The sequence below is a fragment of the Rhizobium sp. CC1099 genome, from assembly GCF_029714385.1.
In the GTDB taxonomy this organism is placed as follows: Bacteria; Pseudomonadota; Alphaproteobacteria; order Rhizobiales; family Rhizobiaceae; genus Rhizobium.
The window spans coordinates 114527-229869 of sequence record NZ_CP121642.1; the positions used below are offsets into that span (position 1 = coordinate 114527).

The following is a 115343-nucleotide window of genomic DNA, read 5'->3' on the forward strand; positions in this document are numbered from 1 at the left end:
GCCAGTTACCGCTGCGGTTCGTCGACCAGTGAATCTGTTCCAGCTCCTGATCGTTGCGGAGGTCCGGCCGCTTCACGCCGCGTTTCAGGAAGAACTGCAGTTCCTTCAGGCTCGGGTATGCAGGAGTGCAACCATGCCGACTGACGGCGAACGCGCCGCAGGCATTTGCGTACTCGAGCGTCTTCGGCCAGGTTTCGCCGTCCAGCCATCCCTTCAGCAGGCCGGAGAAGAACCCGTCCCCGGCGCCGAGTACGTTGAACACTTCGATCGGAAAGCCGGGTCCGGACTGCGCGTCATCGAGACTATCGGGAACATCGGCTTCGATCGCGACCGCGCCCTTCGCGCCTCTCTTGCAGACGAGCGTGGCATTCGACACCTTTCGAACGGCCCTGAGGGCTTCGATCGTGTTCGTCGACCCGCCAGCGATATGGAATTCCTCTTCCGTGCCGACGATGAGATCGAAGAGATGCAGTGTCGACTGTAGTTTCGCGGTCACCATGGCACTCTCGACGAAGCGGCTCTCGCCGTCGTCGTGGCCCGCAACGCCCCAAAGGTTCGGCCGATAGTCGATGTCGAGCGCAGTCTGCGCGCCAGTCTTGCGCGCAAGTTCGAGTGCCTTGAGGACAGCGGCCTCGGTTCGAGGATGCGAAAGATGGGTGCCCGTTGCCACCACGGAACGAGCATCGGCGATGAAGCCCTCGTCGATATCATCGACCGACAGGGCCATGTCGGCACAATTCTCGCGATAGAAGAGCAGGGGGAACTGCGACTCGTCTCTGATGCCGAGAAGCACAAGTGCGGTCAGTCGTTCCGGATCCGTTGCCACGCCGCGAGTGTCCACGCCTTCTCGAGCAAGCTGCTCGCGGATGAACCGCCCCATGTGTTCGTTCCCGACGCGGGTAATGACGGCGCTCTTCAGCCCGAGACGGGCGGCACCGCAGGCGATGTTCGTCGGACTGCCACCGATGTATTTTCGGAACGACCCCATGTCTTCGAGGCGGCCCCCGACCTGAGCGCCATAGAGATCGACGGAGCTGCGTCCGATCGTGATCACATCCAGGTTCTTGTTCATGAGCGTTTCCAATTTCTGCAAGGTTGACGGACCGTTATCTGTAGAGATCCGGTCGTGGAGGGAGTTCGATGCGCACAGCCTGTCCATCCGTCTCCTGGGCGCGAACGCAGGCGTCAGCCGTAATGGCGGCGACATACCCATCCCATGAGCTTGGCCCGGTTGCCGAACCGGATGACGCGGCATTGATGAAGGCTTGGAGTTCGACGTCGTAGCTGGAGACGAAGCGGTCCTTCCAGTCGGTCAGGATCGTATTCTGCAGCTTGGCGTCCAGCCGCATCTGGATGGCCATGGGTTCGGGAAGCCGGGCTGTCCCATCCTCACCCACGACTTCGCACTGGATATCATAGCCGTAGTGGCAGTTGACGAAGATCTCGACGTCGATAACGGCGCCCTTGGCGGTTTCCAGCAGAACGATCTGAGGATCGCGCAGGTTCGAATGGCTTCGGGCCGCAGCCCGCGGAAAGAGGACGCGCGCGGAAACATAGTCATCATCCAGCAGCCACCGGAGCACGTCGATCTCGTGGATCATCGTCTCGTGGATAGCCATTGGGGTCACATACTGCTCGGGTACTGACTTGTTCCGATGTGCCGCATGGACCATGATCGGTGCGCCGATCTGTCGAACGGCGCTCTTCAAAGCAACGTAGCCTTCGTCGTAGCGCCGCATGAAGCCGATCTGCAGCAGCCGTCGCCCGCGGGCGACCTCGGCATCGACAACCCGCCGTGCACCTTCCGCGGTATGAGCAAGCGGCTTCTCGCAAAAGCAGGGCTTCCCCGCAGCTATCACCCGAAGCGCGTAGTGCTCGTGGGTTGCCCCAAGGGAGGTGATAAGGACGGCATCCACGTCCGGGGAATCGAGCAGTTCCTCGCCTGTATCTAAGACAATTGCATCCGGTGCGATTGACGATTTGACCCCCTCGGAGGAAGGTCTGTGGACATCGCTCAATGCGACAATTCTTGCGCCAGCAAGAACCTGATTGATACGGCGAACGTGGTCGCGTCCAATCGCGCCCGTTCCAATGACCCCAATGCGCAAGACCATTATTCCGCCTCCTCCCTCATCCGGTTGCGGTCACCAAATCGCGACCGCGAATTCGATCTGACGGCGGGAGGGGTATGTGCTCCCGCCGTCGTCAACATCAGCCGATGCGGACAGGTTGTTTCTTCGAGACGGACTCGATTGCACCAAGCGCGATTGCCAGAGCATTGCGGGCGTCGATGCCAGTCGGTGCGTCTCCAATCTTGCCTTCTCGTACAGCGTTGACGAAGGAGGCAAGCTGGGCGGTGTAACCCTGCACGAAGTGGTCGGTGTCACGACGCCACGTGTCGTTCGACACGCCGTCCTTGTCGAAGAGCGTCATGCTGGAACGACGGACATCGCCCATCGTGACCATGCCGCCGGAGCCGAACACTTCGCCACGGATGTCGTAGCCGTACATTGCGCAGAAGTTCGCCTCCGCAACGGCAATGGAACCATTGTCGAAGCGAATGTTAACGACTGCAGTGTCGAGGAAGCCCTTGTCGCGCGCATCCGGACGAACGAGGGCGTCAGCCATGGCGAAGACTTCCACGGGATTCGCGCCGGGGTTCAGCCACAGAAGGGTATCGAAGTCGTGGATCAGCGTTTCGTAGAAGATCGTCCAAAGGGGGATCTTGTCGGGATCGGCGCCGAACGGACCCGGATCGCGCGTCAGCGAACGGATGAGCTGCGGAGCGCCGACCTTGCCTGCGTCGATGGCCGCACGGCCCTCGGCGAACGCCTGGTCCCAACGGCGGTTGAATCCGACCTGCAAAGGAACGCCAGCGGCTTTGGCGGCAGCAATGCCACGATCGGCATCTTCAAGCGTCAGTGCCATCGGCTTTTCGCAGAAGACAGCCTTTCCGGCTTCTGCCGCCTGTACGAGGACGTTGGTATGGAAACGAGCCGGCGTTGCGATGATGACGGCATCGAGACCCGGCTGCGCCAGCATTTCAACGACATCAGTATAGGAAGCATCGACGCCCAGCTTGTCAGCAAGCTTCGCGGCAGCGCCCGGCGCGGGGTCCGCGATTGCTACGAGTTCAGCGTCCACGAGCCTCTTGGCGACGCTCTCGCCGTGGAAGGAGCCGATGCGTCCAGCGCCGATGAGACCGATGTTTACAGTTTTGACCTTGGCCATGACTTGTATCCTGTGTGGGAAATTAGAGAGTGAATGCTTCACGGAAGGAGATCAGCGCGGCATCGGAATCTCCGGCTGCCCAGGCTTCCATTCCGATCGGGCCGGAGTAATCCATGTTCTTCAGGGCTTTCGCGATGCCCTTCCAATTGACTTCGCCAGTACCCGGCTCGCAGCGGCCAGGCACGTCGGCAACCTGGATCTCGCCGATCCACGGAAGCGATTTGCGGCACAGCTCGATCAGGTTCCCCTCGCCAATCTGTGCGTGGTAGAGATCGAGGTTAAGACGGAGACGCGGATGGTTGATGCTGGAGACCAGAGCGAGCGTGTCTTCCGCGCGTCCGAATGGAACACCCGGATGGTCAACGGGCAGGTTGAGGTTCTCGAGCGTGAAGACGACGTTCTCTTCCTCAGCCATGTCAACGATGCGACGCAGCGTATCCTGCGCCTTCAGCCACATGGCACCTGTTACGACTTCAATCGGCTGAACAGGCAGGCCGCGGTCACCGAGGCCGGTCCCATGAAGATTGAGGCGCTGAACGCCGAGACGCTTGCCGACCTGCGCAGTCTCGCGTGCAGTCTTCAGAAGCTCATCCGCACCCTCGTCGTCGGTCAGACGGCCCGTTAGGTAACCGTTCATGATGGTAAAGGTCGCGCCAGTTGCTTCAAGCTTGGAAAGGTCATGCTCCGGCCAGTTCCACAGGCCAACGCCGAAGCCCAAGTCCTTGAGGCGCGATGCACGCCATTCGATCGGGCGGTCACGCCACAGCATCTCGGCGCACGCCGCCAGGGGAAACGGAGAAGAAATGGAATTGCTCATTGGGGTTGTCCCTGATTTTCTGGGTATGGATGTCCATGGCCCGGCGCCTTCGCGCCGAACCGAGTTTGCCTTTTCGTAGACTGATCAGATCGTCCCGCCGAGCTCCGCGGACAGGGACTGAAGTTCCTTGCCGCCAGCCATCAGGTTCTGGAGGCCATCAAGGTTGATTTCGTCCTTGGCGAAGGTGCCGAGCGTCTTGCCACGGTTCAACGCCGTGAAGCGGTTGCCCACGGCGTAGGCGTGACGGACGTTATGGGTGATGAAGATCACACCCAGCCCATTGTTGCGCACCTGATCGATGTACTTAAGGACCATCGAGGTCTGCGCTACGCCGAGGGCGGAAGTCGGCTCGTCAAGAATGAGAACCTTCGCCCCGAAGTAGACAGCGCGGGCAATTGCCACGCACTGGCGTTCCCCGCCGGATAGCGTACCGACGGCCTGGCCGGGCTCGCGGACATCAATGCCGATCTTCTTCATCTCCTGGCTGGTGATGCGATCCGCGAATTCCATGTCCATGTACTTGAACGGACCGAAACCCTTGAGCGGTTCGCGCCCCATGAAGAAGTTCCGCGTTACCGACATTAGGGGAATCATCGCCAAATCCTGGTAGACTGTGGCGATCCCGGCATCGAGCGCTCCGCGTGGCCCGTTAAAGGAATGCGACTTGCCTTCGACAAGAAAGTCGCCCGACGTCGGCTTGAACACGCCAGAGAGGGTGTTGATCAGCGTTGACTTGCCCGCACCGTTGTCGCCGAGAAGGCACAGGACTTCCCCTGCGTGCACGCTCAGCGAAACGCCGTTGAGTGCAATGATGGAGCCGAAGTGCTTTACGAGGTTCTTGACCTCGACGAGTGGCGTCTGAGTGTTGCTCATCAGCGTTCTCCCGTCACGCGCTTGCGAATGATGTTGTTGAAGATAACTGCGGTCAGCAGCATGCCGCCAAGGAACACAAGGTACCAATCCTGGTCGATGGAAGTGTAGGTCAGTCCGATCAGCACCATGCCGAAGACGATCGATCCAAAGAAGGCGCCGATTGCCGAGCCGTAGCCACCGGTCAGCAGACATCCGCCGATAACGGCTGCGATGATTGCCTCGAATTCTTTCTGGAAGCCACGACGGGCGTCGGTCGAACCAGCGTCCAAGACTGTAAGAATAGCAACGAGGGTGGCGCACATTGCGGTCACGATGAACAGGGTCGTTTTCACCCGGGCAACCGGAACACCGGACTTGCGGGCGGCACGAGGGTCACCACCAGACGCAAAGATCCAATTGCCAAAGCGTGTCCGCAGCAGAACCCAAGTCGCCAGGAGCGCAATGAACACAAACCACAGGATTTCGACGGGAATGCCCGGCACCTTTGGTGTTCCATTCGGGAATGTCTCAATGATGCCGTTGCTGCCGAGCCACGAGAACAGACCCGTGAAGGCGTCCCCCGAAAAGAGCGGAGCGAGCGGGCTGTCGGCGGCGGCTTCCTTCATGCCGCGGAGCTGGGTGGCACCGCCACTCGCCCACTTGAGTCCAACGAGTGTGAGACCGCGCAAGATGAAAAGAAATGCGAGCGTGACAATGAAGGACGGCAGTCCAGTGCGCATCGTGAGCTGAGCGTTGACGACGCCGATGACTGCGGCGAATGCAAGCGCGATCAGGATAGCCACACTCAAAGGGAGATGGAGTACAACGAGCGCCGTGCCAAATACGAGGCCCGCGAAGGCGACCATGGACCCGATGGATAGATCAAACTCGCCGCCAATCATCAGAAGCGCAGCACCAATCGCAAGGATTCCAAGCTGAGCAGCGGGTGCCATGAAATTGACCACGCCTGCAAGCGTGAACATGGCGGGGTTGGCAGTGAAAAAGAAGAATATCGTCACGAGGACCAGTCCTGCGACGGCACCGAGTTCAGGGCGCCGAGCGAGTGCGGTCATGGTCGACACCTTCTTCAGGCGCTCGTCCGATCGAGTCGAGGACTCGTTCTGTTCGTTGGCCAGCGTCATGGTCGTACCTCAGATGTAAGTTGTTGTCCGTGCGCCATCGGTCTCCGCTCACGCGTCACGCGGATCGGACGTCGGGCGATGAGTGCAGCTCCCGCAGGAGGGGCGGGAGCTGCTGGGGTTCCGCTTAGCGGATACCCTGGGAGGATTTCTCGATAACCGAGGCTGCAGCGTCCTTCTCGACGAAGCTCGGGCCGGAAGCGACGTTGCCAGCCGGGATCGTGCCATAACGGGCATTCAGCGCCAGGAACGTTACGGGCAGGTAGCCCTGCAGGTAGGGCTGCTGATCGACCGCGAAGAGTGCCTTGCCGTCAGCGACGGCCTTCAGGAAACCAGCCGAAAGGTCGTACGAAGCAACCTTCACCTTGTCGCCATTGCCCATCTTCTCGACGACGGCAACCGCGCGTTCACCGACGAGCGGTGCGGACAGACCAAGGACGACGTCGATCGACGGATCCGAAGTCAATGCTGCCTGGATCTTGGACTCGATTTCTGCCGGATCGGCGGATGTCGGCAGAATCGTGACCTTACCGCCTTCGAAGCCCTTTTCGGTGCCGGCGCAACGCTGGTCGAGCGCGGCGTTGCCGACCTCCTGGTTGACGCAAAGAACATGCTTCAGACCGAGCGACTTAAGCTTTGCACCAACCTTCACCCCTGCCGGAAGCTCATCCTGGCCAACGTGAAGCTTGATGCCGAGCTTCTCAGCGGCGGCAATGCCGGAATTCATGGAAATGACCGGGATGCCAGCCGCGACTGCCTTCTGAATCGCAGGCCCAAGCGCGTCGGGATCAGGATTCGAGATCACGATGCCAGCAGGATTCTGGTTTACAGCAGCTTCGATCAACTGAGCCATCGCAACCATGTCGAAGGTCTCCGGGGCGCGGTAGTCGACCTTGACGTTGCTGTCCTTTGCAGCCTGCATCATGCCATTCTTGACGATCGACCAGAACGGGTCGGAAGCTTGGCCGTGCGTCACAGCGATGATGCTCGGCTGTTCCTGAGCTTTCACGCCCACCGACCACGTTGCGGCGATGCCGACGGCAACCGCGCACGATGCAAGCGTCTTGATAAATGCTTTCATTGTTCTCTCCTCCGATACCCGCCACTCCAAGGCGGTGAAATGCGCTACCGGTGCAAACCTATCGCCACCGGGTGCAAACATTCTTGCTACCGGGTGCAAGCAGGTGCATATTATGTAAGAATGAGTTAAAAGCAAGCATTCATTTCATCGAAATCGAAAAATGGAATGTATGTTCCATTTTCGGGAGGCAGCATGCGCAAAAGAGCAACGGCGAAGCAGGTGGCGGAGGCGGCCGGAGTATCGAAGTGGACCGTCATTAGGGCCTTCACACCGGGTGCCTCGATCACCGAGGAAAGCAAGCGCCGTGTGCTGGAATCAGCGGCCGCCTTGAACTACACGCCGAATCTCCTTGCCCGCAGCCTTGCGACCAATTCGACACGTCAAGTCGCGGTGTTCGTCGACGATTTCGCCAATCCGCAGAAGCTGCCCTTTCTCGAGACGCTGACGGAGCAGCTCCAAGCTGCTGGTTTGGTCGCAGTGCTGATCAACATCAACAATCACTTCAACCACGTACATGCGCTTCTGCATGCAGACCAGCGCCAGGTGGATGCAGTCATCCTTTTCGGTACTGCGTTTCGGGATGAGACCTTATCGGATCCGCAACTAGGTCATGGAACCCCTCCGATGTTCGTGCTCGCACGGGACAGCCAGATCGACGGCGTTCCAGCCGTCGTGTGCGATGCCGAGCTCGCGCTGCGTGAGATCGTCGACCATCTTCATGCCCGGGGCTATCGTCGCCCCGGTTTCATGACCGGTGCACCGGCTCTCTCCACTGCCCTGAGACGCCGCCAGCATTTTACAGAGTTCTGGGAGCAGAAGGGGGTGCACCGGATCGAGCTTTTATCCGCGGAAAAGTATAGCGCCGAGGCGGGGGCACGCGGTGTTCGCGACTACCTTGCTGGCACGACAGCCGAAGACAGGATCGATGTCCTGATGTGCGAGAACGACATTCTCGCGCTCGGAGCCATGGATGAGATGAGAGGAAAATTTGGCCTCAACGTGCCCAAGGATATGGCCGTCGTCGGCTTCGATAATTACGAGCTGGGAGGATCCTCAGCCTATGGGCTGACGACCTACGAGCAGCCACGCCAGGAAATGGTGGAAGTGATTATCCGCATGATTTCGGGTGAACTTGAGCCAGAGACGGTGACTCTGCCGGGCAAGCTTGTAGTCCGATCGTCTACCTGACTTTCAGGCGGCGTCCATAATGATTCGCACATTGTGCCGATGTCGGCAGCATATGAAGTGTATCCCGCATTGCATGCGGAATCTTGCGATTAAATGCAAAACGACATGCCCGGCTCCTCCTTACCCCGGGCGCCAAATGTTTCGCGGCAGAGCCGTCGGCTGCTCACGGTTCTTGCCAAAAAATGACTTCGAGCCGCCGTTTCGATTTCTTCTTCTCGCGTCAAATGCTCATGGTCTGGTCCCGCCCGCTTTTCAGATCGCCTGCGGTTTGAAATCGCTCTCAGCCACAGGCATGACGCCCTGGAGCAACGCGATCGATTTCTCGAGGCCCTCGAGGCTGTTAAGGAGAACGTCTTCATGCTCCACCGAAAGCCACCTGTCGTAACCGGCCATCTTCAAGCGATAGCAGAACTGCCTCCACCACTCTTCGCCGTGACCGAAACCGAGCGTTATATAAGACCAAGATCTCGCCTGAATGTTCATGAGGGAGCCGTTCTCGAGCAAGGAGGTCCTCGCCTGCACGGGAAGATTCAACATCGTGTCCTTGGCGTGGACATGATAGATGGCGTCTCCGAGCGCCTCGGCTGCCACAAGCGGATCGGCGCCCATCCAGAAGAGATGGGACGGGTCGAGATTTGCGCCGATGATTGACCCCACCATATCCCGGAGTTTCAGCAGCGACGGAACGTTGTAGACGCACTGGTTTCCATGAAGCTCGAGGGCTATACGTTCGACACCCGAGTCTTTGGCAAGGGAAACAAGGTCCGTCCAGAAAGGCAGCAGCTTTTCGCTCCACTGATAGTGGAGGATTTCCTGAGTTTCCGGCGGCCAGGACGAGACGACCCAGTTGGGCATCAGGTCTCCATTGCGGCCCGCCGGGAGTCCGGACATCGTGCACACTGTCTTGATGCCGAGATCGCCAGCGATGCGGATGGTGTCGATCAGGCATTCCTGCTGTTCTGGCTGCGTCGGATGGAGGGGGTTGCCATTGGCGTTGAGAGCAATGATTTCCAGACCACGGCTTTCGAACGCGTTGACGAAGGCGCTCCGAGCGCTTGCGCTTGATTTCAGGTTCTGAAGATCGAAGTGAGGCGCCGTGGACCATCCGCCGGTATTGATTTCGACACCCGATACTCCAAGGCGTGCCGCGTGATCCAGCATCGTCTCGAACGGCAAGCCGCCGAGGCTGTCGGAAACGAATCCGAGTTTCATCTGAAGCTCCTATCTATTGTAGAGGACGGGCCTGTCTGCCCGTTCGATTCCAATTCGGCGACCAGTCACGAGTGCTTCCACGCCAGCTTCGGCGACAAGAGCTGCCGCATATCCGCTCCATGCGTCGGCAGCCACGGGGGGAATTTTTCCAGTGCGGACGAAATCTACGAAGGCCTTGTTTTGGAGGCGGTATGCCTCGGCGAAGCGAGGCCGCCAATCGGGTGCATAGGGTTCGAAAGCCATCATCGAGGAATCTCGTCGCAGGTGCGATGTCGCGGCAAGGGAAACCGAACCGCGCTCGCCGACCAATTCGCCCCGCACGTCGTAGCCGTATGCGGCATTGTTGTTGATCTCGATATTGACGAGCTGCCCCTTGTCAGTCTCCAACACCATGAAGACCGGGGCGCCGGCCTTCGGGCCGTTGGGACCGTTAGGCTGAAAGGCTGTGACGAATCGATACTCAGCATCCAGGATGAACCGGGCCACGTCGAATTCATGCGGCGCGGAGTTGGTAATTGCCATCTGTCCGGAGAAGTTGGCTGGCGCTTCGACGTTGCGGTGGAAGTTGTGCATCATCAATGCATGTCCAAGTGAGCCGTCCATTAGCGCAGCTTTCATTTCTCTGTAGGACGGATCGAAGCGGCGCATGAAACCAAGCTGGACAAACTGCCTGCCGCTCTTGATCTCCGCATCAATAACCTCGAGGCATTCCTTCGAGCTCTGCGAGAGAGGCTTCTCACATAGGATGGGTTTACCTGCCTTGATCGCCGCCAAAGACAGGGGGGCATGTGTCTCGTCTGGGCTAGCGACAAGCACGGCGTCGACGTCTGACCGGGCGATGGTTGCAAACGGATCGCTCGCAACATCCGTCGCCCCGAACTCGTCGGCGATCTTACGCGCGCGATCGCTGCTAGCGTCGCAAACGACATGCAAGACGGCACCGGGCAGGTCGCCCGCCACGATCTTGGCGTGGTCGGCTCCCATGATGCCTGCGCCTATGACTGCAATCTTTATAGTCATCGATATTCCTGTCTGGTGCTGGTCGTTGGTATCTTCGGGTTGTCGGCGCGATTGCCTGCATCGTGTCGAGGTTGGGATTGATGAAGCCCGAGTTCGTCGTAATACCGTCGTATCGCATCCTCGTTGAGTTCCAGGATCGCGCTGCGGATCAGGCGCCGCGCCTGTTCACTCACCGCACTTTCGCGGTGCAACGCACGGTGGATTGTGGTCGTGCCGAAATGGGTCTTCTCAGCGATTTCCGCGATCGTGCAGAATCTGGTTCGTGGGAGAGTGGTCATCGTGTCGTCACACCAACAGGAGCCGTTTGGCTGCGTGTCGAAAGGATTGCATGCCGGGACGACGAGGATGTCCCGGCATGCCACCTGGGAGGGTTACTTCTTAGCGTATTGCTGGACGTTGTCCTTCGTGATCGAGGCGAACGGAACCAGCTTTTCGGCCGGTGCCGGCTCGCCCTTTTTGAGACCTTCGACGACGTCGAAGGCAGCCTTCGCCTGGCCGGCAGCATCCTGGAAGATGGTCTGTGACATCTCGCCAGCGGTAATCGCGTTCAGAGCGTCGGCCGTACCGTCGACTCCTGAGATCATGACGCCCTTCAGCCGGTCCGCCCCCTTGAGGGCCTGCAGCGCACCCAAAGCCATCTGATCATTCGCGGCAACGATGGCATCGAACTGCGGGAAGCTCTGGATCCAGTCTTCAGTAACCTTCATCCCCTCGGCACGGTCGTAGTTGGCGGAGAGGTTCGCGAGTGCCGTCACGTCCGGGCGCCCGAGAGCATCCTCGAATCCTTTCAGGCGCTCCTGGGTATGGGAGAGACCCGGCGTTCCCTGGAGATAGAGGATCTTCGCGTCCTTCGGCAGGTTGGCTTTCATGTACTCGCCCTGCAGCCGGCCGGCGTCGATGTTTTTCGAGCCGACGAAGGTGTATTTTCCGCCTGCAGAAGCGATGCCGAGGGCGATGACTGGAATGCCTGCCTCGTTGGCCTTTTCGACGCCGGGAACGATCCCTTGAAAGTCGACGGGTACGACGATGATGGCGTTCACCTTCTGGGCGATGAAGTTGTCGATCTGGTCGAGCTGCTTGCTGGCATCGTTGTTGGCGTCTGCGAAGTTCACCTCGACGGTTGCGTCCTTCTTGGCGGCGTCGATGAATGCGGTCTTTCGCGCCATCACGAAGACATCGGTGTCCGCCATATTGGCGTAGCCGACGACGAACTTGTCGGCGGCAAAGGCAGCGGAGGTAGCGAGTGCTGCTGTCGAGACGGCGCAAGCGAGGGCAAGTTTGATGATCATTTTCATTCGGGTCTCCTCCCGTTTGGTGGTTCAAGGGTCGTCTAGTTCCGGCGCATTCGCGCCGACACACAGTTGGTCTTCCGCGCAGCCGGCTCCCGCCCGCGCGACTTCTCGATCAGGCCTTCTTCTTGCTGCGGGCTGATTTCGTCCAAACATCAAGGATCACGGCGATCGCGATGATCAGTCCCTTGATGATCTGCTGCCAGTATGAGCTGACGTTCATGAGATTGAGGATGTTGTTGATGACGCCGATGATCATCGCCCCGATGACCGTCCCGGTGATCGTTCCCGTTCCGCCCATGAGGCTGGTGCCGCCAACCACGACCGCGGTGATCGCATCGAATTCATATCCGACGCCGCCGGCAGGCTGCCCCGAGTTGATGCGCGACATCAGAACGATACCGGCAACCGCGCAGAGGATGCCGTTGAAGATGAACGCTTTTACGACGATACTGTCCGGATTGATCCCCGAAGCCCGCGCCGCACGCTCGTTGCCACCAACGGCATAGACATAACGCCCGAACTTGGTCTTGTTCAGCAGGATCCAGGACACGACGATGAACAGCGCGAGGATAAGCACGGAGATCGGAACGGGGCCGAGCGACCCCTGGCCGATGACCTTAAAATCTCCCAGTCCGGAGACCGGAGCTCCGCCCGTGTAAAGAAGCACCGTTCCGCGTGCGACGGTTGTCATCGCAAGTGTCATGATGAACGACGGAATGCGGAAGAATGTGATCACGAAGCCGTTGATGATGCCTGTCAGAATGCCGACAAGAACGCCTGCGATGACGGCGAGAGCAACGCTTCCCGTCATTGCCATGACGCTCGCAGCAATCACCCCGCTGAGCGCCAGCACAGAACCCAGCGACACGTCGATGTGCCCGAGAATGATGATGAAGGTGACGCCGCAGGCCAAAAGACTGACAACGACCACCTGCCGAAGGACGTTCGTGAGATTGGCTTCGGTGAGAAACGTCGGGCTGAGCAGCGAAGCGAGAATGCAGATTCCCACAAAGATCAGGACCGTTCCGTATTTCCGGTAGATACCGGCAAAGTTCAGCCCCGTTCGCTTTGACGATGATTTTGGTGCCGCAACCTTGGAAACGGCAGCCATCGGTTCCGTGTTCATGCGTGACCTCCCGTCGCGAGGCGCATGATGCTTTCCTGACTGGCCTCGTTTCTCGTTAATTCTCCTGTCACCCGGCCCTGGCTCATCACGACCACCCGATCGCTCATGCCGAGGACCTCAGGCAATTCCGAGGAGATCATCAGGATTGCCAGCCCTTGGCGCGCGAAGTCAGTCATGAGCCGGTGGATCTCCGATTTCGATCCGACGTCGATGCCGCGCGTCGGCTCGTCGAGGATCAGGAGTTTCAGGTCGCCAAGCAGCCATTTCGCCAAGACGATTTTCTGCTGGTTTCCACCGCTGAGGTTTTCGGCGATCATCGCGCTGTCAGGCGTCTTGATCTTGAGCATCTTGATCATTCGCTGGGCGGCACTTTCCTCCTGCCGCTCGCTGATGAAGAGGCCAGATGCAAATTTCCTGAGATTCGCGAGCGAGATGTTTTCTCCGACCGAGCGGCATAGCACCAAACCTTCGGCCTTACGGTCCTCGGATACCATCGCAATGCCCTGCTTGATCGCGTCGGAAGGCGACGACACCTGGAGCTGGACGCCATTCAGCCAAATGCTGCCTTCGTCCAACCTGTCGAGCCCGAATATGACCCTGGCGACCTCGGTACGCCCGGCACCGATAAGTCCGGCCAATCCGACTATTTCACCCGCACGGACGTCGAAGCTGACATCATGGAACACGCCGTCTCGTCCGATGCCCTCAACCGACAGGACGACATCACCGATCGGGACGACCTCCTTTGGAAATATGCTGGAAATCGTCCGGCCGACCATCTGCGAGATGACCTTGCCGGCATCGTATTCGCTGGCCGGGCCGGCGGCCACGAATTGTCCGTCACGCATTACTGTGATGTCGTCGGCGATGTGGAAGATCTCGTCCATCTTGTGGGTGATGTAGATTATCGCAACGCCGTTTGCCTTGAGGTCGGCGATCTGGCGAAACAGCATCGCGACCTCGGTGTCGCTGATGGCGGAGGTCGGTTCGTCCATGATAACCAATGACGCCTGGCGCGATATCGCCTTCACGATCTCGATCAACTGCATGGCAGCGATCGACAGATCACGCATCCGCATTTCTGGATCGAAGCTGAGCCCGAGACGATCAAGAAGCGATCTGGTGTCGGCGTTCATTTTCTGGAAGTTCACGAACTTCGACAACACCCCGGTCGCCGCCATAGTCGGCTCGCGGCCGAGAAATATGTTCTCGGCGATCGTCATATCCAGGACTGGGCTGAGTTCCTGGTGGATCATCGAAATGCCACGCGCCAGCGCAGCACCAGTATTCTGCACTGACAGGGTTTCGCCGTTGAAGACGATCTCACCGCCGTCAATGGTGTAGACGCCGCTGAGGATTTTCATAAGCGTCGACTTGCCAGCGCCGTTTTCGCCGACCAGGACATGCACGGTGCCCGGACGCACTTTCAGATTCATACCGTCGAGCGCAAGGACGCCTGGAAACGACTTGGTGATGTCGCTCATCTCCAGCACGAACCGGCCGGACGCGCTGGTGTCAGGGCGCGCGTCATCCTTCGCCGAATTGATCGCCGTTGGCATTGATGCTTCCTCCCGGAATTGTTTTTTCGTCGCGCTCCAGGCGCTCCTCCGTGGGGCAGAAAACATCACAGCGGAGTGCAGTCTGTCAATTTAACGCTGGACGATTGTCCCAAATTCTCTCAGAAATACTTTCAATGTTTGGGAGATTGATATGAGTAGACCAACGATTGCAGATCTGGCGAAAGCCGCGAACGTCGGAATTTCCACCGTTGATCGCGTCTTGAACGGCCGCGACCCAGTCCGGCACCAAACCGCAGAGCGCGTATTGCAGGCGGCTCAGGAGATCGGCTTTCATGGCGTCACAGCCATTCGGCGTCGCATCGAAAACGACAAGCCGATTATTAAGTTTGGATTTCTCCTCAAGCAGTCGCACCGGAAGCTTTATCAGATGTGGGGGGAGGTGCTCAGCAAGGCCGTGGAGAATTTTCCTGACGCCCATGGTAGGGCTGTAGTCCGATTCATGGACGATCTCGAACCGGCGAAGGCGGCCGAGGCAATATTCGCTTTAAGTCGCGAGGTCGATGTGATCGGAACGATCACTTCGGATCATCCTCAGGTAAACCATGCGATTGATGGCCTTGCGGCGGAAGGAATCCCCGTATTCACGATGATTTCCGATCTCACCGGGGCGGGCCGGGCGGGCTATGTCGGAAACGACTGTGTCAAAAAGGGGAGGACCGCGGCCTGGTTCATCGACAACGTCAATCCACAGCCCGGAAAGGTCGGCGTCTTTGTTGGAAGCCACCGGTATCTGGCCCAAGAGCTCTGCGAAATGGGTTTTCGATCACACTTTCGGGAAAGCGCAAGGGAGTTCCAGATGATGGAGACCTTGGGCACGCTCGAGGAACCCGACATTGCTCATGATCTGACCAGAAAGATTCTGACGAGCGAGGACAACTGGGTCGGTCTCTACGTGGCTGGAGGTGGCATCACCGGGGTGATGAGGGCGTTGCGCGAAGATGGCGGTCCTGCCGCCCGACGTCTGGTGGTCGTTGCCCACGAGTTGACAAACGAAACCCGGACTGGACTGGCGGAAGGACTGATAAAGGCCGTTCTCTCCCATCCACCCAAGTTGCTCGCGGAAACGCTGGTGAGCGCAATGGCAAAGGCCGCGGGGGCAGATCGCTCCTCGCATCTCTCTCAGCACGTGTTGCCTTTTGAAATTTATACGGCCGCGAACATCTAGGCCATGTTGAGGACTGGGGTTACGCGTGGGGTCTCTATCCCGCACCCAACCATATCGGCTACAACAGGACTAAAGCCGCCGTCGCCGCCTTCACGCAAAACCTCGCGCGCGACTACGCGCCGGACAAGATCCGCGTCAACGTCGTGTGCCCCGGCGAAATCCATGCCCCGATGCTCGAAGCTGGCGTCAAACGATCGGGCCGCACAATTGCCGATCTCGATAAGTTGGTTCCGTTCGGCCGTATCGGAACGCCCGACGAGGTCGCTGCGCTGGTCGCGTTCCTAGCTTTGGATGAGGCTGCGTTCATGTGCGGGTCGCTCGTAGAGATAATTGGCGCGCAAGCCGTGGCCTGAACGGTAAGGCAAATCATATCGGCGCACCGATGTCGGATGTGCTCCCCGCGCGCCTTCGTCTTCGCCGGTGAGGTTATAAGCACCGGCAAGAAGATGGAAATGGCAATCCACGCGAAGAAGGATGGCACGATCGCCGAAACTCTCTTCAAGGCTGGCGGCGACATTAACGCCAAGGATTTGCTGATAGCTTCTGTTTGACAGCCTGTTCAACCGCATTAGGGGACTATCAGGGCTGCCGACAGGTGTCGAGCTGGTTTCACTCGACAAGCTTCTGTTTGACACATTGTTGAACTTTCGCACCGAGCGCGGTGATGGCGCGGCGGCACTTGCCGTTGATACCGCTAAGGGCGCGGGTAGCGCCGCCAGCATGCTAGCAGCCCGCTCAAAGGTCGAGGCAGCGATGACGGCCTTCATGGAGAAATCGGCCGCGTTGGACGGCGCTCAACTGCCAAAATCGTTCGATCAGGTCAGGGGCATCTACGCGCAGTTCGTGGACTTGCGTAAAGAAGTCGATCGTAATCTGGGCTTGGCTCTTGAGAACCGCGAGAACGGAACCGACAAGGCCGTGATGTCTCTCGGAGCGGATTTCCTGGCGGCACTGGAGACTGGTTCTACGGACTTGGAAGGCCAAATACGTTCGCTGGACCAAGGCCTCACGGGGCTGCTGCAGATCCGCGCGTATGCTTGGGCAACCCGCACGCTTGGAGGCGGCGGCTCGACCATCCTTCTCAACGCCATCGTAACGCAGCCTCGTCCTCTAACCACGCAAGATGCCGAGAAACTTGCGGGACTGGATGCAAGCGCTGCTTTTGCGTGGAAGGCGACAGGAGACCTCGTCGCGCATGCTTCTACCTCGACCACGCTCAAAGAAATCTATTCCGCTCCGGATAACGCCTATTTCGAAGGGGAATTTGCGGCCCAACGCTACAAGCTTATCGATGATCTCAAGAACGGACGTCCACCAGCGTTCAACCTCGATAGCTGGCGCACGACAGTTACGCCAGCTCTTGGCAAGCTTGCGTCGTCAACGATGAACGAAATCGACGCCAACGCCGAAGAGGCAAGGCGGGCGTCATTCGCCAAGGCAGCGGTCTATCTCGCTGGCTTCATTATCGTAATCACTGCTAGTGTGGCCTCGATGACCATCATCGTCGGTCGCGTGACCAAACCGATCGGTCGCCTGACGCGTTCGATGATTGCTTTGTCTCAGGGCGATACGAATATCAACGTTGCAGGACGCGTGCGACGGGATGAAATTGGCGAAATGGCGCGCGCAGTGGAAATCTTTCGAGAGGCGGCCATTCGTAACAGTCTGTTGGAAGCGGAAGCGACAGCCAATCGCGAGCAGGCCCAGAGAGATCGCATCGAAATACAGCAGATGGCTGAAGCCGAAGCCGAGATGCGTCTCAATCAGGCAACCGGTGCTCTCGCAGGTGCCTGCACCGGCTGGCCTCTGGCGATATGGTTTGCGAGATATCTACACCATTCGCAGCGCAATTCGAAGCTTTGCGACACGACTTTAACAGCTCTGTAAGCCAGCTTCGCGAAACTCTATCGAGTGTCGGCACATCCGTTCATAGCGTCAACGACGGAGCCCATGAGATCTCGTCGGCTTCTGATGACCTTGCTCGTCGGACGGAGCAACAAGCCGCTTCACTTGAGGAGACCGCCGCCGCACTTGAGGAGATTACGGCCAACGTGACAGCGACATCTTTGCGCGTCGGAGATGCGCGCAATACTGTCAAGAATGCTCGTTCAAAAGCCGATAGTTCAAGCGCTGTCGTGCAAAACGCCATATCAGCTATGGAGCGGATTGAGCGATCCTCTCAGCAGATCGGCCAAATCATTGGCGTTATCGACGAAATCGCTTTTCAGACAAACCTCCTGGCTCACGCGGGCGTGGAAGCCGCGCGAGCAGGCGACGCAGGCAAGGGCTTTGCTGTCGTCGCGCAGGAAGTACGCGAATTGGCGCAGCCTTCTGCTAAAGCGGCAAAGGAGATCAAGGAATTGATCAACACTTCTGCACACGCAGTTGAAGAGGGCGTCGAGCTCGTAGGACATACGGGCGTTGGACTCGGAGAAATCGCAGAGCTCGTGATATCCGTGAATGAGGACATGGAAGCAATTGCAACGGCGGCTCAGGAACCGGTCTTTCGGAAATAAACACAGCCATCAATCACATGGATCAAGCCACGCAGAGAAACGCTGCAATGGTCGAAGAGATGAGTGCCGCTGGGGCAGGGCTTGCGAACGAGTGTGTCAACCTGCGCACCCTTCTTTCAAATTTTCAACTCGGTCAGCAGGTCGCAGTTCTTAACATGACAGCAGCCAGTTTGAGGCAGGATGTCGTCCAACCGATCTTCGCGCGAGCGAATTCCCGTTCTCGATAGCCGCGAAAAATCGAATGCTTCATCTTGCTCGGGTCAAACTACGCCGCTCGCTCGCAGTGCCATGTGATCCCAATATGGGTTGAGGCCCTGATCCATCAGGGGTCCAACATCAAGACGAGCCGCTGGCGAGAGCCGTCGGCTCACAAACGTCTCTTACCATTCCGCTGCGATCAAACATCCACCGGTCATTCGGCAGAAATACCAGGCAAACGATCAAGGCTTCCAGATCGCGATGGTCAGTCCGGTCGTTTAGTGTTTTGAATGGGACCTAAGATAGCAGAAATTTCAGCGCAGCATACTCGCCCAGTTGAATGGAAACCTGGCTTGGATCGTGAACGTCTACTGCTCCACAAAGGCTTCCCGTCGTGATGACTGCGCCTGCTTTCAGCGACGAGGCGGGCCTGGATCGGTCATTCGCGTACTCGCAGAGCCAGGTCAGAACGTCTTTCGTCGGATGCTGAGCGGCATTGTCGAAAGCGACCTGCTTGTTGAGCCAAAGCTTGAGGGGAATATTCGACCCGGGCTGGAGGATTGCTAAGGGTAGGGCCGGCCCCCTAACATAACCAGCGTTTCCAAGGCGGTCTGCCAGAAAGGCCAGGAAGGAAACGCTGCCGCCTTCGGCAATGCCGCTCCAAACCAGTTCTGCGCCAAGATACACTTCTGAAACTGCGGCCTCGATATCGCTCCGCTCGTAGGCTCTATCCGTTTGAACAGGTAGATCCTTGTCGAGGCTGACCGCAATTTCGACCTCGATTTTCATACCTTTTCGCCAAGCGACTGGCGCATCGGACGGTTCATCTAGGTAAGGATACAGCGGAGCGACGACCGGACGACCGTCGGGCGATTTGGCGACCTTCCAGGCGGGGACGTCCGCCCCTTCCAGTTTCGACAACTGTCTCTGAACCTCTACTGCTTCCTCAATCGTTGAAGGCAGTGAAGTCAAGTGATTTGTCAAAACCTGACGATCTTCAAGACGAAGACTACGGAATTGATGAGCCAAAGCAATGATATCTGGAGCGAGCATATGGGTTTTTCTCTGGAGGGTCAGTCGGACGGCGGTGCTCGAACGATGATGGTTTTAGAATCGCCCGACCTTGCCGCGCTTAAAGGGGAGGTTGCTTGGCGAATGGTCACCATTCTTGAGGGCGCGGCCCCCTATTTCCACGCCCTTAAACGCAACAACATTGATTGTGACTGTATTCGCTATGACGCTTGGCTGATGCGCTCGCGAAACCTTTCGCTTCCCTGTTGAATATGGTCCAGGAGATCCATGACTGCCCAGTGACGCTCGGCAATGTCATAATCGGTGACTCGAGAATACACGCTCTCAAAGGTGCCCAGGCGCTTATGCCAGACCTTGGCGAGCCCGGGATAGCCCAGCGGCTCAGCCATCGCCGCAAGCGCCAGGAAAATTTCAAGTTCGCGGCGAAGATCACTGTCGTCGGAAGCATGCTTGTAAAGCCAGGCGTACAGGTCTGGGTGGATATTGGTAAAGACGCCGGAGAAGCCCTTCGAACCTGCCCGCATTGCGGCTGCGGCGATGGCCGCATTGGCGTTGACGATCGCCAAGCCAGAATCGCCGGAGAGCGCAACGCGTCGCTTGACCGTCTCTAGGTCGCAGGAGACATCCTTCAACGTTACGAAGCGGCCGGTGTCGCGGCACAGCTTGAACTCGTCATCGCTCAAGAGACGGCGATAGGGAGCCGGGCATTCGTACAGACCGAGAGCCAGGTCGCTCGGGAGCCAACTCAAGATGGCATCGAGGCCGGAACGAAATGCTTCGGTTCCGGCATTCCCCGTGTCGAGCCTGTTGCTGACCAGGACAAGTGCTTCGATGCCTGTTTCGGCCATCGCCACCAGTTCGGTGCGCTGGTCATCGCGGCTCTCGCTGATGTGGCCTGAAGAGATCACCGGCACACGCCCGCCAGCCAGCGAGACCACCCTTTTGGAAAGCTCAACTCGCTCTTTCAGGGACAACTTCTGCATCTCGCTCGACTGGCAGACGGCGAAGAGCGTATCTGCACCATTGGCGATATACCAATCCACAAGTCGCTCAAGACCCTCCCAATCGATCCGATTATCCGGGGTGAAAGGGGTCAGCATAACGGGGACGATCCCCTGGGCTTTGATCTTCATGATGTAATCTTTCGCTTTTTTTGATCGTTAAAGTGCAGTTCCTGCCGGCAAGCCTGCGGCAAAACCTGCCATCAGGCGGATCTGCGCGAGCAGCATGTCATTTCCATCAGACACGGTTGCGCCGGCTGCCTTAGCGGCGCGCAGTAGTGCCGTCTCGCCGCTTAAGCTGGCGATATCAGCGATGAGCATTTCAGGCCGTATCGCGGCAGCTGGCATAGGAAAGACGCTGTCCCCCTTGACGCCGATCGGAGACGCATTGATGACGATATCGTAGTCCCACCCTGTCGATCCATCGACCGAGACTGCGCATTCTTCACCACGAAAGGTGTTGACCATATTCGCGGTGAAAGCGACGGATTCGGCCGAAAGGTCCATAAGATCGATCTTCCCTACGCCTTCTTCAGCTAGCGCAAAGGCGATCGCGCGGCCTGCTCCGCCTGCTCCGACAATCAGCACACGGGCGCCGCGCAGTCGCGATTTCGCCTCTCCAAGTCCTTCAACGAAGCCCACCCCATCAAAAAGCGCGCCGTTCATCTGGCCGTCCTCTCCGCGCTGGACGCAGTTGACGGCACCGACTGCCTTCGCTGTCGGTGTGAGGGTTGAACACCTCTTTGCGGCCGCGACTTTGTGAGGAATCGTGGTGCTGATACCGCAGAGGTTGGGAATGGCAGAGAAGATATCCCACGCCGCCGCGAAATGTTCGGTGGTTATCAGGAATGGCACTGCATAGATGTTAACTTCGGCAGCCGCAAAGATCGGGTTAATCAGGCGCGGCGTTTGTACCTGGTGGATTGGATCGCCAAACACGGCGTAAATACGCGAGTTGCCGTCGAGGTTGGGTATATTCACTCGCATAATTTCATTCCTTGCTGAACAGGTTACGGCAGCGATCGATCGCAATGTCCATCACCTCCGCTGGGTCGCGAGACCACCAGTCGGTGGAGAAGATCTCTACCTCGACTGCTCCCTCGAACCCAGCACGTCGCATCATCGAGTGGATGCCGCCCAGGTCTATGATCCCATCTCCCATCATGCCTCGATCGGTCAGGAGATGCCGCGTAGGGATCAGCCAGTCGTTGACATGAAATCCAAAGAGCCGGCCGGCCTCGCCCGCACGCTCGATTTCGGCTCCCAGTCGCTCGTCCCACCAACAATGATAGACATCGACGACCACTCCGATGCCTGGTCCTAGTGCTTCGCACAAGGAATTTGCATGGGAGAGGCTGGAGATGACGGTGCGATCGCCCGTAAGCATAGGATGAAGTGGCTCAATGGCAAGCTTCACTCCAATCTTGCGTGCGCGCTCGAGGACTTTGCCAACTAGATCCTCGATCCGTCGTCTTGCTGAACCCAAATCCTTTTCATTGTCTCGCAAGCCTCCCGTAAACAGGAAGACATGATCAGCCTCAAATCTCGCTGCCCGCTCGAGCTCCGCCTCAGCCCGGTCAAGGCAATCGGCTGCCAACGGTCCAACGCGATTATAGCCCGAAACCGTCATCCCGAAATCTTGCAAAACAGAGAGAGCGTCTGTCTCGCCGACCTTGGCAATCTCGTCTCCCCAAATGGAAACGGTCTGAAGTCCTCGCTCCGAGCAGAGTCGAAGAAAGGTGAACATATCTGCTCTCTCGCGCACCGTGGCGTGGTTGAAGACAATGTCTGTCATCGGCTCCCCTTAAAGTTAAAGTATCAATGTCTCTCGGGACGAAATTTTACCTGACACCGAAGCCCCGTCGCCGTCGTCTTTTGCTAGGCGACCTTACCCAGGTGTCGGCGAACCTCTGGCGCGAGCCATGGAGAAACATAGCCGCGGTCAGCCTCTTCGATGAGCGATCCCGGCGGCACAAGTTCGTCAATCTGGTCAAGCGTCGCTGCCTGAAGAACGACCTCGAACCCGGCTTCCATGCCCTTGAACTGCTCGAGCGTGCGAGGCCCCAGGATCACGGATGTCACTGCGGCGTGTGCGAGGGGGAACGCCTGAGCCATATGCATCAGCGACAAGCCAGTCTCAGTTGCGACACGCTCAAGTTCGGGGAGCAGGTCCAGCTTGCGCCTGTTGCCCTCGCGCTGCATGTCGAAGCGAGACTGTAGGATGGGATAATGCTGTCCCCATTGCCCTTTGACGCGCTCGGCCCGGGAACCAGACGGCGCTGAGCCATCGGCTTTGTATTTGCCGGTCAACCAGCCACCGTTCAGGGGGCTCCAGGCGGTAAATCCCATACGATAGTGTTGAACTGCGGGAAGGGTTTCTCTCTCCACGGCGCGTTGAAAGATCGAGTAGGGGGAGCTCTCGTTGATGAACCGTGCCGTCTTATTCAAGCGGCTAACCGATTGAGTTTCTGCAAGGTACCAGCTGGGCAGTGTCGAGGAGCCGATGTACCGAACCTTGCCCTGGGTCACGAGGTCGCTAAGAGCGCCCAGTGTCTCATCGAGATCCGTTTGGAGGTCGGGCCGATGCATTTGGTAAAGATCAATATGGTCGGTATTCAGCCGGCGCAGGCTGTTTTCGACCTGCTTCATAATCCAGTAGCGTGAGCCGCCCTGTTCGTTGCGTCCTTCACCGGCCGCCAGACGAAACTTGGTTGCGAGAACCACCTTGTCGCGACGGCCTGCAATCGCTTTGCCGACGATCTCTTCGGCCTCTCCATGGGAATACGTGTCCGCAGTGTCGATGAAGTTGATGCCGCGGTCCACGGCATGGTGGACGATGTCTATGCACTCTTTTTCGTCAGTATTCCCATCTGATCCGTAGCTCATGGTTCCCAGCATGTATTCGCTGACCTGAACTCCGGTCCTCCCAAGGTAACGATACCTCATAACCGACGCCTCTCTGCGAGTTTGAAAGCGGCTCCGTTCGGATGGTGTTCACGCACGATCTGCGATCGCCGGGCACACCGATGCCGTCGGCTTATTTCAGCCGGCGAAAAGCCTGAACACGGGCCGTCGAAACCAATCTTCGCGTCGACGATCGGCGCGTGGATGGTAATGTCTTGGCAGAGGCCGGATGGACGGATTATTCACCCACCATCCAGCATTTTCATCTGCAGTTAGGTCGACTTACTGCGCCTTCGCGAGTGCCGCGCCATACCGCTCGATCAGCTCATCGTAGGCATCTGCCGGCGAACCGTCTTTCAGAATCATTCTCTGGAAAGCTTCGCCCAGGATGGTGTGATACGTGGAGAGGATCGGGGTATAAGCAACGGTTTGGCCACGCTGGGCCACCAGGTCAGCCCACTGCTTCTGATCCTTACCGGCATCGCTCTGGAAGTATGGAGCAGTGTATGCCGACTTGCGCGACACCACTTCACCGCCCTCAGCTGCGAAGGCTTGCGCTTCCGGAGACACCATGAACTTCACGAATGTCCAAGCGGCATCCTGATTGGCTGTCTTCTTGTTGATCGCGATATTGTAGCTGTAGACCGTTTGTTTGTCGTTTGCCGTATACCCAGGCGCCGGCGCCCAGGCTAGGTCATCACCGCCACCTTGCTGCTTCACGGTCTTGTAGCGATAAAGGCCAAATACCGCCATTGCTGCGCTGCCAGACCGGATTGCGTCGTGAACTTCATTGAACCCCATCTGCGCGCTGCGCAGCGGAGTTACCTTGCACTTCGTGTAGAAGTCTTTGATGGTCTGCGCCGCCTTGATAAACGATTCCTTTGAAAAGGCGATCTTGCCATCAGTGGTGAAGTATTCGCCGCCATTCCCAGGCAGCATTGTGCTCAAGAAGAATTCTCCGAGGCTCTGAGCACCACCGAGGCCGCCTGTCGCGCCGAGCGGAACTGCGAATGGGATCGTATCGGCCTCGCCGAATTTGGCGCCCGTCGCGCACACTTCATCCCAAGTCGTAGGCGGCTTGACCCCGGCCTTCTCCAACAAGCTCTTGCGATAGAAGAGGATCGGAATGCGGAAATCCTGGGGAAGGGCATAAAGTTTTCCGGCGACCTTCGTACCCGACAGCGGCAGGAGCCAATCCTCATCCGGAATGCCGTCCTTCTTCACCAAATCATCGAGTTCGAGAAGATTTCCAGTGGCGGCGAATTCCGATACAGCAAAGCCGACGACGCGGATCACGTCCGGTGTCTGGCTGCCGGACTTGATGGCACGCGATGCTGTTTGCCCGGTCGGATCGACTAGGAACTTGACCTTGATGTCAGGGTATTTCGCCTGAAAAGCGTCGACCATCTTGGTCTGGGCCGCCGACCGTGGGTCCTTCGAATTGTTTGGATCTAGGAACGTCTGGTAAATGATTTCCTTGCTCTGAGCAAAGGCTTGCGGAGCAAGGAAAGCAAAGGTGGCGGTACTGATTCCGAGCGCCGCGATCGCATTGATGAGTTGGCGTTTTGATGTGGCTTGCATGCGTCTTCCTCCCAGTTGAAACAAGGTGCTGTGTGGATGCTTTTAGTAGGCCATCAGCCTTTGACGGCGCCTGCCGTCAGCCCGGAGATGAACCACTTTTGAACGAAGCCGAACATGAGGATGACCGGCATCGAGGCGATCATGACGAAGGCCATCATGTAGGACCAAGAGATGCCGATGGCGTCGAAAACCTGATTGACGAGAGCGACCTGCAGGGTCCGCTTTGCTACCTCGGGCGCAAAAACTGCGACGGTAATATAGTCGTTCCAGGTGGTCACAATGCCGATCGTCGCGACTGCCGCTATACCTGGACGTATCAGCGGCAAAATCAGGCTCCAGATAATTTGGAACCGGGACGCGCCATCGATCATTGCCGAGTCCTCGATCTCTACCGGAACGGCTTCGACGAAATTTGCGATGAACCAGACGGTCTGCGGGATGATCCTCGCGGAAAGGATGATCGTCACCACGATACCACTATTGAGCAAACCGACCGCTTCCAGCAGGTAATAGGTCGGAACCAGCAAAGCGACACCTGGCACCATCGAGGTCGCAAGAACTACCAGCATCAAGGTGCGCTTACCTTTGAAAGAAAAGCGTGCAGCAGCGTAGCCCGCTGGAATGCCGACGAGGAGAGCGATGATCACGGCGCCGACGGAGTAAGCAACCGAGTTCCAAAGATCGTTCAAGAACGCCGCGTCCTGGAAGACCTTAATGTAGTTCTCCAGAGTAGCCGAACTTGGCAAGATTGTCGGGGGAACAGCAACCGCTTCCACTTCCGTCTTGAAGGAGGTCGCGAAAGCCCAAAGCACTGGCCCGAGAACGATGATTGCGATCACGAGCGATCCCAAGATCGCTGGAATCTGGCCGCTTGAGCGGTTCGAAAGAGCGTTACTCATATTGCAATCCTATCCCGTAACGCGGCCGGTAAGCCGGCTGTAGAGAGCACCAAGCGCGACATTGATGAGAAGCACGACGATCGAGACGACTGCGGTCGGTCCGATGTTGACGGCCTGAACTGTCCCGCGGAAGGCTTCGAAACTCAGCGTGGTCGTCGACCCCAGTGGTCCGCCGCCAGTCATGACAATGATCAATGTCATCAAGGTCAGGTACATGATGGAAAGCGTCAGCGCGGTACTGCCCAGGGTCGGGAGAATTTCAGTGAGCGTGACGTAACGAAACTTCACGAATGCCCCCCCTCCATCGATCTCTACGGCTTCGTAAAGTTCTTTCGGGATGGACTGCATGGCTGCTGTCGCCATCACCATCACATATGGGAACGACCACCAGGCTGTAACGATAATGATAAGGGGCAAGGCCATTCCTGGGTCCCCCAACATCAGTCCGGGATCAATACCCAGCTTCTGGATCACATAAGGTATCGGCCCGAACGAGGGGTTGAGGAGCCAGAGCCAGATGCTGCCCACGACCGACATGGACAGCGTCCAGGGAAAAAGGATGAAAACGCGCAGCGCAGAACCCGTAACCCCCGCACGGTTCAAAACCAGCGCTGAGGCCATTCCAAGGATGATGGCGCCCGCTAGAGATCCGACGACGTAGGCTAAGGATATGAAAGTCGTGTCCCAGAACTCGGATGAGCTCAGAACTTCGACGTAATTGGCGAAACCCGCAAAGCCTACAAGATCGTAATATTTCGTTTTCTGGAAGCTCAACCAGACCACGAAGATTGTAGGATAGAGCGTCACAAGAAACAGGATCAGAACAGCAGGGGTAAACCAAAGAAAGGGTGCCCAACTAAAGCGGTGTGCGCCGTCGCTGGCGTCTACGACGTCGCTTGCAAGGGTCGTCCCGCCTTGGTTAGCGCTGACTTGTAGCGGAGGTATCGACATTCGATTACTAATCCCGTGTGGCGTCTCAGGCAGAGTGGGGTCGTCGCGTGCTCAGGACAGGCGGCGGCCAGTGCTCTCGCTGAAGAGATGAACGCGTGAAAGATCGGGGGCTACGGTGATGGTCTCGCCGACTTTCGGCAGAACTCGATCTCGGAAGATGCAGACAATGGTCTGGGAGCCATGCCGAGCAATGATCTGCGTTTCCGACCCTGTTGGTTCGACGACCGTAACGGCGAGGGGCATTCCTTCGTCACTAAGAGTCAGATGCTCAGGACGAACGCCGTAAATTACCTTGTCCGATGTATCGGCTATGCTTACAGGCAGGGGAAGAGTGTGGCCGTCCTCAAGAACGAACCGACCCTGCTCGACTTTGCCTTTAAGGAAGTTCATCGACGGCGATCCGATGAAACCGGCGACGAATATATTGGCGGGGTAATCATAAAGCTCAAGCGGCGCACCGACTTGCTCAACATGACCGTCGTGCATGACAACGATCTTGTCGGCCATAGTCATTGCCTCGACCTGGTCATGGGTCACGTAGACAGTCGTTGTTTTGAGCCGCTGATGCAGTTCCTTGATCTCAGCGCGCATTTGCACGCGCAACTTTGCATCGAGGTTCGAAAGCGGCTCGTCGAACAGGAACACCTGCGGATTACGAACAATCGCTCTGCCCATCGCGACACGCTGCCGTTGCCCGCCCGAGAGTTCGCGAGGGTAACGATCAAGGAGTTTCGTGAGGCTGAGGATTTCAGCTGCTCGTTGAACGCGCGTTGCCCGCTCCTCGCGGGGCGCCTTTTTCAGCTTCAAAGAGAAGCCCATGTTTTCCGCAACGGTCATATGCGGATAAAGGGCATAGTTCTGGAAGACCATCGCGATATCTCTGGCCTTGGGAGGAACATCGTTGACCGTGCGTCCGCCAATCTGGATCTCGCCGCCTGAGATGTTTTCCAGGCCTGCAATCATCCTCAACAGAGTTGACTTTCCGCAGCCCGAGGGTCCGACGAGGGTTACAAATTCCCCTTCATTGATGTCGACTGACACGCCATGAAGCACGGGTACGGCGCCGTAAGCTTTGCGAACGGACTTGAGCTCGACACTAGCCAACTGTTTCCTCCTACCGGCCACCGAAGCGGCCACCTAATCCTGACGCGATCTCCTCGATCGCTATCGGAACGTTATTCCATTAAGAAAGGCGGGTGTCAACAGACCTCAGGGGCGAATGGACATGCCCTGATAACTAATTAGGATTTTTAGATAATGTTTCCAACCACTTGCGAACTTCTCGAAGCGTTGGTTTGGGGGCTAGGGGAGGCGATCCGATACGGCCAAAGTTGCGAAAGTTCCTCGGCCGTGGCCTTCACCTGTTCCGCTAACTGCGGGAGTACGGGCGGGGAAAAGTGGTGGATGGGTCCCGCAATGCTCACCGTTCCAACAACCTGGCCTCCAACGCGAATGACAGCAGCAACAGCGGCGACGCCGGGTTCGGCTTCCTCGATCGCTGTGGCCCATCCCCGTTCTTCAGTCTCATCCAAAGCTGCAGAAAATGTCTGCTTAGACGTGATAACCCGCGGACCGCCCAGGTCTGTCCGTCCCAACCCACTGGCAACGGCCCTGGCCAACGCCTCCTCCCGATCCAGCGTCGCTAGCCAGGCTTTTCCGTTGGCGGTCGTGTGCAACGGGACCTTTGCAACGAGTTCCGGCTGGTAAATCAGGCCGGACCGCATTCCTTGCGAATGAGAGATCCACGTCAAACCATCTGGATCCAGGATCGCAATCCTGCCAAGTCCCTTGGTATTGCTGGCCAACCGGTCCAGAATCGGTTGACAGATATCGGGGATTCTTGTCCCGGCCAGCAGGCGCTGGCCCATCACAGCGAGACGCAACGAAAGCCGGTAGAAACCGTTCTCAGGATCCTGTTCGGCCCAACCTAAGTCACACAGACTGTTGAGCAGGCGATGAGCTGCGCTCTTTGGCACGTCCAGCCGGCGGCTGATTTCGCCTAACGACAGTCCAGTGGCGTTCTCACTCAACAGCGTGATGACGTCGAAACAACGGTCTAGAAGGGATTTGACAAGTCGCATGGTACCACGATATTCGATTTATCGGAACGCTATTCCAATAGCATTGCGAGAGGCGTTTCACAAGGAGCCGCTTCAACGGCGGTTAGAACATCAATCCGCGCACCGTCGGATTTCATCCGGCGACCGCACTTGATCTGTTTAATCATGGCTCCTCACCTTGATAAACCCGCAATAAACGGAGTCGAGATGAAGATCGCAGTATTCGACGTCAGCCACTGGCATTTTCCGCTGTACATTCCTGCGCTGAAGGATCCGGGTATCGAGGTAATCGGCATATCGGACAGCGCTTCATTTGCTGGGGCTCGTTTTTCCGATCTGCTCAACTGCAAGCTCTATGGTTCCAATGATGAGCTCATCAGTCAGGACTTCGACTTCGCGCTCGTATTTAGCCGTCATTCCGACATGGCTGAACTCGCTGAGCGGCTGATCGCCAAAGGCAAGCCCTTCCTTATAGAGAAGCCATGCGGGGCAAATCTCGAGGAAGTTCGTCATATCCGCAAACTTTCTGAGAAACATGGCGTCTTTGTAAGCGTGCCTCTCATTATGCGCGTGAGCGACCTGGGCGATCGCCTCTCGCCGGCTGCAGGATTCACGCCGGAAGGATTCCAGCATCTCTCCTTCAGGTTTATCGTAGGGTCGGTGGCTCGTTATGAGCGAAACGGATGCGGTTGGATGCTTGACAAGGCGCTCGCGGGAGGTGGGTCGATGCTGAACGTTGGCATTCACTTCATCGACATGATTGCAAACCTGACGCAGTCCCCGATCACTCATGTCTCAGGCGAGGTCCAGATTTACCGACCTGATGTAACTGTCGACGAACAGGCTGTGTTCACCTGCCGCAATGGTTCAGGACAGATCGGAGTAATCGAGACTGGCTATTTGTATCCCTCCACAGCCGAGGATCAGCGAGATTTTGCGTTCTCGATCTCGCATCGTCAATCTTACATTCGCGGTTACGCTGACCAGTTCTATGCGAAGTCGCGTGAAACCGAGAAGGCTAGCTCAACGACAATCGAATACAATACGGACGAGTATTACCCGGTTTTCCTTCGCCGCAGCTGGGCGGATCTCGCAAATGGTCGCCCTCCCGTTACAGGCCTGCTCGAAGCGGAACGCGCACTGGCCGTCATCGAAGCGGGGTACCGTTCGGCGGCAAACGGGGGAGCCCCGGAACAGGTCGATCCTAATACCTAGTTCGGCGCTTAACAGTTGTCCGGCGGCGCGATGACTCTCGTCTCGTGCTGGATAGTCAGCCGCGGCGCTTCAAGCTGCCCGCAAACTTCTTCATTCAACGGTGGAAGGCTTCCTGGAAATGAACAAGCGTGTAGACAAGCCGCGGATCGGCGTGATCGGGGTGGGTTGGATCGGGTATCGTCATGCGAAATATTGCGGCTCACACGCCAACTGCGAACTGGTCGGCATAAGCGATCCTGGACCAGTTGCTTCGAAAGCCGGGGCTGAACTTGGTGTCCCCTGCTTTGCGTCAGTTGACGATCTGCTTGATCGCGTCAAGCCCGACGGTGTGATCATTGCAACCCCAACGCAACTCCATCTTGAGACAGCCGGGAGAGCGCTCGAGCGGGGCGTTGCGGTTCTGATTGAAAAGCCTATAGCCGACACGGTTGCTAAAGCTCGGATGTTGGTTGACATTGCCAAGCGCAGGAATACCCCAATCCTGGTCGGGCATCATCGGCGTCACAACTCAGCGGTTAAGGAGGCACGAAGGCTTCTGATCGAAGGTGGTATCGGCCGACTGCTCGCGGTCAGCGTGCTCTGGGCTGTCAAAAAGCCAGACGATTACTTCGACGTGTCCTGGCGGAAGGAAAAAGGCGCAGGCCCCGTCCTGATTAATCTGATCCATGAAATCGACCTACTTCGACATCTCTGCGGGGAGATTGAAACAGTCTCTGCGATCGTCACCAGCGAGGGGCGGGGAAATGCGGTCGAGGACACTGTGGTCGCCATGTTTAAGTTCAATAGCGGCGCAGTTGGAACGATTACTGCCTCCGATGCTACTCCTGCGCCTTGGTCGTGGGATTCAGCGACAGGGGAAAACCCGGCGATTTACCAGGGCCGAGAAAATGCTTTTCGTTTTCTAGGATCGAAGGGCTCGCTCGAATTTCCGGACCTTTTTATCTGGCGATACGTCGACCAGGAAAAACCAGGCTGGCTATCGCCGATCTCCCGTGAATCGCGCGTTATTCAACAGAACGAGGCTTACATCGCTCAACTAGAGCATTTCTGCCGCGTTATCCGACGTGAAGAAGCGCCACTGATCGATGGTGAAGATGGTCTGCGCACGCTCACTGCAACTCTAGCAATCCACGAATCCGCAGAAACCGGAATGCCCGTCACCACTGCAATGGATTAGAAACGATCTGGCGGCAGAGAGGCAAACTGGCCGCATAGTTGGAGACGTTGTTCGAAGCCCAGGTGCTTTCGTCGAAACGCTGGCTTTGAGGACCGTGTGCCAGAGTCGCAGCCTTGGCCCCGACGTCCCAGTCGTTGAGTTTGAGGGACGGCGGGTGAGATAATACGAGATTTCCTGCGGCGCCGGATGGCCCGCGAGAACGGCATGCTGCCGGGTCGGGTATGCCGGCAGCTAGGCCCAGAGCTCACAGATATGGTCGACGGTGAGGTCGGCTTGTCCGGTGATCATGTGCATGCCGGAATGGGTTTCGACACCCTTTGCTGCAGCCAGTGCGAGAAGTCTGGTGGTCTCGGGCTGGGCAATGACTTCGGCGAAAGTCATCCCGGTCTGCAGGAGATCCGGATTAAGCGGGAGCGCGTCTGTATCCTGAAGACCGAGCGATGTGGCGTTGACGACGAGCTGGCCTGCTGCCGGCTCGGGTTTGCCTGCCTTGGCAACCGTTCTTCCAAAGTCAGCATTCACTGTCTCCGCCAGCGCTTCAGCTTTGTCAAAGGTACGATTCGACACCGTGATGCTGTTGGCACCTGCCTCGACGAGTGCAAACGCTATAGCGACCGAAGCACCACCGGCTCCGACGATGAGCGCGTCGCGACCCTCAATCGCGATCCCCTTGGATTGGAGGCCACGCACAAAGCCTTTGCCATCGAACTGGTAGCCTCGAAAGCTGCCGTCGCGTTCACGCCGGACGAAATTGACGGCGCCGACCCGGGTAGCCACCGGGTCGAGACTGTCGCAAAGATCGATCGCCGTCTGTTTGTGAGGTAGGGTGATGCCGAACCCCACGAGGTTCGGCATCGCCTTCAGACCGGCCCAGATGGTAGTCAGGTTCTTTGCGGGTACATGGAGCGGGACAGATACGATATCTGCTCCGCGCGCCGCAAAGAGCGGATTGACCGCCGCCGGCGACTTGGCTTGGGCGATCGGGTCGCCGATGATGCCGATCAGCCTGGTTGTGCCTCGAATGTTGACACTACTCACCACGACAGTTCCTTGCGTTTGAGCCAGACGATGCTGCCGTCCTCGATCCCGACAATGATATCAAGATTCCCACGGCCGGCCCAATCGACGACTTCCGGGGAGGCGACATGCATCGCCATCTGAATAGTCTCGTCGCGGTGCTTGATTGGGATTGGCAAGGCAAACCGCGGCTCTTCTGGTGTTCCCACATTGCGGGAGTAGAAGAGGCCCGCCTGCTTCGTTGTATTGCGTGGCGCGCCGGTCTTTGGATCCGGTGGTACGCAGGCGCGGGCATGGGTACCAAAAATAAGGTCCGTGCGACCTGTGCCTTCCCAATCGCAGAAGCACAGCTTTATGCGCCCGCGCCCGCCGCCGACATCGACCGTAAAGCGAATAGCTTCGCCGTCTTCCCAACGCAGGAAACGTTTGTCGACGAGTTCTGTGTCGGACGCCTTCCTCCAGTCGCTGAGGACTCCGTCCTCATCCAGTGCAACATAATGGAGGTAGTTGTCCTTGAGCCAGTCGACGACTGCCGGCCGAACCCGCCAGACTGTCTTTAACGGCTTGCCCTTGAAGGTTAGGAACTCCTCCTCACCGAAGCGTGGCGGCAGGACCTTTTCCCCGGTGTTGCGGAATAGCCGGTGACGGCCCGTGACGTCGCTGACCAATATGTCCATGCTGCCATTGCCGGTCCAATCGGCAAGGGTCGGGCAGGAATAGCCGAACATCTTTTCCGACGGTCCCTGGATAGAGCCCGTCAATCCGGCTGCAAGCCGGATCGGAGTGTCGCCGCCCTTCAGCATGACTTCCTTGTCGAGATAAATGATCCCGTCTTTTTCCCGGCTCTGGTAGAAGAGAAGTTCGCCTGTGCTGTTTCCGACGACAAGATCGTAGTGGCCGTCACCGCTGAAGTCATAGGCTGCGGGGCTTGGCAGGATACCCGCGTGAATCAATGGCTTCGTGGTCTCGATGCGGCCGCGCTGCTCGAAACGTGGAAGTCCGTCTTCGCCATCTCCGACGTTCTTGAGGAAGCTGATGTAGCCATCCTCGGCGCCGTAAACGATATCTTCGCGACCGTCGCCATCCCAATCGACGACGCAGGGGAGGTGGATGCACTGTTGAAGTTCCAGAACCTTGTCGTCGACATCGCGGATAAGACTGGTCGGCTCGAAGGTTCCGTCTTCGCGCTGTCGGGCAATATGCAGGATATTCCAGAACTCCCCTGCGATGACGTGTTGCTGCTTAGTCCCGAACTTGCCGAATGCAGGCGCCAGCTGCCCATAGACCTCAAGTGGCGTTTCTCCGGCAATGAGGGCATGACCCTTTTCCAGCACGGGAGCTGCGAGTGAACCTTTGTTCTTGAATGCATAAAGGAAGCCACGCAGCGGACCGCCGAGCCAACGGCCCGCGTCGTCATAACCGCGATAACCTTCGTCGTTCCATTCCAGACCGTTCGGCCAATAGTCGTTCCAGTAGTCGCTACCGACGATCAGTTCCGGGACCCCGTCGCCGTCGATGTCGTGGAACCGGGCCATATGGAAATATTCGTTGCCCTTGACCCAGTCGGCATCGAGGTCGAGACGGACGGGATCGCCAAATTCAGGCGCGCCTTTTTTACCAACGTTGGGAAACACATAAATCTGCTTGCGCAGCCGCGACGCGGAGACAAGATGGAAGATTTCCCCATCCTTGACGGCCGTCACGTAGCCGCGGACGCCTTCGACAAGCTCTTCTTCACCCAGAATGGGTGTGCCGTCAGGATTGGTGCCAATCTGGCGACGCAGGAAGACGCGACCGTCATAGCATGCGTCCCATGCAGAAATCAGCATATCCTTCGTACCTGTACCGCTCCAATCGACGATCTCGACACAGGTGATGATCCGGCCTGCGACTGCGGCGGATTTGACGTCTGGGTGGTATTTCAAAGCCTCCGAGCCATAATCCGGACCGTGCCAAAGAGTTGCGTCGTCCTCCCATCGCGTTACGCTCATCGCAAATCCTCTCTACTTGCAGACTTAATTGGAAATGATTTCTAAAACGAAACAGCCTTTCAAATCCAGTAAAAAATTGGATTGAGTGCGTCTTCGGGTGCGGAACATCGGGGACCGCGATATAATTGGAGGCGGAGAGTGATATCCGGCGGAGGCCAGAGGTTAAACGGGAGTGTACTCCCAAACAGCTTGCCTCGCAGCCGACCCCCGGTGGACAAAACGGCCCTAGCGAGGGCGCGGGAGGGCGCAGAGCCTCCTGCGTGATGGCATATGATGATGTCTGCAATGCCAGAGCTCGGCGATCCGATCCTTTGCAGCGATTCACGCCAGCCGTGATTGTACTTCAAAGTAAAACTGTAGACGCCGGCTACCGGACTGCGCCGGTGGCGACGATCAGTGGCGTCAGGGTTCGCTGACGAACTCGCAGAGGCCAGATATCGCTCAGTTCTGCCGCTGCCTTATTGAGAGAACGGACGAGGTCGGGCCAACGATCTTCGGTTATGCGCATAAGAGGTCCCGCAACGGAGATCGTTCCAGCGACCGGTGCTTCAGCGTCAGAACTCGTTCGAAAGGGAACCGCAACCGCTGCGGTGCCAGCCTCACCCTCTTCGACAGAGGTTGCAAAGCCCCGCTCCCGGGTTTCATTCAGTCGGACTCTGAGTTCATCGATTGATCGAGCAGAATTGGGACCAAGCGTTCGTTTGGCCGTGAAACCGCGAGAATAGACGATCTCCAACGCGCGTTCTTCGGGCAGAGTGGAAAGCCACGCCTTTCCATTCGCCGTTGCGTGAAGAACAATTTCTTGTCCCATGTCCGGATCATATCGGAGGCCGGCTGTCGCACCTTGTGCCCGTGCCACCCATACCAGATCCTCATTTTCCAGGATTGCGAGACGGCAATATTCTTTCGTTTCCGCGGCCAACCGATTCAGAACAGATTGGACCACGTCGGGGACATTCCGAGCATCAAGGTTCCGAAACGCCAAGGCGCTCAATCGAAGAGAAAGGGCATAGTTTTGGCTCGCAGCATCTTGGGTGACCCAACCGTGGCTAATCAGCGTAGTCAAAAGGCGATGGACTGCACTCGCTGGCATATCAAGACGTCCAGCTAGGTCGGATAACTCGACGGATCCTGCTTCTCCAGCCAGCACCTCCAAAAGGGTCAAGCACCGTGATACGGCTGCGACAGTCAAACTTGAGATCTCCTTTTTTATGCAGCCTATAAGGTTTGTTTCCATTTTGGAATAGGCTTCCACAAATTCTAGATCGGGTCTTCGGCAGACATGAGGTATTCGGTACAGGGCTCCCATCCTCATCACGCTTGCTGAAAATAGAAATCGATTCTAAAGTAAAAAACAATTTCAGGAGAGTGTTGATTGGTGATGATATCCAGATGACCGACGACGATCACATTGACAGGGCGGGTCATGAGGGAAACCGAACGTTTTCGCGCAGCCGTCCAAAAGTAAGCTGAGGATTGGTACCCTATGATCGTCACGTTTGGATCAATCAATGTTGACCTCATCTACCTGGTCGACGAAATACCTCAGGCGGGTCAGACCGTCTTAGCCCGCGGATCGCGAACCGAGGCCGGAGGGAAGGGAGCCAACCAAGCGTTGGCGGCTGCGCGGGATGGCGCAAAAGTCATCATGACGGGGGCGGTGGGTGACGACGCCATGGCCCCCATCGCCCTTCAGAATTTGGAGGGCGAGGTCGATATCAGCCGTGTGGTTCGATCGAGCGAACCCACTGGCTCCGCCGCGATAATGATCGATGCCAATGGCCGCAACATGATTGCGGTTGCAGCCGGCGCCAACCTCGTCGCGCAGTCTGATGGTGTTGAAGATGAGCTGCTTGGAAATGCAGGTTACGTCCTGATGCAGATGGAAAACGACGCTACCCAGATCGAAAATCTAGTCAGACGGGTTTCCAACCATCCCGCAAAATCGATTCTCAACCTCGCGCCGGCCTACCGGCTGGATCGCGACCTTCTCTCTCTCGTCGATATCGTAATCGTCAACGAAGACGAGGCCGAAGCCCTTGCCGGTTGGCTTGGTTGCGAGCCGAGCGCGAGATCCTTGTCTGATGTTCTCAACACCGGTGTCCTACGCACAATGGGAGGAGAGGGAGCCGAAGCGTTTATCAACGGCGAGAACGTAAGGGTTCCGGCGCTGCGCGTTGATGTCGTGGATACGACTGCAGCTGGCGACTGTTTTGTAGGCGTCCTCGCGTCAGCTCTGGATCGAGGCCTCTCGCTCGACGCGGCAATGCGACGAGCCGCAAAGGCGGCTGCGATTGCCTGCTCGCGTCCGGGAAGCCAGTCGAGCATTCCTCACAACGACGAGACAGATAGTTGGACCTGAGAAAAGCCAAGGGCAAGCACCTGCCTGTACCCCCATCGAAATTGACTGAAGACCCTACCACTACAGACGACCTGCAATGAGCTATCCAGCATTTATCTCGGCGGTGTTCATTCTCCTCTTGAGCCCCGGGCCGACCAATACGCTGATGGGGTTGGCATCGGCACGCAACAGTTTTTGGCTCGTTCCGAAACTACTCCCTGCCGAACTGCTCGGTTACCTCACTATGATCGTGCCCCTAACGTGGCTTGGGGGAGCGCTGATCAGCCGTTGGCCGGAAACCGCCCTGATGTTGAAGGCCGCAGCGGCGATTTGGGTTATGTATCTCGCAACAAAGCTTTGGGTGGCGGAAAACAAAGATATCACGGACCGCAGCGTGACCGCGGGACGCATATATGTGACGACGACGCTTAACCCCAAGGCCCTCGTCTTCGGACTTGTTCTTCTACCTTCGCCGACCGCGCCGGACTTCCTGCCAAAGCTAGGGATTTTTGTCGCGCTGGCAAGCATCGTTGCCGTGATTTGGGGTTTGATCGGCAGCTTGACGCAGGTCGGTGCGCGAACCCAGAGGCGCCTAATGATACTTCAGTGGGCGGCGTCCATCTGGCTCGCTATCGTGTCCTGCACGGTTGCCGCAGGGCTCCTTCAAGCCTAATACCATGCATATGATCGGTCTAAGCTCGCATCTGAGCACCCCGCAACAGCGACGCTGCAAGATCGAATTCGCTCGGCGCCGTTCTGTGGCGGAGGCTAAGTGTCGCCAGGCCGTCTCGGACAATTTTTCACGGATTGCACCCAACCGCGATATGTTTTCCGCGGGAAACCAACTGCCCTCCAGGAGTTCCATAATAACGCTTACGCCTCAAAACCTATGTAGCCGCAAAGTTAAAGTGTCCTGATTCTGCAAAGTTGGAATGTCACATTCTCCCCGGTTTTGATGACGGCGGAGATTGCGGATGGGACTGATTGCGATGAGCGAGCGTGATCTGCAGCGGATCGAGATTTTGTCGAAGGTGATCGCCGGCCGCATGACGCTGGTGTCGGCGGCGCATGTGCTTGATCTGAGCACGCGCCAGGTGCGTCGTCTGCTGGAGCGGATCAGCACGAGCGGCGCGGCATCGATCCGGCACAAGGCGATCGGCCGAGCCTCGAACAACCGGATCAGCGACGGCATTCGCGATTATGCGCTGGCGCTGGTTCGCGAACGTTATGCCGACTTCGGTCCGACATTGGCGGCCGAGAAGCTTGCCGAACGCGATGGATTGCGTGTGTCGCGCGAGACCTTGCGCCAATGGATGTCGGCGGCCGGTCTGTGGCTGTCGCGCAAGCAGCGGCGGACGTTTCATCAGCCGCGGCTGCGTCGCGAAGCCTATGGCGAGCTGGTGCAGATCGATGGCAGCGAGCATCGTTGGTTCGAGGATCGCGGACCGGCCTGTTCGCTGCTGGTGTTCATCGACGATGCGACCGGCAAGTTGATGCAGTTGCGGTTCGTACGATCGGAGAGCACCTTCAGCTATTTCGAGGCGCTTGAGCTCTATCTGAAGGAGCATGGTGCGCCGATTGCCTTTTATTCCGACAAGCATACGGTGTTCCGGGTTCCCAAAAAAGACGCCAAGGGCGGCCAGGGCATGACCCAGTTCGGGCGTGCGCTTTGCGAGCTAAACATCGAGATTCTTTGTGCAAACTCGAGCCAGGCCAAGGGTCGGGTCGAGCGGATGAATCGGACGCTACAGGATCGTTTGATCAAGGATCTGCGCCTGGAGGGCATCTGCGGCATGGACGACGGCAACGCTTTCCTGCCGCAGTTCATGGCGCGGTATAACCAGCGGTTTGCCATCGCCCCTACCCGTTCCGACAATCTGCATCGGCCGGTGAATCTCGCGTTGGACCGGCTCAGGGACATTCTGTGCAAGCGTGAGCAGCGTTACGTCGGGGCGCAGCTGACGTTTTCGTTCGAGCGCAAGCGGATCATGCTGGAAGAGACGGAGGTGACGCGCGGACTGGTCGGTCGCTATGTCGAGACCTATGCCTATGCCGATGGCCGGCTGGATGTGCGCTGGAAGGGGCATTCCCTGCCCTACCGGGTGTTCGACAAGGACCAGCGGGTGACGCATGCGGCGATCACCGAGAACAAGCGGCTCGGTGATGTGCTGGCCTATATCAAGGAGCGACAGGATCAGCAGACGAAGCCAGTTGTGAAGACCAACAGTGACAAAAACGGCTACGTCAAACGTGCTCGCGGCCCGGGACGGCGGAAGGATTTCATGGGCGATCCGGTGGTGATTGTGCGGCGGGAGAAGGCGTTAGCACGGCAGGCATTGGCCGAGTGAACTTTCGAGATAAGGTCAATGGACGCTGATCGGGGCTTGCTTATCGGCTTCCAGCTTTAAGCAGGCGTCCCACAACGGTGTCTTGCGATAGGTTCCGTCCTGCCAAATGGTCAGTCCCTCGCGCTCTTCGTGTAGCAATCCCAGCCAGCACAGCGGCTGGATGATGTCGTAGCGGAGCGACGACCGTTCCGTCCAGGTTTCGACCGTCATCTCTGCCGGCGCTGGGTACGTTTCGCTCGGGTATAGCTCGTTCGCCAGGTCGTCGAGAGAACAATGCGTTCCTGCTTTCATATTGATAAGATTGAGAAAGACGTGCCACCAACGCATCCGATTGCGGACGGCCTCCTGCGTCTGCCCATGATGGATATAAGCATAAAGATAATCCGTCGCGACCAGATCAAAGTAGGCTCTCGGCCTTGCGAGGAAGTCCCAGCCACGTTTGGTCGGCAGTAGTAGGTCTTTCCTTCGACGAAGAAGTTTGAGGTGGTAAGCCATGTCGCGCACCACCCAAAGCGGTGGCATGTCGGATTCGTTGAGAACTTTGTTGATGCTATATAGATCATCGACGGTGAAGCCGGGCCACTTGAAGTGAACGGCGGCCCAATGAACGAATTTCCGGTTCATGGCCCCTGTTGCTGTCAAGCCGATACCCGCTTGCGTGTCGGCATAGGACAGAGCCAGGATCATGCCGCGCATCAGCGGCGAGAGAGCGGCGACATCGACGTCACCCAGCAGCCTGATTTCTGGAAGCATGCGCGGTCCTGACTTCAACCCTGCACCATGCAGGTACCGACAAGTATCAACCGGCGACAGAACAATTGCTACTGAGAAAGCTAAAGCCGAAGGGATGGCCCTCACCCGCCCCGATCTTCCCTTGCAACCCGGACCAGCCGGTTAGATCGGGGCTGGTCGGCGTGCCTTAGGGCAGCTCAAATTGACATTTTTACTTTGCGCTAAAGCGGACAGTTCAACTTGGCTGCCACAAACCTACAATTTATCCGCTGCTCAGCTTCTTGTATGAGCCAATGGGTGTGTCGCCGGTTCGTATCCGTTCAAGGCGTAGAAGTGCACTTTGGCCGTGTTTTCTACATGCGACCTGTTCGGTGCGGGCCGACAAGTGTCCGGCAAGCGCGGATCGTCAACGCCATGACGGTGAGTGTCGTGCCGGCGATGCCGCTACCGGGAAAGGCGCTGGCGTCGGTAACGAGGACGTTGGGGGCGTCCAGAGCTGGTTGTAGGGATTGAGCACCGAACTTTCGGGGTCGCTGCCCATTCTCGCGCCTCCGGTTTCGTGGATGGCTGCGCCCATGCACATGTGCGGAACCACTTCCGGAACATGAAGCGGCTGAAGGGATCGGCATCCGGAAAGGCGCCGCGTCCCATCGGTGTGCTGGTCTCGACGGCGATCCTGCCCTCGATGAAATTCATCGCCGGCGCGCCGATGAAGCCCGCGACGAAGAGGTTGGCCGGGCGATGGTAGATCTCGGACGGAGTGGCGAGCTGCTGGATCACGCCGTCCTTCATGATCGCGATGCGATCAGCGAGGGTGAGCGCCTCGACCTGGTCGTGCGTCACGTAGATCATCGTGTTGCCGAGGCTCTGATGCAGCTTCTTGATCTCCACGCGCAATTCGTTGCGCAGCTTGGCGTCGAGGTTGGAGAGCGGCTCGTCAAACAGGAAGACATCCACTTCCCGCACCAAAGCGCGGCCGATCGCGACGCGCTGGCGCTGGCCGCCGGATAGTTCCGATGGACGGCGGTCGAGCAGCTTGTCGAGATGCAGAAGCGATGCGGTGCGGGCGATGCGCGCTTCGATTTCGGCTTTGGGCAAGCCCGCGACACGCAGGCCGAAGGACAGGTTCTTGCGGACCGTCATGCGGGGATAAAGTGCATAGGACTGGAAGACCATGCCGATGCCGCGATCCTTCGGCTCGTCCCAGGTGACGTTCTTGCCGGAAATCCACATCTCACCGTCGGTAATGTCCTGCAGACCCGCGATGGCGTTCAGCAGCGTCGATTTTCCACAGCCGGACGGCCCAAGCAGCACGAGGAATTCGCGTGGCGCGATGTCGATGGATAATTTTTCGATGACCGTGTGATCGCCATAGGCGATCTTGAGGTCCTTTACGGAGACGGCAGGCTGCATGGCATTATCCCTTGACTGCACCGGCGGCGACGCCGCGCACGAACCAGCGGCCGGAGAAAAAATAGATGGCGAGCGGGACGATGGCGGTCAGGATGGTGGCGGCCATGTTCACATTGTAGGCGCGCTCGCCCATGGTCGTGTTGACAATATTATTGAGCTGAACCGTCATCGGCAGATTGTCCCGCCCGGCAAAGACCAGCCCGATCAGGAAGTCGTTCCAGATGCCGGTGAACTGGAAGATGGAGGCGACGACGACCATCGGAGCCGACATCGGCAGCATGATCTCGAGGAAGATGCGCCAGAAGCCGGCGCCGTCGACTTTCAATTTCACCAGATCATGGTCGAAGCGGCTGGAAATCAGACGCTTGCTGAGATTTACGGTATGCTCAAGCCCGTTATTCGGAAGCTAATGGAATCCGGGAAATCGCAAAGAGCTGCGCTAAATGAGGCGGCGGCTGAACATAATTGTATTCTCGAGGCGCTTCGGTCAGGCGAGAAGATTGACTTCCTCTATCACATGAACAGGCACCTGGCTTCGGGTCTCCAGTTCATACCGAATTCACCTAAGAACCCAACGTAGGCACTTGCTCGGCAAGTGAGCCGCTCTGGTGTACCGATTGCCAGGGACTGGCTGCGGATAATGTCACACAAAAATGATTTGTATCGCGCATGAGATCCTAACCAATTTCGGGATTGCAGACGCAGGAAATTGGGCTTGGGGCTGAGTCCATAAACTACGATATGCGATCTGTTATAACATAATGCCGAACAAGGGATTTTCGAATTCCCGGCCTCCTCCCGGGGCATCTTGGCTGCCTTCGCATAGGTCCCGGCGGCGGCCACTTTTTCCTGGGGCACCGCCGTCTGTGAACCGAGACCTCAACGCTGGCGTTCGGCACCACACTGCCGCCGACTTCGGCGCAACCCACCGCGATTTGTGTCATGAAGGAATGGGTGCTTTCGCCACTTCAAAAAACCTGCCTTCGGTGGGTTTATCGAGGCAAGACCATCGGCGAAATCGCCTCGCTTGAGGGCAAGAGCGTCGCTGAGATCGAGAACTGCCTGCAAAGCGTGCTGCTGGCGCTCGACGCAAATCGATCGCGGAGGCACTTCAGAAATTGAATCTTTTCCGATTGATCGGAAAAGCTTGGCGCCGACACTTTTGCCGCTGATCACGCGGTCGACCTGCAGTTGCTCGGCGTCGCTCGGACGATTCCGGCCATGATGGCATCGAATTCCCGGATTTTGCAGAACATCGTCGTTCGTAAGGGCGACAAGCGAGGCCGCTTCTTCGTGACCGCAAGCGATCGCCGGCTCGCCGCTCTCAACCTCTTGGCCGAGGCCGGTCAAATCGCCAACGACTACCCTATCGAATGCAAGGAACGCAGCGGAGTCGATGCGACCGAAAACACCAGCAGTGAGGCCATGCACCCGGTTGAAGAATACGAGGCGTTCCGCGTCCTGGCCGACGGCGGAAAGCCGGTCGAGGACATTGCCGCCGCTTTGGCACGACCGAAACCACGGCGCGCAAGCGTCTGGCGCTCGCTCGCGTCTCGCCTGTCTTGCTGAACCTCTGCCGCAAGGAGGAAATGAGCTTCCAGCAGCTTTCCGCCTTCACCGTGTCCGACGATCATGCAATACAAATGGAGGTTTGGAACAGCCTGCCGCCGCGGAACCGTGATGGCCGGTCGATCAAGTCCGTTGCAGTCGGAGGCCATGAAAGCCAACGACAAGCGCATCAGGTTAATCGGCGGGATCGACATTACGAAATCGCAGGGGGAGCGGTCAAACGCGACTTCTTCGATGAACAAGACAGCGGCTACGCCCTCGATGTCGCCCTTGTCGAAAGGCTTGTGGTGAAGGCGATGGCGATCGTGCGGCAATATGCTGGTCAGGCGGTCGTTCGTGTTGGGCTGACCCAGTTTCCCGCTGGCGTGGGAGTCAAAGGAACCGGCGGATCTGAAGCCGGACCTCGTCGATGCCTGCCAAAACCTCCGCAAAGGCACGGCGATGTTCGCCAAGGTTCTGAGGATCGTTGCGAAATGTTCTGGCAACCCCACGAACAAAGATGTCTTTCCTCAGATCTTCGAGGATGCGGTGTATGCATGGAAGACTGGCGAGTTCGACGGTGTCGGCGTGTTTCGGGCGGAGGATCCGGAAACAGCGTGACATTGGAGAATGCGACGCCGCCTTCCGATGATCCTGTTAATGGCGATGCCAGTCCGGAGCGCCCAAAGCTCTGAGCAAGGCCAAGGTGTTGGATCGGCAGAGATGCGGATCGATCTTTCAAGGATTGGCGGAAAATGAACCTTCACTCTGGCAATGCATATCGCGTCAGAATGGCCTCATCCCCTTCAATGGTGACCTCGACCACTTCGTTTACGAGATCCTGTGTTTCTGCGAGTTCCTGCAGAATGAGCGCGAACAATTCCCGTTGTTGCACCGGCAGGACTTGCGGAACGATGATCAACAGGCCGGCATGCAGATCCTCTTTGCTATAGAGTTTTCTGAAGTCGCGAGCATTGTTCGTCACGAAGGTGAAATCTCCCGCAACGATCCGAGGCATCAGATCCCAATCGGCCTCGCCGCTTAAACCCAGCCAATTCACGTGAAAGCAATCGTGGCCGTGATCTTGAGCCACGGCCACGAGCGACGTGTGCAGGCATTCATCGATGAGGAATTTCACGAAGCCGTGCCTGAGGGTTTTCGTGTACTGGCGACGCCGAGAGGCAAACGGTTCACCGACTTCACTTTCAGGCCCTGTTCTGACAGCTTGCGAGGCCGCCCCCTGGCAGGGTGGGCAGCGACCCAGATTTCGGCGAGATCCACCATGCGCGCTGTCAGAGCCGGATAGCCCTCAACGATCTCGTCGGTGCTGGCACCTTGCTGTTTCATCGCAGCGATTGTCCTGACTGGAACGCGGGTGCCTTTGAAGACCGGCTCGCCGCCAACCACACCTTTGACGCTATGGATAATCTTGTCCGCTTCCCGGAGCGCCTCGCTACGTGCTGCCAGTTGCTCCCTTGCTCTGGCAACATCAACGATCAGATAGTCGTCCGCTCTGACAGTGGCTGCATTGGGATTCTCGTCGATCGTATCGAATAGACGCTTGCGACGCTCCGCTGACAGGATCGATCCGACGCCATACCAGAGCTTCAAACGAAGCAGATCATCATCTGTGAGCGCTCGGACGGAGCTGTGTGACAGTCGCGTCGAGAGGATGCGCTTGTCGATGGCGTTATGGACCGATTTGATGCCGATCTCACTCACGGCTGCCGCCTCGGCGGGTGTGTATTCACGAACGGCGCTGGCCATAATCATTCTCCTTGTGCAGAATATATATAGCAAGTGACGCTTGGCGTAAAGGTCGAGCTCTGAAACTCTATTTGCGACGGCTCGGAAAATAGAATTATTCTGGTGAAGGTCGCGACTCCGCTGCTCTGCTCGTCAGTCTCAACAGCTGACATGTTTGGCTCCGGCGGCGATCGCTTCAGCAATTCCGACGCTTCGACACCCAGGACTGTCGATAAGCGATCCACGACGTCGATGCTGGCGTTGTAGACGCTGCGCTCCAGAGAGCTGATATAGGTGCGATCAATATCTGCGCGGTGCGCAAGCTCTTCCTGGGACAGGCCTTTTGCCAGCCGCGCAGCTCGCAGATCTTGCGCAAACCTCTCGAATCTCCATGGTCGAGAGAACAGCGGCTTGATGAGTATTCTCTACAAGGAATCGGTGGTGGGATGTTGAGTGAACAGCATTCCGTTGTTGAATGCCTGGCAATCAAAATGGCACTAAGATGCCGTCTTAGGGGTGACTGACGTGCGAATGGTCGTGTTAACCGATACTAAGGGACCGTTCTGGTTCGGACCGGTGAGGAATGAAGTTTGAGGAGAAACGGTTGAACGATCTGGGCTCATCCGATGCGAAGGGCGAAAAAGAGGAAAGTCGGTTTCGCTTCAGTTCAATGCTGCCGCCAGCACCAAGATATGAGCCGCAGCCGCCATTTCGACGGAAATAGCGTCCGGCGTAATATTCATATAGCTGCGCCGGGTGCCCGCCACAGTTCCCCCATTGGCAAAAATCTCGACAACGCCCCGATCATGGATGATGCGCAGGTCAATCAGATCTGTTGTCGCGACCCCATATCGGATCGAACCATCATCTTGCGGCAGGTGCACCGATATCTGTTTGTCTGCGATAAAAACGGCAAATGACAATTCACCCGATTGAGTGGCTACAATCTTAATATCGGTCAGATTACCGCTTACCCGGATGTCGACCGGCGACGCCGGCAGCGCATAGTTACCAGCCTGACGAGCATCTATCACGACGTCGTGGAAGGCAGCTTCGGCCTCTTTCACTGGCTTCATGCAGATCCTTTTGCGGTCATCCAGGAAGAGCTCTCTCGGTAGAGACAGTTCACCCGAATACGGCGAGGCAACAGGTTTTCGGAATTCCCAATTGAAGAGCCATGCGAAGGCAATCTGCCTGCCAGCCGTCGATAGACTTTGCATGGCATAGAAGTCAGTCCCGAAATCAAGGAGTTGCAAGGCGTCAGAGTCAGGAATGAAACGATCGTCAACGAAGTCCCCGACGAGCCCGTAAAGCAGATTATGCCGGCCGCTTTCAGGGTCGAGGTGCCCGACAAAACCCATGATCAGTACCCATTTACCATCGATCGGGAAGAAGTCCGGGCATTCGACCGCCCTGGCGCCTTGGTCCCGAAAATGGCCGGGCGCACGATAGAGGGGACCCAAGTAGGTCCAGTCGAACAGATCGTCTGAACCATAGAGTAAAACCGCCGGGTCGCCATGAATGGAGGCGCCGAGCACCATACGGTAGGCGTTGGCTGCGTCGTCCCACCATACCTTTGGATCGCGGAAGTCGTGCTCGACACCGTCGGGACGCTGCTCCAACACCGTCACAATGCCTTCCGCCTTGATCATCCGCCGATCTGGGCGCGCTATTTTCTGAATTTCCCGATAACCCTTGAAAAGGTCATAGGCGGGCAGGCGCTCGGTGTAAAAGAACATCAAGCTTCCATCTCGATCCCGAAAGGCGTTGCCGGAGAATGCGCCTCCTGTGGCGCCGAGACGCCACAGGTTCTGTTCTGGATGCAAAAATACCGGCATGTGAAGCCAGTTGACCAGATCGCGGCTGGTCGCATGTCCCCAGTGCATCGGTCCCCAATCACTGCCGCGGGGATGGAATTGATAAAAAAGGTGCCATAGCTCGCCGATCTTGCAGAGACCTACGGGGTCGTTCATCCAATGTCGAATTGGCGAGAAATGAAGCGCAGGACGATCCGGATCGGACCGAAGCCAATCTTCAATTTCCGCACCGGTGCGTTGAAGGATCCCTTTTTCCGAAAATTCAAACACTGTTATACCGGTCTCGTTCACGGTTTGAGGCTGATACCCATAGGCCCAAAGAACAGCGCCCGGCGCATTGGTGACAATGGTGACCTCGCAAGCTTCCCTGTGGTGATACTTGAAAAACTCCGGATGGATGGCAAATGACGGAACCTGCCAAACCGTTTTCCCATCAATGTTGATACGAAAAAAGCCGTTGCCCGCGGCCCAAAATTCCAAGCGGTACCCCGAGGGTAGGAATAGGTTTTGCTTCATCAACGGGCCATCTTCCCGTTTTCCATTTGGTTCGCCATGAATACAACTCCGAATAGTCACTGAATTTTCGACAGACGGTCTAGCTACGCTCGGTCTACATTGAAACCCTGCCGACTATTGCCCAGGAACTGGAGTGCCCCTAAATGCATTCATTGTTCTGTCCATCTCAACCTGTTCGTCATTGCCTGAATCTAGGACTGTATTCCGTACAGACCCCTTTTGCACCAGTACTGCCGTTACTTCGAGCGCCTTCAAATTGTTAGTTGAAAGCAATGCGCCCACTTGTGTTGAAAAACAGGCACTGTTTGGTGCATCATTGATTTGAGATATTTCGGTTGTGGCCACAATGTGATTATTGGCTATGTAATTGCCGCTACCGGAAACCACATTAATTATCACAGGCTTTGCGGCGAGAGGCTTGATATATTGAGTGTCTATTGTTTCCGAAATGTGGTTCGCGATTACCGAATTGTTGCTGCCATCAATTTGCAAAAGTCCGAACAGATCATCCAAGCCGTTATCGTACTTCTGCATGGGCGCCCATGGCTCGCGATCTCGCAAAAAGTGATTTGAGGAGACCAAGTTCTCGCAACAGCTAGCAGCAAAAACCAACATTCCGGGATAAAAGGAATGGAATCTATTTCCTGTGATCGAGGAACGCACCACGCCGGAAAAATACACACTGCTAGCGCCTCGAGGGAATACGTTGTTTGAGGATACTAAAATGCCCCCACAATTTTCAGCGTAAATGGAGTGTCCCCTATATCCGGCTCCGACAAAATTATTTGCTATTCTTGAGGCCTGCCCCATACCTTTCAATTCGATACAGTTGCCGCACTCTGCAATGAAATTGTTATCTATCGCCAGCGCATCTGCATCATGAACAGTAACTCCATGCTCCAGATAGATAAGACCCATCCCCGTTATTCGGAATGAGTCATTGGCGCTGCCTACATAGATTCCCGTTTTGCCATTCTTGTATGTATTTTCTGCATCATTTTGCCCCGACCCATCGTCAATGAAGTGCAGGCCGTCGATGCAAAAGTCAGCAAACTCCACAGAGCTTAACCGAGGATTTCCGGTGCGCTTAACATAAAACGCGGCTCCAGCAGCCTCACCGTCGGCGGCCCCTGGAGAAATGTCCACAAGTATGCGACTTCCGCCCGGCCACACTTCGTGCCAGTGTGCCAGCTCGGTTGCGGGTGTGTTGAAACGGATGCTCGAAGACGTAAAACCATGTCCAGAGCCCACAATTTTCAGATAGCTCACGTCTATAACGACTTGAGTGATAAGGCGATAATCGCCTGGCGGTATATAGATAACTGCTCCAGGTTTTCCGCCATCATTTAGATCGGAACCCGGTTGCCTGCTTTTAATATCCGCAATCATGCTGTTGATGACCGCTCCAATATCCTCATAGGGGTTCCCTCCGGGATACTTTGTTACGTCGTAACAGTTTCCGCTAACCATTGTTAATGTCTCCTCGGACATTCTTACTCCACAGCGAGAGTAAACTGATGTTCTTGATTGGCTTGTTGCTCGCAAGCCGCCTGGGGAAATGCGTTCAACCAGCTCTCTGTTTGAGTTTGGAGCAAGACTAGCTGGAGATCCGAAAGGGTTGCGGGCGACTGGTGGCGATAGATGGGCTAGTCATTCTTGTTTTTCTCCTGGCTATACAATCACCAGATGCTGGTGCGGGTGTCCGGTTCAAAGAAGTGAAGTTCTTCGGCATCGACAGCGATGCGCGCGATGTCACCTGCGCGTACTGTGCTCTTCGGAGAAAAACGGGCTACAGCAGCTTTTTCGTCGCCGATGTCGGCGACGGCGTCCGGGTCGCCAGCATCCACCCAGGGTGCGTCGATATTCAGATGCACCATGGATTCAGAACCTAGCGCCTCAACAAGAGTGATCGGGGCCGAGATCTCGGCCGAAGAAGGCCGGATTGCGGCGTCGTTCATGTGCTCGGGCCGGATACCGACAATGACCTGACGGTTAGACGCACCGTTGAGCGAGGGGCGGTATTCGAAAACCCGTCAGGGATTTCGAAACTGTTGCTGCCCAGGGTCAGCGTCCTTCCATTCAGAACGGCCTCGTGCAAGTTCATCGAGGGCGATCCGATAAAGGCGGCGACAAAGACATTGTCAGGGCGATTGTACAGGTTTTGCGGTGTGTCGACTTGCTGCAGCACGCCGCCTTTCATGACGGCTACGCGGTCACCCATTGTCATCGCCTCGACCTGGTCGTGCGTCACGTAGATCGTGGTCACATTCAGTTTTCTTTGCAGGCTGGCGATCTCGGCGCGCATCTGCACGCGCAGCTTGGCGTCGAGGTTCGACAACGGCTCATCCATCAGGAAGGCCGCTGGCTGGCGAACGATCGCTCGTCCCATGGCGACACGCTGGCGCTGGCCTCCGGAAAGCAGCGCCGGCTTGCGGTCGAGCAAAGTCGTCAGTTCGAGGATGCGTGCGGTTTCGTCTACGCGACTGGCAATCTCGGTCTTCGGCAGGCCTGCCATCAGCAAGGGAAAGGCAATGTTTTCCCGCACTGTCTTGTGCGGGTAGAGCGCATAGGACTGGAAGACCATGGCAATGTCGCGATCTTTAGGATCGACATCGTTGACCAACCTGTCGCCGATCCTGAGTTCACCGCTAGTAATGCTCTCCAGGCCAGCGATCATCCGAAGTGCTGTCGATTTCCCACATCCGGACGGGCCGACGAACACCATGAACTCACCGTCGCGGATATCGAAATTCAGATCCTGGAGCGCGTGAAAGCTGTTTCCGTAAATCTTATTGATATTGCGCAGCTCTATGCCGGCCATGCTTCTGCCTCCCTCATCCCTTTACAGCGCCGAAAGTCAGGCCGCCGACGATCTGTTTTTGCAGTGCGAGCGTTACGATGATGACGGGCAGCGAATAGAGCACGGCCGCCGCGGTCATCGCGCCCCAGGCAAGGCCGTAGACTGAATTGTATTCGGCGATGACGATCGGCGCCGTCTTGGTCGCCTCTGACGTCAACAGAAGTGCGTAGAGAAACTCGTTCCAGCTCGTGATGAAGGTGAAGAGCGCGGTTACGGCTATCCCACCCGTCATGACCGGAAGAATGATCCTTCGAAAGGCCTGGAATCGCGTGCAGCCATCCATGCGCGCAGCTTCTTCAAGCTCTTTCGGCACACCTTCGAAGAAGGCGGACATAAGCAGCAGCGCGAGCGGCACAGCAGCCGATGTGTGAGCAAGGACCAGGCCAGGAATCGTGTCGAGCAAGCCCATGGACTTTAGAAGCTGGAACAGCGGCACACCCAGCGACACCGACGGCACCATGCGCGTGACCAGTGCGAAGAGGAGGAAAAGTGTCGTGATCCGGCGCTGGTACTGGGTGGCGACGTAAGCAGCGGGAACGGCCACAAGTAGCGAGAGTGCGGTCGTGAGCACCGCCACGGTGAGGGAGTTGACGAAGGCTCTCGGCAAGGTGGAGGACCGCAGGACCTCTCGAAAGTTCTCGAACGATACGACGGCGGGAAAGAAGCTAGGCGGGATCTGCTGGACATCGGCCGCCGGCTTGATCGAAGTCATGAGCAAATAGATGTAGGGTAGCGCGTAGGACAGCACGAGCACGAGAGCTGCGGCGTTGATCACGACTCCACCGATATTGAGGCGGGGAGTTCTATGCATGGACTGGCCTCCATATCTTCCAATAGGCAATTGCGGCCAGAAACATCATGACGATAAGGAACAACGCGCCTGATGCGGATGCCTCGCCGAGGTCACCAAAACGAACCATGCGTTGGTAGATATTCATTGAGAAAACTTCGGAGGCGTGGCGGGGACCACCCTGCGTCTGTATCCAGATCAGGTCGAACGTCTTCGCCGCATCCACGCCGCGCACGATCACGACGACCGCGATCACCGGCCGCATCAGCGGCAGGGTTACATGCCAGAACCGCTTGAGCGCATTCGCTCCGTCGATCCTTGCCGCCTCCAGCAGATCCTTTGGAATGTTCGTTAAGCCGGCATAAGAGACGAGCGCCACAAAGGAGGTCGTCAACCAGATGTCGGCAAACGAGACCGAGTAGATAACGATATCCTCACTGGACAGCCAGGCGATCTCATTGGGGTCGCCAATGAGCCCTAATGCAGCCAGCCCATAGTTCAGAATGCCGATATTGCCGACCAGAAGAAACCGCCACAGCAGGCCCGCGACGATAGGCGGGACCATCAACGGCAGAGCGAAGATTGTGCGGTGCCACCGTGAATCCCCAGCCATGGCCGAAAACAGCAGCGCGGCACCAAAACCGAACGTGAATTCGAAGAACAGCGCGAAGACCGAATACTGAAGGGTCCGCAGAGCGCTCTGCGCGACACGTTTCGACGTCAATGCGTCGACATAGTTCTGCAGCCCGACCCATTCGCGTATATGGGGTGTGATCGTATCGACCTTGAAAAAGGAATCGAATACCAGGAGCCCGACTGGGTAAGCGACCAGCACACCGAGAATGGCGACCGCGGGCGCAAGCATGCAGAGCACAAATCGGTCTTCACCCGACATGTCCGTCTCCGAAACTGATGATGCGAGTGGCATCTTGTTCCTCCCGCGATGTGGAAGACGGTCAGGACTAGTTGAGGATGTCCTCGATCGTTTCCTTGGCTTCCGTCAGGACCTCGCCGACATCCCCCTTACAGGTCAGCGCCTGCTGCATGGCGGGCAGCACAGCTTCATCGACGATTTCCTGATATTTTTCATTGATCGGCCGGCCCTGGGTCGCAGGCGCGCTCAGCGTCTCAAGAAGCGGAGGGAAGTGCTCATAACCGAGCTTGCCTGAATAGCTCCGATAGGCGGAATTCGCAGCAGCAAGGCCGAGGGGAGCTTCGATGCCCAGGGCATTATTGGCGATGGCAAACGAGATGAATTTTTTCGCCGCGTCCTTGTGATGGGAGGTCGAGGGAACGACGTTGTACCAAGGGCCGGGAACAGCTGCGATCCCGGCGTCGCCGGCCAGCATCGGCACCACGCCGACCTTGCCGCTGACCTTTGAATCCGGAGGCGTCATCTTGTAGGCATGCGCCCAGAACTTCATCATGGCTGTTTTGCCCTGATAGAACAGGTTCTGCGCCTCACCCCAGCCGATTTCGTTCACATTTTCAGGAACGGAATGATCAATGCAGTGCGGCGCGATGTAGAATTCAAGTGCCTTTTTGTGCGCCTCATTGTCGATGATGACTTGGCCGTCCTTGTCGAGGATCACCCCTGGCGAACCGGTCTGCAGCACATGCGCCATCCATTCCTCTGAAAACGTGCCGATGGTGTCGGTGCCCCAGAAGTCAGTCTTTCCGTCGCCGTCAGTGTCACGCGTGAAGAATTTCGCAATGTCGCGCCACTGCTGCCAAGTTTTTGGCGGCGCGAGAGGATAGCCATATTTTGCCTGAAAAGCCTCCTTTTCCTCCGCCTTATCAAACAGATCCTTACGATAGAACACGATCTCGGCATTGGCCCAGGCAGGCATACCGATCAGTTTGTCACCGACCTTCGCGTCGGCAAGCAAGACAGGCGGTAGATCCGAGCGAACCGCATCGGTGAAAAGCGCCGAGAGATCCTCGACGTGGCTTGCGAACTTCGCATTCCAAACGACGTCGATCGTCACGACATCGAACGCGGAAGAGCCTGAGGCGATTTCGGCTGAGAACTTGTCAAACACACCCTGATAGGGAACGACGGTGAAGTTCACCTTGATGCCTGTTTCGGCGGTAAACTTCTCGGCGACTGCCTTCTGCAACATTTCGCCGCCGCCTTCCACCAGAATGTTGATGGTTTCGGCATTGGCGCAGGCCGCCATGAAAACAAGCGCAAGTGCGCTGGTACCAAGCAGTTTCTTCATCGCTTCCTCCCTTTTGGCTCGCTGCATTTGCAATAAGCCCTCCGAATTGAGGGGAAGATAATCTCCGCATGACGACGTTGTCAACGTAGAATGTCGACGTTGTCAGAAAAATATGTCGACGTTGTCATGCGCTTGCTTTAAAAGGAACCCAACAAGGAGAGAAGCGGGCATGGTCAGCATCGTCAGCGTCGCGAAAGTGGCGGGGGTTTCGAATAAAACTGTCTCTCGGGTCATAAACGGCGAACCCTATGTGACCGGGGAAACAAGAGAGAGGGTAGAAAAGGCCATTCGAGACCTCGGATACGTGCCGAACATGGCCGCGCGCCTCATCCGCTCAAGTCGCTCCAACACATTTGGCATCATGACCGACTATGTCTCAACCACTCCGTATTCCGTCGACATCGTGCGCGGAATTCAGGACTGGGCGAACGCAAACGGGAAAACCATCCTGATGGCAAATACCGGAGGCTCCTCGGAACGAGAAGTTGAAATTTGGAAAATGTTCCAATCCCATCGGATTGACGGCGTTCTCTACGTCACGATGTACCATCGCATCGTGGATCCCGAAACCGGCGATGTCAGTATCCCAACAGTGATGATCAACTGTCGACCCCAAACGAGCGAATTGTTGCCGTCGATCGAGCCCGATGACTTTCAGGGTGCGCGAGATCTTACCCGCTATCTGCTTGAGCGGGGTCATCGAAAGATCGGCTATATCCGGCTCAATCCCATTTTGTTGGGGGCGGAACTGCGCCTCGATGCTTTCCGCAAAACCACCGGAGACTTTGGCCTTGCGGAGAGCGACCTAAGTATCCGTCTAGGCATGGAAGGACCGGTTGGAGCGGAGAAGAACTACGTTTTTGCCGCTGCGACAGAGATGCTACAACAAAAGGATCGACCGACTGCAATCATGAGCGGCAATGACGAAATGACGATCCAAATCTACATTGCGGCAATGGCATTGGGTCTCCGCATCCCCGAGGATGTCAGTATTGTCGGCTTTGACGATTTCCGGACGGTTTCCCTGGCGCTGAAGCCGGAACTGACCACTGCGGCCTTGCCTTATTACGATTTAGGTCTGGAAGGGGCGGAATTGTTGAATAGCGTGGTGGCGGGAAGCAAGGCTCGTCCGAGCAGTCGCGTTATGCCCTGTAAACTGGTCGAGCGAACATCAGTGTGCTCCTTATAATCTGATTTCCAGAACCGAGAACGTCTGGTCGAGCGAGCAATTCGGCCTGATTTCTCAGCGCGTAAGCGGCAAGGATAAAGCGGTGGTTATCGGGATTTGGTGGCACTTGGTACGTCTTCAGGCTGATAAAAAGCGACCACTACGCTGCTTGGCGAGCCAAGTTCCACAAAAAGCGTTATGCCCCATAAAGCTGTAGGGGCTATTTAGTAATGCGACAGTTGGGCCAGTTAGAGATGCGACAGTCTCGCCTCTCGACGTTCTGGTCAATGCCAACGTTGGGAGCAAGGATGACGACCTCCAGTCTGGTCGAGACCATGAGCGGTCGGAGTCGTCATGTCCTGTTTGATCACCATGTCGCAGAAAGACATGTAAGGGCATTCGCCGCTCTACGTTCTCTGTCTCTCAGGCCTTAGCGGCTGCCCGCAACTGGCGTTTCCAATTGCCAATTGCGCGGGGAACGTTTCGCTCTCCTTTTTCGGCGCACGGAGCGTCGACAAGACGCTTGTCAATGTGGTTAAGCGGCTTCTGTAATACGCATCAGTCCGTCACATTAAATAGTCGTCAGAAGCTTGAGGTTCGCCGCAATCGTCGAAGCCTCGATGCCGAGCGACGGGAGAGATCTGCTGCTCGCGGTGAGGCTTTTTTCAGTCAATGGAGGTAGAGCGGCTGACGCTCCCTTCCGGCCAGCGTCGGAATACGGCGCTCGCATTGACCCCGCCAAAGCCGAAACCATTTGAGATCGCGTATTTCATTTCCACCCGCCGCGCTTCGTGCGCCACGAAATCGATACCGTCGGCTTCCGGATCTGGCGCATTCAGGTTGAGGGTCGGCGGTGCGATCTGGTTCCTGAGTGCCATGATCGTGAAGATTGCTTCCAGCCCACCGGCCGCACCAAGCAGATGTCCTGTCGCTGATTTCGTCCCGCTGACAGCAATGGCATTATTGGAACCGAACACGCTCTTGATGGCTCTGATTTCGCCGAGATCGCCGACCGGTGTCGAGGTAGCGTGCGCGTTCAGATGGCCGATTTCGCCCGGCTTTATTTCAGCCTGCGCAATGGCGATCTCCATGGCCCTGCGCGCACCATTGCCGTCCTCGGGACCCGAGGTGATATGATGTGCGTCGGCTGTTGTGCCGTACCCGACGAGTTCGGCACTCGGGGTGGCGCCACGAGCAAGGGCATGGCTTAGAGCCTCGATGACAAGTACGCCGGCTCCTTCGCCCATGACAAAACCGTCGCGTGACCTATCAAAAGGACGAGATGCGCGAACGGGCGCCTCGTTGAAGCCAGTTGACAACGATCTCGCAGCGGCAAAGCCGCCGAGACTGACGATATTCATACAGGCTTCCGTTCCGCCGCATATAGCGATGTCGGCTTCATTGGATCGGATAAGCCTGGCGGCATCGCCGATCGCCTGAACACCGGCAGCGCACGCGGTTACCGGCGCGCCGAGGGGGCCTTTGAAGCCATGGCGGATCGAGACTTGTCCCGCTGCGAGGTTGACGAGAAACGACGGTATGGTGAACGGCGAAAGACGACGGACACCGCGTTGATCGACCGTGCGAACCGCTTCGGTGATTGCAGGAAAGCCGCCAATGCCTGACGCGATGATCGTCGCGGTTCGCAATCGGTCTTCGTTCGAGGCCGGCTTCCAGTTTGCCTGAACGAGCGCCTCTTCAGCGGCTGCCAGTGCGAAAAGGATGAACCGGTCGACCTTGCGTTGGTCCTTCGGAGCCAGGACCGTGTCGGGATCGAAGCCGCCTTCAGGATCCTCAGCGAACGAGGGGACCACTCCCCCAATTTTCGACGGGAGGTCTCCGACGACATCGTCCCCCAGTCGCCGAATACCGCTCTGACCCGCGAGGAGGCGCGACCAGGAAATACCGACATTCGCTCCAAGGGGGCTTACAGCTCCCATTCCTGTAACAACGATACGACGCATAGGTTTTCCGCCTGTGTTTTCTCTGAAATTAGGTATGCTTCCAGACTGCTGGCCGGCGAAGCGGCCAGTACCAGTTCTCAAAACATGCAGTTTGTTTAGACTCCCGAGAGCTTTATTCGCCCTGCATTCGGTCTATAGAAGAGCTCGGAGCCGTAACCTGGCCGGATAATCGAATCCGCGATCAAGCCTCAGGGCGACCGACAGCTCTTCAAGCATCACCTTCACCGCCTGCAATGCGCCTGACCTCGCCAGCGGCTGCGTCGAGGATGTCGCGCGACAAATTCTCTTCCTCGATGAGGCGGGACAGCGTGACAGCACCCACCATAAGAGACAGTATCGTCATTGCCTTACCGCTGGGGCCGGAGCCCTTGGCTTCGTGCATCAGCTCATCCAGGACCTCAAAGTGAGCTCGGATCCCATCCTCGAATGGCCGCCGAACCTCTTCACTTTGCCGCGCCGCGTCCGCTCCCAACGCCACCAAAGGACAACCGTCAGCCTTTTCGCCACGATGGTCGGGGGATAGGTAAAACGCCATGACCGCTTCAAGGGGATTGGAATTGTCTGCAGCCGCTGCTGACCATCTGCGTGTGGCGCTTTCCATCGCACGCCTGGAGGCCTGCGCTGCAAGATCGTCCTTCGATGAGAACTGCTTGTAGAACGCGCCTTGCGTCAGGCCGGCACCTTTCATCAGATCCTTCAGGCCAATCCCGTCGAAACCATGCTCGCGAAACAGACGGCTTGCGACGTTGATCACCGTTTCGCGATTTTCCTCAGCCTGTACGCGGCTCACTCTCATGTCGACCTCCAGTTAGATTTCATTTGACATCTATATCTTAAATAGAGTTAGATCGCAATCTAATTCATGCAGATTATTCGTCAAGAAGAGACCCTAAGATGAAACGCAAGCACGCCCTGACCTTTGTGAGCCTCGTGGCAGTGGCCGCTGCCGCCGGCTTTTTCCTCGTTTCTGAAACGACCGAACGGAAAGCCGAAGCTGCAGATCCGAGGACGGTTGCACCGCTGGTAAGGGTGGCCGAGGCGAAAAAGACTGGTACGGCGGAACGGTCGTTTACCGGAAATGTCGCTTCGCGAGTACAGAGCAACCTCGGGTTCCGGGTTCCGGGCAAGATCGTCCAGCGGCTGGTCGATGCGGGTCAGCAGGTGAAACGAGGCCAGCCCCTGATGCGTATCGATGAAACGGATCTTCAACTCGCCCTTACGGCGAAGCGCAATACGGTTATCGCAGCGCGAGCTGTCTTGATCCAGGCACAAGCCGACGAGAAACGCTATGCCGCGCTCGTGAAAAATGGATTGGCCGCAACCCCGCAGCGCTATGAACAGGCGAAAGCGGCCCTCGATACGGCGTCGGCCCAGCTTGCCGCGGCTGAAGCGGACGCCAAGGTTGCAGAAAACGAAGCCGCCTACACGGTCCTTCTTGCAGATTCGGATGGAACAGTCGTCAATACGCTTGGAGATCCCGGACAGGTCGTGGCCGCGGGCCAAACGGTGGTTCAACTCGCGCAGGCTGGGCCGCGTGAAGCTGTCGTCTGGCTACCTGAGACTTTTCGGCCCGATATAGGATCCGAAGCGGAGACCAGTGTCTATGGAGGCAACGGGCTCAGCGGAAAAGCCCGCCTACGACAGATTTCCGACGCCGCCGATCCGCAAACACGGACTTACGAGGCGCGCTACGTTCTCGATGGCGCTGCCGCCTCAGCCCCACTCGGCTCGACGGTGACGATTAAAATCCCGGACGCGGACAGGCAGTCGGAGGTCGCTGTTCCGGTAGGTGCCATCCTGGACGATGGTAGCCGGACAGGTCTGTGGGTTGTCAACAACGCCACTTCCACTGTGAAGTTCACTCCGGTCGAAATCAAACGGATCGGCGAGGAGACGGCATTTGTCACCGGCATTGGAATCGGTGAGCAGGTTGTCGCTCTGGGCGCGCATCTTCTGGAAAATGGCGCGGCTGTCAGGATTGCCTCGCAGCAAGAGGTGGCAAAGTGATGAGCTTCAATCTCTCCGCCATCGCCGTTCGCGAACGCGCCATTACCTTCTTCTTTATCGTTCTGTTGGCTGCCGCGGGAGCTTATGCATTCGTCAAGCTAGGACGCGCCGAGGATCCCTCCTTCACCATCAAGACCCTGACGGTCACTTCAGTTTGGCCGGGCGCCACTGCGCGTGAAATGCAGGACCTTGTCGCCGAACCTCTCGAAAAGCGCATCCAGGAACTGACTTATTATGACCGTGTCGAGACAACGACACGACCAGGCTACGCCTTTCTGACCGTTACGTTAAAGGATAGTACGCCACCCGGTGCGGTCGAGGAAGAGTTCTATCAGGCTCGCAAAAAGCTTGGCGATGAGGCTCGAAATCTCCCTCCAGGCGTCATTGGTCCCTTTGTTAATGATGAATATTCTGATGTGAGCTTCGGCCTTTATGCGCTGAAGGCGAAGGGGATGCCGATGCGAGACCTCGTGCGGCAGGCGGAGGTCATCCGTCAGGATCTCCTGCATGTTCCGGGCGTCAAGAAAATCAACATCCTCGGGGAGCGCCCCGAACAGATCTTCGTCGAACTTTCCTATGCCAAGCTCGCGACACTTGGGATATCGGCCCAGGATATCGCCGCAGCTTTGCAAAGACAGAACACAGTCACGCCAGCCGGCTCGATCGACACGCGTGGGCCACAGGTCTTCATCCGTTTCGACGGAGCCTATAACAGCGTGCAGGCGATTGCCGATACGCCGATCGTGGCGGCTGGACGGACGCTGAAGCTCTCCGATTTAGCGGATGTGCGGCGCGGGTATGAAGATCCGGCGACTTACATCATCCGCCATGAGGGCGAGCCGACAATCATGCTGGGTGCCGTGATGCAACAAGGCTGGAACGGTCTTGATCTCGGCAAGGCACTTGAAGCGCGGTCCGCCACGATCGCGCAGACACTGCCGCTGGGCATGACGCTCACCAAAGTCAGCGATCAGGCCGTCAACATCGACGAGGCGGTCGGCGAATTCATGCTCAAGTTCGCAATGGCGCTTGGCGTCGTGCTGTTCGTAAGCCTAATCGCTCTGGGCTGGCGCGTTGGCATTGTTGTGGCGCTTGCTGTGCCGCTGACGCTCGCCGTCGTCTTCCTCATCATGCTGCAAACCGGCCGGTTCTTCGATCGTATCACGCTCGGCGCGTTGATCCTTGCGCTGGGCCTTCTCGTTGATGATGCCATCATCGCGATCGAGGTGATGGTGGTGAAGATGGAGGAGGGCATGGACCGCGTCAAGGCGGCCGCTTATGCCTGGAGCCATACGGCGGCGCCGATGCTGTCCGGCACCCTGGTCACAATCATCGGGCTGATGCCCGTGGGCTTCGCCAGATCGACCGCCGGTGAATATGCCGGCAACATCTTCTGGGTCGTGGGATTCGCCCTGATCGTCTCCTGGATCGTCGCGGTGACCTTTACGCCATACCTCGGGGTGAAGATGCTGCCCAACATCAAGCCGGTCGAGGGCGGTCATCACGCCATCTATGACACACCGAACTACCGTCGCCTGCGCTCCCTCATCGAGTTCGCTGTTCGCCATAAATTCATGGTGTGCGCCGTGGTCGGTATCACGATGGCTGTCTCGGTCGTCGGGATGGGGGGCGTCAAACAGCAGTTCTTCCCGACATCGGATCGGCCCGAGGTGCTGGTCGAAGTTCGCATGCCCGAGGGTACGAGCATCGAAACCACGACAGCCGCGGTGGAGAAAGTCGAAGGCTGGCTGCAAACGCAGCCGGAAGTAAAAATCGTCACCAGCTATGTGGGGCAGGGGGCGCCTCGCTTCTTCTTCGCCATGGCGCCCGAATTGCCTGACCCTGCCTTCGCCAAGGTGGTCGTGCTCACTCCGGATGCCCATGCGCGCGAGGCTTTGAAGCACCGCCTTCGCGCCGCCATTTCTGAGGGGCTCGTTCCTGAGGCATCCGTGCGCGTAACGCAGCTTGTATTCGGGCCTTATACGCCATTTCCGGTCGAATTTCGGATCATGGGACCGGATCCGGATGAACTCTACAAGATTTCTGAACAGGCCCTGGCAATTATGAAAGCTGTGCCTGATGTCCGACAGGCTAACCGGGATTGGGGCAACCGAACCCCGGTGCTGCGGTTTGTCCCCGATCAGGATCGGCTCAATCTGATCGGTCTTTCACCCTCTGAGGCAGCCCAGCAGATGCAGTTACTGCTCAGCGGCATCCCTGTGACCGAGGTGCGCGACAACATTCGCAACGTCCCCGTCGTCGCACGCAGCGCAGGTGCCAACCGGCTTGATCCGTCAAGGCTCGGCGACTTCTCGCTGATGAGCAGGGATGGCCGCCAGGTCCCACTCGATCAGATCGGGCATTCGGAGATCCGGTTCGAGGAGCCGATCCTGAAACGTCGTGACCGCACGCCGGTGATCACGATACGATCCGACATCAACGAGGCGACGCAACCCCCGGAAGTCTCCCAGCAGGTCATGAAGGCACTTCAACCGCTGATCGCATCGCTTCCGGTTGGATATCGCATTGAGATGGGCGGCAACATCGAAGAATCGCTCAAGGCCAATGTCGCACTGGTTCAAGTCTTCCCGCTCATGATCGCGGCCATGTTGATCGTCATCATCCTCCAGGTGCGCAGCCTGTCAACGATGACGATGGTCATGTTGACCGCACCCCTCGGACTTGCTGGGGTGGTCCCGACGCTGCTTCTGTTTAATCAGCCCTTTGGCTTCAATGCGATTCTCGGGTTGATAGGACTGGCGGGTATCCTCATGCGCAACACGCTGATCCTGACGGAGCAGATCAAGGAGAACCAGGCGGCCGGTCTCGACGACTATCACGCTGTCATTGAAGCGACCGTGCAGCGGACACGTCCTGTTATCCTGACCGCGCTTGCAGCGATCCTGGCCTTCATACCTTTGACCCATTCGGTGTTCTGGGGATCGATGGCCTATACATTGATTGGCGGAACGGCTGCAGGCACCGTGATGATACTTCTCTTCCTCCCAGCCCTCTACGCGGTGTGGTTCCGGATCAAGCCGACGAAAGAAGAGAGCCACGGGGAGACGACTGAACGTCTGGATCCGCCGACAGCACTGGCCGCAGAGTAGGGCATCTCGTGTGCAAGACGACTCTCCGTTTTCCGGTGACCGTTCGGCCCGGACGCGTCAGGCGATTGGAGATTGCAGGTGCAGCCCCAGACCGTCAAGAGATGCCCGTTGTTTTGAACCTGCTGGAGACGCTATGAGGCCCCGTAGCCGTAAAGAGAGCGACGTCGACCTGTGGCGGGAGCGCATCCTCGATGTGGCGGAAGAATACTTTCGCCGCATCGGTCACCAAAAGACATCGGTGGCCGACATTGCATCTTGCCTGGGAATGAGCAGCGCCACTATCTACCGCTTCTTTCCATCAAGGGCAGCGATCAACAGGTCGATCTGCGGCCGCTTCATCGAGCAAACTACCCAGTTGGCGGACGCAGTCGCTCGGCAAGAGGCGCCGGCTCACGAGAAGCTCGAAAGTCTCTTTAACCTGCTCCATGAGGAGAGAAGAAAGAACCTCATTCAAGAGAAGCCGGTCCATGATCTGATCGTCGCTGCAACGACGGAGAACTGGCCAATCATTAGCGCCCATAGCGACCACCTGGTGGCGATCATCGAAGAAATCATCGAAGAAGGGACCGAAGCGGGCAAGTTTAGTGTCGAGGATGCAGCGAGATCTGCCCGAAGCGCGATGAACGCGTTCGTGCCTTTCTACCACCCAATCCTCGTCGAGGAGCGGGTTCGAAACGCAGAAGATGCTAAAGGGGACCTTAGTGAGCAGATCTGCTTTATCCTGAAAGCTCTCGGCGGGAATGACGAGCGTCGTCGCCTGTCCGGTCGCATCGACCGGGCCGCGCACAGGCGAGGTCTAGACAGATCCGAGTGACGTCGGCCCTCGCCGCCGCCCAGGAAAAGTCGCCGAGACCTTGGCTGAAAACGGATGCTTTCCTTACGAACTGCATCAGCGTCGAAAAGGCTCTGGAATAGATTGGTCATGGCAAGCTCCCGGGGCGGCGCGAGATTGGCCCCGTCGAAACGACGGACGTGAAGCAAAGGCGACCGGGCCGCCCGGCCGCCTTTGCCGATTACTTCGTGGTATAGCCGCCCTTGACGAGGATGGTCCGGCCGGGACGCGGATGAAGGGGACGATGTCCTCGATGTCGGTCAGGCCGGTCTTGGAGAACTTCGACAGCGCGCCGCCGTCTTGTGATAGGCGACCGCATCTTCCCCTCGGCCGGACAGAAGAACGGCGTGTCCATCGGACCCGGCCCGATAGCGGTCACGGAGATGCCGCGCTCGCCGAACTCCTTCGAGGCCGCCCGTGTGACGATTTCGGAGGCCGGCATTCCGGCGACGGTGCTGGTTGTGGAGCCGACGGGAGCCGAGACGCATGTCGTCATGCTGATCGGATCACAGACCGCAGCGATGGTGCTGCATTATCGGATCGCCTTTTCCGGGTGAGGCGATAAAAGTCGTTCCTCACTTTCCAAGACGCATCTTTTCTCATCCAAAGGGATGCGCTTGAACTGATGGATAGTCGGCACAGGAAACCGACGCGCACTGGGTATCATGCGCATGTTATTGAACGGTAAGGTTTTTGCAGGTCGATGTTTGGTGGCTCATCCAGTGCCTAGATTGTGAAGCCAGATCTTGGGGCCATTTCGCTGAAAGAGTGGCATCCAAAGCGGATGCGCGTGCCGCTGATGGCGGGGAATTTGGAAGAGGTTGGCGATCGGGCCGTGGATGGAAACGAAACGCTGAAGCTGTCGCGCTGACTTGAAGCGCTTAATGATCCTTTCCCGTCGGATCGGGCGATGAGATTTTCTGTCCGATTGTTCAGGCCCTTATGGGAACGATGCTCAACGCCGGGCATGATCTCCCGCTTCGCCGCACCGTAGGAACTGGAGCTTGCCGGTGATCATCACGCGAGGCGAACGGCCTTGTCCTTTCGGGAGCTTTCGCATCAAACGCTTGGCAGCCTTGGCATTGCGGCGGCTCTGAACCAGGACGTCAAGGTCGAAACCATCCTGATCGACGGCGCGCCAGAGCCAATGTTTCTTGCCGGCGATCGTGATCACCACCTCGTCGAGGTGCCATTTGTCACCGAGCCGGCTAGCTGATCGCTCGCCGCCACATTTTCACCAATGCCCGCTTACGGTTACGATGCCCGCCGGCCTCATCGAGCGGAATCGATGTCGAACTCAGCATGGTAACGCCACCGCTCCTCTGGGCGGCATGACGGCTGGTTCCAAACACGCGAAAGCCCGCGTTCTGCAGGGCCTCGGCTGTAGGTCTGATGTTGGGAAAAATAGGAATGGTGGAGGCAGTGTTTCAATTACCGGCCCTTGCGGTGCTCGGCCGGTCAGTTCGTTCGTCCAGCGTCGGAACAGCGCACTTGCGGTGACTCCACCGAGCCATTGGAGATCCCGTAATACATCCCCATTGGCCGGGCTTGGCTTGCGACGAAGTCGATCCCGTCGGCGGCTGGGTCCGCAGCCGCTCAGATCGAGTGTCGGCGGCGTCACCTGGTCCCTGAGCGCCCGGACTGCGAAGATGCCACCAAGCCCGCCGACGGCGCCGAGCAGGTGTCCGGTCGCCGACTTTGTTGCGCTGACAGCTCTTGCGAAATCGCGCCCGAACTTGGGCAATCGCGATCTCCCATGGCACGGCGCGCCCCTTTCGCCGTCCGTGCGACTGGAGGCGACGTGATGAGCATCCGCCGTCGTGCCCTAGCGGACGAGCTCGGCGAGCGGTTGCTCCGGGCGCAAGCGCTTGGCTCAATTCCTTGATGACTAGGATGCCGGCTCCTTCCCCATGAAGCCATCCCGCGCCATGTCGTAAGGCCTCGGCCGACGTGTCGTTAAAGACGCTGGAAAGAGAGCGCGGTACATTAATCACGGTTTCGCGGCTTTCCGCAGCCTGACTGCGACTTAAGCGCATCGTCATCTCCTTTTTTAGATTGCGTTAGTAATCTATGTTCTGTATAGAGGGTGAACGAAATCTAAAAAAGGAGATATAAGATGATCCGCAAAACCCTGAGCGCATCGCTCCTGGCCGCGCTGTTTCTTGCGACCCCGGCTTTTGCCGAGGAAGCAACCTTCGGACGCCCGATCCAAGGCGGCAGCCTGCACGAGGGACATCTCGACATGGTGGTCTACTACGTCCCGGTCGACGGCGACCTGCTGCAGGTCACCGCCACCTTCGCGCCGAAGACCGGGGGCGATCCGCTGCGGGTCGTCATGGGCCTCGCCGACGGCGACTCCGTGGCATTTTCCATGCCAGGGCATCGGGACTCGCTTTACGCGTTCTCAAGGTCCGGCAAGGAGGTGACGGTCTCGACCGAGACTGACACGCATCTGCGGGCCGACGCGATAATGCGTTGACTCGACGTGCAGACCGCAGCCTGCTTGCTGCCGGCCGCGGGTTCTTGCGTCCGCGCGGCTCGCCTCGATCACGCCATCGTCTGGAAGGAGAGGTCAAATGCTATACAGTTATTTTGTCGAGAAATCGATCCGACAGAGCTTCGACCACGTCAACAACCATCGCTGGGATGCGGCGGTGAAAGCACTCGCGCCGCATGTCCATCACCGCGTTTCCGGCGCCCACGCGCTTGGTGGTGAGCGCCACGATAAAGAAGCCGTGCGCCGCTGGTTTGAGCGCCTCGGCCGTGTCCTGCCCACTCTCCATCTCACGGTCAACCACATTTGGGTGAAGGGCTGGCCGTGGCATACCACCGTGTTTGCCCAGTGGGACGGCACCGCAACGCTGCTCAACGGCGATGCGTCGTACGTCAACCGTGGTCTCCACGTGTTCATCCTCCGGTGGGGTAGAGTCTATGCACTTGAGGAATTTTACGATTCACAAGCAGCGGCCGGCGGTCTTGGCGCCCAAGGTGCAGCTGGCCTCGAAGAAGCTGTCACCGAACAGATTGTAAGCTAGCAGAAGCGCAGCCCATCGCGTTACGTGACTGCGGGCGGGCTATCCTCCTGTGTGTTGGGGGGAGGACAGGTACCGCAGCCCCGTTTGCGCAATCGCAAAAGGCCTTCCACGAATGGAACGCCTCGCCGACGGTACTTTTCTGATAGTGAATCGCTCTGTCGGGGCGTGGCAATGTGTTGAAAATGCCGAAAGTTGGCGATAGATGAACTGCCTCTGGTTAGGATATGTTGGGGAGCTCCTTCTGGACCAACTATCGTTCATCTCGATCAGTGACCATAGTTGTCCGGCCATTGCTATTCCTTCCTTCGTATCTTTATCGACAGTCGGAGCGAGACCCGAAAACGCGTGTATGAGACTTGATGATTTTGATTTGATCGAGATGCTATGGGGGACGGTATTAAGATAGCTGCGCCGTGTGCCGCAAAACCGCTCCCACCATCCACGAAAATCTCGATAACACGTCTGTCGTGGATAACGCGTATATCTGCGTCGGGCAGAACGCCTATATCCTGGATCGAACCATCGTCTTGCGGCAGGCGCACCGAAATAGCTGACCCCTCGACAGAAATGGCGAACGACAATTGACCTTTCTGCGCTGCTACGATCGTCGTTTCGTTGAGATCACCTTGCAGCCGGATATGCACCGGCTCCGCCGGGAGAGAACAGCTTCTGCGTCGTGAACAAGCGTGTTGCAAAAGGCAGCTTCGATCTCTTCGGCCGGCTTCATGCAAATCCTATTGTATTCATCTAGCGAAAGCTGTCGCGGTAGAGACAATTCGCCTGAGTACGGCGAACCGGCAGGCTTGCGATATTCCCAGTTGAAAAGCCAGCAAAAGCGATTTGCCTGCGGCCGGTCGAGAAGCTTTGAATCGCATAAAAGTCAATTCCGAAATCGAGAACCTGAAGGGCATCCGCGGCCGGAAGAAACCGCTCGTCAACAAAGTCTCCGACAAGCCCTTCAGCGAACCACAAGCCGCGGATTTCACGTCATAATATAGCAAGCCGGATTGAGTGCCTGCTTAAGGGGCTCCGGTTCGATTCCGGTCAAGGCGAAGCGATGAAAGACACTTTAGGTCGAGATCAATCTTGCCGGTCAGCCGAGTTCTCGCCGCCAGCCAGTCATAGAATGCCCTGCGGCTTTCCCGGTGGGCTGGCTTATCGTAATTGGGGCCGGCTTTGACATTCATCTCGGCAGGAGGCTCGATACGGATGTTGATATCTTCTGAGAAGCGATTGATGATCCGGTATCCCTTCGAGAGCGATGTGCCCCTTTCAGCTCGAACTTCATTCCCAATTGTTGCAGGCCATAAAGGCAGTGCATGATCCAGTAGTCTTTCTCGACCAACATGGGCTGCACCTTCATCTCCTCGGCGACGATACGCAGCAGGGATGCGAAATCCTTGTGGTTATGCAGGAAATCAGCCGGCATGCCTATCCGCTGTCAGTCCGTTGAAGAATCTCCGCGTACGCACCATGCCGTATTCTTTAGCGGCACGTGTGAGGGCGCTGCGGTTACCTTGTAGGGCTTGTTCCTTCACGCGGGCCAGTACCTGTTCGCGGTCCTCGGCCAGATGGTCGAGATTGTTGACCAGGTCGACCAGCAAAAACTCTTTGGTGAGGGTTTTGGGGAAGGCCGGTTTCTTGCGGAACTCGAATTCCCGCCCACCAAGCGTGAAGTTGCCGTGGCGCTTGTGGTTGTATACGACGGTTTTGTTATAGAGCTGTGTCGCTCCGACACCCAGGCTGTTGTAAGCATTGGGCGAGGTGACCAGATAACGGTCGTCCTTCAGGAACGCCTCAACGAGGGCATTATCTTCGGCGGGGGCCTTTCCAAACGCCGTCTGCTTCGGCCGGTGATAAACACCGGTCGACAATTTGATCAGATATCCTTCCGCAAGCAGCTGCTGCAGGTGCCGATCCACCGATGACGACCATTGGGCGAGGTCCTCCCGACGGTAGACCTTGCCGGATCGCAGATGCTTTTTCTGTTCCTGTAACCTCGTCATGGGACAACTCCTGCAATCACTATACCCAAATATGTTGCTGGATGCAGTTTTCCAAATTTCATGCAATCGAGATCAGGAAATTCCTCATTAGCGTACAGTTTTATCTGTAAATTTTAATGATAACGCTGCTACATTAGATGGCGGAGTGGTCGGCATGCGCATAGGCTTGGCCGCCTCTTCCACCGGGAAAATTAAACGATTAGGAGCCTTGGCCACTTTCGTTTTTTATCATGCTTGTCAAAATCACGACCTTTGCTGGATCTCGTATGAATGAAAACAAAGAGATAAGGATCGAAACGAAGAACCGCTTATATCAGGAGTAGGCTGGCAGCACACATTCCGCCAGCCAAAAGCGCTCATACTGATGCTAAGCAGCGGCCTCCCACACTTGATTCAGAATACGGGCTGCAAGTGCCGCCTTGTCCTCCGGCAAAAACCGGCCGTAATGCTGCTGGATCATGTCCGGTGTATCTTGGATCGCGTAGCTCGCCTGTTCATACGAACCGGTCTGCTTCAGAATGTGGGTGGCAAGGACATCGCGGACATTATGCGCCCGTGGGGCAATAGCCCCTTAATGGGTTCAGTCGAAGAAGCCCGCATCCTCTTCCCTGAGATATCTCCTGGCCGCTTCGGCGTCGATATCGAGGCCCAGCCCCGGCGCTTCCAGTAGGTCCACCATACTGTCCTTCACGATCTGCGGTGGCAAGCCGACTACCAGATCCTCCCACCAGGGGTCGGTGGCGCTCGGATATTCGAACGCGATGTAATTTGCAGGCAAGGTGGCGCAGACATTGATCAACGCGCCGAGGCCTAGCAGGCCGTTGGCGGTCCCGTGCGGTGCCATCAGGATCGAGTGCATGTAGGCGTGCTCGGCGACCCATTTGAGTTCGGCAATACCGCCAACATCGGCTGGATCGGGGCCGATGACGCGCACCGCCTGCGTCTCGATCAGTTCCTTGAAATTGTGCCGCAGGTAGATCTGCTCGCCAGTGTGGATTGGCGTCGAGGTGGAAATGGTCAGTTCCCGATAGGCCTGCGGATTGACCCACGGCACATAGTCGCCGGTCAGCATGTCTTCGAGCCACATCAAATTGTACTTCTCGACCGCGCGAGCGAACTTGATCGCATCGGGCAGCATCCAGCCCGGGCCGCAGTCGAGCGCCAGGCTGACTTTGTCGCCCAGCACTTCCTTCATCGCGATCACGCAGTCGAGCATGTGATTGAAACCGCGCTCGCTGATCACGCCCTGATCCATGGCACCGTGATAGCCGGCCTTCTTCTGCATCACACCATAGTGGAAGTCCTCGACGGTGTCCTTCATGTTGGAGTGGAACGAGATTCCTTGCTTGACCATGAAGAAGTTCTGCGGCTGCTCCATCATCCATTTGACGTCAGCGGCGTAATCCTCCGGCCGGTCGCCCGTGCGTTTCTGGCGAATCGAGCCGTTGTAGACGCGCACCTTGTCCCGCACCTTGCCGCCGAGCAGTTTATAGGCGGGCACGCCCGCGGCCTTGCCGGCAATATCCCACAGCGCATGCTCGATAGCACTCACCGCCGCGCCGTACGGCTTGAAAGAGCCGCGTTGGCGGATCTTCAGCATCACTCTCTCGACGTCGGTCGGGTCCTCGCCGACCAGCGCCTCACGGAAATGCAGCACCCAGGGCTTGAGGTAGGACTTGGTGAACTCGACTTCGCCCAAGCCATGCAGGCCCTCGTCCGTAACGATGCGGACGATCGGGTGTTTGCCGATAACGGCACAGCGGAGGTCGGTGATCTTCATCTTCGGTTCTTTTCGCCTCAGCTCCAGGTACGATCCCAGGAATACTCATCGTCCCAGTGATCCGTGGGCTGCCAGATGCCGGTGACACTCGGCTGCAGATGCTGCGAGATCACCTCGTCGACGACGTCGTCAATCCCCAGGCCCGGCTTGTCCGGAACAGTGATAAAGCCGTCCTTCACGAGTGGCTTGGGAAGGCCGGTGACGATATCGTCCCACCAGTCGACATCGACAGAGTGGTATTCGAGCGCCATGAAGTTTTCAGTCGCGGTCGCGACATGTGCCGCGGCCATCGCGGCGATTGGACTTTCTGCCATGTGGATGGCCATGGCGACACCATGGTCCTGCGCCATATCTCCGATCTTTTTGGTCTCGAGGATGCCCCCGCTGGTGAGCAGGTCTGGGTGGATAACGGAGAGGCCGCCGCTCTTGAGCAGAGGCTCGAAGCCCTCCTTGAGGTATATGTCCTCGCCGGTGCAGATCGGCACCGTAGTGGCGTCCTGCAGTTGTCGGTACTGCTCAGTGTACTGCCATGGGATCACATCCTCGAGCCAGGCTGGCACGTATTTTTCAATTCGCCTGGCAAGGCGAATGCCGTTCTGCATGGAGATATGGCCGATGTGGTCGATGGCGAGCGGAATATCCATGCCGATGACCTCACGAACCTCGGCAATATATTGCTCAAGGAAGTCGAGGCCCTTGTCGGAAAAGTGGAGGCCGGTAAACGGGTGCGGGACGTTATGCAAATCGTACGCAGCGTTGCGGACGCGCCGCTCTTCAATGGTCTTCAGCGGGCCGCGGCCGGGGTGGTCGCGGTACCCTTCAAGTGAGCCGGCAGGAGACACGACCGCACCGGGCACCTCCGCGATCTGCATTAATCCCAGATCCATCTTGAGGAAGGTGAACCCGAGCTCCATGCGTTGCTTGAGGCGCCTGCCGGTCTCGGTGCCGCTCGGCACGGTGGCGTCGGTGTCGCAGTAGACGCGCACTTTCTCCCGAAACCGGCCGCCGAGCATCTGGTAGATGGGGACGCCATAGGCCTTGCCGGCAAGATCCCACAACGCGATTTCGACCGCCGATACGCCGCCGCCTTGCCGGCCGTGCCCGCCGAACTGCTTGATCCGGCGAAACAGGCGGTCGATGTTGCAAGGGTTCTCGCCAAGCAACCGGCTCTTCAGCATCAGCGCGTAGGTGGCGCTGGCGCCGTCGCGCACCTCGCCAAGCCCGACGATGCCCTGGTTGGTGTAAATCTTGAGTAGCGCTGAGGTGAAGGGCGCGCCGACAATTTCGGCTACCCGCATGTCGGTGATGCGAAGGTCGGATGGCTTGGAATGCGTGTTCACCCGATTGAGCGCCTCGTCGGCTCCATCTGCCTCTGGCATGATTTATCCTCGTTCTGGTCGGCGGGGCTCGTCGTCGCGCATGCTGAGGCGGCGCAGAGCGTTGCTAGCTAGTCCAGCTCTATCTCGTGGTTTTGAAGGTAGTCGCGGTTCATTTCAACGCCGAGACCAGGCTTGGGCGTAAGCTTGAGGCTGCCGTTCGAAACATCGAGTGGTCTGTCGATGAGGTGATCATACTTTCCCAGGTTCCACTCTGACGTTTCAAGTTTGTAGAAATTAGGAACGGTCATCATCACCTGCGCTCCCGCAATCACGTTGATCGGCCCTGCGGCGTCATGCGGCGAGACCGGGATGTAGTAGGCTTCGCATAGGGCAGAAATCTTCTTGAGTTCGGTAATGCCGCCGGTCCAGGTGACGTCCGGCATGATGTAGTCAGCGAGCTTGTTTTCGAGCACCGGCACGAAATCCCACTTCGTGTGGCCGCGCTCGCCCCACGAGATAGCGGCGCTGACCTTCTCACGGACCTGTCTGAGAGCGTTGAGGCTCTCCGGTGGACAAGGCTCCTCGAACCAGTCGATCTGACCAGCTTCCTCGAGGCTCCGACAAAGGCGAATGGCGGTGGGAACGTCGAACCGGCCATGCGCATCGATGAGGATGTCGACATCAGAGCCCGCCGTTTCGCGGATCAGAGCCGTGAGTTCGGCGGCTTCGCGCTCATCCTTGCGGGTCATGCTGCCATCGAGGTAGCCGTCCCGCTGTTCGCGAGGCTGTCCATCGGCGGTGCGGCCCTGGTGGGGGAAAGGATCGAACTTGAGCGCAGTGTGGCCGGACTCGACAATGTCTCGAATTTCACGGACCACAGCCTCTTTGCTGGTAAACTTGGCCTGGTTGGGATGGGTGTAGAGCGCGATTTCATCGCGTACCGGTCCGCCCAACAGCTCGTAAATCGGCTTACCAAGAACTTTGCCTTGGATGTCCCAAAGGGCTATGTCAATGGCGCTTACGCATTCGACTGCGGCGCCGCGACTGCCCATATAGGTGAAGCTGCGGAATATCCTGTGCCACAGATACTCGATACGCGCCGGGTCCTCGCCTGTTACAGCGGCACCGATCTGCCGCAGGATCGTGCAGAGGGCGCGATTGGCGAGCCTTGTCGTGGTGGTGATCTCTCCCCAGCCGCTCACCCCCTCGTTGGTCGTTACTTCGACGAACAGAAACTCTCCCCAATAAGAAGCATCGGATCTGATTAGCCACGGCCGAACGCTGGTGATTTTCATCTCAACTGCCTTTACTGAAGTGGTCGGGATAACGATATTCCAGACTATGTATTCTATCCTGCCCGAGCGGCGTTACGCGCGCGCATGTGTTCGAGGATGTGCCGGCCGGAGCCCTCGACATGGCGTGCAATGAGTTCGGCTGCCTCGTTCGCATTTCCCGCTTTTACATGCGCGATGAGCTCGCGATGCTCGCTAAGGATCGCGGCACGCCGGGCGAGCGTGAAGTTGAAACGCCGGCTCACGGCTCGAAGCACTTCGCGATGCTTCCACCAAAGCTCGGCGGCATGGCGGTTGTAGTGCTTTTGGTACATTACGGTGTGAAAGGCGGTGTCCAGCTCGCTGTGCCTCAACGTGTCGGCGAAGTTGTTTTCTTCAATCAGGCCTTGGATGCGTTCGAGTTCAGCAATGTCCTCGACGGTGGCCATATTCACGAACCATCGCGTCAGTGCCGGCTCGATCAAGACTCCGATCTCGTAGATGTCCCGAACAAAATCCTGATCTATGGGCCGGACGCGTGCACCGCGGTTGGGAACGAGGGTGACAAAGCCCTCCCCGCGCAACAGTTGCAGAGCCTCGCGCACCGGGTTGGTTGAGGTGCCGTGGCGCCGGGCGAGATCGGTGACCACAAGCCGCTCGTTGGCAGCGAGCCGCCCTTCGATGATGTCTTCCCTGATCAGTTGATAAAGCGAGGCGCCCTCGCTGGAGGCCCCGATAGCGTCGATCCCTTCGGGTGGCTTTGCTTTAAAATCGCTTGCTTCGGCCAAGACTGTCCCCAATCAATACACACATTGTTTTCGTTATCACGCAAGATTGCTATAAACAATGTACGATTTATCTAGTTGACAGGCAATTCGCGATCTGAAAACGTATAAAAATCTCGAAGGGATACATTGGTTGAAAGCGTCCCGCGGCCGATGAGCAAAGACCGCTCGCCTTCGATGCAGAGCGGCATGGGAGAGAACCTGGAGGATACCCTATGACGAGGATTTCACTCGGCGGTGCCATCCTGCGCGGCACTGTCTCCACTGCTTTGATGGTATCGATGATGTCCGCGTCGGCGCTGGGTGCGCCGCCGGTCGACTTGAACAAGTGGTCGCCGGAATATGTGCGCTCCATTGCCGGCACACAGGATTTTGACACGGCGGGCGATTGCGCCAAGGTCACCCCGCTCGACTACAAGGGGCGACTGACTTTCTGGTATCAGGGCGTGTTCGAGGGCGACCCCGACCTCCTGCGTCAGTATTACAAGGAGTTCTTCGAGACCTTCCGCAAAACCTATCCAAACATCCAGCTTGAGGAACAAGCCCTCACCTATAACGATCTTCTGGACAAGTTCCGGACCGCGCTCTTGGGCAATGCAGCGCCCATGGCGGTCCGCCTGCAAATCCTGGGTGGCACCGAGTTCGCCTCAAAGGGCTATCTGCAGCCGCTCAAACCCGAGGATGTAGGGTATTCGACCGAGGACTTCTGGCCCGGCGCAATGAAGGCCGTGACCTGGGAGGAGGTGACCTACGGCATTCCAACCAACAACGAGACGATGGCGTTCATCTGGAACGCCGACATCTTCAAGCGTGCAGGTCTCGATCCGGACAAGGCTCCGGCAACCTGGGACGACGTCGTCAAGTATTCCAAGCAGATCCACGACAAGCTCGGCATTGCCGGTTACGGCCTCGTGGCTCGCAAGAATGCCGGCAATACGCCGTATCGCTTCATGCCGCAGCTGTGGGCCTATGGCGGCGGCGTCTTCGACGAAGCCACCGCGAGCCCGACCTATAAGCAGGTCGAGCTCAATAGTCCGCAGAGCAAGGCGGCGCTGCAAGCCTCGTACGATATGTATGTTCGCGACAAGTCGGTTCCGGTTTCGGCACTCACCAACCAGCAGGCCGATAACCAGCCCCTCTTCCTCGCTGGCCAGCTCGGCATGATGGTCTCGCACCCGTCCGACTACAACGTCATGCTCGACCTGCAGAAGAAGGCGACGGGCACCGACAAGGACAAGGCGCAGACCGTCATCGACAACATGCGCTACGGTCTGATTCCGACTGGCCCCGATGGCAAGCGTGCCGTCGTGTTTGGCGGCTCGAACATTCACATCCTGAAGCCCGAGTATGTCGAGGGCGGCAAGGTAGACGAGCCGGCTGCAAAGGCTATCATCTGCATGTGGACTAGCCCCGAATGGTCGCTGAAGATGGCCTACGCCGGCTCGAACCCGGGAAACCTAAACGGCTTCAAGACCAAATGGATGAAGGAGCGTCTGGACAGCATCAAGTTCCTTGATGTCACGACCTCGATGCTGCCATACGGCATTCCGTTCCCGGCGCTGCCGCAGTCCCCCGAGATCATGAATATCATCGTCCCGGACATGCTGCAGAATGCCCTGACCGGAGCCATGACCGTCGACCAAGCAGCGGACGACGCGGCCAAGAAGGTAAAAGACCTGATGGACGGCGGACTCTAGTCCTGCCTGACCACGATCTGACCGGCTGCGTCGAGAGTGCAGCCGGTTGTTCCGAAGAAAAAGGGCACGCCACGGTGACGATCTTGATCGGCAAGGCAGAGGCTCGCCGAAGACTGCAACCCGATAGGTCCGGCGTGCTGCGAAAGATTTGGGAGCATCGCGCTGACTACGCGTACGTACTCCCTGCGATCGCAGTGATGCTCATCGTCATAGCCTATCCGATCTACTACACGATCGAGCTGTCGTTCTTTAATACGCCGCCTGGCCTGCAGCTCCGGGACAAGATTTTCATCGGCCTCGACAACTACGCCGCCATCCTCACAAGTCCGGTGTTCTGGAAGGTCACCTCGAACACTCTTATCTGGACACTGGGATCCACTTTCATCTCATTTGTCCTGGGGTTTGCCAGCGCGCTGGCGCTCCATCGTGACTTTGTCGGCCGCGGCCTCCTGCGCGCCGTCCTGATCATTCCCTGGGTCATCAGCGCGGTCGCCGCGTCCTATATCTGGAAGTGGATCTACCATTCGGACTTTGGGATCATCGGCGCGGTGCTGGTCGGCCTCGGATTGGCCGACCGGCCGCCGAATTTCATCGACAGCGTCAGCACAGTGCTGCCGTCCCTGATCGTCGTCAATATCTGGCGGGAGTTTCCGTTTGCCATGATCATGATGATGGCTGGCCTGCAGACAGTCCCCGACCAGTTGCTGCGCGCCGCAAGAGTCGACGGAGCCAATGCATGGCAGCGGTTCTGGCACGTCACCTTCCCGCACTTGAGAAACGTCTCGACGGTGACGATCCTTCTGCTGGCAGTGGCCAACTTCAATTCTTTCATCATCCCCTGGATCATGACCGGCGGCGGGCCGTCGAACGCATCGCATATCTGGATCACCCACATTTATGAGCTCGCCTTCGGCCGCCAGCGCTGGGGTGTGGCATCGGCCTATTCGGTGCTGCTGTTCCTGATCCTGATGTTGCTCGGCTACTTCTACGTCCGTGCGCTAAGCGGCAACGAGCGGAAGGATGGGACCGCATGAGCACGATTGCCGAGACCGCTCCTCGAGGCCAGGCCCGTCGCCGTATGCGCATCGACGGATGGCGGTGGGGCGGACGCATCTTCCTCGCGTTCATGCTGCTTTACACCGCGTTGCCGATGATCTGGATGCTGATCACCTCGATCAAGTCCGGCTTCGCGGCCATGCAATTCCCGCCGCAATGGTGGCCTGACCAACCCACCCTTGACAGCTACCAGAAGCTGCTCGATCCGCAAAACAGCGTCGGCCAGGACTTCCTTCGTTTCTTCTGGAACAGCCTTTTCGTCTCCACTGCCACGACCATCCTTTCGGTGATCGTGGCGGTTCCTGCGGCCTACGCGTTTTCGCGCTTCACCTTCCCGGGCCGGAACTTTCTGTTCTTCGCCGTCTTGCTTCGCAATATGTTCCCGGCGGTGATCTTTCTCGTGCCGCTCTTCATCCTGATGCGCGCGATCGGGCTGGTGAACACGCATGGGTCGCTCATTCTCACCTACCTCACATTCGGCCTTCCGCTGGCAATCTGGCTCCTCAAGGGCTTCTACGACAACATCCCGGTGCAGCTCGAGCAGGCGGCGCGCATCGACGGAGCGACGCGGTTCCAGGCCTTTGTCCTGATCGTGATGCCGCTCTCGGCGCCAGGAATCATCGCCACGGCGATCTATTCCTTCATCGGCGCGTGGAACGAGTACATCTACGCCTACACGTTCCTCTCCAAGAACGACCAGTTGACACTGCCGGTCGGCATCCAGCGCTTCTTCTCGGAAAATACGACGGACTTTCCGGGCCTGATGGCGGCCAGCTTTATGATGAGCGTGCCCGTCGTGGTCCTGTTCCTCGTCCTGCAACGATACTTCGTACGCGCCCTTACAGAAGGCGCAGTTAAGCACTAGGGAGTTGCCGGTGGCCCACGTGGTCCTCAAAGATCTTGTCAAGACCTATGGCAGCTTCAAAGCTGTCAACGATGTTTCGCTGACGGTCAATGACGGCGAATTCGTTGCGCTCGTCGGCCCTTCAGGCTGCGGCAAAACAACCACGCTCAATCTTGTAGCGGGGCTGATCCCCATCACATCGGGCGACATCGTCATCGGGGACCGGGTGGTCAACGACCTCGACCCCAAGGACCGGGACATCGCAATGGTGTTCCAGAACTACGCGCTCTATCCGCAAAAATCGGTCTATAAAAATCTGGCGTTCCCGCTGCAGATGCGCAAACTGCCAAGGGACGAGATCGACAGGAAGGTCAAGGAAGCAGCGCGAGTGCTCGACATGACGCAGCTGCTCGAGCGCAAGCCGCGCGAACTTTCGGGCGGGCAACAGCAGCGTGTGGCCCTGGGCCGCGCCCTCGTTCGAGATCCGGCGGTATTCCTGATGGATGAACCACTCTCCAACCTCGACGCGAAGCTGCGCGTGCAGATGCGGTCGGAGATCAAGCGCTTCCACCAGGACCTCAAGGCAACGATCATCTATGTGACGCACGACCAACTCGAAGCCGTGACCATGGCCGACAGGATGGCGGTGATGAACGGCGGCTACCTGCAGCAATACGATTCACCGGCGCAGGTCTTTGCCCATCCGGTGAACATGTTCGTCGCCAGCTTCGTCGGCAGCCCGGCGATGAGCCTTGTTCCGCTGGAGGCATCAACGGCAAGCGGCAATACTGTGTTGACCAGCGCGGAGGGCTGGCGCCTCGAGCTCTCGCCACACAACGCCCAGAAGGTCGCGAGGGCAACCACCAAGAAAGTCGTGCTCGGTGCACGTCACTCGACGATCAAGCTGCACAAGAGTGCGGTGCCAGGAAGCATTCCTGCCAAGGCCTATACGGTGGAGCCGACCGGAGACGTCACCTTCGTACAGGCGTTCCTGTCTGGCGCCATCGTCAACGTCAGCGTGCCGCCGACCATTGCCGTCGCGCCCGACGAGCCGATTTGGCTCGAGTTCGACCAGGAGCGGATGCATCTGTTCGACGGCGAAACAGAAATGGCCCTCAAGGCCAACTGAGACAGAGCCGATGCGTCTGGAACGAGGGTGTGGATGACTACGAAGCTTAAAATCACCGCTATCAAGCCCTATCCAGTATGGGTAGGAACACGCAACCAGATGCTCGTCAAGGTCGAGACCGACGACGGCATCTTCGGATGGGGCGAGAGCGGCTTGAGCGGTCGCGAGAAGGCCGTGGTCGGCGCGATCGAGCACTATCGCGAGTTTCTCATCGGCCGCGACCCGATGCAGATTGGTCGGATCTGGCAAGAAGTTTATCGCAGCCAATACTTCGAAGGCGGGCGCGTTCTGCAGGCGGCGATTTCCGCCATCGACATTGCCCTTCATGACATCAAGGGCAAGGCGCTGGGGGTGCCGGCCTACGAACTGTTGGGCGGCAAGCAGCGCGACCGCATTCCTACCTTCGCCTCGACCGGTGACGAGGCCGAGGGCGATGTTGCCATCGAACGAGCCCGCGAACTACGCGCACAGGGGTGGCAGGCGATCCGCTTCTTTCCCATCGGGCAAAACAGCAAGGACATCTTTGAGCCGCGCGAATCGATCGGCGCTACCGCAAGCATGCTAAACAAGGCGCGCGAGGCGCTGGGCGACGACGTCGTCCTCGGCATCGACTATCACCATCGGTTGTCGGTGGCACAGGCGGCGAGCTTCTGCAACAAGCTCGGCCGTGGCGTGCTTGATTTCCTCGAGGAGCCGATACGAGACGAGACACCGGAGGCCTACGAATCCCTGCGCACGATGACCGACATCCCGTTCGCCATCGGCGAGGAATTTGCCAGCAAGTGGCAGTTCCTGCCCTACATCGAGCGCGGCATCCATCAGTTCAACCGGCTCGATGTTTGCAATGTTGGCGGGCTCACTGAAGCGATGAAGGTGGCTGGCTGGAGCGAGGCGCACTATGTGGACCTGATGCCGCACAATCCCCTTGGCCCAGTCTGCACGGCCGCGACCATCCATCTCGCCGCCGCGGTGCCGAATTTCGCATGGCTCGAGACCAGGGTGCCCGAAACAAAGCTGGGCTTCGACAATTCCGACTTCTTCCCCGTGCAACCACGGCTCGACGGCCCCGACTATCCGGTCCGCGATCTGCCGGGGCTCGGCGTCGAGGTCAACGAAGAGGCGGTCAAGGCGGAGAGCTTTCGTTTCTGGGAAGCGCCTCACCTGAAGCGCCGCGACGGTTCTGTTACGAACTGGTAGTTTCATCCACCGGAGTCTAAAATGACGCATACTCCCGACATTACGCGACCGCCCAAAGACCTGATCGACGCACTGAAGGAAATCGGCGCCGCGACGGTTGCCGGCACGCTTGGCCACATGGGCTTCCGCAATCCGCACATAGTCGGTCCCGTGCCGCAGAACCGCGGGAAGTCGATCGTCGGGCCGGCGCTGACGCTCCAGTTCATGCCGCAGCGGCCGGACCTCTTCACCGAGGGAGAATATGCCGATCCGGAGACGCAGTTGCACCGGCACGTGCTCTATCACGCGCAGGAGGGCGATGTGGTCGTGGTCGACGCGCGCGGCGACATGAGCTCGGGCGTCTTTGGCGATATGATGTCGACGTATTTCAAAGGCAGAGGCGGCGCTGGCATCGTAATCGACGGGTGCATGCGCGATCGGCCCAATGTCGAGAAGCTAGATCTCCCCCTATGGCTGCGTGGCTGGACTCCCAACTACCATGTGCAGACCAGCATCTATCCCAATGCCGTCAACGTTCCGATTGCCTGCGGCGGTGTCACGGTAATCCCCGGCGACATCATCGTCGCCGACGACGACGGGGTGGTGGTGCTTCCAGTCGCAATGGCCTCGAAGGTAATCGAAGAGTCGCAAAAGCATCACGATTGGGAGGAGTTCTCGCGGGTGAAGCTTATGGAGGGCGGGTCGTTGCAGCGCTATTATCCGCTGCATGACGATGCCCGCGGAGAGTACGAAGAGTGGCGCAAAACAAACCGCTTGGAGAACCGAAGTTAGCCTATCGATTACCCGAGGCGGGCGGCGAACCTTCTGGGGTATCGCCGGCGTCTATGCGTTGGTGCACGGATCATTTAGCGGTGATGGAATAACAGGGTGTGATCGAAACAGCCCAGCGCCACCACCATGCCTTTTAAACACAATGCCGCCCGCCGCCATCGTATCGGCAAGATGAAGTACAAGGTGACGGACTGGTTGGAATACGAGGCAGGCCTTCGCCGGCGTGGCAGCCAAACACTTTGGGTGACGACTGAAGCGCAGTCGTTTTGGCAGGCGACGAAGCGGATGACGCAGGGTGGCCAGCCACGCTATTCCAATCTGGCGATCCAGACTGCTCTGACACTGGGCCTGGTGTTCGGCCTGCGTCTGCGCCAGACGGAGGGCTTGCTGGCTTCGGTGCTGAAACTGATGGGATTGGATCTCGCCGTGCCCGATCTGACGACATTGAGCCGCCGCGCACGGACATGGCGATCGGATGACAGCTGCAAAGGCCGCAAAATTCCGACGAAAGAGGCCGTTCATGTCCTCATCGACAGCACCGGGCTCGAAGTCTACGGCGCGGGCCAGTGGTCGGAAGAGAAGCACGGCGCCAAATCCCGTCGGGGCTGGCGCAAATAGCACCTGGCGCTAGACGCCGACAGCGGCGAGATCATCGCTCATGTCATGACCGATCAGAATGCCGGCGACGCTTCACAGGTCGAACCACTGCTCGATCAGATCGACGGACTGATTGGCCATTTCACGGCCGATGGCGCCTATGACGGTGACCCGACCTACGACGCCGTCAGCCGGCACAGCGCCGATGCAGCCGTTGTAATTCCACCTCGGTCCAATGCGATCGACCGCTGGGATACAGGGATCGCCAGTCAGCGAGACCGGCGCATAATGGCGTGCTGCGACAGGCCAGAGCTATAAGGCTCACGGTTTGATCTAGGTTGTCTCCTCTCTAAAAGAGGAGGATCGCTCAGCCTACTTGCTCCACTGCCAGCGTCCCAGCCGGGAGGGGTTTGAACAGCGACTTCGCAGAGATTGTCGGATCGAGCCAGATCGGCGAAGTCCTCAACGATCGAGGCGACATCCACCATCAGTCGATAATCATTGCACATGCATCCTCCGTCTCGGTTCTGGTTGTCTCGAAGTGATGTTCCTGCTATGTTCTATATGCTATGAGCGCGAAGGTTTTCCAATCCGACGCCCCGCTCGAAGAGCGCCGCGTCATCATAAGGCGCCATGACGGCGATGTGGAGATGGTGGAACTGCCATGGGGGCTGCGTCCTCGCGAACGCGGTCCGCGTGCCGTGAACGTCGTTCGATCGGAAGGAAGGACGTTTCCGACCCATCGATGCCTGGTGCCGGCGTCGGAGGTTCGCCACAGGAGCTTCAGCTTCTCGCTCGCCAGCGGTGACTGGTTCTATTTCGCGGGGATCTGGCGCCCCGCGACCACGGATTGGCCGGAGGCCTATGCCATCCTGACCATCGAGGCGAATGCCGATATCGCGCCGTTTCATAACCGCCAGATGGCTGTTCTCACCCGCGATCAACGCATAGCCTGGCTCGACGGACTTGTGCCCGAGGACAAAATCCTGCACCCGCTGCCGGCAGGGACATTTCGGGTCAGCCGCCATTCAGCCTCGCCAGTTCAGACAATGCTGGCCGTCTAAAGCGCCAGCCGCAGCTGCGGTTCCACGACAAGTGTTCGCCGTTCCAGTGAGGATAGCGACACGCCGAGCAGACGGATCCCCTTTCGCGGCGGGAAGATTGGCGCGAGAAGCAGGCTGACCACGTCCTCGAGATCGCCAATCTCCGGCAGAGCTGCCGGAACGGTCTTGCTGCGAGTGATCTGGTTGAAGTCGGCATATTTGACTTTGAGCGTCACTGTCTTCGCGCCAATTTCATTAGTCTCGCAGTACCCCCAGACTTTTTCGATCAGCGACTGAAGCCCTTCGCGCGCGGGACTGGAAGCGGATGGACTCGTTTCGCGAACAGTGTTCGCCGAGGTGCCGCCACGGGTGGACTACGAGATCACCGCCAAGGCAAGGGGACTTGGGCCGACCATGGAAGCCTTGACCACGTGGTGGAACGAGTACGGCAAGACGGTTCCGGTGCGGACTACGACCCGAGGAAGACAGACTACGTCAAAATAGAAACGCAAACTTTTCTCAGGCAGCCAGACGGTTAACGTCAGGCTGCCTGAGGTGTGTTGAAGGCCGCTGAGGGTCTTGCTCCTCTTACAGCCGCTCGTACGTCACGCGCTAGCCTTCGGTAGCATTTGTCGGCGTGATCACCAACTGGTCTTCCGTCACCATCAAAATTCCGCTCGAGCCGTTGTCCGACAAGGTTGCGAACGAGCGATGAACCCACCGTGATGGCAAACGTCTTTTTCGCTTCGTCGATTTCGACCGGGCCATAATAGGCCTCATAGCCGTTTGCCGTGTAAGCCGTGAAGGCGTGGTGTCAAATCCGCTCTATGCGCACCGGGAATTCGCCGCGAACAATCAGAGGATTGAAGCCGTCATCGAAGCGCCCGAGCCTGATCAGGCCGCCCACTTGTAGTCGGCGTAGAAGAGCGCGAGGTTCCCCCAGGGCTTGAAGTAGCAAAGATCGCCGGGCTGTTCGTTGCCGAACGGCCCGCTACCGTCCTCGGTGAGCTTGCGGGGAAGGTAGACGATCGTCTCGTTTCGGCCGTAGTCCTCGATCTTGAGGCTCAGGGGCAGCATCGACGCGAAGTCTCGTGCCGACGGATTGTCATAGAGCGTCGCCGTCATGATGTAGTCGCCAAAGCTCATCCTGATGCGAACGTCCGTCGACTCCTGACTGTCCGGATCGCGTCCCCGTTGTGCAAAGGCGACATAGGGCAGAGCAGCGGATATCAATGCGCCGGCGAGTCAATGACTGCGAAGGCGCTGAGCGGTCGGTGTGTGCAATGACCGCTGCTCGCGCCTTTGAGATGAAACGGTTTTCGTAAAAACTGGGTCGTCGGTTCGGATCCTTTCAAAGCGTTATGACAGCTGTCGGCCCGAGAACTGGTCCAAGTATCTGTGACCCCCTAGATTACCCCCGCGCCATGAAATCGCTGACGCATCGTTTGACGTCTCTCGCGCGCTCGATGGGGAGCATGTGAGTTTCCCCTTCGAACATTGAAAGCCGTGCGGTCGGAATCCCGGTTGCGGCTTCTTCTGTGGCCTCGCCAAAGAATTGATCGCGGTTCCCAACGACAATCAGAATTTCTGTCGATATCGACCGTAGTTCGGAAACGGCCAGAGGACTTGAGAGCATCGCTTCAAGATGCCGGACAATAACCCCGGGTTTCGCCAGTCTTCGCACCAGCCGCCCTCCCGCAAGGCGAACTTGGCAATTCACGAGCATGTTGAGCCAACGACTTCGGAACATGGAGGTGAACTCACTCAGGAGGTCATTGAATCTCGCGGCATTCGCGAGTTCGATCTGTCGTTCCAAGCGTTTCCTGCCTTCGCCGGAAAAGCGATGAGCGCTTGCTACGAGGACGAGCTTGGCAATCCTCTGGGGATAGCTAACTGCCAAATGCGAAGCCACCACGCCTCCGTAAGATATACCGACAATATCGACACGGCCGGTGAAGTGCTCTTCGATAACCATTGCGACATCTGCGGCGAGCCGCTCCAGCGTTACGTTCACGCTGTCTGGATCGTAGCCGAGGAGAACAAAGCTGCGATTGTCGGGCAGGATGCGGGCTACCCGCCGCGTGTCTTTTGCCACACGGGAAGTCCCGGCTTTCATCATAAAGCTCTGGCCACCGTTGATGACTAGTATCGGATTCTCTCCGTTGCCGACCTTTGCATAGGGTAGCCGACCGAAATATGTGCCTGTCTCAATTGAACGCATGTCATAGCCAGAAGTGATGTCCGGCCCTCCATCAAAAAGGTGTTTAGATTATCACTTCGAGGAAAGCTGGCGCATGACCGCCAAGGCATCGTCGGAGATCGGACGTTCAACCCGCCCATAGACGCTACCATCCGGCGTTCTGGTCATCAGGCCGAGGTCACAGAGTTCGCGCCGAAGCAAAGCGTGGTCTCCGAATAGATGTCGATCCTTGATAAGGGCGTTGACATCCCGTTCTGACATCTCTTGCGCCGAGGGCAACTGTGACCAGAGAATCCAGAGGGACGCAACTTGATCCGTACGCCGCGATGGCCAGCGCAGGAGACGACGCTCGCTGTCAAAACAACGCTGAACCCGGGTCACCAGCTTCAAATCGACTGGGCCGTCGGCAGATTGGATCACGACAGACGGAGGACTTACTTCTTCAAGCTTACTGCCTTCGACGTTCGCCCGCAGGGTTTGAAAATTACCGAATCCTGCCGCGCGGGCAAGCATGTTCAAAAGTTGTAGGTGGGAGGGCAATCCCTCGTGGTCGGCAAGCTCGGTCCTTAGGGACTTTGCGAACGCAGACGTATCGCTCACTACGAGCGGTATGAGTGTTCTAGACATGACTTATCCCTCAGTCGTGCCGTTCCTAACGGATCATCGGTGATCGCCCTTCCGACATGGCACGGGATGGTGTCCATATCTTTGACATGAGCAGATTTAGCGTGTTCTAAAGAACGGCGATGCCTGGGTGAACTGCGGACCCGAGAGGCGAATATCACCGTAACGGCGGGATTTCAAGAAGAGTAGATCGTAGCAGTTAGGCACCGGAAATGCTGTGCACGGCCTGCTTTTGGCACAAGCTACGCGAATAAAATCGCGCCACAAAAGAGCCTCTGGTTCGTATCCCAGCAAGGCGACCATCCAGGCACGAACCATTCGAAGGTCTCTGTCGAGAAAAAGAAAAACGGACCAAAATTTGTCAGTCAATAATCTACGCTTGCGCCGCAGCCATAAACTCGCGTTGAATCTCAACATGGACTCGAACAGGTTCCGGATTGTCGCCGGGGCATCTACGATGCGACTGCGCATACGCTTGCACTCCGGGAAACGTACGCATTCGATGACGGTCACACAGATGTCCTGGTCTGGACGATCATCGGAACGGGACGAAACCACCTACAAAGGCCAGCGATGCAATCCGTTTGAGTGGGAACGGAACTCCCGATCAGGGGTTACTGCGAAGCAGTATCTCGTTGGAGGGAAACATGATCCGCATTTTGCGCGACAACGGACTGTCGATCGTTCTCGTAACGGCATCGCTATTGACGATCGGCGGCATGCTGGTAACGGGCTATTTTGTCTTCGATCACGAACTCGCCGAGCATGGTACTGCGCAGATCGAACTGGCCGCCTACGCTGCGTCCGGGCATTTTCTTTCATCGCTTTTCGAGAACTGGGAAAGCGAATTTCTGCAGATGTCGGCCTACGTAATGCTGACGGCTTTTCTCTTCCAGCGCGGATCGGCTGAATCCAAGGATCCGGACGAGCCTGTCGAGCAAGATGAGGATCCCGCCTTAAGGCAGAATGACCCAGATGTGCCGTGGCCGGTCCGCGTTGGCGGCTTCACGAGAGTTCTCTATTCCTACTCGTTAGGAATCGCACTTGGCATACTGTTTCTTGTGACCTTTTTGCTGCACCTTCGCTACAGCGCCGAGGCCGAGAGCGCCCAGGCGCTGATGCATGGTCAGCCACCAGGCACCATGGCCGACCATCTTGCGAGTGCGCAGTTCTGGTTCGAATCCTTGCAGAACTGGCAGTCTGAATTCCTGTCAACCGCGGTCGTTGTCATCCTGTCGATCTTCCTGCGCTTTAAAGGATCGCCGGAATCAAAGCCTGTCGCTGCCTCGCATTCCGAGACCGGCGCCTGAACACTTCCAGATCCGCTGGGAAAGGTAGTATGATGTTCGAAGGCTTCGAGCTCAAGATTGTCCATGTGGCGTCCGGCGAGATGCGCGTGCGTCACGGTGGGTCGGGTCCACCCGTGCTGCTCCTTCATGGCCATCCCAGAACTCACATGACATGGGGACGGGTCGCTGATCTGCTGTCGCCGCATTTCACCGTTGTCTGCCCCGATCTCCCAGGTTTCGGGCGGTCTTATCAGCCCGTCGATGCGCCGGACCATCGGTTCTCCTCCAAGCGCGAGAAGGCAAATGCTTGCGTCGAACTGATGGCACATCTGGGATATGGGACGTTTGCAGTCGCGGGCCACGACCGCGGCAGTTACGTCGCTTTCCGAATGGCGTTGGACCATCCGGACATCGTGTCAAAAATGGTCGTTATCGACAGCGTGCCGATTCTGGAAGCGCTCGAACGCGCAGACGAGAAGTTCGCCAGACTGTGGTGGCACTGGTTTTTCTTTTCAGTCCCCGAAAAGCCCGAGCGGGCTATTCTGGCCGAACCGTTGGCCTGGTACAACAAACTCGGCCCAGAGCAGATGGGCGAGGAGGCGTACAACGATCTGTTGGATGTGATCCATGATCCACACGTCGTCCACGGGATGATTGAAGACTACCGCGCAGGCCATACGGTGGATCGTGAGCATGATCTTGACGATCGGAGAGCTGGCAGGCGAATCCACTGTCCGACTTTATGCCTATGGTCGTCCAAGGATGATATGGAGGAACTCTACAGCGATCCGCTCGACGTCTGGCGGCCTTGGCTATCGGATTTCAAAGGACACAGCATTGATAGCGGTCATCATGTCGCGGAAGAGGCTCCGAAGGAGTTGGCAAGAGCTTTGTTGTCGTTCTTGCGCTGACCACATCAGCCGGCGACTGTGACAGGCTGAGCAAGACAGCAGCCGCCCGCTGCAATCAGGCGTCGCGACGATTGCGCGCTATTCGAAAAGGTCATGCCGCGCACGGTGGCCGGTTCGGTGGACAACATGGCGGCGAGGCGGATGACCTGATCATCGTTTCCGCTGCTGCGAGGTCCATCAGGTGCTTGCGGACGCCTGAAGCGCGTCCTAGCGCCGTTTCGCCAGCATGGACCGGGACAACACGACAACGAGGCCGATGATGATCGTTGCGGCGATGAAGAGGAAGGCGGCGGCGGCGATCGCCGGGCTGATATTCTCGCGGATGCTGGAAAACATCTGCCGCGCGAGCGTGCGCTGATTGGGTCCGGCGACGAAGAGCGTCAGCACGACCTCGTCGAGCGAGGTGGCGAAGGCCAGGACCGCACCGGACGCCACGCCGGGCATGGCGAGAGGCAGGGTCACGCGCCGGAAGACGGTCGTCGGCGTGGCGCCGAGGCTCTGGGCTGCGAGTTCCACGCGTTCGTCGATGCCGGCAAGCGCGCCGGTGACGCTGACGACGACGAACGGCACCGCGACGACCGTGTGGGCGATGATCACGCCGGCATAGCTGTTGGTGAGGCCGAAGCCTGCCAGCAGCACTTGCATGCCGACGCCGAGCACGACAGCCGGAACCACCATCGGCAGCAGGAAGAGCGTACGTATCGTGCCGCGGAAGAAGATGAGGCGGTTGCGCAAGCCGAGCGACGCGGCGGTGCCGAGCCCGGTCGCAAGCAGTGTCGTGCCCGTACCGATGATCAGGCTGTTAACGATCGCCCGCCGCCAGGCATCCGCGAAGAACAGTTCCTCGAACCAGCGCAGCGACCAGGAGGGGATCGGATAGGTGAGGATGACGCTCGAGGTGAAGGCGAGCGGCAGGATGGCGATGAGGGGCGCGACGAGAAAGAGGATCGTAAGCGACGCGAAAGCGAACTTGGTGAGGTTCATCGGCATTGCTTACCGCCTCCCCGGTTCTTCGGCAGAGAGTCGCGCATAAACGCTGTAGAGAATCAATGTCGCGACGAGCAGAACGACGCCGAGCGCACCGGCCATGCCCCAGTTCGCCGAACCCGTGGCGTAGAAGGCGATGATCGAGGAGATCATCTGGTCGCCCGGTCCGCCTATCAGCGCCGGCGTGATGTAGTAGCCGATCGCCGAGATGAAGACGAGCAGGCTACCGGAGGCGACGCCGCGCAGACTGAGCGGTAAGAGCACGCGCAGGAAGGCGCGCAGCGGATGCGCGCCTAAGGATGCCGCCGCCGGCATCAGGTTTTTCGGGATGGTGATCAGCACCGAATAGATCGGCAGCACCATGAAGGGTAGCAGCACATGGGTCATGGCGATGATGACGCCCGTGCGGTTAAAGATCAGGGGCAAGGGCCCGTCGATCAGGCCGAGCGTTTGCAGGAGATCGTTGATCAGCCCCTTTTCTTGCAACAGGATGAACCAGGCGGCCGTTCGCACCAAAAGCGAGGTCCAGAGCGGCAGCAGCACGGCTGCTAGCATCAAGTCGCGCCTCCAGCCCTCAAGCGAAGCGGCGATCATTGCATAGGGGAAGCCAATGCATGCGCAGGCGAAGGTGACCAGCCCGGCGATCCAGAAGGTGCGAACAAGGATGACACGGTTGACGGATTGGTCGGCCGATAGATGCTCGATATCGCCCGAGGCATTGCGGCCGAGATCGACAGCAGCGAGCAGGTTGCGATCGGTCAGCGGCGAGAGCGCATCGGCGATCGCCAGCCAGAATTCCGGCTTCTCCCAGCGCTTGTCGATGGAAACGAGATCGGGGGGCGGGTTGTCTGGGTCGCCGAGCGCGCTCGTCGTCTTCGACATCAGCGTGCGGAAACCGGAACGGGCGCTGTTGAGACGGCGCACCATGTCGCCGAGCGCCTGATCGTCATCGACGGCCTGCAGGTCCTCTATCAGCGCCGCCTGCATGGGCATGGTCGGCGGCGATTTGCGGTCCCATCCCGACAGCACCTCGGCGCTGCGCGGCAGCAGGCGCAGCACGGCGGTGTCCGATACCGACTGCGACATCATGCTGAACAGCGGCCAGACGAAGAAGCCGATGAGGAAAATGAGCAGCGGCGCCAGCAGAACCAGCGACCGGCGGGTTCGGGAGGGACCTGCAGTCATGGCGCGATGACCCGGCAATCGCCCGCCGAAAAGGCAGCGTAGACCTTGGTACCGGGCGGAAACTCGCGCGACCGGCGGCCAAGCTTTGCGATCAGCGGATGGGCGGCGTTCTGCAGCTGCACACGTAAGTGATCCCCCTGGTAGACGGAGTCGGTCACCTCCGTTTCCAGACAATTGCGGGCATCGCCGCGGATCTCGGTGAGATCGACCCGCTCGGGGCGGATGGAAAGATAGACGGTCTGGCCCGGCGCCACCGCGCCGGAAACGGCCGAAACGATACGGGCGCCGGAGGTCAGGCGTACATTGGCTTCCTCGCCCTGCACTGCCTCAACAACGCCCTCCACCAGATTGGTCTCCCCGATGAACTCCGCAACAAACCGCGTCGCCGGCTCGTCATAGACCTGCCGCGGCGTGCCAATCTGCTCGACCTTGCCCTTGTTGAAAACGGCGACGCGGTCCGACATTGTGAGCGCCTCCGACTGATCGTGCGTGACGAAGACGATGGTCAGGCCGAGCCGCCGGTGCAGATCGCGGATGTCGAGCTGCATCTGCTCGCGCAACTGCTTGTCGAGGGCGCCGAGCGGCTCGTCCATCAGCACGACGCGCGGCTCGAAGACCAGGGCGCGAGACAGCGCCACGCGCTGCTGCTGGCCACCGGAAAGCTGCGACGGCCGACGCTCTGCGAGTGCCGACAGCTGCACCATGTCGAGCGCCCGCGCCACGCGCTCGGCTATCTCCGCCTTGCCCAGCCCACGCATCTGAAGCGGAAAGGCGACGTTCTCGCCGACCGACATATGCGGGAAGAGGGCATAACTCTGGAAGACGACGCCCATATCCCGCTTGTGGGTCGGCACGGCGTTGATCGCGGTTCGGTCGAGCAGGATGTTGCCGGAGGTCGGCTGCTCAAAGCCGGCGAGCATCATTAGAAGTGTCGTCTTACCGGAGCCGGAGGGGCCGAGCAGGCTGACGAACTCGCCCTTCGCGATGTCGAGGTTAAGGTTTTCGACCACGCAAAGCGGGCCGTAGAATTTGGTGATACGGTCAAATCGAATGAATTCGGCCACCGAAGACTCCATCGTGAGAGGCGGATGACGCGCTGTCCGGAAAACCCGCGAGAACGCACCCGGCCAGACAAGAAGGGCGCCTTTTAGGGGCGCCCTTCACCGAGGGCGTTCTTACTGGGCCAGCCAGGCGTTGAAGCGCTGTGTCAGCGTTTCCGCGTTGTCGATCCAGAAATCGACGTTGAGCGAAATCGAGTCCGTCATGTTCGCCGCATCGGTCGGCAAGTCCTTTGCGAACTCCGCCGGAACCTGTGCGGCGGCTTCCTTGTTCGGGAGACCATAGGCCACGAATTCCGGCAGCTTCGCCTGGTGCTCGGGCATGCTTGCGAAGGCGATGAAGTCCTGCGCGGCATCTTTGTTCTCGGCGTCCTTCAGCACGACCCAGCTATCGACGGCGTAGATGCTGCCGGGGAAGACGACCTTGAAGTTCTTGCCTTCCGACCGGTTGATGCCGGTGATGCGGCCGTTGTAGGCGGACGTCATCGCGACTTCGCCGGAGGCAAGAAACTGCAGCGGCTGTGCGCCCGACTCCCACCATACAATGTTCGGCTTCAGCTCGTCGAGCTTCTTGAAGGCGCGCGCGACGCCCTCTTCGGTCGCCAGCACGTCATAGAGCTCATCTTTCGAAACGCCATCGGCGAGGAGGGCGAATTCGAGCGTGTATTTCGGGCCCTTGCGCAGCGAGCGCTTGCCCGGGAATTTTTCGACGTTCCAAAAGTCCGCCCAAGAGGTCGGGCCTTCCTTCAGCTTATCGCCGTCATAGGCGATCGCAGTGGACCAGACGATGGCGCCGACGCCGCAGTCATTGACGGCGGAATCGAGGAACTTGTCCTTGCCACCCATTTTGTCCCAGTCGATCTTTTCATAGAGCCCGTCGGCACAGCCGAGTGCCAGTTCTTCGGCTTCGACCTGCACCGCATCCCAGTTCGGCGCGCCGGCCTTGACCTTCGACTGGATGACGCCGATGCCGCCGTCCCAGGCTTCGTCCAGCACCGGCTTGCCGGTCTTTTCGGCGAACGGCTTAAAGTAAATGTTGCGCTGCGCGTCCTGATAGTTGCCGCCCCAGGAGACGACGGTCAGGTCCCGCGCGAAAACCGGCGCGACAAGGCTTGCGGATAGCACGACGGCGGCAGCCGCCAGGATTCCGGATTTCATGATTGTCTTCATTGCACTCCCCTTTTTTTCGTTTGTGAAGGAACCGGTTTGGTGCCGGCTCCGATGACGATCTCATGCGGACTGTGGGCCTCAGCCCCGCCATTCAGCGGTCGGCATCGGTTGCAGCCTCTCCGGCCGTCATGCCCTTTCCCCGGGGCGGGTCGGCCGATTGATGCATTCCAGTCATTGCCGGTCAACGGGATTTTTCCCCTTTTGACCGTTGTCAGACGTGCTGCCCTCCGTTGATATGGATTTCGGCACCGTTGATGTAGGAAGACTGCTCGGTGCACAGGAAGTAGATGGTTTCCGCAACTTCGCGCGGTTCTCCCAGTCTTCCCATCGGCACTTCCGCGGCCACCAACTCATCCGTTCCGGGCGACAAGATTGACGTTTCGATCTCGCCCGGCGCGATGGCATTCGCCCTTACCCCGCGGCGGCCAAATTCATGCGCCATTTCCCGTGTCAGCGAGCCGAGGGCCGCCTTGGATGCCGCATAGGCGACGCCGGCAAAGGGGTGGACACGCGTTCCGGCAATCGAGGTGACGTTGACGATCGAGCCCTTCGCCGCTTCGAGCTCCGGCATGAGCGCGCGGGCGATCAGCGCCGTCGCGACGACATTGACATTAAGCACCTGCGTCCAGACATCCGCGTCCGTGCCCATCACACCGAGGCGGCTCTTGTCCAGCCCCTTCGGCGAAATGCCGGCATTGTTGACCAGCGCATGCAGCCGGCCGTTCGGCAGGCGCTCGCGCACGGTTGCGGCGAGGCGATCGATCTGCGTCAGATCCGCGAGGTCGGCCTGGATATGGCTCTCACGGGCCGACGGCCAGGCGCATTCCTCGGAAAATGCCTGGCGCGAAACGGTGAGGATGCGCCAGCCTTTCGACTGGAACAGCTTGACCGTCGCATGGCCGATGCCGCGGCTCGCGCCGGTCAGCAACATGTAGCGGCGTTCCTCGGTCATGCGAGCATTCTCCGTTGATGCTTGATACATCGTAATCGGCGGCGCGGGAAATGCAAGCCTCCTCCCGTGGAAGGGCCTAGGCCCGCCGCACCTGCGGCTCTTCGCCTCGCTCAATGCGTTCCAGAATAGGCTTGCCGCCCAGCAGGATGTCATCAACGATCGCCATGGAGGCGGCCGCGGAATCATGCCGTTTCAACGCCTCCACCACCGGATAATGATGGTCTATCATCGCTCGCCCACCCTGGATATAGGCGTCGGAAATGTGCGGCCCCATCTGCAGCCAGAGTCGTCGCAGGATGCCGTTCAGCACCGGAAGCCCGGCGATCTGCGGCAGCATGAAGTGGAAAGCCTGATTGAGCTGCGTGCCTTTCAGACGGTCGCCTGCCTCGATTGCCTGCTCGTTTTCGCGCAAAATGCGCTCCAAAGCCTTGATATCCGCACTCGTCGCCACCTGAGCGGCCGTTTCCGCGGCCAGTCCCTCCAGGCGAACGCGGATCGACCGGATCTCCCGGTAGCGGCTTTCGCTGAGACCGGGAATGCGGATATCGCGCGGCGAACGGAAGATGATCGCCTCGTCATTTGTAAGCCGCAGGATGGCATCGCGGATCGGCGTGACGCTGGTGCCGAACTGCTCGGCGAGATCGCGGATTTTCAACCGGTCGCCGGGTTGGAAACGGCCCTGGATCAGAGCATCGCACAGCGCGCCGTAGACGGCGCTGTTTAGGTTCTCATATTCCAGTGTCGTGAATTCAGGCATGGAACTGATCCAGAAAATCGATTAATAAGATACTTGATGCATCTTTTTTGACATGTTTCAAGTACGCTCTGCCGTCGCGAGCATCTTCCGCCAGCCACGGCATCGGTGCAAAGCTGCCAAACCTTCTTTCAATGGGCGACAGAACCCAGCGAAACACGGCGGCGATCGAGGGAAATGCGGGAAACCGCGCGCAACGGAGCAAGCATGACGGGGCCATCGCCTGCCACCAAGAAGACCGACTCCATGTCGGCGACATGGAGCGCCACGTCGATTTCCGATGCGCAGGCCGCGGTCGCGCGCGTCTATGGCCTCGATGGCGCCGTGAAGCGGCTTTCGAGCGAACGGGACGAGACCTTCCTCTTCACCCGCGCAGACGGCACGGATTTCGTCCTCAAGATCGCAAACCCCGCGGAGGATCCGACAGCATTGGAGTTCCAGGACGGCGCACTGTTGCATCTAGCAGCGGCCGCGCCGGCCGTGGCCGTGCCGCGGCTCGTGCCGACGAAAGGTGGCGATCCGAGTCATGCACTTTCCACCGCCGACGGCCCGCGCATCATGCGCCTCCTCACCTTCCTGCGCGGCGAACTGCAATACCGCACGCCCGCTTCCGAAGCGCAGAGCCGCAACGTCGGCCGCGCGCTCGCGGAGCTTGGTCTTGGCCTGGAGAACTATAATGGGCGCCCGCCGGGCGGAAAGCTGATGTGGGATATCTCCCATACCCTCGACCTCGCCGCCGTCATCGACCATGTCGCACCCGAGCGCCGGTCGCAGGTCGAAGCTGTTCTCAGCGAGTTCGAGCGCTCGCTGCCCGCTACTCGCGCGCTCCGGCGATGGCAGATCATCCACAACGATTTCAACCCGCACAACATCCTGCTCGATCCGGCGGCGCCGACCGATGTCGTCGGCATCATCGACTTCGGCGACATGGTGCATGCGCCGCTGATCAATGATCTCGCCGTCGCCGTCTCGTACCATCTGGCAACGGACAACTGGGCAGCACGCACCCGCGCGTTCTTGGAGGGTTTTCTGTCCGCGCGCACGCTGGAGCCTGGCGAAATCGAACTTCTGCCGCTCCTTGCGCGCTCACGGCTGGCGATGTCGATCATCATCGCCGAGTGGCGGTCCGCGCGTTTTCCGGAAAACCGCGATTATATCATGCGCAACTACGTCACCGCTTGGCGGGGGCTGCAAAACATCTCCGATCTCACACCAGCAGGGCTGAAGACGCTCGTGCCCAACCTTTCCGAGGCCTGAATCATGTCGATGGTGAATGCTTTTTCGCGCGAAGATATCGAACGGCTGGACGACGCCGAACGGGCGCTGATTGCCAGGCGTGAAAAGGTGCTCGGCCCCGCCTACCGCCTCTTCTACGAAAAGCCGCTGCATCTCGTGCGCGGCGAAGGTGTCTTCCTCTATGATACGGCCGGCGAACGCTATCTCGACGCCTACAACAATGTCGCCTCGCTTGGCCATTGCCACCCGCGCGTGGTGGAGGCGATAACGAAGCAGACCGCCGTTCTCAACACCCACACGCGCTACCTGCACGAAGGCATCGTCGACTATGCCGAGACGCTGACGGCAACCTTCCCGGAAGCCCTCAGCCAGGCGATGTTCACCTGCACCGGCAGCGAGGCGAACGACCTCGCCGTGCGCATCGCCCGATACGTGACGGGCGGCACTGGCATCATTGCAACGGATCTCGCCTATCACGGCCTTACCAGCGCGGTTGCTGAGTTCTCGCCCTCCCTTGGCGAATCCGTGACGCTGGGTCCGCATGTGCGCACCGTGCCAGCGCCGGACAGCTACCGTCATTCGCCGGAAGAGGTGATGGAAAAGTTCGACCTCAACGTGCGCGCGGCCATCGCCGACCTGAAGCGCCACGGCATCAAGCCGGCCATGCTGATCACCGACACGATCTTTTCGAGCGACGGCATCTTTGCCGGACCGAAGGGCTTCTTGAAGCCGGCAGTGGATGCGATTCACGAAGCAGGCGGCCTATTCGTCGCCGATGAGGTGCAGCCGGGCTTCGGCCGTACCGGCGAGGCCATGTGGGGCTTCGAGCGCCACGGCATTGCGCCCGATATAGTGACGATCGGCAAGCCGATGGGTAACGGTTATCCGATGGCGGGCATCGTGCTGCGCCCAGAGGTGATTGCCGAATTTGGTCCGCGGGCGCGCTACTTCAACACGTTCGGCGGAAATCCGGTCGCCGCCGCCGCCGGCAAGGCCGTGCTCGACACGATCCGCATAGAAGGTTTGCAACAGAACGCGCTGGAAGTCGGACGCTACCTGATGGACGGCCTCAGGAGCCTGGCCACCAGCCATCCGGCCTTCGGCGATGTGCGCGGGTCCGGCCTATTCATCGGCGTCGAGATCGTCGCCGACTCGGTCGCCAAGCGCCCCGACGCGGCGCTGACGACGCGCATCGTCAACGGCCTGCGCGAACGCCGCATCCTTATCAGCGCCTCCGGGCCCCACGCCAACATCCTGAAAATCCGGCCACCGCTGGTCTTCTCCCGCGAAAATGCCGACATGCTGGTGGATGCGTTGGGCGATGTGTTGAAATCGCTCTGATCACAAAAATGAGCCGAGGCTACCATCGCAGCCTAGCTCATTTTCATCAGAATGCCGACACTGCAAACTTAATGCTCCGAAGTAGTTTCTTGGATTGACGCTTTGGTTCAAGCGGTGTGAAGGCGTGCAGCGAGGGATTCGGCCGCGATCCACGATCAGAAGCTGCGGTGCGGCGAAGGTGGGGAGCTTCATAAGTTCGCGGAAGCCGATTTTTCCGTCCTGACTAACGTCAGGGCGCAGAGCAACGTTAACCTCCTCCGCTTTCTCGACGGTTTCGAAAACCTGCACCTTGGCAGCCGCCGACGTTTCCAGATTCATGCGGGCTTCATCTTCGAGGACAAGGTAGCGGCGGATTTGGTCCGGCTCGGCTTCACCGTCATGAAGGACATCAAACGCTTCAATCAAGCCGATGATCAGCCGCGTCATTCTGGCCAAGGCACATATAGAGTATTCCGGTGCAGGTCAGTCTGACGCGGTTGCAGCTTTCGCAAAAAATGATGGGTCATTGGCGTAATGAAGCCGAGGCGTCCGCCAGTTTCCCGCACCGTAACGTAGCGGGCGGGTCCGCCCGTTTTGAACGCAATGTCGTCCAATGTAAATTGGCATCCGCCAGCACGGATAGTGCAAGTGTACTCGCATCGCGTACAGGACCGAACATCCCGATCGGCGCCTTGATGCTCGATCTGCGTTTCGCTGTACCCAAGCGCGAGCAGAACCTGACAGCGCGTTTCGTGGGTTCGTCGGCTGCCCAGGACACCGAGATAGAAAGGATCTCGTCCAATGTCGTTGCTCGAAGTCGGAGTGATGCACGTAGTTTAGATTTCGTCGTCGTCTGAGATTTTGCGCAGCAGGTAGAGCAGCGCCACGCGTTCCGCAGGATTTAGCTTTTCCATGGTGAGATCGGTGATCAGGCTGGCTTGTGGATACATGGCGTCGAGAACATCCTTGCCGTCCGGCAGGAGCGACATGATAACCTTGCGTCCGTCCTGTGCGTCCTTCGAGACCTCGATCAGACCACGCGCCTTCAACCGATCGATGATGCCGCGGATCGTCGCCTGGTCGACAGCCGTGGCCTTGACCAGCTCGGCCTGTGAACTCGGGCCGTTGTCACGTAGGGCGCAGAGCGTCACGAACTGCACGGAGGTCAGATGCGGGTCGCTGGCGTTTTCCTGGAAGATGGCCAGGTGTTTCTGATAGGCCTTGCGCATGAGGTGACCCACCTGATCGGTGAATCTATAGCGGCTGCCTTGCCGATCCAGCTTTTCCTGCTCGTCCGCCATTTGGCCACCTCTTTCCAAAACGGTTCCGGCTCGACGGGAAGTATCGCGCCATTCGTGGCGAAACTTCCCGTCCTGTTGATTAAATCGCCTCTTCCGGAAGAGCAATCTCGGTCCGTTGCCTGACGGGCTGCCGAGCCGTTATTTCCAGTTGTGCTGCATTTCCTTGACGGCGATGTCGCCGTCGAGAACCATCGGCTCGTCGTCGAGGAAGAGCGAGCAATTGCGCATCGGGATATCGAGATGGCAGGCGGTGTCGTTCGGTCCGCCAAGCTCATTGTTCGGGCCGGTGGAGAACATCACGTTGCCGTAGAACGAGCGCAGCTCCATGCCCATACCGCCGCCGAAGTCGCACAGGCCGTGCCAGTTTGCGCGATGGTCGAGACCCCAGCCGACATGGCTCATGCCCATGCCGCGCGGATCGTTGAAGGTCTTCATGTAGGACTTGATCAGATCGGCCTCCAGGCCCCCGCGGATATCCTGGATGAAGCCCTTTTCGATCGTGTAGATCACCGGCTCGCGGACATAGATGTTGAGCGGCAGGAGAACGTCGCCCGGCGCAAGAACAATCTGTCCGTCGACGCCGTCGTCGGCGGCACCGGAGAAGACGAAGGCGGCCGGCCAGTGATCCCAGCGGCCCGCTTCGTCCGTGCTGCCATATTCGCCGACCGTCGGATAGACGCCCATCTTGTAGACGACGTCGGTTCCGGCCTTGCTGGTGATGCGGAGCGACTTCGCCTTTTTCATGTAGTCCACGCCGACTTCGACGCGCTCGCGCAGCTGCTTCGTCGGCATCAGGCGGGCAAGCAGCGGCGCCGGTTCAACCGCGGTCAGTACGCGTGCGCCAGCGGCCTGGATCGCCATCTGCTCCGGGCTGAACAACAGAAAGATCAGATCGACAACCATATCGGCCTTCTTCAGGGCCTCGACGGCTTCCGGATTTCCGGCAAGCCCTGTCTGGCCGACAGCCCAGCTGCCGTCGCCCGGAAGCGGGGCGGGCAGGCGAAGGTGGTACATGCGCGCGCCCAGCCTCTGGCCGGCGGCCAGGAAGGCGTCGGCATAGTCGAGGCGTTCGTCGCCCTGCGAGAGAACGACGACCTTTTCGCCGTCATGGACGCCGCTCTGCTTCAGTTGTTCCAGGCACAGTTCCGTAAATACATTTCTGTCCATTTTATCGGTCCTCTGGTTGGCTGTCTTGTTATGGTTCGTAAGGCTGCTTCAAAAGGCTACGGATAGGCCTTCTCCGGTGCGAAGGCGGCGATGGCCTCCTCGCGCGAGACGACGTCGCCGTATTTGCTGTCGATATCGAAGAGATTAGCGTTGTGCGGGTCTGGATGGCGGTCGCCGACACAGTCGCGCACGACGATCGTCCGGAACCCGTACTGGACGGCATCCACCGCACTCGCGCGGATGCAGCCGCTCGTCGAGCATCCGGCAAGCACGACCGTGTCGATGCCCTGCGCGTGAAGATGCGAGGCCAGGCTGGTGCCGAAGAAGGCGCTGGCATATTGCTTGATGATGACGAGTTCACCGGCCGCCGGATAAACCTCGTCGCAGAACTCCGCCAATACATTGCCCTCGACCATGGCCTTCATGACGGGCGACTTCTTCACCCACATGCCGCCATCGGCGCAATTTTCGGCGAGATAGAGAATGCGCGTATGGATGACGGGCACGCCGGCGGTCCGGGCGGCGGCGATCAAGTCCGGCGTGCGGGCGACAGCCTCGACCACGCCCGGCGCATAGAGCGGCGCGCCTTCGATCGTGTAAGCCTTGAGGAAATCGATGACGAGAAGGGCCGGCTTCTGGCCGAAGCCGATACGGTTGCCCCAGACACCCTGATAATTGGCTTCGGCGCTCTGCATGGCGATTTCCTTAATAAGCGCCCGACAGAAGCGCGCCAGCTCCCGGCGAGACGGCTTCCAGCCCAAGCGACTTCAGCATGCAATAGGTGGTTGCGGCGGCAGCCGTGATCACCGGCTTGCCCGTCAGGGCCTCGACCTTGGCGATCACCGGAAGCGACGGCATCTGCACGCAGGCAGACAGCACGATGACGTCGACATCGGAAAGATCTAGCGTCTGGACGATGGCAGGCAGGTTTTCTGGATCGTGGCGGGCAACGTCGAGATTGTCGGGAATTTCCAGCGCCCGCCAGTCCATCACCTCAAAACCCTCCTCGCGGATGTAGTTCACGACGAGTTCGGTCAGCGGCTTCATGTAAGGCGCGACGACAGCGATCTTCTTCGCCTTCATCACCTTCAGTCCCTCGATCAGCGCGCCGGCGCTGGTGACGACCGGGATGTTCGTCTCGTTTTCGCGGGTGCGCCCGGTGAGGCGGGCCTCGGACTGGCGGTGATAGCCGAGCCCCATCGCCATGATCGCAACCAGGCAGGCATAGCCCAGAACATCGACGCGGGCATCCGACAGTTCGATCGCGCAGCGGTCGGACTCCGCGTCCATGGTGGCCAGCTCTTCCTTGACGACTTTCTTCATCCGCATACGGCTGGAGTGGAAGGTGAAGCGTTCCGGACGGATCGACTGGCGGGCAGTCAGCATCGCCGGAATTTCCGTTTCCATCGTCGTGTTGGAGCTCGGCACGATCTGGCCGATACGATAGGGTTTCTGCACGACACACACTCCTTGGAAGAATGAAAGCGATCCTGGGCGGCATCGCGAAGGCAATAAAAATGGCGGGCCAGAGCCCGCCATCAGCGCTTATTCGGACAGGAAATCACCAAGGGCTTCGAAGAATCCATCGAAATCGTCCCAGGGAATCATGTGGCCGGCATTGGTGACGCGGGTGATTTTGATCGCCGGATTGAGCTCGCGTATTTCGGCCTCGTCCTCCGGTGCGATCACGCCGCCGCGTCCAGCGACCATCAGCATCGCCGGCTCCCCGATCCTTGTGAAATCCGGAAAGATGTCGTCCTTGTGGAAATCCTCGAAGGCTCTGACGATGGCCGGCTCATAGCAGGTGTGCAGCCATTCGGCGCGAAGCCGCAGCTGGTCCTCGTTCCAGGTCGGGCAGAATGCCCTCATGCCTTCCGCATCCATGCCCTTCAGGGCAAGACGGATGGAATCGACATACCAGGGCAGCTTGCTCGGATAGGGTCGGCGACCGGGGCCGGACACCGGCGGGTCGATCAGGGCGAGACGGGAAAATCCGGTCAGCCCAGATATCGCCGCCCGCATCGCGATCCGCGCGCCCATGGAATGACCGAGGAGGGCAGGGGCGGAAAGACTGAGTGCATCGGCAAAGCCGACGACGTCGGCCGCCATGGCATCAAGGCCATAGTCAAGGTCAGGGCCTGTGGAGGACAGGCCGCGGCCGCGGACGTCGAGCACGTAGACATCATGGCGTTCCGCCAGCCGTTCGGCGACGAAGCCCCAGGTGATTGCCGGGCTGGTGATACCTGGAATGAGAATGACGGCAGGCCCCTTGCCGCCGTAACGCAGGTAGTGCTGGCGGATGCCGTTGGCGAAAACATTGGCGCCGTAGAGGAGGGCCGCGCTCATGCGACGCTCTTGTCCTGGAGCGGCTGGGCATAGACATCGTAGCCATAGACCCAGGATGGATCTTCCTGCGTGAGCAGGAACGTATTGGCATTCGACACGGTCTGCACGCGGGTGGCGCGCTCACGACGGTTCGCCTCGTAGAGCGCGAAGGCTGTAGCATAGGCATTGGGGCCGGTTTCCTGAAGGCAGCGCGTCAGCATCGCCGCGTCCTCGATTGCCATGGCCGCACCTTGCGCCATGTGCGGTTTCATCGGATGGCAGGCATCGCCGAGCAGGACCATGCGGCCCTGGCTCCAAAGCGGCAGCGGGTTGCGGTTGAACAGCGGCCACTTGGTCACGTCGTCGGTCGCCTCGATCAGGGCCTGGATGACCGGATGATAGCCGGCGAAGGCCTCGAACATTTCTTCGCGGCTGCTCTGGACGAAGGCGCCGTCGAATTCCCAGGCGGCATGCGGCACGCCGGTGACGTAATAATATTCGTCACGGCGGCTTGTCGTGTAGTAGACCATCATATGCCTGTCCGGTCCCCACCACTTGACGCAGTCCTCGAATGTGAGGTCGAACTTCTTCAGCTTTTCGGCGGAGATCATCGCGCGATGACCGACCCAACCGCTGTAGTTCGGACGCTCCGCGCCGAGCAGGGTTTCGCGGACACGGGAGTTGATGCCGTCGGCGCCGATGACGATTGCCGCACGTGCGGAGGTGCCGTCCTGGAATTCGAGGTAGACATCGGAGCCATTGTCATCAAGCCGCGTCAGCCGCTTGTTGAATTCGACCGTGCCAGGCGCCATCGTCTCCATCTGCAGGGCGGACAGGTCTCCGCGGTGCACCGTGCAATAGGTCGCGCCGTAGCCTTTGAGCGGAATGCGGGACAGATATTCGCCGGTCATGCCGTCGCGGCTGAACCAATGGCTCGGCGTGCTGCTGATGTCGATCAGCTTTCGGTCCATGCCGATGCGCTGGAAGATCTTGAGAACGTTCGGGCCCATGTGGATGCCGGCGCCAAGACGGGTGAAGCTCGGCGCCTGCTCGAAGATCTTCACGTCGAAGCCCGCGGACTGGAGAAGCGCACCCGCCGCTGCCCCGCCGAGCCCCGCGCCGATGATTGCGATCGTCTGCTTCTCCTGAGCCATGGGCTGTCCTTCGCGGCAAATGAACTTGATGGCTGATTAATAAGTGTATACGCTATAAAAAGCAAGCTAAAAATTCCGGCACTCAGCCGAATTTCTGCCAAATAACTAGCCATTACGCTGCTTAATACGGCATCTGGCCTAGTCTGGCTCGGCGTATTTTTGCTTGAACGATCTTGCTTTAAAGCGTATACACTTTTTATCGAGAGCGCAAAGAAGCGGGAACCGATATGGGCTTTGACGGGGCGGGCAGGGTAAGGATGGCTGCGGAAATTGTTTCCGCAGCGCTGCCTTTGCCGCTGTTTCGTCGCCTGGGATGCGCCGCATGAGCAAGGCCTTTCAGCTCGATGTCAATGGGTCCCAATGCGCCGTCGAGGCCGATCCGCAGGCGCCGCTTCTTTATATTCTCAGAAACGATCTGGCGCTGAACGGCCCGAAGTTCGGGTGCGGTCTTGGCGAGTGCGGTGCCTGTTCCGTCCTGATCGATGGGCGGGCGGTGCGCTCCTGCACCATTCCGCTTTCGGCGGTCGGGTCCCGATGCGTTACTACTCTGGAAGGGCTCGGCAACGAGGCCGATCTCCACCCGGTCCAGCAAGCCTTTATCGACGCCGCAGCGGCGCAATGCGGCTATTGCCTGAACGGCATGATCATCGCGACCGTCGCTTTGCTCAAGCGCAATCCAGCGCCGGATGAAGCGGAGATCCGCGAGGCACTGCGCCACAATCTGTGTCGTTGCGGTACCCATATCGAAATTCTCGCCGCCGTCCGACGCGCAGTCGGGTTGTCGCAGGCAGCCTTGCGACACGAGGCGGCGCTGAAGGCAGCAGGCATGGCCGGCGGAGCGGTCGAGACATCGGAGCAGCAGCAATGACGGTGGAGCGTGAAACGTCGAAGGAGGCCCATCTTTCCAGGGAAGAGTTGCTCGCCGTCCTGTCGCCCGCGCCGAACGGCGATGACGAGCTCTATCTGTCGATCGGTCCGGACGGGTCCGTCACCGCCTTCAACGGTCATGTCGATCTCGGCACCGGCATTCGGACGTCGCTGGCCCAGATCGTTGCCGAGGAATTGTGCGTGCCTTTCGAGCAGGTGCAGATGGTGCTTGGAGCCACCTCCGTCGCTCCGAACCAGGGTGCAACGATTGCCAGCGAGACGATCCAGGTCACAGCCGCACCCCTGCGCTCGGCCGCGGCAACGGCGCGGCGCTTCCTGCTGGAGAAAGCTGCAAGGCTGCATGACCTGCCGGTCGAAAGCCTTGTTGCGGAAGACGGGATCATCCGGACGACGACACTCGAAAACTGGAGCATGACTTTCGCCGATCTTGTCTCCGGCGATCATGTCCGTCTGACCATCGATCCCGAAGCTCCACTGAAGCCGGTTTCCGACTACCGCATCGTCGGCGCCTCGCGCCCGCGCGTTGACATACCGCAGAAGGCGACCGGTCGCTGGACCTACGTGCACGACGTGCGCGTACCGGGCATGCTGCATGGCCGCGTCGTGCGCCCACCCTATGCCGGCTTCGATCACGGCGAGCATGTCGGCGCAAGCCTGATCTCGATCGATGAAAGTTCCGTTGCCGAGATTGCCGGCCTGGTCGCGGTCGTCGCGATCGGCGACTTCGTCGGTGTCGTCGCGACGCGGGAGGAAAATGCCGCTTTGGCTGCAAAGCAGCTGAAGGTGTTGTGGCGTGCCGCGCCGGAGCGGCCCGATCTGAATGCGTCGGAAGAGGCACTTCGTGCCAACCCGGCGACACCGCGCAAGCTGGCGGACCGCGGCAATGTCGATCTGGCGCTTGCCGGCGCTACGATGGCAATGGACCGGACCTATGTCTGGCCGTATCAGATGCATGCCTCGATCGGCCCATCCTGCGCCGTCGCGGATTTCCGTGAGGACGGGCTGACCGTCTGGTCGGGCACGCAAAACCCTTTCCCGATGCGCCGGGACCTGTCGATCCTGCTCGACATGCCTGAAGAGCGTATCACCGTCGAACGGCTTGAGGCGGCCGGCTGCTACGGGCGCAACTGCGCCGACGACGTGACCGCGGATGCGGCGCTCCTGTCGCGGGCGGTCAATGCGCCCGTCCGGGTGCAGCTTACCCGCGAGCAGGAGCATGCTTGGGAGCCGAAGGGTGCCGCCCAGGTGATGGATGTGCGTGGCGGCCTCGATATCGAAGGCGGGCCATCGGCCTATGATTTCGAAACGCGGTATCCGTCCAATCTCGCACCGACGCTTCCCCTCATTCTGACCGGCAAGATACCGGCCTCGCCCGATACGCTGCAGATGGGTGACCGCACGGCGATCCCGCCCTATGCCTATGGTAATCTGCGCGTCACCGTGCACGACATGCCGCCGATCGCCAGGGCGTCCTGGTTTCGCGGTGTCTCGGCCATGCCGAACACGTTTGCGCATGAATCCTATGTCGATGAACTCGCGACGGCAGCCGGTGTCGATCCGATCGAATACCGGCTGCGCTACCTGCAGGACCCGCGCGCAATCGATCTCGTGCATGCGGTTGCTGAGCGCGCAAACTGGGTGCCACACACCAAGCCCGGCACGCTCGGTGGGGAGGGCGACCTGCTCTACGGCCGCGGATTTGCCTATGCCGTCTATGTCCACGGCAAATTTCCCGGCACCGCGGCGGCCTGGGCCGCCTGGGTCACCGACGTCGCGGTCAACCGGAAAACCGGCGAGATCGCGGTCACCAAGGTGACCTGCGCGCAGGATTCCGGCCTGATGATCAACCCGGACGGGGTGCGCCACCAGATCCACGGCAATATCATCCAGTCCACCAGCCGCGTCCTGAAGGAAAAGGTGGATTTCTCATCCACAGCCGTGACTTCGAAGGAATGGGGCGGCTATTCACTGATCACTTTCCCGGAAGTGCCCGACATCGATGTCTTGATGATCCCTCGCCCGGACGAGCCGCCGCTGGGTGCCGGCGAATCCGCCTCGGTGCCGAGCGCTGCGGCGATCGCCAATGCCGTTTTCGACGCGACCGGCATTCGCTTTCGTGAACTGCCGCTGACGCCGGAGCGCGTGCTGGCGGGGCTGAACGGCGACGGGCAGGTGGAAACGCCCGCGCCGCGGAAACGCTCCGCCTGGTGGAAATTCGGTCTGCCGCTGGCTGGCGGTCTTGCGGCCGTCACCGGTCTGCTCACGATGGGATCTCCCTGGCGGCCGGCGATCAGCCCGATCGCGCGGCCCGATGCCAACGTCTATAGCGGCGTGACCATCGAACGGGGCCGGCTCGTCGCGGCGGCCGGCGCCTGCAATGTCTGCCATGTCGGCACGGATGGTCTTGCCTTTGCCGGTGGGCGCCGTTTCGATACGCCGTTCGGCGCCGTCTACGCGACCAACATCACGCCAGACATGGAAAACGGCATTGGCGGCTGGTCCTATCCGGCTTTCGAGCGTGCCATGCGGCAAGGGGTGAGCCGTGATGGTCATCATCTCTATCCCGCGCATCCTTACACGTCCTTTGCCGGTGCCGAGGATGCCGACCTGCAGGCGCTCTACGCCTATATGATGACGCAGGCACCGGTTGCCGAAAAGGCGACCGAAACGAAGCTGAAATTTCCCTTTGGCATGCGCGCACTGATGGCCGGCTGGAACGCGATGTTTCTGAAGGCTGCCCCTTTCCAGTACAATCAGGCTGAGGATACCGAGTGGAACCGGGGCGCCTATCTGGTGGAAACGCTCGGTCACTGTTCGGCGTGCCATACGGAACGCAACGTGCTGGGGGCGGAAAAGAGCGGCAAAGCGTTTCTATCGGGCGGCTTTGCCGATGGCTGGGAGGCGCCTTCCCTCAACAGCCATGCGAAAAGCCCCGTTTCATGGACGAAGGAGGCCTTCTACGATTATCTGCGCACCGGCCATGCGCGCGATCACGGCAGTGCGGCAGGCCCGATGGCCGATGTCGTTTCGGCGCTGTCGCCCTTGCCGGATGCAGACATCCGCGCCATGGCGGCCTATCTGGCCAAGGGGAGCGCACGGGCCACGGTCGCGGATGAGGTGGCCACAGTGGAGACGGTTATCGCAGCAAGTGTTTCGGCCGAAGCCGAGGCTGCCCGTCTTGCGCCGAAGGGTGCGCGGATATTCGAGGGCGCCTGCGCCTCCTGCCATGCGGGCACAAATGCTCTTTCGTCGCTTGCCCTCAACAGCAACCTGCACAGCGATAGCCCGGACAACCTGCTTCAGGCCATCCTCAACGGCGTCGAGGCACCGGCAATTCTGGCGCAGACCACGGGACGCGAGACGCCGGAGATCATGTCTATGCCGAGCTTCCGCGAGACGCTGGACGAACGGCAGATCCAAGATCTTGCCGCCTATCTGCGGGCGCGGTTCGCTCCGGATAAGGCGCCTTGGGACAAGCTTAACGATGCCATGCGGCGCGTCACTTCGGTGGTGCACTGAGATGGAAAGCCGCCTGGCGCAGAGCTCTGCAATGACGCACGAGGAAAGCCTGGCGCTCTTCCGCAATCCAACCCATGCCTTCCGTCCTTCCGCCTATTGGTTCTGGCACTCGATACCGGACGCGGAAACCTGCAGGCGGCAGCTTGCGGATTTCAAAGCGCAAGGTTTTGGCACGATCCTGATCCAGGCACGCATTGCTTTCCCACGCGACCTTTATCTGTCGGCGGCGTTTATCGCCGCCTATCGCACGGCCATCGGTATTGCCGGCGAACTGGGACTCAAGGCCGGCTTTTACGACGACTTCAACTGGATCAGCGGCCACGCGGGTGGTCGAACAGTCGAGGGGCGGGACGACCTGCGCGAACGGCACCTGTTCTGGGCAACAGTGCAGGAAAATCGAGGCGCGATCAGCGGCATCCGCCCGCCTTTCGTTCAGTCGATGGGGCCGGACATCATGGCCTGGCAATATGAAAATGGCGAGGTTCTCTGGGGCGAATGGGCAATCGAGGCGGCCCTTCTTCATCCTGCGGACGGTGCTGCTGATCCGGCAACTGTTATCGATGTCACGCGGCACCTCGTGCTGACTCGTTTTGATGCGGTTTCCTGCGCCTTCGTATTCGATGGACACGTGCCGGAAGGACAAAGACTGACAGTCTTCGTCAATGCCCGGTCGGTGAGTTCGCGACTGATCAATTACCTGATGCCCGCCGCGGCGCAGCGGTTTATCGAGGTCGGGATCGATCCCATCGTCGCGGCTTTGGGTGATCTGGTTCCCGATCCTCTCGGGTTTGCCTTTTATGACCAGCCGGCCGCCGGCTTCTATCGCTGGGACCAGATCGGCGGCAATCTCGGCAACAGCCTTCTTTTCTCCGATGCGCTTGGCAGTCGTGTCGAGGACGCGACGGGAGTGCCGTTTCCGCTTGCCCTGATATCCCTGCTTTACGGGGACAGCGAACCAGCGCTGCGCCTTCGGGCGATGTTTTATGAGACCTATTCGGGCCTGATGAACGATGCATTCTTCGGGACGCTGCGGGCATGGGCGGATGAAAAGGGCCTCGTGCTCACCGGCCACGAAATCCTGCCGCATGTCAGCTCCTGGTCGCTGAACGGCGGCTTTACCTCCATCGACCCGCGTGTTGCACCGGCCACGGACTTCTTCGGCATTGATGCGTTTCGTCATGAGACGGCGGTTGATGCCAACAATTTCATTGCGCAGCTGGCGCCGAAAATGGGCGATTCCGTCGCCCGCTCCAATGGCCGCAGCCGCTGTGTCGTCGAAACCTATGCCAGCGCACTGCGCACGCCGGTTCGCGCCGCCGGTCAGTGGGAACTGACGCTTCAGACGATGCGGGCGCAGGCGATAAGGCTGTATTGTCTCGGTACACGGCAGTTTCTCTGGCACGGTCTCTACCAAACCGATGGCAGCGATACCGACATGACGCCCTTCGTCAATCCGCGGTTCGACTTCGGGCCGGGGATCAATTTTGAGCCGTGGTGGCCCTATCATCATCTCTTTGCCGAGGAGACGGCGCGGATTTCCGCCTTCATTGAGCCGGCCACGCCGCACACGCCGGTGGCCATAATCTATCCGCTGCACACCGCCTGGGCGGAAGGCCCGCGCCATGCGCATGCGGCCCATGTCGGAACTTGGTGCGAGCATCTGCTGGCGCTCGGCTGCGATTACATGCTGGTCAGCGAGGATGACATTGCGCTTGCGGACATCGACGACGGTCGCCTGTCGACCCGTTCTGGCCTCACTTTCGATGCTGTCGTCCTGCCGTCGGTCACAGTGATGAAATCACGGCGCGCGCTGGACAAACTCGCCTGCCTGCAGGCTGCCGGCGGCGCCGTGTGGTGCTCAGGAGCGCTGCCGACCCTGCTTTGCGATGGGTCAATGCCTCTTGTCGGCGACTGGACGAGTGCTCACCTTGTCGGTCGTCCGGATGCTGCTGCAATCGCAACATTGCTCGAAACCCTGCCGAAATGCGGCCCCAATCTTTCGACCCCGTCGGGCAAAAAGCCGTGGCAATGGATTGGCCACGAGCCAGACGGAAGCTGGCGCGGGGTGGTCTTCAATGATAGCTCCGAACCTGCGACATGCGACCTGCGCTTGGCGACAGGTTTCAATTGCGAATTCTGGGTGCCGGCGACGGGTGAAATCACGGTTGAGCGTGGGCTTGCTTCCCTCTGTCTGTTGCTGGAGCCGCAGGTGGTATGGTGCATGCGGCTGCTGCTGATTGATGGTGCAGGCTGGCGTGATCTGATGATTTCGGAACTTGCATCGCCGCGCGGCCCGGTCGCGGTGCTTGTAGAGGGATGGACTTTTCAGGCTGGAGCTGGCGTCCCGACGGCAGCGATTTCCGTTGCAAGCGGCTGGGAACGCCAAGGCTTTTCCAATTTCTCCGGCACCGGCGCCTACCGCAACAGGATCAGCATCAAGACTGCTGGTCGCTGGCTGCTGGAACTCCCGCAGGTGGAAACCGCCGCCGCCGTCTCTCTTGACGGCATCGAGATCGGTTGCCGCGGCTGGAGTCCGTACCGGTTCGAACTGGGCCATCTCGAGGCTGGAAGCTACGATCTTGAAATCGCCGTCTCCAATACGGCTGCAAACCGCTATTATTCGGGAACGCCCTACCAGGGCGAGACCCTCGACGCGAGCGGCCTGCTTGCCGCCCCGCGCCTGATTGCCCTTGAAGAAGACCTGACCGGAACGACATCATCATGCTGAAACACACGACCATCCCCCTTGATCGCGCCTGGAACAGTTGGTCCACCCGACCGGCCGAGATGGTCTTTCTGCCGCTTGGCGTCCGCATCACGCCAGTGCTCTATTCCACCCGCAGCCGCACCGTCTCGCTGATCGAACCGCGCACGGATAGCGTCCGGCTCGGCCGTCACGGGATCGACGGCTCGGTGATCGAACTCGAGATGGAGCACAGCGGCACAACGATCGCCTTGTCTGCGACCAAGACGTCTCCCTTTGCCTTTCGTGGCAGCTGGAATGGCGTGAAGTCCGGCGAATGGGGTCTGCGCTTCTGGGTGACGATCGCAATTTCCGCCGAGGGCGGCGAAGCGGTGCGCTTCGACGAAGAGCAAGGCGTCGCCGTCGTCAAGGTCGGTACGCGCTTCGTTGCGGTGGCGACGGGCGATGCGCCGGTGCAGGTGACGGGCCATGCGACGATCGATGCTCTGCGGGCAGATTTCGAAACGAACGGCTATTTCCATCTCGCAAGCCGCAGCAGCGAGGCACCCGTTCTGGCGCTCCGCTTCAACCTCGAAATGATGCGACGGGGCGCCTATGCCGCCGCCGTTGCCGACAGCGCGGAACTTGCGATCATGAATGCGCGGGCTTGCCTTGCAGCGGATGAGCAGCCGTTCTTGCCGGCTGCGCATGAGGGCGATTATGCGGGCGCGCTCGATGCCATCCGCGATGTCGTCGCCTGGAACACGGTCTGGGACGAGACGAATGCGCGCCCATACACGGCCGTCACCCGTATCTGGAATCTGGGAAAATTTGCCGTCTGGTACAACGACCAGACCTTTGCTGCCCTTCTTGCAGGCGTGGTCGACGCCGACCTCGCCCGGGAAAACATGGCCGTGGCGCTGGCCGGGGCGACACCGCAGGGCAATATTGCCTGCATCGTCACCTCGAACGATGCCTGGGTCGACCGGACGCAGGCGCCACATGGTGCGCTGGTTGCGTGGTTGCTCTACCAGCGCACCGGCGAGCGATCCATTTTGGAGGCAAGCTATTCGGCGCTTGCGCGAAACCAGCGCTGGTGGCGAGCCCATCGCGATCCCGAAGCGACTGGCCTCGTTTCCTGCGGCACCTCCGATGTCGGCGAAGGCCTATACAAGGGCACGGCCTTCGGCGCTCGCAACGAGACCGGTATGGACAATTCTGCGACGCATGATGAAGCGGTCTACCAGCCGGAAACGCGAACCCTTTCGACCTTCGACCTCGGCATCAATTGCGCGCTGGCGCTCGATGCCGAAATGCTGTCGAACATGGCGAGCGTGCTCGGGCATCACGACGATGCGCGCGAGTTCACTGAGGCGGCTGCCCGCAGCCGGCAGCTGATTTCCGAAGGGTTGTGGGACGAAGAGCGCAAGATCTTCGCCAATCGCCAGCGCAAGGGCGGTTTCGTGCGTTCGCTTTCGCCGACGAGTTTCTATCCGCTGCTGTGCGGTGCGGCGACGGAAGAGCAGGCGCGCCATTTGCTCGAACATCTGAAGGACGAGAAGACCTTTGCCGGTCCCTATCCGCTGCCCAATGCGACACGCGACGATCCGGCCTTTGCAGATAATGTCTACTGGCGTGGCCGCATTTGGCCGAACGTCAACTACATGGTCTGGCTCGGGCTGCGGCGCTACGGGTTTTTTGCCGAGGCGAAGAACCTGGCAGAGCAGAGCCATGCGCTTTTCATGCAGTCCTGGCGCAGTCAGCGGATCGCCGCGGAAAACTACAACGCAACCACCGGCGAGGCCATGGACCAGGGCGACACCGATCCCTTCTACATCTGGGCAGCACTGCTGCCACTGATGGCCGTCGGCGAGATCGTCGATTTCAGTCCTTGGCGCGGATGGAGCCTGTCGAATTGCGGCAAGTACGTCGCGGTCGGTCCAATGCTGTCGCCGGTGGGGAAAATCGCGATGTCCGTTTCCGATGGGCTCCTGACCGTTCAGCGGCACGGCCGGTCGTTCCTTGTCTCAAGCCTGCGGACGACGCTCTCCGGTATCACCGTTACGGATACGCATTTTTCCTGCGTAGTAGGGCCGCTCGACGAGGCCGGATCGCTGACCTTCCCCGATCTTCCGGTTGAGACGATCGTGGCGGTGCAGGTCGATGGTCGGGATCACGGCTGGAGCGGTAGCGATGGCCTGCGGATCGAGCTTTCGGGGTCAAAGGCCAGCCGGCGGCTCGACGTCTATTTTCGTGCGGTTGCAGGCATGGTTTGGCCGGGAGTTGCTTGACATAAATCAAGCCTTGACTTATTAATTTGTATACAAATAAAAATAACAAAAAGAAAACTGAAGCCAGAGGGTCAGAACAAAGGAATGACATCACACTGATGATATAAATCGGGTCACTGCGATCGTTCGGGTTGCGGATTGATTCCGCTTTAAAGTCACGATTAGCTTGAGGCGATGTAGTTTTCGCTTCGTCTGTCACGGAGTTGAGCTTCCGGCAGCGCGCTTTCGGCTGGCTTGAGGTATCATCGCGTTATCGTTGTTTCAGGGAATGACTTCCGCGGTTGTTAATTTGCATACAAATTAATTTCCTTTCTTTGTATGTGAATGTCCGACGCCTTTGAATGCTCCGCGCGGAGTGTAGAAACAGTCGCTGCGCTGCGGATTTGTCGCCGATCAACCAGTTCAAAGAGGGTAACATCATGACTGGAATCACAAGACGCAATGCACTCAAGCTGATGTCCGCGACGTTTATCGCCGGCGCCAGCGTTTCCATGCTGCCGAAGATGGCCTTTTCGGCCGGCACGATCACGGTCCTCAACTGGCAGGGCTACGGCACGGACGAAGCCTGGTCGATCAAGGCTTTCCAGGAAGCGACCGGCGTCGAGGTCGTGCACGACTACTACAGCTCGGAAGCCGAAATGCTGACAAAGCTGCGCACCAATCCGGGGACCTATGACCTCGTCGTCCTGAATGCGGCGCGCTGCGCCCAGGCGATGGCGGAAGATCTGATCTCGCCGATCGACTTTGCTAAGGTGCCGAATATCGCCTCGGTCGCGGCAAACCTGCGCTCCAACGAGAACTTCAACAAGGATGGCGTCGGTTATGCGGTGCCGTGGGTCTGGGGTCTCACCGCCGTTGCCATGCGTGAAGGCCTGCCGAAGGCAGACAGCTATGCCGTGCTCGGCGATGCGGCCTACAAAGGGCGTGTCGGTCTCCAGGACGATGCCGTTGGCGTCATTGCGGCAGCGGCCCTGCTCACCGGCCAGGACATGAACAATCCGAAGGATCTCGATCTCGTCAAGGAAACCCTCAAGGGCTTCAAGCCGAACGTCAAGTTGCTCTGGTCGACCGAAGACCAGTGGAACAAGTCTTTCGCAGCCAAGGAATTCGATGTGGCGATGTACTGGTCGGGCGGCGCCGTCCGTTCGCGGCGCGTCAGCAAGCTGCCGGTCGATTTCGTCGTTCCGAAGGAAGGCGGCATCGGCTGGGTCGACGGTCTCGGCATTCCGGTCGACGCCCCGAATGCCGAGGGCGCGCATGCCTTCGCAAACTGGATGATCGATCCGAAGTTCTACGTCGAATGGGCAACCAAGGCCGGCGCGCCGGCATCGGCCAACACCGCTGCCATGGAAAGCCTGCCGGCGGACGACCTTAGCCGCCAGATCCACAAGCCGGAATACATTGCCACCATGAGCATCATGTCGGCGCTGCCGGACGATCGCCGCGAGGCTTTCAACAACCTCTGGCAGGAAGTGAAAGCCTTTTATGCGGAGTGACACCATCCTCAACGATGCGGCGCGCGGATCTTCGGATCCGCGCCAGCGCCGCCCGATCCCGGCCTGGGTGGCCACGACAGCCCTTTTGCTGCCGACCTATGGCTGGTTGACGCTGGCGGTTCTGTTGCCGCTCCTGACGATGTTCGTTTTCAGCTTCATGTGGGCGACGCCGATGGGTAAGACGCCCATCGTCTTCACGCTGAAGCACTACCGCGCCTTCATCGATCAACCCTATCTGATCAACATTGCCTGGACCTCGCTGGTCATCGGTTTCTGGACGACGCTGCTCTGCGCCATTTTCGGCTTTCTCGCCGCTGTCGCGCTGGCAAGGGCGACAGTCGGGCGCATGCGCGAGACATTGCTGATCCTGCTCCTCCTGCCATTCTGGACAAACGGCCTGGTTCGCGTCTTCTCCTGGACGATGGTCCTGCGGGAAAACGGCTTTCTCGACAGCGTGGTGCATATGCTCTTGCCGGATATCGGCTCGGTTTCCTTCCTTTATTCCCGCTATGCCATCGTTCTCGGCCTCGTCCATGGGTACCTGCCCTACATGATCCTCACCTGCTATATCGCCCTGTCGACAATCGATGACGCGATCATCGAGGCGGCGGCAAGCCTCGGGGCGCGCTGGTGGACGATCCTTCTGCGCATTCTCCTCCCACTTGCAGCGCCTGGTCTGATTTCCGGCGCGGTGCTCACCTTCGTGCCCGTCATCGGGTCCTTCATGGAGCCACGCATCCTCGGCGGCAAGGTGGGCGTCACCATGGGAACGGTGATCGAGGACCAGTTCACCCAGGCCTTCAACTGGCCGCTCGGGGCGGCCCTTTCGTTCACGCTGCTCGCCGTGGTTCTCGCGATCTTTGCAACCTTCTCCGGCGTCCTGCGCCGCGGCACGACGGCTTAAGGGAGCGCAACGATGACACAGATTGGCCGCATCTACCTTCTGGTGATCCTGTTCTTCCTCTACACGCCGATCCTGGTGATGATGGCAATGGGCTTCAACGAATCCCAGCTCTACGAACTGCCCTTCAGCTTCTCCACCCGCTGGTATGTCGCCCTGATGGACAACCAGCAGCTCCTGAAGGCCGGAATGAACAGCATCATCATCGCGCTCATCACGGCGGCGATCGCAACCTGTCTCGGCACGATGGCCTCCATCGCGCTGTCGCGGCGCACGTTCCGCGGCAAAAGCCTGCTGCAACTGCTTCTCCTGCCGCCGATCGCCATCCCATGGCTGATCACCGGCACGGCCATGCTTGTCTTCTTCTACTGGTCCGGCATCGGACGCGGCATGCACGCGCTGCTCATCGGCCACGTCGCGCTGGCGATCCCCTATGTCGTGCTGGTGGTGGGCACCGGCTTCAATACGATCCGGGCCGATCTGGAAGAGGCGGCGATGAGCCTCGGTTCGACGCCGATCCATGCCTTCTTCGCTGTGACGCTGCCGCTTCTGTTTCCGAGCATTCTGGGCGCGGCGCTCTTTGCCTTCGCCGTTTCCCTCGACCAGTTCGTGATTTCGTATTTTCTTGCCACGCCCGGCTACTCGACGCTGCCGGTGCAGATCTACTCCGCGATCCGCAAGGGCTTCACGCCCGAAATCAACGCAATTTCGACGCTGCTCCTTCTCGGCTCGATGGCTGCGATCCTGATCTTTGCGCGTTTCGCCAAACCCGGAGATGTAAGTGACAAACGTTAACGTACACGCGGTCGCCAAGACCTATGGCACGACGCCGGTTCTGACCGATATCACCACGGACTTTCCGGAAGGTTCCTTCACCAGTCTTCTCGGACCATCCGGCTCGGGCAAGACGACGCTGCTGCGCATCATTGCCGGCTTCATCCGGCCGGACGAAGGTGTCGTCAGCATCGGCGGCAAGGATGTCACGCATGTTCCGGTTTGGGGCCGCAACATCGGCATGATGTTCCAGTCCTACGCCCTGTTCCCGCACATGACGATCGCACAAAACGTGGCCTTCGGCCTTGGCCGTCGCGGCATTCACGGCGCGGAAGCGCGCAAGCAGGTCGATGCGGCCCTGGAAATGGTTCGTCTCCCGGGTTTCGCCGATCGCATGCCGAAGCAGCTTTCGGGCGGCCAGCAACAGCGTGTTGCGCTGGCGCGCGCCATGGTCATCAAGCCGAGCGTCCTGCTTCTTGACGAGCCCCTGTCGGCGCTCGACCGCCGTCTTCGCCAGGAAATGCAGGTAGAGCTCCTTCGCATCCAGCGCGAAACCGGCCTGACAACGATCTTCGTCACGCATGACCAGGAAGAGGCCCTGACCCTTTCCGACAAAGTGGCGATCCTCGATAAGGGCCGCATCGTTCAGATCGGCGATCCGGAGACGGTCTATGAAAAGCCCCTGACGCGGTTCGCTGCCGAGTTTCTCGGCGATTCAAACTTCCTCAGGGGACGTGTCGAGAGCGGTGCTGTTCGTCTCGCCGATGGCACACTCGTTCACGCAACAGGCGCCCTGCCGGCGGATGGTGCGCAGGCGACGCTGGCCGTGCGCCCGGAAAAGATGTTCGTCGTCAAGGACGCGACACCCGGCAACCGTCTGACGGCGCGCATCACGACGGTGATCTATGCGGGGCAAGCGCTGTCCTACATTCTCGAAACGGCCGATGGCATGCAGGTAAAGCTCTTTGCCCAGAACCGTGATGGCAATGTGCTCAGAGAGGGCGAGACGGTGGTGCTTAGTTGGTCTGCCAACCACACCGTTGCGGTTGCGGACTGAACCGATGCCGCTCGAGCCGATCCCCAAAAGCACGCTGCATCTCGTCATCGACATGCAGCGCCTGTTTGCCGAGGAGACCGCCTGGCACACGCCGGCGATCCGGACGATCCTTCCGAACGTCGTCCGGCTGAGCCGCGAGCGGCTGGCGGAGACGCTCTTCGTCAAATTCGTCGTGCCGCAACGGGCGGAAGACGCAAAAGGCCGCTGGAAGAATTACTATCGCCGCTGGTCGACGGTCACGGGCGAGGCTCTTGCTCCCGGAATGCTCGACCTCGTCGAGCCGCTGGCCGGGCTTTCGGGTCCGGAAGCGCAGGTGGAAAAGGAGGCGTTTTCCGTTTTTGGTGCTCCAGGTTTTGCCGAAAGGCTCGATGCGTCGGGCATAGACACGCTGGTGTTCAGCGGAGTTGAAACCGATGTCTGCGTGCATGCCAGCGTGCTCGATGCGATCGATCTCGGGTTTCGTGTCATCGTTGCGGCCGACGCGGTGGCGAGCGGCGACGAAACGGCGCATGCCTTCGTTCTCAACCATCTTCTGCCGCGCTTCGCGGAACAGTTGGAAATTGCCACCACTCAGGCCATTCTGGATGCGTGGGCGTCGTGACGGACGCCCTGATCGACACACCACTCAAACGCAGACGGCAAAAGCCATACCGGGAAACGAAAGAGATCATGAACGGCCCCCCAGAAGAACAGCCGGCCCGCCGCGTCGATCATCCCGGCGAAGAGACGATTGCGGGTGGGAGCGGCAACAGCGCCTATGTGCTCGGGGAGCAGATTGGCTTCTTTTTGCGGCAGGCAAACCAGCGCCATGTGGCAATCTTCGCCGATCTCATCGCCGAGAAGCTGACGACGACGCAATGGGCAGCGTTGGTCAAGCTCAAGGATCTGCAGCCCTGTTCGCAGGGCAATCTTGGTCGCGAGACGGCGATGGATATGGCGACCATCAAAGGTGTCGTCGACCGCCTCGTCAAGCGCGGCCTCGTTAACACGGCGTCCGATGCCGCCGACGCGCGACGATTGGTCCTGACTTTGACCCGGGAAGGCGAAGACACGATCGCGCGCAATCTCTCGCAGGCGCTGGACGTTTCGCACAGGACGCTCGGCCCTCTCTCTCCCGCGGAGCGCATGATGCTGATCGAGCTTCTCCAGAAAATCTGTTGAGCGCCGGCCTTGGCCGGGTAATGCCATCCCATTCATGAGCATCGAGGCGACCATTGACCGAAGACGATGATGACGAGTTGCAGGCCATCGTTGCTTCGATGAGCGATCAGGAAAAGATCGATTTCGTCAGCGGCCACGGGCTCTGGAGGACCAGGGCCATCGAAAGGTTGGGCATTCCGGCGATCGTCATGACCGACGGAACCTACGGCGTGCGGTATTCGACGACGCAGATCGATTCCGGCTCCGAGCCGAATGCGGCGCTTGCAGCCTTCCTTGCCGTGGTGAACCGGCGCGCCGAAGATGGCGGCGAAGGGATGTTTGGCGACACCCATCCCGCGACATGCTTTCCGAACGGCAATCTTCTTGGCTGCTCGTGGGATATTTCCCTTGCCGAGGACCTCGGGCGGGCGCTGGCGGCCGAGTGCCGCTCGCTTGGTGTCGATTTGCTTCTCGGCCCTGGCATCAACATTCGCCGCACCCCGCTCGCCGGGCGCGCCTATGAATATTATTCCGAAGATCCTGTTGTCAGCGGCGATCTGGCCGCCGGGCTCATTCGTGGCCTGCAAGGGGCTGGCGTCGGGGCCTCGCTCAAGCACTTCGCCTGCAACAACTCGGAAATCGACCGGACCAACATGAGTTCCGACGTCGATGAACGCGCGCTTCGTGAAATCTACCTTGCGGGGTTCGAGCGGGCGATCGCAAATAGCGATCCCTGGACGGTGATGAGCGCGTACAATCCACTGAACGGCGT

General features: G+C 58.8%; 94 protein-coding genes and 21 pseudogenes (2 of these 115 running past the window's edge). 44 read left to right on the plus strand and 71 right to left on the minus strand.

Annotation, left to right across the window (positions count from 1 at the left end; genetic code table 11):
- From iolC to QA644_RS21785, 7 genes are all read right to left on the minus strand, one after another.
- Positions 1–1072, minus strand: partial view of a 5-dehydro-2-deoxygluconokinase gene (gene iolC / locus QA644_RS21755; RefSeq protein WP_283073317.1) — the 5' portion only. The gene continues 836 nt to the left of window position 1, outside the view; 1072 of the gene's 1908 nt are visible here — the first part of the coding sequence; the start codon lies at positions 1070–1072; its stop codon lies off the left edge, out of view.
- A 34-nt stretch (positions 1073–1106) separates the two neighbouring features.
- Positions 1107–2114, minus strand: a complete 1008-nt coding sequence (locus tag QA644_RS21760; protein WP_283073318.1) for a Gfo/Idh/MocA family oxidoreductase — start codon at positions 2112–2114, stop codon at positions 1107–1109.
- 97 nt (positions 2115–2211) lie between these two features.
- Positions 2212–3231, minus strand: coding sequence for a Gfo/Idh/MocA family oxidoreductase (locus QA644_RS21765; RefSeq protein ID WP_283073319.1), 1020 nt, complete (start codon positions 3229–3231; stop codon positions 2212–2214).
- Between the two features lie 22 nt (positions 3232–3253).
- Entirely contained in the window at positions 3254–4048 is a 795-nt protein-coding gene (locus tag QA644_RS21770; RefSeq protein ID WP_283073320.1) for a TIM barrel protein, read from the minus strand.
- Between the two features lie 84 nt (positions 4049–4132).
- Entirely contained in the window at positions 4133–4921 is a 789-nt protein-coding gene (locus QA644_RS21775) for an ATP-binding cassette domain-containing protein (protein ID WP_283073321.1), read from the minus strand.
- Positions 4921–6042, minus strand: coding sequence for an ABC transporter permease (locus QA644_RS21780; protein WP_283073322.1), 1122 nt, complete (start codon positions 6040–6042; stop codon positions 4921–4923). Before QA644_RS21780 ends, QA644_RS21775 begins: the two co-directional genes overlap by 1 nt.
- Positions 6043–6166: 124 nt before the next feature.
- The gene (locus QA644_RS21785) at positions 6167–7120 is read right to left on the minus strand and encodes a sugar ABC transporter substrate-binding protein (protein WP_283073323.1); all 954 of its coding nucleotides are present in this window, start codon (positions 7118–7120) and stop codon (positions 6167–6169) included.
- A 192-nt stretch (positions 7121–7312) separates the two neighbouring features.
- Between QA644_RS21785 and QA644_RS21790 the strand changes: the two genes are divergently transcribed.
- Positions 7313–8308, plus strand: a complete 996-nt coding sequence (locus QA644_RS21790) for a LacI family DNA-binding transcriptional regulator (protein WP_283073324.1) — start codon at positions 7313–7315, stop codon at positions 8306–8308.
- A gap of 252 nt (positions 8309–8560) precedes the next feature.
- Here the strand turns inward: QA644_RS21790 and QA644_RS21795 are convergent, their stop codons facing one another.
- The 6 genes from QA644_RS21795 to QA644_RS21820 form a co-directional block, all read right to left on the minus strand.
- Positions 8561–9520 carry a sugar phosphate isomerase/epimerase gene (locus tag QA644_RS21795; protein ID WP_283073325.1) on the minus strand — a complete coding sequence of 320 codons (960 nt, stop codon included), beginning with the start codon at positions 9518–9520 and terminating at the stop codon, positions 8561–8563.
- A 9-nt stretch (positions 9521–9529) separates the two neighbouring features.
- Entirely contained in the window at positions 9530–10540 is a 1011-nt protein-coding gene (locus tag QA644_RS21800; protein WP_283073326.1) for a Gfo/Idh/MocA family oxidoreductase, read from the minus strand.
- Complete coding sequence (locus QA644_RS21805; protein WP_283073327.1) at positions 10537–10818, minus strand: hypothetical protein; 282 nt, start codon at positions 10816–10818, stop codon at positions 10537–10539. Before QA644_RS21805 ends, QA644_RS21800 begins: the two co-directional genes overlap by 4 nt.
- A gap of 93 nt (positions 10819–10911) precedes the next feature.
- Positions 10912–11835, minus strand: coding sequence for a sugar ABC transporter substrate-binding protein (locus QA644_RS21810; protein WP_283073328.1), 924 nt, complete (start codon positions 11833–11835; stop codon positions 10912–10914).
- Positions 11836–11944: 109 nt separating this feature from the next.
- Positions 11945–12943: an ABC transporter permease gene (locus tag QA644_RS21815; protein WP_283073983.1), complete on the minus strand. Its 999-nt coding sequence runs from the start codon at positions 12941–12943 to the stop codon at positions 11945–11947.
- 11 nt (positions 12944–12954) lie between these two features.
- On the minus strand, positions 12955–14442 hold the full coding sequence (locus tag QA644_RS21820) for a sugar ABC transporter ATP-binding protein (RefSeq protein ID WP_283073984.1): 1488 nt from the start codon (positions 14440–14442) through the stop codon (positions 12955–12957).
- A gap of 226 nt (positions 14443–14668) precedes the next feature.
- Here QA644_RS21820 and QA644_RS21825 point away from each other — a divergent pair, with 226 nt between their 5' ends.
- The 3 genes and pseudogenes from QA644_RS21825 to QA644_RS21835 all read left to right on the plus strand — a co-directional run.
- Positions 14669–15703, plus strand: coding sequence for a LacI family DNA-binding transcriptional regulator (locus tag QA644_RS21825; RefSeq protein ID WP_349254135.1), 1035 nt, complete (start codon positions 14669–14671; stop codon positions 15701–15703).
- A 26-nt stretch (positions 15704–15729) separates the two neighbouring features.
- Positions 15730–16056: pseudogene (locus QA644_RS21830) on the plus strand (SDR family oxidoreductase); the annotation flags it as partial.
- A gap of 190 nt (positions 16057–16246) precedes the next feature.
- Positions 16247–18359, plus strand: a pseudogene (locus QA644_RS21835) (HAMP domain-containing methyl-accepting chemotaxis protein); the annotation flags it as partial.
- Positions 18360–18714: 355 nt separating this feature from the next.
- Here QA644_RS21835 and QA644_RS21840 read toward each other — a convergent pair.
- The 10 genes from QA644_RS21840 to QA644_RS21885 form a co-directional block, all read right to left on the minus strand.
- On the minus strand, positions 18715–19470 hold the full coding sequence (locus QA644_RS21840) for a 2-keto-4-pentenoate hydratase (protein ID WP_283073330.1): 756 nt from the start codon (positions 19468–19470) through the stop codon (positions 18715–18717).
- A gap of 179 nt (positions 19471–19649) precedes the next feature.
- Entirely contained in the window at positions 19650–20582 is a 933-nt protein-coding gene (locus tag QA644_RS21845; protein WP_283073331.1) for a dihydrodipicolinate synthase family protein, read from the minus strand.
- Between the two features lie 27 nt (positions 20583–20609).
- A complete protein-coding gene (locus tag QA644_RS21850; RefSeq protein ID WP_283073332.1) occupies positions 20610–21482 on the minus strand; it encodes a ThiF family adenylyltransferase in 873 nt (290 codons plus the stop codon).
- The gene (locus QA644_RS21855; RefSeq protein WP_283073333.1) at positions 21442–22245 is read right to left on the minus strand and encodes a sugar phosphate isomerase/epimerase family protein; all 804 of its coding nucleotides are present in this window, start codon (positions 22243–22245) and stop codon (positions 21442–21444) included. Before QA644_RS21855 ends, QA644_RS21850 begins: the two co-directional genes overlap by 41 nt.
- Positions 22246–22328: 83 nt before the next feature.
- The gene (locus QA644_RS21860; protein ID WP_349254136.1) at positions 22329–23348 is read right to left on the minus strand and encodes an aldo/keto reductase; all 1020 of its coding nucleotides are present in this window, start codon (positions 23346–23348) and stop codon (positions 22329–22331) included.
- Between the two features lie 288 nt (positions 23349–23636).
- Positions 23637–24935: a sugar ABC transporter substrate-binding protein gene (locus tag QA644_RS21865; protein WP_283073335.1), complete on the minus strand. Its 1299-nt coding sequence runs from the start codon at positions 24933–24935 to the stop codon at positions 23637–23639.
- A gap of 53 nt (positions 24936–24988) precedes the next feature.
- On the minus strand, positions 24989–25834 hold the full coding sequence (locus tag QA644_RS21870) for a carbohydrate ABC transporter permease (protein WP_283073336.1): 846 nt from the start codon (positions 25832–25834) through the stop codon (positions 24989–24991).
- 9 nt (positions 25835–25843) lie between these two features.
- Positions 25844–26785 carry a sugar ABC transporter permease gene (locus QA644_RS21875; protein ID WP_283073337.1) on the minus strand — a complete coding sequence of 314 codons (942 nt, stop codon included), beginning with the start codon at positions 26783–26785 and terminating at the stop codon, positions 25844–25846.
- A 51-nt stretch (positions 26786–26836) separates the two neighbouring features.
- Positions 26837–27889, minus strand: coding sequence for a sn-glycerol-3-phosphate ABC transporter ATP-binding protein UgpC (gene ugpC, locus QA644_RS21880; RefSeq protein ID WP_283073985.1), 1053 nt, complete (start codon positions 27887–27889; stop codon positions 26837–26839).
- A gap of 146 nt (positions 27890–28035) precedes the next feature.
- Complete coding sequence (locus tag QA644_RS21885; protein ID WP_283073338.1) at positions 28036–28866, minus strand: IclR family transcriptional regulator; 831 nt, start codon at positions 28864–28866, stop codon at positions 28036–28038.
- Positions 28867–29052: 186 nt separating this feature from the next.
- Between QA644_RS21885 and QA644_RS21890 the strand changes: the two genes are divergently transcribed.
- Complete coding sequence (locus QA644_RS21890; RefSeq protein WP_283073339.1) at positions 29053–30060, plus strand: Gfo/Idh/MocA family oxidoreductase; 1008 nt, start codon at positions 29053–29055, stop codon at positions 30058–30060.
- Between the two features lie 118 nt (positions 30061–30178).
- Positions 30179–31237, plus strand: coding sequence for a Gfo/Idh/MocA family oxidoreductase (locus QA644_RS21895; protein WP_283073340.1), 1059 nt, complete (start codon positions 30179–30181; stop codon positions 31235–31237).
- 231 nt (positions 31238–31468) lie between these two features.
- Here QA644_RS21895 and QA644_RS21900 read toward each other — a convergent pair whose 3' ends face one another.
- From QA644_RS21900 to QA644_RS21910, 3 genes are all read right to left on the minus strand, one after another.
- The gene (locus QA644_RS21900) at positions 31469–32275 is read right to left on the minus strand and encodes a shikimate dehydrogenase (RefSeq protein ID WP_283073341.1); all 807 of its coding nucleotides are present in this window, start codon (positions 32273–32275) and stop codon (positions 31469–31471) included.
- A complete protein-coding gene (locus QA644_RS21905; RefSeq protein WP_283073342.1) occupies positions 32272–34245 on the minus strand; it encodes a VCBS repeat-containing protein in 1974 nt (657 codons plus the stop codon). Before QA644_RS21905 ends, QA644_RS21900 begins: the two co-directional genes overlap by 4 nt.
- 367 nt (positions 34246–34612) lie before the next feature.
- The gene (locus QA644_RS21910) at positions 34613–35500 is read right to left on the minus strand and encodes an IclR family transcriptional regulator (protein WP_283073343.1); all 888 of its coding nucleotides are present in this window, start codon (positions 35498–35500) and stop codon (positions 34613–34615) included.
- A gap of 231 nt (positions 35501–35731) precedes the next feature.
- Here QA644_RS21910 and QA644_RS21915 point away from each other — a divergent pair, with 231 nt between their 5' ends.
- From QA644_RS21915 to QA644_RS21925, 3 genes are all read left to right on the plus strand, one after another.
- On the plus strand, positions 35732–36607 hold the full coding sequence (locus QA644_RS21915) for a ribokinase (protein WP_283073344.1): 876 nt from the start codon (positions 35732–35734) through the stop codon (positions 36605–36607).
- A gap of 76 nt (positions 36608–36683) precedes the next feature.
- Entirely contained in the window at positions 36684–37259 is a 576-nt protein-coding gene (locus QA644_RS21920; protein ID WP_283073345.1) for a hypothetical protein, read from the plus strand.
- Positions 37260–37560: 301 nt separating this feature from the next.
- A complete protein-coding gene (locus QA644_RS21925; protein WP_283071997.1) occupies positions 37561–38934 on the plus strand; it encodes an ISNCY family transposase in 1374 nt (457 codons plus the stop codon).
- A 15-nt stretch (positions 38935–38949) separates the two neighbouring features.
- On the opposite strand, the gene QA644_RS21930 is transcribed toward QA644_RS21925, so the two are convergent.
- From QA644_RS21930 to QA644_RS21945, 4 genes and pseudogenes are all read right to left on the minus strand, one after another.
- Complete coding sequence (locus tag QA644_RS21930; protein WP_283072350.1) at positions 38950–39687, minus strand: hypothetical protein; 738 nt, start codon at positions 39685–39687, stop codon at positions 38950–38952.
- Between the two features lie 332 nt (positions 39688–40019).
- Positions 40020–40317: pseudogene (locus QA644_RS21935) on the minus strand (GMC oxidoreductase); the annotation flags it as partial.
- A 21-nt stretch (positions 40318–40338) separates the two neighbouring features.
- Positions 40339–41079, minus strand: a pseudogene (locus tag QA644_RS21940) (ABC transporter ATP-binding protein); the annotation flags it as partial.
- A 4-nt stretch (positions 41080–41083) separates the two neighbouring features.
- Positions 41084–41401: pseudogene (locus QA644_RS21945) on the minus strand (ABC transporter permease subunit); the annotation flags it as partial.
- Between QA644_RS21945 and QA644_RS21950 the strand changes: the two are divergent.
- The 3 genes and pseudogenes from QA644_RS21950 to QA644_RS21960 all read left to right on the plus strand — a co-directional run.
- On the plus strand, positions 41312–41659 hold the full coding sequence (locus QA644_RS21950; RefSeq protein WP_283073986.1) for an FCD domain-containing protein: 348 nt from the start codon (positions 41312–41314) through the stop codon (positions 41657–41659). The pseudogene QA644_RS21945 and the gene QA644_RS21950 sit on opposite strands and share 90 nt — an antisense overlap.
- 641 nt (positions 41660–42300) lie before the next feature.
- Positions 42301–42648, plus strand: a complete 348-nt coding sequence (locus QA644_RS21955) for a hypothetical protein (protein ID WP_283073346.1) — start codon at positions 42301–42303, stop codon at positions 42646–42648.
- 290 nt (positions 42649–42938) lie between these two features.
- Positions 42939–43386 (plus strand): annotated as a pseudogene (locus tag QA644_RS21960) (conjugal transfer protein TraH); the annotation flags it as partial.
- Positions 43387–43390: 4 nt separating this feature from the next.
- On the opposite strand, the gene QA644_RS21965 reads toward QA644_RS21960, so the two are convergent.
- The 9 genes and pseudogenes from QA644_RS21965 to QA644_RS22005 form a co-directional block, all read right to left on the minus strand.
- Positions 43391–43765: a DUF5615 family PIN-like protein gene (locus QA644_RS21965; RefSeq protein ID WP_283073347.1), complete on the minus strand. Its 375-nt coding sequence runs from the start codon at positions 43763–43765 to the stop codon at positions 43391–43393.
- Positions 43762–44394: a DUF433 domain-containing protein gene (locus tag QA644_RS21970; protein ID WP_283073348.1), complete on the minus strand. Its 633-nt coding sequence runs from the start codon at positions 44392–44394 to the stop codon at positions 43762–43764. Before QA644_RS21970 ends, QA644_RS21965 begins: the two co-directional genes overlap by 4 nt.
- A 170-nt stretch (positions 44395–44564) precedes the next feature.
- Positions 44565–44766 (minus strand): annotated as a pseudogene (locus QA644_RS21975) (helix-turn-helix transcriptional regulator); the annotation flags it as partial.
- Positions 44767–45035: 269 nt separating this feature from the next.
- A complete protein-coding gene (locus QA644_RS21980) occupies positions 45036–46706 on the minus strand; it encodes a glycoside hydrolase family 32 protein (protein ID WP_283073987.1) in 1671 nt (556 codons plus the stop codon).
- 114 nt (positions 46707–46820) lie between these two features.
- On the minus strand, positions 46821–48176 hold the full coding sequence (locus tag QA644_RS21985; RefSeq protein ID WP_283073988.1) for a NosD domain-containing protein: 1356 nt from the start codon (positions 48174–48176) through the stop codon (positions 46821–46823).
- A 209-nt stretch (positions 48177–48385) separates the two neighbouring features.
- A pseudogene (ugpC, locus tag QA644_RS21990) lies at positions 48386–49527 on the minus strand (sn-glycerol-3-phosphate ABC transporter ATP-binding protein UgpC).
- Between the two features lie 13 nt (positions 49528–49540).
- On the minus strand, positions 49541–50377 hold the full coding sequence (locus QA644_RS21995; RefSeq protein WP_283073349.1) for a carbohydrate ABC transporter permease: 837 nt from the start codon (positions 50375–50377) through the stop codon (positions 49541–49543).
- Entirely contained in the window at positions 50370–51251 is an 882-nt protein-coding gene (locus QA644_RS22000) for a sugar ABC transporter permease (RefSeq protein WP_283073350.1), read from the minus strand. The genes QA644_RS21995 and QA644_RS22000 overlap by 8 nt, the downstream gene beginning before the upstream one ends.
- Before the next feature lie 67 nt (positions 51252–51318).
- A complete protein-coding gene (locus QA644_RS22005) occupies positions 51319–52578 on the minus strand; it encodes a sugar ABC transporter substrate-binding protein (RefSeq protein WP_283073351.1) in 1260 nt (419 codons plus the stop codon).
- 169 nt (positions 52579–52747) lie between these two features.
- Here QA644_RS22005 and QA644_RS22010 point away from each other — a divergent pair, with 169 nt between their 5' ends.
- Both QA644_RS22010 and QA644_RS22015 read left to right on the plus strand, forming a co-directional pair.
- Positions 52748–53767, plus strand: a complete 1020-nt coding sequence (locus tag QA644_RS22010; protein WP_239601680.1) for a LacI family DNA-binding transcriptional regulator — start codon at positions 52748–52750, stop codon at positions 53765–53767.
- Between the two features lie 393 nt (positions 53768–54160).
- A pseudogene (locus tag QA644_RS22015) lies at positions 54161–54298 on the plus strand (amidase); the annotation flags it as partial.
- Between the two features lie 113 nt (positions 54299–54411).
- Here the strand turns inward: QA644_RS22015 and fabF are convergent.
- Together fabF and QA644_RS22025 are read right to left on the minus strand one after the other, a co-directional pair.
- Positions 54412–55710, minus strand: coding sequence for a beta-ketoacyl-ACP synthase II (gene fabF / locus QA644_RS22020; protein ID WP_283073352.1), 1299 nt, complete (start codon positions 55708–55710; stop codon positions 54412–54414).
- Between the two features lie 208 nt (positions 55711–55918).
- Positions 55919–56506 carry a TetR/AcrR family transcriptional regulator gene (locus tag QA644_RS22025; protein ID WP_239601619.1) on the minus strand — a complete coding sequence of 196 codons (588 nt, stop codon included), beginning with the start codon at positions 56504–56506 and terminating at the stop codon, positions 55919–55921.
- 98 nt (positions 56507–56604) lie between these two features.
- Here QA644_RS22025 and QA644_RS22030 point away from each other — a divergent pair, with 98 nt between their 5' ends.
- The 3 genes from QA644_RS22030 (at position 56605) to QA644_RS22040 (ending at position 61641) form a co-directional block, all read left to right on the plus strand.
- Entirely contained in the window at positions 56605–57717 is a 1113-nt protein-coding gene (locus QA644_RS22030) for an efflux RND transporter periplasmic adaptor subunit (protein ID WP_283073353.1), read from the plus strand.
- Complete coding sequence (locus tag QA644_RS22035; RefSeq protein WP_283073354.1) at positions 57717–60827, plus strand: efflux RND transporter permease subunit; 3111 nt, start codon at positions 57717–57719, stop codon at positions 60825–60827. Before QA644_RS22030 ends, QA644_RS22035 begins: the two co-directional genes overlap by 1 nt.
- A 133-nt stretch (positions 60828–60960) precedes the next feature.
- Positions 60961–61641 carry a TetR family transcriptional regulator gene (locus tag QA644_RS22040; RefSeq protein ID WP_283073355.1) on the plus strand — a complete coding sequence of 227 codons (681 nt, stop codon included), beginning with the start codon at positions 60961–60963 and terminating at the stop codon, positions 61639–61641.
- Between the two features lie 199 nt (positions 61642–61840).
- Here QA644_RS22040 and QA644_RS22045 read toward each other — a convergent pair.
- Positions 61841–62080 (minus strand): annotated as a pseudogene (locus tag QA644_RS22045) (short-chain dehydrogenase); the annotation flags it as partial.
- On the opposite strand from QA644_RS22045, the gene QA644_RS22050 reads away from it, so the two are divergent.
- Positions 62007–62216: a hypothetical protein gene (locus QA644_RS22050; RefSeq protein WP_239603721.1), complete on the plus strand. Its 210-nt coding sequence runs from the start codon at positions 62007–62009 to the stop codon at positions 62214–62216. The pseudogene QA644_RS22045 and the gene QA644_RS22050 sit on opposite strands and share 74 nt — an antisense overlap.
- Before the next feature lie 233 nt (positions 62217–62449).
- Here the strand turns inward: QA644_RS22050 and QA644_RS22055 are convergent.
- Positions 62450–62857: pseudogene (locus QA644_RS22055) on the minus strand (IS6 family transposase); the annotation flags it as partial.
- A gap of 273 nt (positions 62858–63130) precedes the next feature.
- A pseudogene (locus QA644_RS22060) lies at positions 63131–63581 on the minus strand (beta-ketoacyl-[acyl-carrier-protein] synthase II); the annotation flags it as partial.
- Between the two features lie 194 nt (positions 63582–63775).
- Here QA644_RS22060 and QA644_RS22065 point away from each other — a divergent pair.
- Entirely contained in the window at positions 63776–64138 is a 363-nt protein-coding gene (locus QA644_RS22065; protein ID WP_283073356.1) for a hypothetical protein, read from the plus strand.
- 97 nt (positions 64139–64235) lie between these two features.
- Positions 64236–64694, plus strand: coding sequence for a nuclear transport factor 2 family protein (locus tag QA644_RS22070; RefSeq protein WP_239601613.1), 459 nt, complete (start codon positions 64236–64238; stop codon positions 64692–64694).
- Between the two features lie 1103 nt (positions 64695–65797).
- On the opposite strand, the pseudogene QA644_RS22075 reads toward QA644_RS22070, so the two are convergent.
- The 7 genes and pseudogenes from QA644_RS22075 to QA644_RS22105 form a co-directional block, all read right to left on the minus strand.
- Positions 65798–66123 (minus strand): annotated as a pseudogene (locus QA644_RS22075) (nucleotidyl transferase AbiEii/AbiGii toxin family protein); the annotation flags it as partial.
- Entirely contained in the window at positions 66113–66700 is a 588-nt protein-coding gene (locus QA644_RS22080; protein WP_283073357.1) for a DUF6088 family protein, read from the minus strand. The pseudogene QA644_RS22075 and the gene QA644_RS22080, both read right to left, overlap by 11 nt.
- A 367-nt stretch (positions 66701–67067) precedes the next feature.
- Positions 67068–67276, minus strand: a pseudogene (locus tag QA644_RS22085) (hypothetical protein); the annotation flags it as partial.
- A gap of 4 nt (positions 67277–67280) precedes the next feature.
- Positions 67281–68480 (minus strand): mandelate racemase/muconate lactonizing enzyme family protein, encoded by a 1200-nt coding sequence (locus tag QA644_RS22090; RefSeq protein ID WP_283073358.1) that lies wholly within the window; start codon positions 68478–68480, stop codon positions 67281–67283.
- 17 nt (positions 68481–68497) lie between these two features.
- Positions 68498–69859 carry a mandelate racemase/muconate lactonizing enzyme family protein gene (locus QA644_RS22095; RefSeq protein WP_283073359.1) on the minus strand — a complete coding sequence of 454 codons (1362 nt, stop codon included), beginning with the start codon at positions 69857–69859 and terminating at the stop codon, positions 68498–68500.
- Between the two features lie 68 nt (positions 69860–69927).
- A complete protein-coding gene (locus QA644_RS22100) occupies positions 69928–71094 on the minus strand; it encodes a mandelate racemase/muconate lactonizing enzyme family protein (protein WP_283073360.1) in 1167 nt (388 codons plus the stop codon).
- A 53-nt stretch (positions 71095–71147) separates the two neighbouring features.
- A complete protein-coding gene (locus QA644_RS22105; RefSeq protein ID WP_283073361.1) occupies positions 71148–71858 on the minus strand; it encodes a GntR family transcriptional regulator in 711 nt (236 codons plus the stop codon).
- Positions 71859–72070: 212 nt separating this feature from the next.
- On the opposite strand from QA644_RS22105, the gene QA644_RS22110 reads away from it, so the two are divergent.
- The 7 genes and pseudogenes from QA644_RS22110 to QA644_RS22140 all read left to right on the plus strand — a co-directional run.
- Positions 72071–73552 (plus strand): sugar ABC transporter substrate-binding protein, encoded by a 1482-nt coding sequence (locus QA644_RS22110; RefSeq protein ID WP_239601607.1) that lies wholly within the window; start codon positions 72071–72073, stop codon positions 73550–73552.
- A gap of 74 nt (positions 73553–73626) precedes the next feature.
- On the plus strand, positions 73627–74586 hold the full coding sequence (locus QA644_RS22115; RefSeq protein WP_239601606.1) for a sugar ABC transporter permease: 960 nt from the start codon (positions 73627–73629) through the stop codon (positions 74584–74586).
- Positions 74583–75473: a carbohydrate ABC transporter permease gene (locus QA644_RS22120; protein ID WP_105008953.1), complete on the plus strand. Its 891-nt coding sequence runs from the start codon at positions 74583–74585 to the stop codon at positions 75471–75473. Before QA644_RS22115 ends, QA644_RS22120 begins: the two co-directional genes overlap by 4 nt.
- Positions 75474–75483: 10 nt before the next feature.
- Positions 75484–76581, plus strand: coding sequence for an ABC transporter ATP-binding protein (locus tag QA644_RS22125; RefSeq protein ID WP_018445097.1), 1098 nt, complete (start codon positions 75484–75486; stop codon positions 76579–76581).
- Between the two features lie 33 nt (positions 76582–76614).
- Complete coding sequence (locus tag QA644_RS22130; protein ID WP_239601604.1) at positions 76615–77778, plus strand: mandelate racemase/muconate lactonizing enzyme family protein; 1164 nt, start codon at positions 76615–76617, stop codon at positions 77776–77778.
- A gap of 21 nt (positions 77779–77799) precedes the next feature.
- Positions 77800–78549 (plus strand): ribonuclease activity regulator RraA, encoded by a 750-nt coding sequence (locus QA644_RS22135; RefSeq protein WP_239601602.1) that lies wholly within the window; start codon positions 77800–77802, stop codon positions 78547–78549.
- 126 nt (positions 78550–78675) lie between these two features.
- Positions 78676–79392 (plus strand): annotated as a pseudogene (locus QA644_RS22140) (IS5 family transposase); the annotation flags it as partial.
- A gap of 200 nt (positions 79393–79592) precedes the next feature.
- Here the strand turns inward: QA644_RS22140 and QA644_RS35190 are convergent.
- Positions 79593–79655 (minus strand): annotated as a pseudogene (locus QA644_RS35190) (SOS response-associated peptidase); the annotation flags it as partial.
- 60 nt (positions 79656–79715) lie between these two features.
- Here QA644_RS35190 and QA644_RS22145 point away from each other — a divergent pair.
- Complete coding sequence (locus QA644_RS22145; protein WP_283073362.1) at positions 79716–80210, plus strand: SOS response-associated peptidase; 495 nt, start codon at positions 79716–79718, stop codon at positions 80208–80210.
- Here the strand turns inward: QA644_RS22145 and QA644_RS22150 are convergent.
- Positions 80207–80503: pseudogene (locus QA644_RS22150) on the minus strand (DNA polymerase IV); the annotation flags it as partial. The gene QA644_RS22145 and the pseudogene QA644_RS22150 sit on opposite strands and share 4 nt — an antisense overlap.
- A gap of 1 nt (position 80504) precedes the next feature.
- On the opposite strand from QA644_RS22150, the pseudogene QA644_RS22155 reads away from it, so the two are divergent.
- Positions 80505–80693, plus strand: a pseudogene (locus QA644_RS22155) (winged helix-turn-helix transcriptional regulator); the annotation flags it as partial.
- Between the two features lie 310 nt (positions 80694–81003).
- Here QA644_RS22155 and QA644_RS22160 read toward each other — a convergent pair.
- From QA644_RS22160 to QA644_RS22170, 3 genes and pseudogenes are all read right to left on the minus strand, one after another.
- Positions 81004–81407 (minus strand): annotated as a pseudogene (locus QA644_RS22160) (cyclophilin-like fold protein).
- A 193-nt stretch (positions 81408–81600) separates the two neighbouring features.
- Entirely contained in the window at positions 81601–82410 is an 810-nt protein-coding gene (locus QA644_RS22165) for an alpha/beta hydrolase (RefSeq protein ID WP_283073363.1), read from the minus strand.
- Positions 82411–82461: 51 nt separating this feature from the next.
- On the minus strand, positions 82462–83016 hold the full coding sequence (locus tag QA644_RS22170) for a DUF2087 domain-containing protein (RefSeq protein WP_283073364.1): 555 nt from the start codon (positions 83014–83016) through the stop codon (positions 82462–82464).
- Between the two features lie 647 nt (positions 83017–83663).
- Here QA644_RS22170 and QA644_RS22175 point away from each other — a divergent pair.
- Positions 83664–84323, plus strand: coding sequence for a DUF6766 family protein (locus QA644_RS22175; RefSeq protein ID WP_283073989.1), 660 nt, complete (start codon positions 83664–83666; stop codon positions 84321–84323).
- A gap of 32 nt (positions 84324–84355) precedes the next feature.
- On the plus strand, positions 84356–85213 hold the full coding sequence (locus QA644_RS22180) for an alpha/beta hydrolase (protein WP_283073990.1): 858 nt from the start codon (positions 84356–84358) through the stop codon (positions 85211–85213).
- 207 nt (positions 85214–85420) lie between these two features.
- On the opposite strand, the gene QA644_RS22185 is transcribed toward QA644_RS22180, so the two are convergent.
- From QA644_RS22185 to QA644_RS22210, 6 genes are all read right to left on the minus strand, one after another.
- The gene (locus QA644_RS22185; protein ID WP_283073365.1) at positions 85421–86203 is read right to left on the minus strand and encodes an ABC transporter permease; all 783 of its coding nucleotides are present in this window, start codon (positions 86201–86203) and stop codon (positions 85421–85423) included.
- Between the two features lie 3 nt (positions 86204–86206).
- Complete coding sequence (locus tag QA644_RS22190; RefSeq protein WP_283073366.1) at positions 86207–87385, minus strand: ABC transporter permease; 1179 nt, start codon at positions 87383–87385, stop codon at positions 86207–86209.
- Positions 87382–88449 (minus strand): ABC transporter ATP-binding protein, encoded by a 1068-nt coding sequence (locus QA644_RS22195; RefSeq protein WP_283073367.1) that lies wholly within the window; start codon positions 88447–88449, stop codon positions 87382–87384. Before QA644_RS22195 ends, QA644_RS22190 begins: the two co-directional genes overlap by 4 nt.
- Before the next feature lie 111 nt (positions 88450–88560).
- On the minus strand, positions 88561–89613 hold the full coding sequence (locus QA644_RS22200) for an ABC transporter substrate-binding protein (protein WP_283073368.1): 1053 nt from the start codon (positions 89611–89613) through the stop codon (positions 88561–88563).
- A 211-nt stretch (positions 89614–89824) separates the two neighbouring features.
- Entirely contained in the window at positions 89825–90565 is a 741-nt protein-coding gene (locus tag QA644_RS22205) for an SDR family oxidoreductase (RefSeq protein ID WP_283073369.1), read from the minus strand.
- Positions 90566–90641: 76 nt separating this feature from the next.
- Positions 90642–91322 carry a GntR family transcriptional regulator gene (locus QA644_RS22210; protein WP_283073370.1) on the minus strand — a complete coding sequence of 227 codons (681 nt, stop codon included), beginning with the start codon at positions 91320–91322 and terminating at the stop codon, positions 90642–90644.
- A 204-nt stretch (positions 91323–91526) separates the two neighbouring features.
- Between QA644_RS22210 and QA644_RS22215 the strand changes: the two genes are divergently transcribed.
- The gene (locus tag QA644_RS22215; protein ID WP_283073371.1) at positions 91527–92576 is read left to right on the plus strand and encodes a phosphotransferase enzyme family protein; all 1050 of its coding nucleotides are present in this window, start codon (positions 91527–91529) and stop codon (positions 92574–92576) included.
- Positions 92577–92579: 3 nt separating this feature from the next.
- Entirely contained in the window at positions 92580–93896 is a 1317-nt protein-coding gene (locus QA644_RS22220; RefSeq protein WP_283073372.1) for an aspartate aminotransferase family protein, read from the plus strand.
- Here the strand turns inward: QA644_RS22220 and QA644_RS22225 are convergent, their stop codons facing one another.
- The 9 genes and pseudogenes from QA644_RS22225 to QA644_RS22265 form a co-directional block, all read right to left on the minus strand.
- Complete coding sequence (locus QA644_RS22225; RefSeq protein ID WP_283073373.1) at positions 93897–94322, minus strand: hypothetical protein; 426 nt, start codon at positions 94320–94322, stop codon at positions 93897–93899.
- Positions 94309–94498 (minus strand): annotated as a pseudogene (locus tag QA644_RS22230) (GTP 3',8-cyclase MoaA); the annotation flags it as partial. The gene QA644_RS22225 and the pseudogene QA644_RS22230, both read right to left, overlap by 14 nt.
- A 2-nt stretch (positions 94499–94500) precedes the next feature.
- A pseudogene (locus tag QA644_RS22235) lies at positions 94501–94663 on the minus strand (XdhC family protein); the annotation flags it as partial.
- A 48-nt stretch (positions 94664–94711) separates the two neighbouring features.
- On the minus strand, positions 94712–95176 hold the full coding sequence (locus QA644_RS22240; protein ID WP_283073374.1) for a MarR family transcriptional regulator: 465 nt from the start codon (positions 95174–95176) through the stop codon (positions 94712–94714).
- 138 nt (positions 95177–95314) lie between these two features.
- On the minus strand, positions 95315–96343 hold the full coding sequence (locus QA644_RS22245) for a leucyl aminopeptidase (protein WP_239601586.1): 1029 nt from the start codon (positions 96341–96343) through the stop codon (positions 95315–95317).
- Between the two features lie 56 nt (positions 96344–96399).
- Positions 96400–97038: an N-carbamoylsarcosine amidohydrolase gene (locus QA644_RS22250; protein WP_283073375.1), complete on the minus strand. Its 639-nt coding sequence runs from the start codon at positions 97036–97038 to the stop codon at positions 96400–96402.
- A 10-nt stretch (positions 97039–97048) separates the two neighbouring features.
- The gene (locus QA644_RS22255; protein WP_283073376.1) at positions 97049–97801 is read right to left on the minus strand and encodes an Asp/Glu racemase; all 753 of its coding nucleotides are present in this window, start codon (positions 97799–97801) and stop codon (positions 97049–97051) included.
- An 87-nt stretch (positions 97802–97888) separates the two neighbouring features.
- Entirely contained in the window at positions 97889–98689 is an 801-nt protein-coding gene (locus QA644_RS22260; RefSeq protein ID WP_283073377.1) for an alpha/beta hydrolase, read from the minus strand.
- Entirely contained in the window at positions 98686–99822 is a 1137-nt protein-coding gene (locus QA644_RS22265; RefSeq protein WP_283073378.1) for an FAD-dependent monooxygenase, read from the minus strand. The genes QA644_RS22260 and QA644_RS22265 overlap by 4 nt, the downstream gene beginning before the upstream one ends.
- Before the next feature lie 313 nt (positions 99823–100135).
- On the opposite strand from QA644_RS22265, the gene QA644_RS22270 reads away from it, so the two are divergent.
- From QA644_RS22270 to QA644_RS22320, 11 genes are all read left to right on the plus strand, one after another.
- Positions 100136–100690, plus strand: coding sequence for a (2Fe-2S)-binding protein (locus QA644_RS22270; protein WP_283073379.1), 555 nt, complete (start codon positions 100136–100138; stop codon positions 100688–100690).
- Positions 100687–104229 carry a molybdopterin cofactor-binding domain-containing protein gene (locus tag QA644_RS22275; protein ID WP_283073380.1) on the plus strand — a complete coding sequence of 1181 codons (3543 nt, stop codon included), beginning with the start codon at positions 100687–100689 and terminating at the stop codon, positions 104227–104229. The genes QA644_RS22270 and QA644_RS22275 overlap by 4 nt, the downstream gene beginning before the upstream one ends.
- A 31-nt stretch (positions 104230–104260) precedes the next feature.
- Positions 104261–106957 carry a carbohydrate-binding protein gene (locus tag QA644_RS22280; RefSeq protein WP_283073381.1) on the plus strand — a complete coding sequence of 899 codons (2697 nt, stop codon included), beginning with the start codon at positions 104261–104263 and terminating at the stop codon, positions 106955–106957.
- The gene (locus QA644_RS22285) at positions 106951–109203 is read left to right on the plus strand and encodes a trehalase family glycosidase (protein WP_283073382.1); all 2253 of its coding nucleotides are present in this window, start codon (positions 106951–106953) and stop codon (positions 109201–109203) included. The genes QA644_RS22280 and QA644_RS22285 overlap by 7 nt, the downstream gene beginning before the upstream one ends.
- Before the next feature lie 419 nt (positions 109204–109622).
- A complete protein-coding gene (locus QA644_RS22290) occupies positions 109623–110699 on the plus strand; it encodes an extracellular solute-binding protein (RefSeq protein WP_283073383.1) in 1077 nt (358 codons plus the stop codon).
- Positions 110689–111603 (plus strand): ABC transporter permease, encoded by a 915-nt coding sequence (locus QA644_RS22295; protein WP_283073384.1) that lies wholly within the window; start codon positions 110689–110691, stop codon positions 111601–111603. The genes QA644_RS22290 and QA644_RS22295 overlap by 11 nt, the downstream gene beginning before the upstream one ends.
- 12 nt (positions 111604–111615) lie before the next feature.
- Positions 111616–112395 (plus strand): ABC transporter permease, encoded by a 780-nt coding sequence (locus QA644_RS22300; protein WP_239601567.1) that lies wholly within the window; start codon positions 111616–111618, stop codon positions 112393–112395.
- Positions 112382–113431 carry an ABC transporter ATP-binding protein gene (locus QA644_RS22305; RefSeq protein WP_239601565.1) on the plus strand — a complete coding sequence of 350 codons (1050 nt, stop codon included), beginning with the start codon at positions 112382–112384 and terminating at the stop codon, positions 113429–113431. The genes QA644_RS22300 and QA644_RS22305 overlap by 14 nt, the downstream gene beginning before the upstream one ends.
- A gap of 4 nt (positions 113432–113435) precedes the next feature.
- Positions 113436–114032, plus strand: a complete 597-nt coding sequence (locus QA644_RS22310) for a cysteine hydrolase (protein WP_239601563.1) — start codon at positions 113436–113438, stop codon at positions 114030–114032.
- A 68-nt stretch (positions 114033–114100) separates the two neighbouring features.
- Entirely contained in the window at positions 114101–114592 is a 492-nt protein-coding gene (locus QA644_RS22315; RefSeq protein WP_239601561.1) for a MarR family winged helix-turn-helix transcriptional regulator, read from the plus strand.
- Positions 114593–114645: 53 nt separating this feature from the next.
- On the plus strand, positions 114646–115343 hold the 5' portion of the coding sequence (locus tag QA644_RS22320) for a glycoside hydrolase family 3 C-terminal domain-containing protein (protein WP_283073385.1). 1654 nt of this gene lie beyond the right edge of the window; only the first 698 of its 2352 coding nucleotides appear in the window; its start codon is at positions 114646–114648; its stop codon lies beyond the right edge, outside the window.

Bases quoted from the DNA above. Each gene is read 5' to 3' on its own strand.
- QA644_RS21760 (WP_283073318.1), bottom strand. From the start codon at position 2,114: ATGGTCTTGCGCATTGGGGTCATTGGAACGGGCGCGATTGGACGCGAC.
- QA644_RS21765 (WP_283073319.1), bottom strand. From the start codon at position 3,231: ATGGCCAAGGTCAAAACTGTAAACATCGGTCTCATCGGCGCTGGACGC.
- QA644_RS21770 (WP_283073320.1), bottom strand. From the start codon at position 4,048: ATGAGCAATTCCATTTCTTCTCCGTTTCCCCTGGCGGCGTGCGCCGAG.
- QA644_RS21775 (WP_283073321.1), bottom strand. From the start codon at position 4,921: ATGAGCAACACTCAGACGCCACTCGTCGAGGTCAAGAACCTCGTAAAG.
- QA644_RS21780 (WP_283073322.1), bottom strand. From the start codon at position 6,042: ATGACGCTGGCCAACGAACAGAACGAGTCCTCGACTCGATCGGACGAG.
- QA644_RS21785 (WP_283073323.1), bottom strand. From the start codon at position 7,120: ATGAAAGCATTTATCAAGACGCTTGCATCGTGCGCGGTTGCCGTCGGC.
- QA644_RS21790 (WP_283073324.1), top strand. From the start codon at position 7,313: ATGCGCAAAAGAGCAACGGCGAAGCAGGTGGCGGAGGCGGCCGGAGTA.
- QA644_RS21795 (WP_283073325.1), bottom strand. From the start codon at position 9,520: ATGAAACTCGGATTCGTTTCCGACAGCCTCGGCGGCTTGCCGTTCGAG.
- QA644_RS21800 (WP_283073326.1), bottom strand. From the start codon at position 10,540: ATGACTATAAAGATTGCAGTCATAGGCGCAGGCATCATGGGAGCCGAC.
- QA644_RS21805 (WP_283073327.1), bottom strand. From the start codon at position 10,818: ATGACCACTCTCCCACGAACCAGATTCTGCACGATCGCGGAAATCGCT.
- QA644_RS21810 (WP_283073328.1), bottom strand. From the start codon at position 11,835: ATGAAAATGATCATCAAACTTGCCCTCGCTTGCGCCGTCTCGACAGCA.
- QA644_RS21815 (WP_283073983.1), bottom strand. From the start codon at position 12,943: ATGGCTGCCGTTTCCAAGGTTGCGGCACCAAAATCATCGTCAAAGCGA.
- QA644_RS21820 (WP_283073984.1), bottom strand. From the start codon at position 14,442: ATGAGCGACATCACCAAGTCGTTTCCAGGCGTCCTTGCGCTCGACGGT.
- QA644_RS21825 (WP_349254135.1), top strand. From the start codon at position 14,669: ATGAGTAGACCAACGATTGCAGATCTGGCGAAAGCCGCGAACGTCGGA.
- QA644_RS21840 (WP_283073330.1), bottom strand. From the start codon at position 19,470: ATGCTCGCTCCAGATATCATTGCTTTGGCTCATCAATTCCGTAGTCTT.
- QA644_RS21845 (WP_283073331.1), bottom strand. From the start codon at position 20,582: ATGAAGATCAAAGCCCAGGGGATCGTCCCCGTTATGCTGACCCCTTTC.
- QA644_RS21855 (WP_283073333.1), bottom strand. From the start codon at position 22,245: ATGACAGACATTGTCTTCAACCACGCCACGGTGCGCGAGAGAGCAGAT.
- QA644_RS21860 (WP_349254136.1), bottom strand. From the start codon at position 23,348: ATGCTGGGAACCATGAGCTACGGATCAGATGGGAATACTGACGAAAAA.
- QA644_RS21865 (WP_283073335.1), bottom strand. From the start codon at position 24,935: ATGCAAGCCACATCAAAACGCCAACTCATCAATGCGATCGCGGCGCTC.
- QA644_RS21870 (WP_283073336.1), bottom strand. From the start codon at position 25,834: ATGAGTAACGCTCTTTCGAACCGCTCAAGCGGCCAGATTCCAGCGATC.
- QA644_RS21875 (WP_283073337.1), bottom strand. From the start codon at position 26,785: ATGTCGATACCTCCGCTACAAGTCAGCGCTAACCAAGGCGGGACGACC.
- QA644_RS21885 (WP_283073338.1), bottom strand. From the start codon at position 28,866: ATGCGACTTGTCAAATCCCTTCTAGACCGTTGTTTCGACGTCATCACG.
- QA644_RS21890 (WP_283073339.1), top strand. From the start codon at position 29,053: ATGAAGATCGCAGTATTCGACGTCAGCCACTGGCATTTTCCGCTGTAC.
- QA644_RS21895 (WP_283073340.1), top strand. From the start codon at position 30,179: ATGAACAAGCGTGTAGACAAGCCGCGGATCGGCGTGATCGGGGTGGGT.
- QA644_RS21905 (WP_283073342.1), bottom strand. From the start codon at position 34,245: ATGAGCGTAACGCGATGGGAGGACGACGCAACTCTTTGGCACGGTCCG.
- QA644_RS21915 (WP_283073344.1), top strand. From the start codon at position 35,732: ATGATCGTCACGTTTGGATCAATCAATGTTGACCTCATCTACCTGGTC.
- QA644_RS21920 (WP_283073345.1), top strand. From the start codon at position 36,684: ATGAGCTATCCAGCATTTATCTCGGCGGTGTTCATTCTCCTCTTGAGC.
- QA644_RS21925 (WP_283071997.1), top strand. From the start codon at position 37,561: ATGGGACTGATTGCGATGAGCGAGCGTGATCTGCAGCGGATCGAGATT.
- QA644_RS21930 (WP_283072350.1), bottom strand. From the start codon at position 39,687: ATGCTTCCAGAAATCAGGCTGCTGGGTGACGTCGATGTCGCCGCTCTC.
- QA644_RS21955 (WP_283073346.1), top strand. From the start codon at position 42,301: ATGATGGCATCGAATTCCCGGATTTTGCAGAACATCGTCGTTCGTAAG.
- QA644_RS21970 (WP_283073348.1), bottom strand. From the start codon at position 44,394: ATGGCCAGCGCCGTTCGTGAATACACACCCGCCGAGGCGGCAGCCGTG.
- QA644_RS21980 (WP_283073987.1), bottom strand. From the start codon at position 46,706: ATGAAGCAAAACCTATTCCTACCCTCGGGGTACCGCTTGGAATTTTGG.
- QA644_RS21985 (WP_283073988.1), bottom strand. From the start codon at position 48,176: ATGGTTAGCGGAAACTGTTACGACGTAACAAAGTATCCCGGAGGGAAC.
- QA644_RS21995 (WP_283073349.1), bottom strand. From the start codon at position 50,377: ATGCATAGAACTCCCCGCCTCAATATCGGTGGAGTCGTGATCAACGCC.
- QA644_RS22000 (WP_283073350.1), bottom strand. From the start codon at position 51,251: ATGTCGGGTGAAGACCGATTTGTGCTCTGCATGCTTGCGCCCGCGGTC.
- QA644_RS22005 (WP_283073351.1), bottom strand. From the start codon at position 52,578: ATGAAGAAACTGCTTGGTACCAGCGCACTTGCGCTTGTTTTCATGGCG.
- QA644_RS22010 (WP_239601680.1), top strand. From the start codon at position 52,748: ATGGTCAGCATCGTCAGCGTCGCGAAAGTGGCGGGGGTTTCGAATAAA.
- fabF (WP_283073352.1), bottom strand. From the start codon at position 55,710: ATGCGTCGTATCGTTGTTACAGGAATGGGAGCTGTAAGCCCCCTTGGA.
- QA644_RS22025 (WP_239601619.1), bottom strand. From the start codon at position 56,506: ATGAGAGTGAGCCGCGTACAGGCTGAGGAAAATCGCGAAACGGTGATC.
- QA644_RS22030 (WP_283073353.1), top strand. From the start codon at position 56,605: ATGAAACGCAAGCACGCCCTGACCTTTGTGAGCCTCGTGGCAGTGGCC.
- QA644_RS22035 (WP_283073354.1), top strand. From the start codon at position 57,717: ATGAGCTTCAATCTCTCCGCCATCGCCGTTCGCGAACGCGCCATTACC.
- QA644_RS22040 (WP_283073355.1), top strand. From the start codon at position 60,961: ATGAGGCCCCGTAGCCGTAAAGAGAGCGACGTCGACCTGTGGCGGGAG.
- QA644_RS22065 (WP_283073356.1), top strand. From the start codon at position 63,776: ATGATCCGCAAAACCCTGAGCGCATCGCTCCTGGCCGCGCTGTTTCTT.
- QA644_RS22070 (WP_239601613.1), top strand. From the start codon at position 64,236: ATGCTATACAGTTATTTTGTCGAGAAATCGATCCGACAGAGCTTCGAC.
- QA644_RS22080 (WP_283073357.1), bottom strand. From the start codon at position 66,700: ATGACGAGGTTACAGGAACAGAAAAAGCATCTGCGATCCGGCAAGGTC.
- QA644_RS22090 (WP_283073358.1), bottom strand. From the start codon at position 68,480: ATGAAGATCACCGACCTCCGCTGTGCCGTTATCGGCAAACACCCGATC.
- QA644_RS22095 (WP_283073359.1), bottom strand. From the start codon at position 69,859: ATGCCAGAGGCAGATGGAGCCGACGAGGCGCTCAATCGGGTGAACACG.
- QA644_RS22100 (WP_283073360.1), bottom strand. From the start codon at position 71,094: ATGAAAATCACCAGCGTTCGGCCGTGGCTAATCAGATCCGATGCTTCT.
- QA644_RS22110 (WP_239601607.1), top strand. From the start codon at position 72,071: ATGACGAGGATTTCACTCGGCGGTGCCATCCTGCGCGGCACTGTCTCC.
- QA644_RS22120 (WP_105008953.1), top strand. From the start codon at position 74,583: ATGAGCACGATTGCCGAGACCGCTCCTCGAGGCCAGGCCCGTCGCCGT.
- QA644_RS22130 (WP_239601604.1), top strand. From the start codon at position 76,615: ATGACTACGAAGCTTAAAATCACCGCTATCAAGCCCTATCCAGTATGG.
- QA644_RS22135 (WP_239601602.1), top strand. From the start codon at position 77,800: ATGACGCATACTCCCGACATTACGCGACCGCCCAAAGACCTGATCGAC.
- QA644_RS22145 (WP_283073362.1), top strand. From the start codon at position 79,716: ATGAGCGCGAAGGTTTTCCAATCCGACGCCCCGCTCGAAGAGCGCCGC.
- QA644_RS22165 (WP_283073363.1), bottom strand. From the start codon at position 82,410: ATGCGTTCAATTGAGACAGGCACATATTTCGGTCGGCTACCCTATGCA.
- QA644_RS22170 (WP_283073364.1), bottom strand. From the start codon at position 83,016: ATGTCTAGAACACTCATACCGCTCGTAGTGAGCGATACGTCTGCGTTC.
- QA644_RS22180 (WP_283073990.1), top strand. From the start codon at position 84,356: ATGTTCGAAGGCTTCGAGCTCAAGATTGTCCATGTGGCGTCCGGCGAG.
- QA644_RS22185 (WP_283073365.1), bottom strand. From the start codon at position 86,203: ATGCCGATGAACCTCACCAAGTTCGCTTTCGCGTCGCTTACGATCCTC.
- QA644_RS22190 (WP_283073366.1), bottom strand. From the start codon at position 87,385: ATGACTGCAGGTCCCTCCCGAACCCGCCGGTCGCTGGTTCTGCTGGCG.
- QA644_RS22200 (WP_283073368.1), bottom strand. From the start codon at position 89,613: ATGAAGACAATCATGAAATCCGGAATCCTGGCGGCTGCCGCCGTCGTG.
- QA644_RS22205 (WP_283073369.1), bottom strand. From the start codon at position 90,565: ATGACCGAGGAACGCCGCTACATGTTGCTGACCGGCGCGAGCCGCGGC.
- QA644_RS22210 (WP_283073370.1), bottom strand. From the start codon at position 91,322: ATGCCTGAATTCACGACACTGGAATATGAGAACCTAAACAGCGCCGTC.
- QA644_RS22215 (WP_283073371.1), top strand. From the start codon at position 91,527: ATGACGGGGCCATCGCCTGCCACCAAGAAGACCGACTCCATGTCGGCG.
- QA644_RS22220 (WP_283073372.1), top strand. From the start codon at position 92,580: ATGTCGATGGTGAATGCTTTTTCGCGCGAAGATATCGAACGGCTGGAC.
- QA644_RS22225 (WP_283073373.1), bottom strand. From the start codon at position 94,322: ATGACGCGGCTGATCATCGGCTTGATTGAAGCGTTTGATGTCCTTCAT.
- QA644_RS22240 (WP_283073374.1), bottom strand. From the start codon at position 95,176: ATGGCGGACGAGCAGGAAAAGCTGGATCGGCAAGGCAGCCGCTATAGA.
- QA644_RS22245 (WP_239601586.1), bottom strand. From the start codon at position 96,343: ATGGACAGAAATGTATTTACGGAACTGTGCCTGGAACAACTGAAGCAG.
- QA644_RS22250 (WP_283073375.1), bottom strand. From the start codon at position 97,038: ATGCAGAGCGCCGAAGCCAATTATCAGGGTGTCTGGGGCAACCGTATC.
- QA644_RS22260 (WP_283073377.1), bottom strand. From the start codon at position 98,689: ATGAGCGCGGCCCTCCTCTACGGCGCCAATGTTTTCGCCAACGGCATC.
- QA644_RS22265 (WP_283073378.1), bottom strand. From the start codon at position 99,822: ATGGCTCAGGAGAAGCAGACGATCGCAATCATCGGCGCGGGGCTCGGC.
- QA644_RS22270 (WP_283073379.1), top strand. From the start codon at position 100,136: ATGCGCCGCATGAGCAAGGCCTTTCAGCTCGATGTCAATGGGTCCCAA.
- QA644_RS22275 (WP_283073380.1), top strand. From the start codon at position 100,687: ATGACGGTGGAGCGTGAAACGTCGAAGGAGGCCCATCTTTCCAGGGAA.
- QA644_RS22280 (WP_283073381.1), top strand. From the start codon at position 104,261: ATGACGCACGAGGAAAGCCTGGCGCTCTTCCGCAATCCAACCCATGCC.
- QA644_RS22285 (WP_283073382.1), top strand. From the start codon at position 106,951: ATGCTGAAACACACGACCATCCCCCTTGATCGCGCCTGGAACAGTTGG.
- QA644_RS22290 (WP_283073383.1), top strand. From the start codon at position 109,623: ATGACTGGAATCACAAGACGCAATGCACTCAAGCTGATGTCCGCGACG.
- QA644_RS22295 (WP_283073384.1), top strand. From the start codon at position 110,689: ATGCGGAGTGACACCATCCTCAACGATGCGGCGCGCGGATCTTCGGAT.
- QA644_RS22300 (WP_239601567.1), top strand. From the start codon at position 111,616: ATGACACAGATTGGCCGCATCTACCTTCTGGTGATCCTGTTCTTCCTC.
- QA644_RS22310 (WP_239601563.1), top strand. From the start codon at position 113,436: ATGCCGCTCGAGCCGATCCCCAAAAGCACGCTGCATCTCGTCATCGAC.
- QA644_RS22315 (WP_239601561.1), top strand. From the start codon at position 114,101: ATGAACGGCCCCCCAGAAGAACAGCCGGCCCGCCGCGTCGATCATCCC.